Source organism: Halomonas aquatica (genome assembly GCF_040196335.1).
Taxonomy (GTDB): Bacteria; Pseudomonadota; Gammaproteobacteria; order Pseudomonadales; family Halomonadaceae; genus Halomonas; species Halomonas aquatica.
In genome coordinates this window covers 112,960-227,145 of record NZ_JBEGCJ010000004.1, presented here as the reverse complement: position 1 = coordinate 227,145, position 114,186 = coordinate 112,960, and the positions used below count along the sequence as shown (strand labels likewise).

Genomic DNA, 114,186 nt, shown 5'->3' with positions numbered 1-114,186 from the left:
AGGCGTTCAAGGTGTCTGCCGGAGCGGGCCACCCATACGAAGAGCCCGGCCAGCAGACCGATGACCAGAGCGCTGACCACCAGCCAGGGCAGGTTGACCAGTGAGCCCAGGGCCACCGATGACGCCTGGAAGGCACGTTCAGTGCCGAAAGCCAGCTGAGCCACCACCGCCCCCATGGTCGAGGCCAGTATCACCGGCATGAAGCCGACGATGGTGTACTCCATCATCACCACTTCCATGGCGAAGATGACACCCGCGACAGGGGTATGAAAGGACGCCGAGATGGCGGCTGCGGTGCCACAGGCCACCAGCACCCGCAGGCTGTTGTGGGGAAGCCTGAGCTTCTGACCGAGGCCGCTGACGGCCGCGGCACCGAGGTGAATGGCGGGCCCCTCTCGACCGGCGGAGAGTCCGCCAAGCACCGAGATCAACCCGACCCACCACTGGGTGAGCCAGTTGCGCAGCGGAAATCGGCCCTGATGGTAGGTCAGCCGCTCGATCACGTGGGCCACGCCGATCTTGCGGCCGGCAGGGGGCTGGCGCCAGAGCCAGAGGCCGATCAGGGTCACCGCCAGCATTGGCAGCAGGGCACGCCCCCAGGCGGGGAGCCGCTCGAAGGCCTCGGGATTGCCATCGGGCATGAAGGCCATGGCGCCCATGGAGAGCAACAGGCGAAACATCACCATCAGCCCACCGGTGATCAGCCCCGACACCACACCCAGTACGCACAGCTGGGGCAGGGCATCCACATTGGCCAACTGGCGACGGAAGGCATCCAGGCTGAAGTCGGGTAGCGAGAAGCGCGGCACGGCGACATTCCTGTTCGACCAGAGCATCGGGGGCCCACCCGTCTGGGTAGGCCAGGCTCCTCTTGTGTATCATATCCGGAGACAGAGGTCCCTACGCCTCACTTCCTTTCCTAGTTTCCAGGAGTCCATCGTGATCAAGGTCGGAATCGTCGGCGGCACCGGATATACCGGCGTCGAACTGCTCAGATTGCTGGCACGTCATCCGGACGTGGAGGTGGACGCCATTACCTCCCGCTCCGAGGCGGGCATGGCCGTCAGCGAGCTTTACCCCAACCTGCGTGGCTACTACGACGACCTGGCCTTCAGCGAACCCGATGCCGACCGGCTGGCACGCTGTGACGCCGTCTTCTTCGCCACCCCCCACGGCGTGGCCCATGCCCTGGCCGGCGAACTGCTCGAGCGGGGCACTCGCGTCATCGACCTGTCGGCCGACTTCCGACTGCGGGACAGCGACGAGTGGGCGAGCTGGTACGGCCAGCCCCACGGGGCGCCCGAGCTCCTCGATGAGGCGGTCTATGGGCTACCGGAGGTCAATCGCGAGCGCATCCGCAAAGCACGGCTGATTGCAGTGCCCGGCTGCTATCCCACGGCCGTGCAGCTTGGTCTGCTTCCGCTTCTGGAGGCAGGCCTGGTCGATACCGACCAGCTCATCGCCGACTGCAAGTCCGGGGTCACCGGCGCCGGACGCGGTGCCAAGGTTCCTTCGCTGCTGGCCGAAGCCAGCGAGTCCATGAAGGCCTATGGCGCCTCCGGCCACCGTCACCTGCCGGAGATCCGACAGGGACTCGGCGATGCGGCCGGACGTCCCGTGGGCCTGACCTTCGTGCCCCACCTGACCCCGATGATCCGCGGTATCCACGCCACCCTCTACGGCCGATTGACGGCCGACGCCGGGGACCTGCAGGCACTGTTCGAAGACCGCTTCGCCGATGAGCCCTTCGTCGACGTGATGCCCATGGGCAGCCATCCCGAAACGCGCAGCGTCAAGGGCGCCAACCTCTGCCGGATGGCGGTGCACCGTCCCGGGGACGGCGACACCGTGGTCGTGCTCGCGGTGATCGATAACCTGGTCAAGGGGGCCTCGGGCCAGGCCGTGCATAACCTCAACCTGATGTTCGGCCTTGACGAGACCGCCGGCCTCGACGCCCCGGCCATCATGCCCTGACTGCCACTCCTCCCATAAAAGTTGACCCTTTTGCTGGGGATTGTGGATAATCGCCTGTTGGCAAGACATTCATCGATCCAGGGGAGGTCACCCATGAGCGGTGCCGAATCCTTCGTTCCCACCCCCTTGATGCTCTCCGACGGCGCCCGTGCCCGGCTCGCGGCGCTCATCGAGGAACAGGGCAATCCCCGGCTCAAGCTTCGGGTCTACGTCACCGGCGGTGGCTGCTCGGGCTTCCAGTACGGCTTCGACTTCGCCGATGAGGCCGCCGAGGACGATACCCTCATCGAATTCGGGACGGTAGCCCTGGTGGTCGACCCGCTCTCCTACCAGTATCTGGTCGGTTCCACCGTCGACTACGAGGAAGGCCTGGCCGGCGCCCGCTTCCTGGTGCAGAACCCCAACGCCACCACCACCTGTGGATGCGGTGCCTCCTTCATGGTCTGAACCGCAAGCGTTGGACCAGTGGCGACTGTAGGGCTTGCCCTTCACTTGACGGTTCTCCGGGAACTCGCCATCGTTGATGGCGAGAATGATAAGGAATCCTTCCACGGAGAATCGTATGAAACATCAACTGAAGACAGCCACCCTCGCCGCCAGCATCGCCTTCGGGCTGGGGCTCACCAACCTCGCCAGCGCCGATGACCACGTCCTCGAAGTCGTCACTGACCCGAGCTTCGTGCCCTTCGAGATGATGGACCAGGAGTCCGGCGAGATGGTCGGCTTCGACATGGACATCATCAGCGAGCTCGCCGAGCGTGCAGGCTTCGAATACAACCTGCGCACGATGGACTTCAACGGCATCATCCCCGCCGTACAGACGGGTAACGTCGACATCGCCATCGCCGGCATCACCATCACCGAGGAGCGTGCCGAGATCGTCGACTTCTCCGATCCCTACTACGACAGCGGCCTGCGCATCCTGATCGGCGCCAACGACGACAGCGTCCAGGAACTCGATGACCTGAACGGCAAGAAGATCGGCACGAAGGTCGGCTCCACCAGCTACGACTTCCTCGAGAAGAACCTGGGGGACAACGCAGACATCACCCCGTACCCGGGCAGCAGCGACATGTACATGGCCCTGCTCGGCGGCAGCGTCGATGCGGTCTTCTACGATGCGCCCAACGTCGGCTACTTCTCCAAGACCAAGGGCGAGGGCCGCGTCAAGGTCGTGGGCGATCTCTACGAAGGCCAGCAGTACGGCATCGTCTTCGTCAAGGGCAGCGAATGGGTCGAACCCGTCAACGAGGCCATGGCCGAGATGAAGGCAGACGGCACCTACGACGAGATCCACGCCAAGTGGTTCGGTAGCGCCAGCGGCGAATGATGCTCGGCCGCTCCCGCTGACGGGGTCGGGTCATATGGCCCGGCCCCGTTGCGTTGCAAACCCGGCATCTTTCCCATTCGTCATCCCCCCGTCTTGACGGAGAAACCTTGTGGACGTCACCTTCCAATTCGACTGGCAGGCGGCCTTTGCCTCCATTCCCTTCCTGCTCGAGGGTATTCCCTACACCCTGTTGATCTCCTTCGGTGGTCTGGCCATCGGCTTCCTGATCGGTATCCTCTTCGGCCTGCTGCGCATCAGCCGCACCGCCTGGCTGAGGATCCCGGCCGTGGCCTACATCGAGATCTTCCGCGGCACCCCGGTGCTGGTGCAGGTACTGTTCATCTTCTACGGCTTGCCGCAGCTGCTGGGCGGGCCGATCAACGCCCTGGTGGCCGGCATCGCCGCCATCGCCGTCAACTCCGGCGCCTATATCTCGGAGATCGTGCGTGGCGGCGTGCAGTCCATCGAGCGCGGACAGCGCGAGGCAGGCATGTCACTCGGCCTGTCCGGTCGCCAGACCTTCCGCTATATCATCTGGCCCCAGGCCTTCCGGCGCATGATCCCGTCCCTGGGCAACCAGGGCATCATCAGCATCAAGGACACCTCACTGTTCTCGGTGATCGGGGTCGGAGAGCTGGTCCGTCAGGGTCAGGTCTACATCGCCACCACCTTCACCGCCCTGGAGGTATACCTGATGGTCGCCATGCTCTATCTGGCGATCACCCTGACCCTCTCGTTTGCGCTGCGCCAGCTGGAGCGCAAGGGCCTGGTCGGACAATAAGGAACACGCGACATGAAAGACGACAAGTCCACGTCCGGCGTCGATCCCATCGTGCGCATGGACAAGGTCAACAAGCATTTCGGCAGCCTGCACGTCCTCAAGGACATCGAAATGACGGTCTCGCCCGGCGAGGTGGTGGTGGTCATCGGCGCCAGCGGCTCGGGAAAGTCGACGCTGATCCGCTGCATCAACGGGCTCGAGGAGTTCCAGCAGGGCTACCTGGAGGTCGATGGCAGCCCGCTGGTGCCCCATGGCAAGGCTACCCAGGCGCTGCAGAAGATCCGCACCGAGGTCGGTATGGTCTTCCAGCAGTTCAACCTCTTCCCGCACCTGAGCGTACTGGACAACGTGACCCTCGCACCGATGAAGGTGCGTGGCTGGAGCCGAGACGATGCAACCGAGACGGCCGAGCGGCTGCTCGAGCGGGTCGGCATCAGCGACCAGGCCGCCAAGCACCCCGGTCAGCTCTCCGGTGGCCAGCAGCAGCGTGTGGCCCTGGCGCGTGCACTGGCCATGGAACCCCGCCTGATGCTGTTCGACGAGCCCACCTCGGCACTGGACCCGGAGATGATCGGCGAGGTCCTGGACGCCATGCGTGAGCTTGCCCGGGAGGGCATGACCATGATCATCGTGACCCACGAGATGGGCTTCGCCCGTGAGGTCGCCGACCGGGTGATCTTCATTCACAAGGGCAAGATCACCGAGGAGGGTCCGCCCGAGAAGGTCTTCGACTCTCCGCAGAATGAACGGACCCAGAGCTTCCTCTCACGAGTCCTCAAGCACTGATCCCGCCTCCCAAGCTCCTCACCGAGCCCTTCAAGAAGGCCCTGTCGCTATCGACAGGGCCTTTTTTTGCCTGTGGACAGAAAATTTTTCCAGGGGGTCTCGATCTGCCTACAGCCCTCGTCACACAGGGCGATGGATCCATTTCCTGCGACTGTTCACAGTCACGGTAACAAGCCAGGTAGGGAACGGTGGACAAACGGTGTCTGTTTCCGAGTGTGGATAAGTCGCCATTCCATCCACAGCCTCCGGACACCTCGTCCGCAGGCAGTCACGCTCTTTTCCGAGAAGGTGACAACAACACAACCTCATGTAAAATATCTATTTTATCAGCTTATCCACCGATAATACCCACACTAGTAATTACAACCACAATAGAACTTCTCTTTTTATATTCTATTTAATTGTTTATGTACGGAGATGGGCCGAAGCGATGGGAATTGAGGTGTGGAAAACCCTGACGATTACCCACAAGGGGTTTATACTGGCCCGCTGATTTCAACCCCTGACTGCACTATCGGCGCATTGCGCCAAGAGGTGACCCTTGGAGTATCCCGACCGCTTTGACGTCATCGTCATCGGCGGCGGCCATGCCGGAACCGAAGCCGCCCTGGCCTCGGCCCGCATGGGCTGCCGGACCTTGCTGCTGACCCACAACATCGAGACCCTCGGCCAGATGTCCTGCAATCCCGCCATCGGCGGGATCGGCAAGAGCCATCTGGTCAAGGAGATCGATGCCCTGGGCGGTGCCATGGGACTGGCAACCGACCTCGGCGGGATCCAGTTCCGTGTGCTCAACGCCCGCAAGGGACCGGCGGTGCGTGCCACTCGTGCCCAGGCCGACCGGGTTCGCTACAAGGCCGCGATTCGCAACTTGCTGGAGAACCAGGCCAACCTGACCCTTTTCCAGCAGGCGGCAGGCGATCTGATCGTCGATGGACAGACCGTGCGTGGCGTGGTCACCGAGACCGGCATCCGTTTCCTCGCCGAGACCGTGGTCCTGTGCACCGGAACCTTCCTCGGGGGAGTGATCCATATCGGGCTCGACACCAGCCGCGGCGGACGCGCCGGTGCCCCCCCCTCCAACGGGCTGGCCGAGCGGTTGCGTGCTCTGCCGTTTCGCGTCGATCGACTCAAGACCGGCACACCGCCGAGACTCGACGCCAGGAGCATCGACCTCTCGGCACTGGAGGAGCAGCCCGGTGACATGCCGACCCCTGTGATGTCCTACCTGGGCAACCGCGCGATGCACCCCCGGCAGGTGAGTTGCCACATCGCGCACACCAACGAGCACACCCACGAGATCATCCATGCCAACCTCGATCGTTCGCCGATGTACTCGGGGGTCATCGAGGGGGTGGGGCCGCGCTACTGCCCATCCATCGAGGACAAGGTGCATCGCTTCGCCGACAAGGCCAGTCACCAGGTGTTCGTAGAGCCGGAAGGCCTGGATACCCATGAGCTGTATCCCAATGGCATCTCCACCTCGCTGCCCTTCGATGTGCAGTTGCAGGTAGTGCGCTCGATCAAGGGGTTCGAGAACGCCCATATCACTCGGCCGGGCTATGCCATCGAGTACGATTTCTTCGATCCACGGGACCTCAAGCACTCGCTGGAGACGAAGTTCATCCACAACCTGTTCTTCGCCGGCCAGATCAATGGCACGACCGGCTACGAGGAGGCAGGGGCCCAGGGCCTGCTGGCGGGTCTCAACGCCGCACGTCGGGCCCACGGACAGGAAGCCTGGTCACCGCGTCGCGACGAGGCTTACCTCGGCGTGCTGGTGGATGACCTGGTCACCATGGGGACGAAGGAGCCCTATCGGATGTTCACCTCTCGGGCCGAGTACCGCCTGCTGTTGCGCGAGGACAATGCCGACATGCGGTTGACCGAGACCGGCCGCGAGCTCGGCCTGGTGGACGATGCCCGCTGGTCGGCCTTCACAACAAAGCGGGACGCCGTGGAGCGCGAGAGCGCTCGTTTCCGGGCCAGTTGGGTGCAGCCGGGAACTCCCGCGGCGACCCTGGTCGAGGCCAGGACCGGCGCTCCCCTGCCCCGTGAATACAGCCTGATGGACCTGCTCAAGCGCCCCGAGCTCACCTATGTCGACCTCGCCGACCTGCCCGGCATCGAGGGAGGTGCCGTGGAGGACGCCGCAGTGGCAGATCAGGTGCAGATCCAGGCCAAGTACCAGGGCTACATCGATCGTCAGCAGCACGAGATCGACAAGCTCAAGCGTCACGAGGCAACCCCCCTGCCGACCGATCTGGACTACCAGCGCGTCGAGGGGCTCTCCAACGAGATCCGCCAGAAGCTCGAGGAGGCACGCCCCGAGACCCTGGCCCAGGCCGCGCGCATCTCCGGCGTGACACCGGCAGCGGTGTCGATCCTGCTGATTCACCTCAAGAAGCGACGCCTGCTCGACGACACCCGGGCGGCCAGTGCATGACGGCAGTGGTGGATACCGTCGAGGCACGCCTCGACCGCGGTCTGGAGGCACTGGACATCAGCGTGGACGAAGAGCAGCGCCGTCGGCTCCTGGCGCTGGTGGGCCTGTTGCACAAGTGGAACCGCGCCTATAACCTCACCGCGATACGCACGCCGGAGGAGATGGTTACCCGCCACCTCCTCGACAGCGCCGCGGTGCTGCCCTTCGTCAAGGGTCCGGAGCTGCTCGATGTGGGCTCGGGGCCGGGGGTTCCCGGTCTGGTACTGGCGATCCTCAGGCCCTCGCTTGCCGTCACGCTGCTCGACAGCAACGGCAAGAAGGTGCGTTTCCAGCGCCAGGCCGTGATGGAGCTCGGCCTGACCAATGTCACGTCTGAGCAATCGAGAGTTGAGGCCTTCGACCCGGTCTCCGGGGGATACGGGCAGGTGATCTCGCGGGCCTTCTCCAGCCTGGGTGATTTCGTCTCGCTGACCTCGAGCCTGGTGGCACCCGGTGGCGAGTGGCTGGCCATGAAGGGCCCGGCCGTGGATGATGAACTTGGCGGCCTCCCCGAGGGCATCACCCTGGTGGCCCGCCATGATATCGCTGTGCCGTTCGAGACCGGCAGACGGCAGCTCGTGGTCCTTCGGCACCGATATTCCATCAAGGCCTGTACCTGAGGCGTCTGTTTCCCCAGCAAGGGAGTTCATGTGACCAAGATCATTGCCTTGACCAACCAGAAGGGCGGCGTGGGAAAGACCACTACCGCCGTCAACCTGGCCGCCAGCCTGGCGGCGCTGGATCGCCGCGTACTGCTGGTCGACCTGGATCCTCAGGGGCACGCCACCATGGGCAGCGGTGCCGACAAGCACGCGCTGGATGGCAGCGTGCTTGACGTGGTACTGGGCGACAAGAAGCCCACCGAGGTGATCCTGGACTGCCCCCAGGCAGGCTTCGCCCTGATGCCGGGAAATGGCGACCTGACCGCCGCCGAGGTGGAACTGCTCGATGGCAAAGAGGGACGAGAGCGCAGCCTGGTCAAGGCGCTGGAGGAGGTGGCCGGTGAGTATGACGTGGTGCTGATCGACTGCCCCCCGTCGCTGAACATGCTCACCGTCAATGCGCTGACTGCTGCCGACGGCGTGCTGATTCCGTTGCAGTGCGAGTTCTATGCGCTGGAAGGGCTCTCGGCTCTGCTCGATACGGTTGAGCAGATCAAGGACAGCGTGAATCCTCAGATCGAGATCTACGGTATCCTGCGGACCATGTTTGACGCTCGTAACAGCCTGACCCGGGATATCAGCAAGCAGTTGCGCGACTACTTCGGCGAAGCGCTGCTGAAGACCACCATCCCGCGCAACGTCAGGGTCGCCGAGGCCCCCAGTCACGGGTTGCCGGTCACCAAGTACGCGCGTTTCTCGCGAGGCAGCCAGGCACACCGGGTGCTGGCCAAGGAATTGATCCGGCGCCTGTCGCTGTAGGATGGCCGCCGAACACCGCTGGTAGTGATGAGGGATTGTCGATGACGCGTAAACGCGCCCTGGGACGTGGCCTGGATGCCCTGATCGGTGCCAACGCCCGCCGTCGTGAAAGCCTTGACCTGCCCGAGGTCGATATCGAGCAGGGCGTCGTGAGCGGCACTCCTCAGGCATCCGAGCCCGAGGAGCGCCTTGAGCGCCTGCCGCTGGGGCAGCTCTCCCGCGGCAAGTACCAGCCACGACGTGATATCCAGCCTGAGGCCCTCGAGGAGCTGGCCGACTCCATCCGTGCCCAAGGCGTGATGCAGCCGATCGTGGTGCGTCCCGTCGGCGACGCTCGCTACGAGATCATCGCCGGCGAACGCCGCTGGCGTGCCGCCCAGCTTGCCGAGCTCGACGTCATTCCCGCGGTGATACGGGAGGTCACTGATGAGGTAGCGCTGGCGCTGGCCCTGATCGAGAACATCCAGCGCGAGGATCTCAATCCCGTCGAGGAGGCGATGGCGCTGAAGCGGCTGCTCGAGGAGTTCTCGTTGACCCAGCAGCAAACTGCCGATGCCGTGGGCCGCTCCCGTGCTCAGGTGACCAACCTGCTGCGTCTGTTGACGCTGGATCCCGAAGTGCAGACCCTGCTCGAGCGCGGCGATCTGGACATGGGGCATGCCCGTGCGCTGCTGGCACTGTCGGGCGCCCGGCAGCGCAAGGCCGCCCACGAGGTGGTCAACAAGGGCCTCACCGTTCGCGATACCGAGGCATTGGTCAAGCGCCTGGCCAGCGGTGAGTCGGCGAAGCCCCAGCGGGAGGCGCCGTCCGCGGATGTGGCGGGCCTGGAGACCCGCCTCTCCGAGACGCTTGGCGCCCCGGTGAAGATCCAGCACGGACGGGGCGGCAAGGGTCGGGTGACGATCCGCTATGCGAGCCTCGATGAACTCGATGGCATCCTCGAGCATATCCGCTGACGGGGATGGAGCCGGTGAGGAATGTCACTTAGTCAACTAAGCAATATGGCCGAATTTATCGACTTTTAGTCGTAGAGCAACGAGATATAGTGAGCGATAGCGGCTTTGTCGGTTGAAGCCTGGGTAGGGCTTCCTTATAATCGCGCCGGGCCTTTCGTTGACGTCGCTCGGCGAGGATCGGCGAGGAAAAGCGAAAGCAGACGGGTCGCCGACCATCGGTAGCGTGAACGGAGACCTCCATGGCAGCCAGGATCACGCGCCCCAGCCTGCGGCCACTGTGGGTCGCCCAGCTTGCCGCCATGGCGCTCATGGTCGGGCTCGCTGCCGGGTTAAAAGGCCCCGCCGACGCCTTTTCGGCCTTGGTGGGAAGCGTCGTGGCGCTGCTGCCTAACATCTATTTCGCCTGGCGCGTGTATCGCCACCGCGGCGGGCGCCAGGTACGCCGAGTGGTCCACGGGCTCTACCGAGCGGCGGCCGGAAAGTTTGGTTTGACAGTGGCACTCTTCACACTGGTATTCGTCACAGTGCCCCTTTCAAATCATGCTTTATTCTTTGGGGCTTATGTGGTGACACTGTTCGCGTATTGGCTGGCCTCCTGGCAGATGACGCGACAGACACCCAACTGAAATCGAGGCAGCTCATGGCAGGAAACAACCAGACTCCTACAGAGTATATTCAGCACCACCTGCAGAATCTGACCTATGGCTACCATCCGGAAAATGGCTGGTCGCTGGCCCACTCTGCCGGCGAGGCTCAGGAGATGGGCTTCTTGGCCATCCACCTGGATTCCATGGGCTGGTCGCTGGCGATGGGCGCGCTGTTCATCTGGCTGTTCCGCATGGTCGGAAAATCCGCGACCACCGGTGTCCCCGGCAAGTTCCAGTGCGCGATCGAGATGGTCTTCGAGTTCGTCGAAGGCACCGTGCGTGGCGCATTCCTGCACGGCAGGAACTCCGTGATCGCCCCGCTGGCGCTGACGCTGTTTGTCTGGATCTTCCTGATGAACCTGCTCAAGCTGGTGCCTGTGGACCTGGCTCCGCAACTGTTTGCCAAATTTGGCGTCGAGTACATGAAGCTCGTGCCGACCACCGACCCCAACGTCACCCTCGGCATGGCGCTGGGCGTGTTCTGCCTGATCATCTACTACAGCATCAAGGTCAAAGGGGCCGGCGGCTTCGTCAAGGAGCTGTCCTTTACCCCGTTCAACCACTGGTCGCTCATTCCCTTCAACCTGGTCATGGAACTCATCGGCCTTCTGGTCAAGCCTCTCAGCCTGGGCCTGCGTCTCTTCGGCAACATGTTCGCCGGTGAAGTCATCTTCCTGCTGATCGCTCTGCTGCCGTTCTGGGTCTCCTGGACGCTGAACGTGCCCTGGGCCATCTTCCACATCTTGGTCATCACCCTGCAGGCGTTCATCTTCACCGTCTTGACGGTGGTGTACCTGAGCGCGGCACATGAGCATCACTGAATCACGTAACACCCGATAAACCCTTGAACCTGAACGTAAACTCGATAGGAGCATCACCATGGAACTCATCTACATTGCTGCTTCCCTCATGATCGGCCTGGGCGCACTGGGTACCGGCATCGGCTTCGCCCTGCTGGGTGGCAAGCTGCTCGAAACCACCGCTCGTCAGCCGGAGCTGGGTGACCAGCTGCAGACTAAGACCTTCCTGATGGCAGGCCTGCTGGACGCCGTGCCGATGATCGGCGTCGGCATCGCGATGTACCTGATCTTCGTCGTCGCCGGTTAACGTTTGGCATACCGGGCGCATCGCGCTCGGTCTGCTTGTTTCCGGACGCCACGAATCTGTCAGAGGTACGTCCCTGTGAATATCAACATGACGCTAATCGGACAGATGATCGCCTTCGCGATCTTCGTCGGATTTTGCATTAAGTTTGTGTGGCCGCCGATCAGCAATGCGCTCCATGAGCGTCAGAAGAAGATCGCCGACGGCCTGGACGCGGCTAGCCGTGCCTCGCGTGACCTGGAGCTGGCCGAAGAACAGGCCGGCGAGACGCTGCGCGAGAGCAAGGAGCAGGCCGCCGAGATTCTGGAGCAGGCCCACAAGCGGTCCAGCCAGATGATCGAGGAGGCGCGTGACCAGGCGCGCCAGGAAGGCGAGCGGATCATCGCTCAGGCCAAGTCCGAGATCGACCAGGAAGTGAATCGCGCGAAGGAAGACCTGCGGGTGCAGGTATCGCGACTCGCTATCGTGGGTGCGGAGCGGATCCTGGAATCCTCCATCGACGAGAAGAAGCACGCGAAGCTCGTCGACGAACTCGCCAACGAGCTTTGAGGAGGTGACCCATGGCGGAAACGTCTACCGTCGCACGACCCTACGCTAAGGCGGCCTTCGAGTACGCCGTTGAGCAGCAGGCACTGGATGACTGGGCCGCGATGCTCGAGACCGCGGCGCGCATCGTCGAAGATGACGACATGAAGCGCCTCGTGCTCGGCAACCCGCAGCTGTCCAGCTCCCAGAAGGCCGATGTGGTCGTCGACGTCTGTGGCGACGCCGTGAGCGACGCCGTCCGCAACTTCCTGGGCCTGGTGGGCCAGAAAGGCCGCCTTTCGGCGCTGCCGGCCATCGTCGAGCAGTTCAACATGCTCAAGGCCCAGCAGGAGAGGCGCATGGACGTGAACATCGTCTCTGCCTTTCCGCTGGACGATGCGCAGCAGGACAAGCTCGCGAGTGCACTGGCCAAGCGTCTGAACCGCGAAATCTCCATTACCACTCAGGTGGATTCCACCCTCCTGGGGGGCGTCATCCTGCGTGCCGGCGATACCGTCATCGACGGTTCGGTACGCGGTAGACTGAACCGCCTCCACGAGGCCCTTTCCGCCTGAGTCTGAGGGACATGGCATGCAGCAACTGAATCCTTCCGAGATCAGCGACATCATCAAGCAGCGTATCGAGAAGCTGGATGTCGCATCTGAAGCCCGTAATCAGGGCACCATCGTCAGCGTGTCTGACGGTATCGTGCAGATCCACGGTCTGGCCGACGCGATGTTCGGCGAGATGATCGAGTTTCCCGGTGGCATCTTCGGCATGACGCTGAACCTCGAGCGCGACAATGTCGGCGCCGTGGTTCTCGGTGACTACCAGCAGCTCGAAGAGGGCATGACCGCCCAGTGTACCGGTCGCATCCTCGAGGTGCCGGTGGGGCCCGAGCTGGCCGGCCGCGTGGTCGATGCCCTGGGCAATCCCATCGACGGCAAGGGTGACTTGAACACCAAGATGACCGATCCGGTGGAAAAGGTTGCCCCCGGCGTCATCACCCGTCAGTCCGTCGATGAGCCGATCCAGACCGGCTTCAAGTCCATCGACGCCATGGTGCCGATCGGCCGCGGCCAGCGTGAGCTGATCATCGGCGACCGCCAGATCGGCAAGTCGGCTATCGCCATCGACGCGATCATCAACCAGAAGGGCAAGGGCGTCACCTGCGTCTATGTGGCCATCGGCCAGAAGCAGTCGACCATTGCCAACGTGGTGCGCAAGCTCGAGGAGCACGGCGCCATGGAGCACACCATCGTGGTCGCCGCCGGCGCCGCCGATCCGGCCCCGATGCAGTTCCTCGCCGCCTACTCCGGCTGCACCATGGGCGAGTACTTCCGTGATCGCGGTGAAGATGCGCTGATCGTCTACGACGACCTCTCCAAGCAGGCCGTGGCCTATCGTCAGGTCTCCCTGCTGCTGCGTCGTCCGCCGGGTCGTGAAGCCTACCCGGGTGACGTCTTCTACCTCCACTCCCGCCTGCTCGAGCGTGCCGCTCGCGTGAACGTCGACTACGTCGAGAAGTTCACCAACGGCGAGGTGAAGGGAAAGACCGGCTCGCTGACGGCCCTGCCGATCATCGAGACCCAGGGTGGCGACGTCTCCGCGTTTGTTCCGACCAACGTGATCTCGATCACCGATGGCCAGATCTTCCTCGAGACCGACCTGTTCAACTCGGGCATCCGTCCGGCCATCAATGCCGGCCTCTCGGTGTCCCGTGTCGGCGGCTCAGCCCAGACCAAGATCATCAAGAAGCTCGGCGGCAGCGTGCGTCTGGCTCTGGCCCAGTATCGCGAGCTGGCAGCCTTCGCTCAGTTCGCCTCCGATCTGGACGAGGCGACTCGCAAGCAGCTGGAGCATGGTCAGCGCGTTACCGAGTTGATGAAACAGAACCAGTACGCTCCGATGTCCGTGGCCGATATGGCTATCTCCCTGTATGCCGCCAACGAAGGCTACCTGCAGGATATCGAGGTCAACAAGGTACTGGATTTCGAGCGCGCGCTGCAGTCCTTCATGAAGTCCGAGCACGCCGATCTGCTCGACACCATCAACCAGACCGGCGACTACAGCGACGAGATCAAGGATGGTTTGAAGCAGGGTCTCGAGAAGTTCAAGGCCACTCAGAGCTGGTAATGCCGACGGTCCGCTCCTCCGGGGCGGGCCCTGGAGCTTTCTGAGGGCCACGAACGATAAGGTAGATCGCTATGGCAGCTGCAAAAGAGATACGCACCCAGATCGGGAGCATCAAGAACACGCAGAAGATCACCAGCGCCATGGAAATGGTGGCTGCGTCGAAGATGCGCAAGGCACAGGACCGGATGAAGGCCAGCCAGCCCTATGCCAAGCAGATCCGCAAAGTCGTTGGCCACGTCGCCGACGCCAACCCGGAGTACAAGCATCCGTGGATGGCGGAGCGCGAGGTCAATCGGGTCGGCTACATCGTGGTCTCCTCCGACCGCGGGCTGTGTGGTGGCCTCAACGTCAACCTGTTCAAGTCCGTGGTGAAGGATGCCAAGGCCCGGCGTGACCAGGGCGCAGAGCTCGATTTCTGCGCCCTGGGCGGCAAGGCCACCAGCTTCTTCCGCAAGTTTGGCGGCAGCCTGGTCGCGGCCAAGAGCGGCCTGGGCGAGGCGCCCGATCCGGATGACCTGATCGGCAGCGTGAAGGTCATGCTGGATGCATACGACGAGGGCCAGCTGGACCGCCTGTACGTGGTGTACAACGAGTTCGTCAACACCATGAGCCAGACGCCGGTGGTTCGCCAACTCCTGCCCCTTTCGGCCGAGATGGCCGAGATGGGTGAGGAAGAGTCCAATGAGGAAAACAAGCGTCCCGGTGGCTGGGACTACCTGTATGAGCCGGATGCCAAGGCGCTCCTGGATAGCCTGCTCGTGCGTTTCGTCGAGGCGCAGGTCTATCAGGCGGTGGTCGAAAACGTGGCGTGCGAGCAGGCCGCTCGCATGATCGCCATGAAGAGTGCCACCGACAACGCCGGCAATCTGATCGACGACCTGGAGCTGGTGTACAACAAGGCCCGTCAGGCGGCCATCACCCAGGAAATCTCCGAGATCGTCGGTGGCGCCGCCGCCGTTTAGCGTCGGGGAGGGCCGAGCCCTCCCGGCAAGCAGGTTTCATTTGCAGGTATTTGAGAGGAACCAAGATGAGCGGACGTATCGTACAAATCATCGGCGCGGTGATTGACGTAGAGTTTCCGCGGGACAATGTTCCCAAGGTCTACGACGCGCTGAATGTCTCGGACACCGGGACCGTTCTCGAGACTCAGCAGCAGCTGGGTGACGGCGTGGTGCGCACCATCGCCATGGGCACGACCGAAGGACTCAAGCGTGGCCTGGAGGTCGTCGGCACCGGTGCTGCCATCTCCGTGCCGGTCGGCACGGCGACCCTGGGTCGTATCATGAACGTGCTGGGCGAGCCCATCGACGAGGCGGGCGAGATCGGCGAGACCGAGCGCATGCCCATCCACCGAAAGGCTCCCGGCTATGCCGAACAGGCGGCCTCCAACGAGTTGCTGGAGACCGGCATCAAGGTCATCGACCTGGTGTGCCCGTTCGCGAAGGGCGGCAAGGTCGGCCTGTTCGGCGGTGCTGGCGTGGGCAAGACCGTCAACATGATGGAGCTCATCCGCAACATCGCCACCGAGCACAGCGGCTACTCCGTGTTCGCTGGCGTCGGTGAGCGTACCCGCGAGGGTAACGACTTCTATCATGAGATGACCGAATCCAACGTCATCGACAAGGTGTCGCTGGTCTACGGTCAGATGAACGAACCGCCCGGGAACCGCCTGCGCGTGGCCCTGACCGGTCTGACCATCGCCGAGAAGTTCCGCGATGAAGGCCGCGACGTGCTGCTCTTCGTCGACAACATCTACCGTTACACCCTGGCCGGTACCGAGGTGTCCGCACTGCTGGGCCGCATGCCGTCCGCGGTGGGCTACCAGCCGACCCTGGCGGAGGAGATGGGTGTCCTGCAGGAGCGCATCACCTCCACCAAGACCGGCTCGATCACCTCCGTGCAGGCCGTCTACGTGCCCGCGGATGACCTGACCGACCCGTCTCCGGCGACCACCTTCTCGCACCTGGATGCGACCGTGGTACTGGCGCGCTCGATCGCCGAGCTGGGTATCTACCCGGCCATCGATCCGCTGGACTCCACCTCGCGTCAGCTCGACCCGCTGGTCGTCGGCGAGGAGCACTACAACACCGCTCGCGGTGTGCAGAACGTGCTGCAGCGCTACAAGGAGCTCAAGGACATCATCGCGATCCTGGGCATGGACGAGCTGTCCGACGAGGACAAGCTGGCCGTGTCACGGGCGCGCAAGATCCAGCGCTTCCTGTCGCAGCCGTTCTTCGTGGCCGAGGTCTTCACCGGGGCGCCCGGCAAGTACGTGTCCCTCAAGGACACGATCCGTGGCTTCCAGGGTATCCTCGACGGCGAGTATGACGAGCTGCCCGAGCAGGCCTTCTACATGGTCGGCACCATCGACGAGGCCGTCGAGAAAGCCAACCAGATGAAGTAATCGCTCCACCTGGGAGACGTCATCATGACGAAAAGCTTCAAGTGCGAGATCGTCAGCGCCGAGTCGTCGATCTACTCCGGTACGGCCGAGCAGGTCGTGGCGGCTGGCGCCATGGGGGATCTCGGGATCCTGGCCGGGCACACGCCGCTGCTCACTGAGCTGTCGCCGGGTCCGGTACGGATCGTCCATGGCGGAGGCGAGGAAGATCACTTCTATGTCTCGGGCGGTTTCCTCGAGGTGCAGCCCGACGTGGTCACCGTGCTGGCGGACACCGCCGTGCGTGCCGATGACCTCGACGAGGCGTCCGCCGAGGAGGCTCGTCAGCAGGCGCTGAAGGACATGGACAACAAGTCAGCGGAACTCGACTACAGCCATGCCGCCGCGGAACTGTCCGAAGCCATGGCACAGCTGCGTACCATCCAGCAGCTGCGTCGCAAGGCCGGCCGGAGCTGACAGCCCGTCGTGTCTTGACTTCGACGCCCCCTGGATCCTGTCCGGGGGGCGTCGTCGCGTCTGGCCCTTCCGAGAGGTGCCCGCACGTCAGCCAGAGGCATGCCTGTGTATGCCCTATCGCCGCCGGCCTGCCGGCGTCTTTTCCCCCACGCGGACCGTTACATGGACTGGCTACAGATACTCGTCCTCTCCGTCGTCCAGGGATTGACCGAATTCCTGCCGATTTCCAGTTCCGCCCACCTGATCCTTGTGCCGGTCTTCACCGAATGGAAAGACCAGGGCCTGGCCTTCGACGTCTCCCTGCACATCGGCAGCCTGAGCGCAGTGATGCTCTACTTTCGCCATGAGCTGGTGGGCATGACCACCAGCTGGTGTCGCAGTGTGGCGGGGCGCGGGACAGACGACGAGGCCCGTCTGGCCTGGTGGGTGATCCTGGCCACCATCCCCGTCGGGTTGGCGGGGCTCGTCTTCAAGGACACGATCGAGGTGGTCATGCGCTCGCCGCTGGTCATCGCCGGGGGCCTGATCGTCTTCGGGCTGCTGCTGGCCTGGGCGGACTGGCACCGTCGGGCCACACGAAACGAATATCATCTGGCCTGGCAGGATGCCCTGTGGATCGGCCTCGCCCAGGCGCTGGCGCTGATTCCGGGGACCTCCCGGTCCGGCATCACCATGACGGCAGGGCTGCTGCTGGGCCTGAACCGTGAGGCCTCGGCACGCTTCTCCTTCCTGCTCTCCATCCCGGTCATTGTCCTGGCCGGCGGCCTCAAGATCCTGGATCTCCTCGAGGCCAAGGTTCCAGTGGACTGGACGGCGCTGGCTGGCGGCGCCCTACTCTCGGGCATCAGCGCCTACCTGTGCATTCACTTCTTCCTGGCTTTCATCAAGCGCATCGGCATGCAGCCCTTCGTGATCTACCGCCTGGTGCTGGGTGTCGCGCTGATCTGGCTCTTCGGAGGCGCCTGACATGACGGTACTGCGACCGATCCTCCTGTCCCTGCTGTTGGGCCTGATGCTGTCGGGCTGTTCCGAGCGCGATCGTCCACTGGACTCCCCGGTGACCTTCGAGGGCGATATCTTCGGCACCTTCTACCAGGTGAGCATCTCCGACCCCCTGACCCAGGGCGAGGCCAAGGAACTCGAGGAAGGCTTTCTCGCCGAACTCGAGGCGGTGGATGCGGCCATGTCCACCTGGCGCGATGACTCTGAGCTCATGGACCTCAACCGAGCTCCTCCGGGGGAATGGCAGTCGCTTTCCGACCCGCTGATCGAGGTGCTGGCCATCGGCCAGTCGGTGTCCGAGGCCAGCGGCGGGGCCTTCGACATGACCATCGGTGACCTGGTCAACCTCTGGAGCTTCGGCCCCGAGGCCCGGCCCCGGGAGGTCCCCGATGACGCGGTTCTGGCCGAACGCCTGGCCAGGATCGGCCCGGGCAGCCTGGAGGTCGACGCCGAAGCGGGCAAGGCGCGACGGCTGCGCGACGTCTTCGTCGACCTCTCCGGCGTGGCCAAGGGCCATGCCACCGATCGGGTGGCCACTTATCTCGATGGTCAGAAGCTCGATCACTACCTGGTCAACCTTGGGGGGGAGGTCAAGGTGAGCGGCTACCGTGACGCCGAGTCGGCGCCTTGGCGGATCGGCATCGAGGTGCCCCGTGACGGTCGTCCCGAGGCACAGCACGTGTTCGCCCTAGAGGATATCGCGTTGGCCACCTCCGGTGACTATCGCAACTACTTCGAGGAGCAGGGTCAGCGCTATTCCCACACCCTGGATCCTCGCACCGGTCGACCCATCGAGCACCGCCTGGCCTCGGTGACCGTCGTGCACCCCTCCGATGTCTGGGCCGATGCGTGGGCCACCGCGCTGCTGGTTCTGGGCGAACAGGAAGGCATGGCACTGGCCCGGGAACGGGGGCTCGCGGTATTGATGCTGGCGCGTCAGGGCGAGGGCTGGACGAGCCTGGCGAGTCCGGCCTTCGCCGAGCGCTTCGGCCGTGCGACCATCGACGAGCTCGACGAGCTCGGCGTGACGGTGGTCGACGGCACGTCAGACGGCATGGCGGCGGATGCCGGACGCCCCGTAGAATAGGGAAAATGCGACTGAACTCGGACAAGGAATCATGATGACGCTCGACGTGGTGATACTGGCAGCCGGGCAGGGGACCCGGATGCGCTCGGCCCTGCCCAAGGTACTGCACCGCCTGGCCGGCAAGCCGATGGTGCGTCATGTGATCGATACCGCCGAGGGGCTCGAGGCAGAGCGTACCCACGTGGTGATCGGCCATGGGGCCGAGCGTGTGCGCGAGGCCCTGGCAGAGAACCCGACCGAGAGCCGGGTGCGTTTCGCCCTGCAGGCCGAACAGAAGGGCACCGGCCATGCCGTGGCCCAGACCCTGGACAACCTCGGTGCGGACAAGGTGCTGGTGCTCTATGGCGACGTGCCGTTGATCCGTCGCGAGACCCTGGCCGAGCTGTTGGCGCGGGTCGACGAGCAGCACCTGGGCCTGCTCACCGTCACCCTCGACGATCCGGCCGGCTACGGGCGCATACTGCGCAACGAGGCCGGCGAGGTAGTGGCCATCGTCGAACACAAGGATGCCTCCGAGACCGAGCGTGAAGTGCGCGAGTGCAATACCGGCATCATGGCCATGACCGCCGCCCAGCTTCGCCGTTGGCTGCCGCAGCTTTCCGCGGACAACGCCCAGGGCGAGTACTACCTCACCGACGTCATCGCCATGGCCGCTGCCGAGGGCGTGAGGATCGCCACCGCCCAGCCGGCGCGTCCGCAGGAAGTCGAGGGAGTGAACAATCGTGCCCAGATGGCACGCCTGGAACGCGCTCTCCAGCACGACATCGCCGAGCGACTGATGGAGCAGGGGGTGGCGCTGCTCGACCCGGCGCGCCTGGACGTCCGGGGGCGCCTCACCTGTGGCCACGATGTCGAGATCGACGTGGGCTGCGTCTTCGAAGGGGAGGTGGAACTTGGTGAAGGGGTGCGGATCGGTCCCCACTGCGTGATCCGCGACAGCCATGTTGGCGCCGAGACGGTGGTCGAGTCCCATAGCGTCCTCGAGGGTGCCGTGGTGGCCGGCCGCAACCGTATCGGGCCCTTCGCCCGGTTGCGGCCGGGCTCCCGCCTGGCAGTGGGGGTGCGAGTCGGCAACTTCGTCGAGACCAAGAACGCCGAGGTGGGCGAGGGCAGCAAGATCAATCACCTGAGCTATGTCGGTGACGCCCGACTGGGGCGTGACGTCAACATCGGCGCCGGCACCATCACCTGCAACTACGATGGCGCCAACAAGCACCACACCGACATCGCCGACGGGGCCTTCATCGGCTCCAACACTGCCCTGGTAGCGCCGGTGAGCGTGGGTCGCGGCGCCACCGTAGGAGCCGGCTCCACCATCGGCAAGGATGTGCCCGACAACGCCCTGGCGGTCACTCGCGGTCGCCAGATCAGCAAGGCCGACTGGCCGCGGCCGACCAAGCGCCAGGAACCCTGAGGAGAAGTCGTATGTGTGGAATCGTCGGCGCCGTTGCCGAGCGTAATGTTCAGGGCATCCTGCTGGAGGGCTTGAAGCGCCTGGAGTACCGCGGTTATGACTCCGCCGGCATGACGGTGCGCTCGCCCGAGGGGCGCCTGCAACGCCAGCGTGCACTCGGCAAGGTGGCGGCACTGGAGGAGCGTCTGGCCGCCGAACCCCTGCCGGGGCACAGTGGCATTGCTCATACGCGCTGGGCGACCCATGGCCGCCCCAGCGAGCAGAACGCCCACCCCCACCAGTCCGGCGAACGTCTGGCGGTGGTGCACAACGGCATCATCGAGAACCATGAGGCTCTGCGCCGGGAGCTCGAGGACGAGGGCTATGTCTTCACCTCGCAGACCGATACTGAAGTGATCGCCCACCTGCTGGAGCGGGAGAGCCGACGGGTCGGCGACCTGCTCACTGCGGTGCAGGGAGTGCTGGCGCGTCTCGAGGGCGCCTATGCCCTGGGCGTGATCCATGCCGACGAGCCCGACGTGGTCATCGGCGCCCGCAAGGGCAGCCCGCTGGTGGTGGGCGTGGGCATCGATGAGGCCTTCCTCGCCTCCGACTCTCTGGCGTTGTTGCAGGTCACCGACCGCTTCATCTACCTGCAGGAAGGCGACGCGGTGCGTCTCTCCCAGGGCGGCGTGATCGAGGTGGTCGATGCCGAGGGGGACTCGGTCGAACGTGAGGTGCAGACCTTCGAGCACGGAGATGGCGCGGCCAGCAAGGGCGACTATCGCCACTTCATGCTCAAGGAGATCCATGAGCAGCCGGCGGTGATTGCCGCCGCCCTGGAGGGGCGTCTGGGCGAGCGCTCGGTGTTAGTGGAGAGCTTCGGCCCCGACGCCGAGGCGCTGTTCGGGCGGGTGAAGCAGATCCATATCGTGGCCTGCGGCACCAGCTACCACGCCGGCATGGTGGCCCGTTACTGGCTGGAGCGCTATACCGGGGTGCCGGTGCAGGTCGAAGTCGCCTCGGAGTACCGCTATCGCCATGTGGTGGTGCCCGAGGACACCCTGTTCGTGACGCTCTCCCAATCCGGCGAGACCGCCGATACCCTGGCGGCGCTGCGTTTCGCCAGCAAGCGCGGGTATCTGGCCAGCCTGGCGATCTGCAACGTGCCGGGCAGTTCGCTGGTGCGCGAGTCGGACCTGACCCTGATGACCCAGGCCGGGCCCGAGATCGGTGTGGCCTCCACCAAGGCCTTCACCACCCAGCTCACCGCCCTGATGCTGCTGACCCTGGCGCTGGGGCGTGTCAGGGGCCTGGATACCGGCGAACAGGCGACCCTGGTCGAGGCGCTGCGCGGCCTGCCGGGCCTGGTGGCACGGGTACTCGAGCTGGACCCGGCCATCGAAGCACTCGGCACGGCCTTCGCCGAGAAGCATCATGCGCTCTTCCTGGGGCGCGGGGCCCACTTCCCCATCGCCCTGGAGGGGGCGCTTAAGCTCAAGGAGATCTCCTACATCCATGCCGAGGCCTATCCGGCGGGTGAGCTCAAGCATGGCCCCCTGGCGCTGGTCGACAGCGAGATGCCGGTCATCTCGGTGGCTCCCAACGACGAACTGCTCGACAAGCTCAAGTCCAACCTCCAGGAAGTGCGTGCCCGCGGGGGGGAGCTGTTCGTCTTCGCCGACGAGCAGGTGGGTCTGGCCGAGGAAGAGGGGGTGCATGTTCTGCACTTGCCCCATGTGCACGAGGCGCTGGCGCCGATTCTCTATACGGTGCCGCTGCAGCTGCTGAGCTATCACGTGGCAGTGCTCAAGGGCACCGATGTGGACCAGCCACGCAACCTCGCCAAGTCCGTCACCGTGGAGTGAGCCCCCAGCGCCATAGAGGCCAGGCACAGGGTATTCTTCCACAAGGGGATGGCCGAGGTGGCCTTCGATAGATTGTTGATAACTCACAGCGTCAATCGGATGATGATCGATGCGTGGCCCCCTCTTCACCACACCCCCGGGAGCCACGCCGGCCTGCGTCACGCATAGGCCGAACTACGCCAAGAATGCCGTTACACGCGCTTTCCACGGGAGACTGCCCGCAGGTGCGCTTCTTAGGACACATCGACGTTGCGGTCAACGAAAACTAGCTCACATCCCGTATCGACCGTTTCTTCCTGTGGATAAAACAGGGGAAAACCCTATTTGTCCTTGTGCAAATACCCGATAACCGTCAGTCGCCCGAACTCATGCCACACCTGCATTCGTGGCTTTTCGAACGCTGTTCATTCGCACCCTTCGCGGCCTTGGCCGGGCAGTCACAGGCCACAGTGTTCTGACCCGGTCACGGTGCCTGGTGATCGTCTTCGTTGCCTGGGTTCTGGAACACGACGTCGTTGCTGCGAGCCGTATCTCGGAGAGTCGCGCCCCTTGCGAGCCCCGCCTGGGCAGGGCTCGGCGCATGACGGGGGCTGGGAGGTCAGTGCATCTCGTCTTCCGCCAGTTCCTCCTCGGGGAGCGGGGCGATGTCCCGGGAAAGGCGCTTGAATTCATTGTGCAACTCGATGCCGCGACGGGCGCGCAGGTTGCGCTGGGCGGCGGTGCGAGAACGCTGCTCGTGCTCGACCACTTCCATGCTCATGAAGATGTCGAGAAGTTCACTCTTGAGGGAGGATAACCGTTCGACTTTACGCATCATCGACTCTCCTTTCTGCAGTGAATGTGCCGGCTTAGAAGACGCTGCGCGACACTGCATTTGTTACTATACCCCACTTGACAGAATCATGACGGCGCATGCTGATAACTCACAACGCGCTGTCAACGAAGCCCCATGAGTGTGGCCGTCCGCCTTGCAAGGTTGGCGGGGTGCGCATCGGAGTTCGGCTTGGGTCATACTGTGATGATGAACGCCCCCATCTTTTCGCCGCCTCGCCCCCGCCGCGTGGCGGCTCGCCAGCAAGGAGCCCCCGTTTGAGCCGTGCCCTGTTCGATGAGATGAGACGTCGCATGGAGCACTTCCGCCGCTCCGAGCAGAAGGTCGCGCGCTTCGTGCTGCGCAACCCCGAGGAAGTGATCCACATGCGCATCGTCGACCTGGCCACCGAGGCCAAGGTCAGCGAACCCACCGTGGTGCGCTTCTGTCGTGCCCTGGGCTGCAACGGCTTCCAGGACTTCAAGCTCAAGCTGGCGCAAATGCTGGCTTCCGGCAGCCAGTTCGCCCAGTTCTCGATGAACGATAGTGACTCGGTGGCGGAATTCTCCCAGAGCATCTTCGATTCCACCGTCGGCACCCTGCTGTCGGTGCGCGACCGGCTCGACAACGAGGCCCTGAGTCAGGCCATCAATGCCCTCGCCATGGCCAACCGGGTGGAGTTCTACGGCTTCGGCGCCTCGGGGGCCGTGGCCGCCGATGCCCAGCACAAGTTCTTCCGCCTGCAGATCTCCACCGCGGCCTACACCGACCCGCACATGCAGAACATGTCGGCGGTGACCCTCAAGGAGGGCGACGTGGTGGTGGCCATCTCACAGACCGGCCGGACCCGGGCCCTGGTGGCCAGCGTGCGCCTGGCACGCGAAGCCGGCGCGACGGTGATCGGGCTTTGCCCCACTGGCTCGCCGCTGGCCGAGGAGGTCACCCTGCCGCTCTATATCGATGTCCACGAGGACACCGAGATATACACCCCCATGAGCTCGCGCATCGCCCACCTGGTGCTGATCGACGTGCTGGCGGTGGGTGTTGCCAAGACCCGCGGGCCCAGGCTCGCCGAGCAGCTCCGGGAGGTGAAGAAGAGCCTCAACCCGCTGCGCTTCCCCGAGCAGGAAGGCAAGCCTTAGACCTTCGGCCAGCGCCGAGCCACAAGCGCCTGTCAGGGGCAATATGCTAAGCTGTCGGCCCATTTTCCGAGCAGCGATGCCTTCCCCATGGATGACGTCACGGCGATTCTCGACCACATGAACCCGGCTCAGCGCGAGGCCGTCAGCGCTCCTCAGGGCAACATGCTGGTGCTGGCCGGGGCCGGTTCCGGCAAGACCCGGGTGCTGGTCCACCGAATCGCCTGGATGATGCAGGCCGAGGGACTCTCGCCCTATGCGCTGCTCGCCGTGACCTTCACCAACAAGGCGGCACGCGAGATGCGGACCCGCCTGGAGGCCCTGCTGGGCATCTCGCTGCGCAATGTCTGGGTCGGAACCTTCCACTCCATCGCCCACCGCCTGCTGCGCACACACTGGCAGGATGCGCGCCTTCCCCAGCACTTCCAGATCATCGACAGCGACGACCAGCTGCGACTGGTCAAGCGACTGCTCAAGGACTATCGCGTCGACGACGAGCGCTTCCCGCCGCGTCAGGTGCAGTCGTTCATCTCTGGCTGCAAGGAGGAGGGGCTGCGTCCGCATCAGGTCGATGCCCATGGCGATGCCTACATGGCCCAGATGGTCGAGCTCTATGAACGCTACCAGTTGACCTGCGAGCGCGGTGGGCTGGTCGACTTCGGCGAGCTGCTGCTCAGGAGCCTGGAGCTCTTGAGGGACAACCCGGCGCTGCTGGCCCACTACCGGGAGCGCTTCGGTCATGTGCTGGTCGACGAGTTCCAGGACACCAACACCCTGCAGTACGCCTGGCTCAAGCTGCTGACCGGCATGTCGACCCCGATGACTGTGGTCGGCGACGACGACCAGTCGATCTATGGCTGGCGCGGGGCGCGCATCGAGAACATCCGCCGCTTCGAGCAGGAGTTCCCCGGGACGAAGACGGTTCGCCTGGAGCAGAATTACCGTTCCACCAGCGCCATCCTCGACGCCGCCAATGCCCTCATCCGACACAATACCGAGCGCATGGGCAAGGAACTGTGGACTGCCGGCAACCGCGGCGAGCCGATCTCGGTATATGCGGGCTTCAATGACCTGGACGAGGCACGCTTTATCGTCGACACCATCCGAGAGAAGGTCGACGAGGGGATCAACAGACGCGAGATGGCCATCCTCTACCGCTCCAATGCCCAGTCGCGGGTGCTGGAGGAGACCCTGATACGCCAGGGCGTGCCCTACCGCATCTATGGGGGCCAGCGGTTCTACGAGCGCCTCGAGATCAAGAACGCCCTGGCCTACCTGCGCCTGCTGCTCAATCGTGACGACGACGCTTCCCTGGAACGGGTGATCAATGTGCCGGCCCGAGGCATCGGCACCCGCACCGTGGAGATACTGCGCACCCGCGCCCGCGAGACCGGGGTTTCTCTATGGCAGTCGCTACACGACGCCCTGTTGGATGCCTCGCTCAAGGGGCGAGCCGCCACGGCCGTGCGGGCCTTCGCCGACCTGATCGAGCGGCTCGACAACGACACCGCCGGCCTGGCGCTCCACGAGATCATCGACCACGTCATCGAGACCTCCGGGCTGATCGAGCACCATCGCAGCGAGAGAGGCGAGAAGGGTCAGGCGAGGGTCGAGAACCTCGAGGAGCTGGTCACCGCCGCCAGGGCCTTCACCCAGGGCGAGAGCTTCGAGCCGCCCGAGGCCGGCGAGGGAGCCTTGGCCCTGGAGGCCTTCCTCTCCGAGGCGGCGCTGAATGCCGGCGATCACGAGGCCGACGAGTTCGAGGATTGCGTGCAGCTGATGACGCTGCACTCGGCCAAGGGGCTGGAGTTCCCGGTGGTGTTCATCGCCGGGGTCGAGGAAGGGCTCTTCCCGCACAAGATGTCCATGGAGGAGCCGGGACGCCTGGAGGAGGAGCGACGGCTCTGCTACGTGGGCCTGACCCGCGCCATGCGCAAGCTCTACCTGACCCACGCCGAGCTGCGTCGGCTGCACGGCAAGGAGACCTTCCAGCGGCCTTCCCGCTTCCTGCGTGAACTTCCCGAGGAGTACCTGGAGGAGGTGCGCCTTCGCGGTCAGATCTCGCGGCCTGTGACCACCCGCCCGACACCGGGGCTCTCCCGACAGACCTCGGTGGATGGGGGCGGCGAGCTGCCCTCACTCTCGCTGGGCCAGCGGGTCAGACATCCGGTCTTTGGCGAGGGGGTGATCCTCAATGCCGAGGGGGAGGGCGAGCGCGCCCGGGTGCAGGTCAGCTTCGAGGGTGAGGGCGACAAATGGCTGGTGCTGGGTTTCGCCAAGCTTACGCCCCTCTGATCGACACCGGCATCGGGTGGCGTCACTTGCCGGGCAATTCAGCCTTGACGCATACTTGCGGGCTGACACGCCTCAGCTCGCAGGCACTGCGGGAACTATAATCATCCTGGAGTCATGCTCGCATGCAACGTCGCCTTTTTCTCAAGAACAGCCTCAAGACCCTGGGAGCCGGCGCCGCCGCCGGCGCCACCGCTCCTTTCATCTCCACGGCCAGCGCCCAGGAGACCATCACCTGGGACATGGTGACCTCCTGGCCGAAGAACTTCCCGGCCCTGGGGACCGGGGCCAATGACTTTGCCGCGCGCATCGAACGAATGTCCGGTGGCCGCATGAAGGTCCGCGTGCATGGCGCCGGCGAACTGGTACCAGCCCTGGAAGTGTTCGATGCGGTGGGCCAGGGAACCGCCGAGATGGGCCACTCCGCCTCCTACTACTGGCGCGGCAAGACCCTGGCCGCCCAGTTCTTCACCGCCGTACCCTTCGGCATGAACACCACCGAGACCAATGCCTGGCTCTACTACGGCGGCGGTCAGGAACTCTGGGACGAGGTGTACGAAAGGCACAACCTCAAGCCCTTCCCGGTGGGCAACACCGGCGCCCAGATGGCCGGCTGGTTCAAGAAGGAGATCAACTCGCTGGACGACATGCAGGGCCTCAAGCTGCGCCTGCCGGGGCTGGCGGGCGAGGCAATGAACCGCATCGGCGTGACGACCGTGAACACCCCCGGGTCCGAGATATTCACCTCCCTGCAGACCGGTGTGCTGGATGCGGCCGACTGGGTCGGTCCCTACAACGACCTGGCGTTCGGCCTGCACCAGGTGGCTAAGTACTACTACACCTCGGCCTGGAACGAGCCTAGCGCCATCCTTGAGGGTACCGTCAATCTGGATGCCTGGAACGCCCTGCCTGACGACCTCAAGGCCGTGGTGAGCGAGGCGGCGAGGGCCTCCAACCTGGCGATGATCAGCGAGTTCGCCGTGCGCAACGCCGAGGCGCTCCAGACCCTGGTCGACGAGCATGATGTGCAGCTGCGCACCTTCCCGGACGAGGTCCTGTCGGCGCTGCACGACGCCTCCCGGCAGGTCCTGGAGGAACAAGTCGAGAAGGACGAGGAGTCGCGCCGGGTCTACGAGTCCTACACCGCCTTCCAGCAGAAGGTGCGTCGATTCACCGACGTGGGCGAGTTCGCCTACCTGAAGACCCGGGAGAAGGTCGACGCCTGACAGCGCATCCGACCGCACCGGATACCGTCATGGGCGCCCTTGCGGCGCCCATCTGCTGTCCGGACGTGCCGGCTGCCGCGGCGACCCTCAGTCGTGCTGGCGCACACCGCGTATCCGCCCGTTGTCGTCCAGGGCGACCATCACGAAACGCGCCTCGGTGACCTTGTGCAGCTCGTCGGGATCCCGCTCTTGGGGCGCGCGGATCCACACCTCCACGTCGACCCTGATCGAGCTGTGCCCTATCTCGCTGACCCGGGTGAAAATGTTCACCATGGAGCCCACGCGGACCGGACACAGGAAATCCATGGCCTCGATGGCCACGTTGGCCGTGCGGCCCAGCGCCTCGCGGCCGGCGGCTTCCTCGGCGGCCTGGTCCATCCGGGCGACCAGCCAGCCAGCGGGAATGTCGCCGTGCAGATTGGTATCCTGGCGGCTGGCTACCAGTTTCAGGGTCAGCCGACCCTGGGGGGCGGGGGTGTCGTCGATGTCTGTCATGGCAGCCTGAGCGACTCGCGTTGTTGTTGTGGGGGCCGATGTCGTGGGGCTTTCACCGGCCCTTCATGGTATACGCCGAGGCCATGCGTTCACCACCGCTGCGACACGATGTCCCGTCGCCGGCCGCGAGCACCCTTCACCCTCGATCCTGGAGGAACCGTCATGTCTGCCGTCCTCTGCCGCTTCCTGGCCTCCTGGCTGCTGCTGGTCACGCTCTGCGTGCCTCAGGTCGAGGCTCAGGCCCAGAGTCAGGCCGAGGAGATCGCCGGGACCCTGGGGGCGGTAGGGTCCGACACCATGGCGGGATTGATGCTGCGCTGGGGGGAGGCACTGGCTCGCCGGTATCCCGGCATTCGGCTGCAGTTGCAGGCCAGTGGTTCTGCCAGCGCCCCGCCGGCACTGGTGGCCGGGACCAACCGGCTGGGGCCGATGTCCCGCCCCATGAAGGAGGCCGAGCGTCGAGCCTTCACCGAGCGCCATGGCTATCCGCCGCGGGAGCTCGCGGTGGCCCGCGACGCCCTGGTGGTCGTGGTCCATCGTCACAACCCCCTCGAGGGCCTGGGACGCCGCGAGCTGGATGCCGTGTTTTCCGACTCGCTGCGCTGCGGCGCGCCGGAAGGGATACGTGACTGGGGACAGCTCGAACTCGACCGACCCGAGGGACGCATCCGCCTCCACGGCCGCAATGCCGCCTCCGGTACTCAGGCATTATTCCGGCGAGTCGCGCTATGCGGGGGGCTCTTCCTTCCGGCGGTCAACGAGCATCCAGGGTCTGCCGCCGTGGTGGCCGCCGTGGCGGAGGATCCCCGTGCCATCGGCTATGCCGGCCTCAATCACCTAACCCCGGGCGTGAAGGCCGTGGCCCGTCGCGACGACGACGGGACGCTCAACACCCCTGATCCCGATGCGGTGCGTCGCGGTGACTATGCCCTGTCGCGGGACCTCTACCTCTATCTCAACCTGCCGCCCGGAGAATCGCTACCGGCCCCGGAGCGCGCTTTCATCGACCTGGTGCTATCGCCCGTCGGCCAGGCCATCGTCGAGGAACTGGGCTTCGTCGCCCTGACTGAGGAACAGCGGCGTCGTCAGCGTCGCGAGCTGGCGCTTGACGTGTCCGGCCGCTGACGCTGTCATCCGCCTGTCATCAGTTTGTCGTACTATTCCGTTAGCACCCCGTCTTCCACAGGTCCGGTCATGCCCGACTCCTCCCCGCCGACTGCCGTGCGACGCCGCCTGCGTCAGGGGCGCGACCGCCTGGCCACCGCGCTGATCACCGCGGGTGGCATCGGCGTGATTGCCGCGCTGCTGGCCATCGGGGTCTTCCTGGTGGTTGAGGTGCTTCCGCTGTTCTGGCCTGCCGGGTCGACGCAAGCGGTCAGCCCCGAGGCACTCTGGCTGCCCGGCGAGGCGGCGGATGACGGCACTCGCTATCGCTGGGCACCCACGGCGACCTTGATGTCGGACGAGGCGCCGCGGATCAGCCTGGTGCCTCTGGCCTGGGGCACCCTGGAGGCGGCGGCCTGGGCCCTGTTGATGGCCTTGCCCCTGGCACTGGGCGCGGCCGCCCACTCCTCGCTGTTCATGTCCCGGCCTCTGCGCAACCGACTGAAGCCGACGCTGGAACTGATGGAGGCGTTGCCCGGAGTGGTCGTGGGGTTCGTCGCGGGCCTGGTGCTGGCACCCTGGGTGGAGCGCCATCTGGCTGAGGTCTTCACCTTTCTGGTGTTGCTGGTGCCGGGGCTTCTGCTGGCAGGCGGTATCCGCTCGGGGCTCCCGCCTCGCTGGCAGCAGGCGGTGCCGCTGGGCTGGGCCGGCCTGTGGCTGATGCCCTGGCTGGTGCTCTTGCTGGTCGCGGCGAACTGGCTTGCCCCCTGGCTAGAGGCCGTGGGGTTCGGCGGCGATCTGCGACGCTGGCTGGAGCTGCGCCTGGGGCTCGACATCGCCGTGCGCAATGCCATGATCGTCGGCATGGCCATGGGCTTCGCCGTGATGCCCACCGTCTACGCGCTGGCCGAGGATGCCCTCTCGGGAGTGCCGAGAAGCCTCGTGGAGGGTGCCCAGGCGCTGGGCGCGACCCGCTGGCAGACCCTGTGGCGGGTGCTCCTGCCGGCGGCGTCGCCGGGGATCTTCTCGGCGGTGATGATCGGCGCCGGCCGGGCCGTGGGCGAGACCATGATCGTGCTGATGGCCAGCGGCAATACCGCCCTGATGACCCTTAACCCCCTCGACGGCCTGCGCTCCATGGCAGCGACCATCGCCATTGAGCTGCCGGAAGCCGGCCCCGGAAGCGTTCATTATCAGCTGCTGCTGCTGGCGGCGTTGTTGCTGTTCGTCTTCACCTTCCTGGTCAACACCCTGGCCGAGCTGGTGCGAACTCGCCTGCGCCGGCGCTACCAGCGCCTGGGGGGTGGTTCATGAGAGGTGGATCATGAGGGTGGCGACGACACGCCGGCTTCGCCTGCCACGGGGAGAAGGCGCCGGGGCCTGGCTGTCCGCCGGCAGCGTTGCGCTCTCGCTGCTGGCCCTGCTGGCCCTGCTGGGACTCCTGGCGATGCGTGGCCTGGGGCACTTCTGGCCGTCGCCCGTCGCCCTGGTAGTGCTCGATGATGGCCGACAGCTTGCCGGCGAGCGGGTCCGCGAGGTGCCGCTCGCCCACGGCGAGGGGCTCGAGCGGCTCTATCGCACCGGCAACCGCGACCTCGATGGCGCTCGCTGGGACTGGGTGAGGGTCTCGGCCATCGACGCGGTGAGCCATCCGGCGGAGCTGGTGGTGCTAGAGCGGCGCCGCTGGGGGGAGGCGATCGGCCGACTGGCCGCGGTGGAGGACGACGCCGGGCAGCGTATCGAGGGGGAGGCCGCCTGGGCGGCCCTCGAGGCCCGGCTGGCCGAGCTGACCTCGCTACGACGGGCCCGCGACACCCTGCGCAAGGAGGTCATCCTGCCTCGCGTCGGGGTGTTCGAGGTCGAAGGCCGGTTGGACCCTGATTTCGCCTCGGCCAATGCCCGACTGCGCGAGCTGCAGGCGGCCATGGAGGGAGGGCGTCTGATCCTGGATACCGCCGAGGGCGAGACGCTGGTGGTCCCGCTGGAGCAGCTGCTGAGCGCCCGTCGCCCCAACGCCATGTCGCCACTCGACAAGCTCACCGCCTGGGGGAGTGGTGTCTGGCGTTTCCTCTCCGAGGGGCCAAGGGCAGCCAATACCGCCGGCGGCGTCTGGCCGGCGATCTTCGGTACCGTGCTGATGGTCATGCTGATGTCGATCCTGGTGATGCCCTTCGGCGTGCTGGCGGCGATCTATCTCAACGAGGTGGCCCATCAGGGACGAATGACGCGTCTGGTGCGCATCGCCGTGCGCAACCTCGCCGGGGTACCCTCCATCGTCTATGGCGTCTTCGGCCTCGGGGTCTTCGTCTACGGGGTCGGTGGTCGCATGGACGAGTGGTTCTTCGATGAGACCCTGCCCTCGCCGACCTTCGGCACCGGCGGGTTGTTGTGGGCCTCCCTGACCCTGGCCCTGCTGACCCTGCCGGTGGTGATCGTGGCCACCGAGGAGGGGCTGGCGCGGATTCCCGACCAGCAGCGCGAGGGGGCCCTGGCGCTGGGGGCGACCCGGCTGGAAATGCTGTCCCGGGTGGTGCTGCCCATGGCTGCCCCGGCCATGCTGACCGGGATGATCCTGGCCGTGGCCAGGGCCGCCGGAGAGGTCGCCCCGCTGATGCTGGTGGGGGTCGCCAAGCTGGCGCCTCAGGTGCCGGTGGACGCTGACTTCCCCTTCCTGCATCTTGAACGCAAGTTCATGCACCTCGGCTACCATATCTTCGATGCCGCCTTCCACGGGGGCGATGTCCAGGCCGCGATGCCACTGGTCTATGCCACGGCGCTGCTGCTGGTGCTGGTGATCCTGGTGCTTAACCTGACTGCAATATTTCTGCGTCATCATCTGAGTACACGCCACGGGGCGCTCACGCGTCGATGAGCCCAGCACCGTTGCGCCACCCGGGAGCCTCGATGCCACTCGTGAAGGACCAGCGCCACTCGCCATTCATCGACTTCCCCCCCGAGGCCAGCAGTCTGGCCATCCGGGGCCTGAGTCTTGCCTATGGTGACAAGCAGGCACTCAACAATCTCACGCTGAGGGTGCCGAGGCATCGCGTCACTGCCTTCATCGGACCCTCTGGCTGCGGCAAGTCGACCCTGCTGCGCGTGCTCAATCGCCTCCACGACCTCAACGACGAGGTGGTGCGTGGGGGTGAGGTGCGGCTCGAGGGCGAGGACATACATGCCCCCGAGGTGGCGGTGGCGGAACTGCGTCGGCGGGTGGGCATGGTGTTCCAGGCACCCAATCCCTTTCCCATGTCGATCCATGACAACGTGGCCTTCGGGTTGCGCCTGCAGGGCGGTCTTAGCAAGCGCAAGCGAGACGATATCATCGAGTGGGCGCTGCGCTCGGCGGCGCTGTGGGACGAGGTGAAGGACCGCTTGCGGACCTCGGCCTGGTCGCTCTCCGGCGGCCAGCAGCAGCGTCTGGTGATCGCGCGGACCCTGGCGGTGGGCCCTGAGGTGCTGCTGCTCGACGAGCCGGCCTCGGCGCTGGATCCGATCTCCACACTGAAGATCGAGGAACTGATTCGTAACCTGAAGTCGCATCTGACCCTGGTGCTGGTCACCCACAACATGCAGCAGGCGGCGAGGGTCTCCGACTACACCGCCTTCCTGCAGGACGGTGAGCTCGTGGAATATGGACCCACCGAGACCCTGTTCACCAACCCGCGCCTTGCGCGTACAGAGAATTACATCACCGGGCGCATGGCCTGAGCGACGGCCTTTACCGACAAGCGGGCCCTGCCCCCAAGGAGAATCCGATGGACATTACCAGCGATATCCACAGCCAGCATATCTCGCGGCAGTTCAACCAGGAACTCGATGAGCTCAAGACTCACCTGATGGCCATGGGCGGCCTGGTCGAGAAGCAGGTCCAGGACGCCGTGTCGGCCCTGCTCGACAGGGACTCGGCCCTTGGCCAGCGAGTGGTCGACAACGACCGCGCCGTGAACGACATGCAGATCAAGATCGATGAGGAATGCACCCAGGTGCTGGCGCGTCGCCAGCCCACCGCCTCGGACCTGCGCCTGGTGCTGGCGGTGATCCGCGCCGCCTCGGATCTGGAGCGGATCGGCGACGAGGCCAGCAAGATCGCTCGCAATGCCATCGACCTGATCGAGGCCGACAGCGGTAACCGCGGTTTCGTCGAGGTGCGCATGATCAGCGAGCACGTGCGCCGCATGGTGCGAGACGCCCTGACCTCCTTCGCCCGCCTCGATACCGAGCTGGCGCTCAAGCTGGTGCACGAGGACGACGAGGTCGACAACGAGTACGGCAGCGCCATGCGCTCACTGATGACCTTCATGATGGAGGATGCCCGCGCGATCTCGCCGATCCTCAGCGTGATGTGGATCCTGCGTGCCCTGGAGCGCATCGGCGACCATGCGAACAACCTGGCCGAGTACGTCGTCTACCTGGTCAAGGGGCTCGACATCCGTCATACCGCTCCCGGCGACCTGGACAAGGACATGTTCGAGCCCAGGACTTGACCCCGAACCCCGATTGACCCTCGATGCGCAGGCCGCCGCCCCTCGGGCGGCGGCCTGCGACGTGATGATGAGGACTCCTGCATGCTCGATGCCTTCACCGCGCTGACCCGCGGGACCCGCCTGGTCTACTCTCGCGGCCTGCGCCGCTACGTGTTCCTGCCGATACTCGTCAACCTGCTGGTCTACGGCGCCATGCTGGGCTATGTGGTGGGGAATTTCGGCGCCTGGCTCGACGGCTGGATGGCCATGGTGCCCGAGTGGCTGTCCTGGCTCTCCTGGCTGATCTGGCCGCTGTTCGTGGTGAGCCTGGTGCTGATGGTCTTCTTCACCTTCACCCTGGTGACCCACCTGATCGCCGCGCCCTTCTATGGCTTCCTGGCGGCCCGCGTGGAGGAGCAGGTGAGCGGCCGGCCACCCCTGGACGACCGCGGCCTGCTCAGGACCGGGGTTGACGCCCTTGGGCGCGAGCTGGTCAAGCTGGCCTACATCCTGCCGCGCATGGCGCTGCTCTTCGTGGTGAGCTGGATCCCGGTGGTCAACCTGGTGGCGCCATTGCTGTGGGCGCTCTTCTCGGCCTGGATCATGGCGATCACCTACCTCGACTACCCCATGGACAACAACAAGGTCAGCTTTCGCGACATGCGCCGTCGGCTGGGCTCGCGCCGGTGGCCGACCCTGACCTACGGCGGCTGGGTAACCCTGATCACCTGGTTGCCGTTGGCCAACCTCTTCCTGCTGCCCGGCGCCGTGGCCGCCGCGGTGCTGATGTGGGAACGCCACTACCGTGGGCTGGCGTCTGGGGTGCCGCCTCAGGCGCGCTGAGCGCTCTGTATCTCCCGCAGGCGTCCGGCGGGGAAGACGCAGCGGAAGGTGGCTCCCCGTCCGGGACGGGAGTCGATCTGCAGCCTTGCGTCGTGTCGCAGCAGCACGTGCTTGACGATGGCGAGCCCCAGGCCGGTGCCGCCGGTTTCGGTGCTTCGACCCTTGTCGACCCGATAGAAGCGCTCGGTGAGGCGCGGCAGGTGCACCGGGTCGATGCCCTCACCGTCGTCCTGCACCTCCAGGCAGGCGCCGTCCCCACGCAGGCGCCAGCGCAACACGATATGGCGCCCCTCGCCGGCATAGCGCACGGCATTGAAGGCCAGGTTGGAGAGCGCACTGCGGATCTCCTGCTCGCTGCCCACCAGGGCCCTGGGATCCTCGCACTCCACCGTGATGACGTGCCTTCCGTCGGAGAGTGCCGCGGCATCTCGGCGCACGGCCTCGAGCAGTGCCGCCATGTCCAGGGGGCCATCATCCCGGCCGCCCTGGTCGATCTCCAGACGCGAGAGCAGCAGCAGGTCATTGACCAGATTCTGCATGCGATCGGTCTGGGCCTGCATCTGTGACAGGCCTCGGCTCAGGCGGGGCGGCAGCTGGTCGGCCATGTCCGAATAGGTCTCCAGGTAGCCAGCCAGCACGGTCAGTGGGGTCCTCAGCTCGTGGGAGACGTTGGCCACGAAGTCGCGGCGCATCTGTTCCAGGCGGTGCAGTCGCGTGATGTCACGGGCCATCACCAGGCGTTCGTCGACACCATAGAGGGTGATCTGGAACTGCAGGATCCTCGAGTCGTCGATGGGTGAGGGCAGGGTCAGCGGCTCACGGTAGTCGCGTCCATGGAAATAGTCGACGAAGCGCGGGTCGCGCATCAGGTTGGTGATGTGCTGGCCGCGGTCCTGGTGGGGCTTGAAGCCGAGCATCTGCTCGGCGGCACTGTTCCACCACTCCAACGCACCGTGGCGGTCCAGCATCACCACGCTGTCGCGCATCGCCTCCGAGGATTCCTGTATGCGCAGCAGCGTCGAGCGCAGGCGCTGCTGGGTGAGTCGCTGGCTCTTCTGGTAACGGTAAAGGCGGTCGAACAGCTCGCCCCACAGGCCGCTGGCGGCGGGGGGCTCCTCCTGGGCGCGTTGGGTCAACCATTGGTATAGCGCGTGCAGCTGGCGCAGGTGGAAGGCCAGGCAGAGCAGCAGGGCGGCGGCGATGCCGGTTGGGATGGCGGCGAAGGGCCAGCCGACCAGGACCCCGGCGGCGACCAGGGTCGCCAGGCGCCAGAACTCACGTCTCCATAGGCGACCCACGTCAGCCCTTGGCGGAGAACCGGTAGCCGGTGCCACGTACGGTCTGGATCAACTGGTGGTGAGGCTCGCCCAGCGCCTTGCGCAGGCGGCGGATATGCACGTCCACGGTACGCTCCTCGACATAGACATTGCCGCCCCACACCTGGTCGAGCAGCTGGCCGCGGGTGTAGGCCCGCTCCTGATGGGTCATGAAGAACTGCAACAGCCGATACTCGGTGGGGCCCATCTCCAGCGAGCGACCGTCGATGCTGACCCGGTGGCTGACCGGGTCGAGCACCAGGCCATCTATTTCCACCGGGTCCTCGACGCCCTGGGGGGTGGCGCGGCGCAGCACTGCCTTGAGGCGAGCCACCAGCTCCCGCGGCGAGAAGGGCTTGGTAATGTAGTCGTCGGCTCCGGCCTCGAGACCCTGAATCTTGTTGTCCTCCTCACCCTTGGCGGTGAGCATGATGATCGGCAGCTCGGCGGTGGCCTCCTCGCGTTTCAGGCGACGGGCCAGCTCGATGCCACTGGTCCCGGGCATCATCCAGTCGAGCAGCACAAGGTCGGGCTGATGATCGACCACCATGGCGTGGGCCTGCTGGGCATTGTTCGCCTCGAGGACGCGATAGTCGGCCATCTCCAGCGCCACCGCGATCATCTCACGGATCGGGGCCTCATCGTCGACGATCAGAACGGTCTTGGCGGTCATCCCGGAGCCTCATGGTCAATGTAAGGTCGATGACGATGACAGCATGTCATGATGACAATAGCGTGACAGCCTTTGTCTGTCGCCCGTTCAGCCCCCGTTCACTGCCGGCCACAGGGATAGCGCGATGCCCGCGAAGACCAGCAGGCCTGACCAGTGGTTGTTGAGGAAGGCCTGGAAGCAGCGGTCGCGGTCACGCTCGCGGATCAGCACCTGCTGGTGCATGAAGGTCGCCGCCATGGCGGCCAGTCCGAGCCAGAAGAAGCCTCCCAGTTCGAGCAGCCATCCGGCCCAGGCCAGTAGCCCAAGGGTCAGGCCCTGCAGCAGGCCGATCATCAGCCGGTCGGCGTGGCCGAACAGCACCGCGGTGGACTTGATGCCGATCTTCAGGTCGTCGTCGCGGTCGACCATGGCGTATTCGGTGTCATAGGCCACCGTCCAGGCCAGGTTGGCGGCGAACAGCAGCCAGGCCACCGGCGGCAGCGTGCCCAATACGGCACCGAAGGCCATGGGGATCGCCCAGGAGAAGGCCGCACCGAGAAACGCCTGGGGCAGGTGGGTGTAGCGCTTCATGAAGGGGTAGATGGCGGCCAGAACCACGCCCACCACCGAGAGCATCACCGTGAAGAGGTTGGTGAACCAGACCAGCGCGAAGGCCGCCATCACCAGGATGGCGAACAGCCCCTGTGCCTCGCCCTCGGCGATGCGGCCATTGGCCAGGGGACGGTTCCTGGTGCGCTTGACGTGGCCGTCGAAGTGGCGGTCGGCGTAGTCGTTAACTACGCAGCCGGCGGCACGCATCAGGTAGACCCCGGCGACGAAGATCAGCAGCACCTTGCGGCCGGGAACCCCCTCGGCGGCGACCCACAACGCCCAGAGGGTAGGCCACATCAATAGCCAGGTGCCGATGGGGCGGTCAAGCCGGGTCAGGTGCAGGAAGTCGGGCACCCGGGCCAGGCCACTGGGGTGCATCAGGGATCGATCCATCTCGCTCTCTCGCATGTGGAAGCTTGCCGGCAGAGCCTAGCGTGAAGGCAGCCCGAGGTCATCCGTCATGGTATCCAGGAAGCACTCCTGGACCAGCACGGAAAAGCGCCGGTGGCGGAACACCGAGCGGCGCGCCCAGGGGCCGCTGGAGGCGTGAAAGGGGGGTGGGTCTGCCGTGACCTCGATGGGCCCGCGCAACAGGTCGGGCTGTCGGAACAGCCAACTGCCCAGGGAGCGCTCGCCCAGGTGGTCGAGTCGCTGGCCATGCAGGCCGTCCAGGGGCACCACCGAACGGGCCATGACCCAGGGCTGCTCGTCCAGGCACAGCGCCACCTCGCGCAGCCAGGCCAGGCGGCCCAGGGGAAGCCCCAGGGTCAGGGCCTCGTCGCGGCGCGGGCGGCCGAGGCGCTGGTCCAGCAGGCGGACCCGGAAGTCGCGGTGGCCGCCGGCATCGACCAGCCGGGTAGTGAGGGAGTCCCGGGACGCGACCCAGCGCCACCATTCGGGGCTCATGGCGGGGCGTGCCGCCGTCAGGGGACGCCAGCGTGGATCGCTTCCCGGGCCGTTGCTCACCATGTCTCTCCGCGTCGATTTCGAGGGCGGCTAGTGTAACATGTCGGCTCGACACGCTTTCTCGAGACGGGCCGCCACGCCCGCCGTGCATCAAGGATTCCCATGACCGCACCCCTGACCATCATCGGTTCCGGCATGGCGGGTCTCGGACTTCTGCGCCAGTTGCGCCAGCGTGACTCCACGCGACCGATGACCCTGATCACTGCCGACAGCGGTGATGACTACGCCAAGCCGCTGCTCTCCACCGGCGTTGCCAAGCGCCTGCCCCCGTCTCGCCTGGCGGCTCGCTCGGCCCTCGAGGTGGCCGACGAGCTCGACGCCGTGGTGCGCACCCACACCCGAGTGGAGGCCATCGACGCGGTGGCCCGGACCCTGACGATCGGCGCCGAGACCCTGCCCTGGGGGGAGCTGGTGCTGGCCACCGGCGCGGCGCCGGTGCGTCCCTTCGCGGTGCCAGAGGCCGTCGCCGACCGGGTCTTCAGCGTCAATGATCTGGATGACTACCGTGCCTTCCACGCTGCCCTGGCGGCGCTGGGCCGGCCGGCACGGGTGGCGGTGATCGGCATCGGCCTGGTGGGCTGCGAGTTTGCCAACGACCTCGCCGCCGGTGGCCATGCCGTGGAGATGTTGGCTCCGGAACCGGCCCTTTTGCCGCGGCTGGTTCCCGAGCCGCTGGGGCACGCCCTGGGCGAGGCCTTTCGCGATGCCGGGATGGCACTGCACACCGGGCGCCGCCTGGCGACCCTGGAGGCCGAGGGCTCACGGGTGTCCGTGGGGCTCGATGACGGCTCGTCGCTCGCGGCCGATCTGGTGCTGGTGGCCACGGGGCTCGCGCCTCGCACGGCGCTGGCCGAGTCGGCCGGGCTCGCGGTCAGCGAGGCGGGCATCCACACCGACCGCCGGCTGGCGACCTCGGCGCCCGGCATTCATGCCCTGGGCGACGTGGCCTGCGTCGATGGGGTCAATGCCATGTATGTCCAGCCGTTGCTGGCCAGCGCCAAGGCCCTGGCCCGGACGCTGACTGGCACTCCCACGTCGGTGGTCTATGGCCCCTGGCCGGTGCTGGTCAAGACCCCCCTGCTGCCGGTGGTGGCCCTCCCCCCTGCCCGATCCCCATCCCGCTGGCGGATCGAGGGAGAAGGACGTGACCTGACGGCGCTGGCCGAGGACGAGGACGGACGGTTGATCGGCTTTGCGTTGACAGGAGGCAGTGTCCGTCGGAAAGTCGAACTGGCGCGAATCGCTCCGCCGTTGCTAGGCTAGTGACGTCAACGACGGGGCGTACCGCCCTCATCGGAACGCGAAGCCAGAGGTCTTGTCGATTGGAATCATTCGCATGTCGCTTCCACAGGACTCGTTCCGTTCGCTACGCGACAGTCGTTCCAGGCGGCAGTCGAGTGATGCAATGACAGGTCGTGTGACATAACAACACTGCCGGCGATGAACGCCGGCAACGTGATGCCAATACCAGGAGGGCTGTATGCGCAAGCCAGAACTCGCCGCGGCGATTGCCGATCGTGCCGATCTTTCCAAGGACAAGGCCAGCCAGGTGCTCAACGTCATTCTCGACGAGATCACCGGTAGCGTTTCTCAGGGGCAGGATGTCTCGCTGATCGGCTTTGGCACCTTCACCGTGCGTGAGCGGGCCGCGCGCACAGGCAAGAACCCCCAGACCGGCAAGCCGTTGTCCATTCCGGCCAGCAAGACCGTCGCCTTCAAGCCAGGCAAGGGCCTCAAGGACGCCGTCGGCAAGTAAGGCGCTGCGGCCCGCCCAGGCGCGGGTCGCGTCTCATCATCTTCCCGTGGCGGAACCGATATGAAGCTGCGATTGATGCTGTGGCTGCTCGGGGTGATGCTCAAGCGCGCCTTGCGCCGCAAGGCGCGTTTCCGCGAACTGCTCGGCGAGATGCGCGGCCTGGACTGGGGCATCGCCACCGAGGACCTCACCATCGCCCGTCACTACCGCATGTCGTCTCAAGGCATCCGCGTGGGCAATGGCCTGCCGGTGGATCTTGACCTCGAGTTGCGTTTCGAGGATGCGGCCACGGCGATCCGGGTCCTCAAGAAGCCCACCCAGCAGGCCTTCCTCGACGGCATGATGGCCGGCACCGTTCGCCTGGTCGGCGATTCCGGCGACCTGCAGAAGCTGCAGAGACTCCTCAAGCACCTGTAACAAGCACCTGGAAACAGCTTCCAGCTTTCATACCTGCCCGTAGCGAGCCGCTTGCTCTCCCAGCCAGCGGCGGATGAGCGGCCGGCTGGCCTCAGGATGGTCGGTCAGCAGCGCCTCGGCCAGAGGGGCAACACGCTCCAGCAGGTCGGCGTCGCGTTCCAGGTCGGCCACCTTCATCTGGGCGAGCCCCGTCTGGCGGGTGCCCAGGACCTCCCCGGGGCCGCGGATCTCCAGGTCCTTCTCGGCGATGCGAAAGCCGTCGGTGGTCTCGCGCATCACGGCGAGCCGTTCCCGGGAGTGCGCCGACAACGGTGGATGGTAGAGCAGTACGCAGAAGCTCTCGACCGCTCCACGCCCCACGCGGCCGCGCAGCTGGTGAAGCTGCGAGAGCCCAAGCCGCTCGGGATTTTCGATGATCATCAGGCTGGCGTTGGGTACGTCGACCCCCACCTCGATCACCGTGGTGGCGACCAGCAGGTCCAGCTCCCCGGCCTTGAAGTCTGCCATCACCGCGGCCTTGTCGCTCGCCTTCATGCGTCCATGGACCAGGCCGATGGCCAGTTCCGGGAGGGTCTCGACGAGTTCGTCCCGGGTGGCCTCGGCCGCCTGGCACTGCAGCGCCTCGGATTCCTCGATCAGGGTGCAGACCCAGTAGGCCTGGCGCCCCTCGGCACAGGCATGGCGGATGCGCGCCATCACCTCGGGACGGCGTTCGTCGGGCATCACCACCGTCTTCACCGGGGTGCGGCCGGGGGGCAGCTCGTCGATCACCGAGACGTCCAGGTCGGCATAGGCGCTCATGGCCAGGGTGCGGGGGATCGGGGTCGCGGTCATCACCAGCTGGTGGGGTGTCAGGCCGCCGGCCTCGCCCTTCTCGCGCAGCGCCAGCCGCTGGTGGACGCCGAAGCGGTGCTGCTCGTCGATGATCGCGAGCCCCAGGCGCTGGAAGTGCACGTCGCCCTGGAAGAGTGCATGGGTGCCCACCACCATGCGGGCCCTGCCGTCGCTGATCGCCGCCTTGGTGTCCAGGCGCGCCTTGCCCTTGAGCTTGCCCGACAGCCAGGCCACCTCGATGCCCAGCGGCTCGAACCAGGCGCTGAAGGTGCGGTAGTGCTGTTCGGCGAGGATCTCGGTGGGGGCCATCATCGCCGCCTGGCAGTCGGTCGCGATGGCCGAGAGGGCCGCCATGGCGGCGACCACGGTCTTGCCCGAGCCCACGTCACCCTGCACGAGTCGCAGCATCGGCACTTCCCGGGCAAGGTCGGCGGCGATCTCGTCGAGGACCCGACGCTGGGCACCGGTCAGTGAGAAGGGCAGCTGAGTCAGGAAGCGTGCCTGCAGGCCTCGCCCACCATGCAGCGCAGGGGCGCCGTCCTCCTGGATGCGCAGGCGCACCTCCTGAAGGCTGAGCCGATGCGCGAGCAGCTCCTCCAAGGCCAGGCGCTGCCTGGCCGGATGACGGCCGGCGGCCAGTTGTTCCGCGTCGGCCTCCGGCGGCGGCCGGTGCAGGGTATCCAGGCAGTGGTGAAGCTCGGGCAGCGCGAAGCGACCACGCAGGGCGGCGGGAATGCCGTCCGGCAGGGCGTCCGGGTCGGCGTCCAGTCGCGCCAGGGCCTGGTCGATCAGGGCACGCAAGCGGGTCTGGTGGAGGCCCTCGGTCGCCGGGTAGATGGGCGTCAGGTGGTCTTCTACCGGGGCGTCGCCACCGCCCAGCAGGCGATATTCCGGATGGTAGATCTCGAGCCCGGTGGCGCCGGCGCGGGCCTCGCCGAAGGCGCGCACTCGGGCCCCGGGCTGGAACTGCTGCTGCTGGGCGGGGGAAAAGTGGAAAAAGCGCAGGCTGAGGATGCCGGAGCCGTCGCGCAGCCGAACCAGCAGGCTGCGCCGCCGCCCGCGCACTACCTCGCCGGCCACCACCTCACCCTCCACGACGGCCTCGTGCCCGGCGCTCAGGGTGGCGATGGGAGTGATGCGGGTGCGGTCCTGGTAGCGCAGCGGCAGGTGGAAAAGCAGGTCGGCGACGCGCTCTATACCGAGCCGGGAAAGCTTCCCGGCCAGGGCCTCGCCGACGCCCTTGAGGTCCGTCACGGGGGCGTCCAGGGTCGTCGCATTGGCGCTCATGCCGGGGCGAGCTCTTCCTGTCGGCAGCGCTCGATGGCGTCGGTGACGACATCAATGGCCCGGGGCCGGGGGAAACTGGCGCGCCAGGCGATGGCCACTGTCCTCGAGGGAGCCGGGGAGGTAAAGGGACGGCTGATCAGCATTCCGCTCTCATAGTGGCCGGTGCCGATGGCGGAGTGCGGCAGCACGGTGATGCCGAGCCTCGATGCCACCATGTGGCGGATGGTCTCGAGCGACCCTCCCTCGGCGGTGAGCGTGTTGGAGGGGCTGTTGAGCTGGTGGCTGATGGCCGGGCAGGCCTCGAGAATCTGGTCACGGAAGCAGTGCCCCTCACCGAGCAGCAGCAGGCGTTCTTCCAGCAGGTCTTCCTTGTCGATGCTCTCGCGCCCGGCCCAGCGGTGGTCGGCTGGCAGCAGCACCTCGAAGGCCTCCTCGTAGAGAGGCTTGGTGACCACGTCGGTCTCGGTGAAGGGCAGCGCTATGATGATGGCGTCCAGCTCACCGCTTCTCAGCTTGCGGCGCAGGTTCCCGGTGAAGCCCTCCTCGATATAGAGAGGCATCTGGGGCGCCTGTCGGGAGAGTTCCGGGATCAGGTGCGGGAACAGGTAGGGCCCGATGGTGTAGATGGCGCCGATGCGCAGGGGGCTTGCCAGCTGGTCGCGGCCGGCCGTGGCGAGCTCCTTGATCACGCTGCTCTGTTCCAGCACACGCTGGGCCTGTTCGACGATCCTTTCCCCCATCGGGGTGACCTGCACGGTGGATTTCGAGCGTTCGAACAGCGCGACGCCCAGCTCCTCCTCGAGCTTCTTGACGGCCACCGACAGGGTCGGCTGGGAGACGAAGCAGCGCTCCGCCGCGCGTCCGAAGTGGCGTTCCTGGGCCAGTGTCACGATGTAGCGGAGTTCTGTTAGAGTCATTGTGGTGCCGGCAGGCATCCTCTTCCAAAGCGGGTGACGGTGACAGGCACTCACGCCCAATACCAAGGGACAGAATAATGCCAATAGGGACTTTTTATCAGGGGGTGAGGGAAAGGTGAAGACGACGACACTGATTCTCGGTTGCGGTGACATCGGCATGGCGCTGGGTCGCGAACTTCTCGAGGCGGGCCACCGCGTGGTGGGGGCTCGCCGGAATGTGCGTGCCCTGGAAGGCAGCGGACTCGAGGCCGTCGCGGTGGACCTCGCCGACCCGGCCACCCTCACCGAACTGCCAGACGCCGATATTCTGGTCTATGTGGTCAGCGCCGACCGCTTCGACGAGGAGGCCTATCGCGCCGCCTATCCCGATGGCCTGAAGGCGGTACTTCAGGAGTTTTCCGGTCGCGACAGGCCACCCAGGCGCGTGTTCTTCGTCTCCTCGACCAGCGTCTATGCCCAGCGAGACCGCGAGGAGGTCGATGAGACGAGTCCCGCCGAGCCGTCCGGCTTCTCGGGGACGCTGATGTGCGAGGCCGAACAGGCGCTGCTTGACCATGAGCTGCCCGGCACCGTGGTGCGGTTCTCGGGCATCTACGGCCCCGGCCGCGACCGCCTGATCCGCCAGGTCGGCGAGGGGCGCATCGCGCCGCCCAGCCCGGTCATGTATTCCAATCGGATTCACCGGGACGACTGTGCCGGGGCGCTCGCGCACCTGATCGGCCTGGCGCTGGCCGGCGAGCCGCTCGAGACGCTCTATCTCGGCAGCGACTGTGAGCCGGCGCCACTTCATGAGGTGATGGCCTGGCTGGCGAAACAACTCAAGGTCGATGCCACCGAAACCATCCAGTCCCCGCTGCGCCGCCGGGCCAGCAAGCGCTGCAGCAATGCACGGCTGCTGGAGAGCGGCTATCGCTTCCGCTACCCGAGCTTCCGTGAGGGCTATGCCCAGGTGCTGAAGGCGGGGGGGTTCCTGCCCGCCAAGGCCTGATGGAACGATGGCCTGATCAGGTCGTCGGCGAACGGGCAAGGGTCTCGTAGCGGGCCCTGTCGCTCTCGGTGAAGGAGCGCATCAGTGCCAGCCGCCCATAGGGCCAGGACAGGTCTATCGGCGGCAGTCCCTGGGTCTCAAGGCGCGGAGCGCGACGCAGCAGCGTCACATGAGGGACGAAGCGTGATGGCCTGCGGCCGAATCCCAGTGTCTCCAGGTCGTGCCACAGCGACGCCTGGAGGTTCACCAGGGCCGTGTCGGGTGTCCGGCCGCCCACCCAGAGGATGCCCGGATGGCAGAAGCATCCCCAGGCGTCCAAGCGCCACTCCCCTGCGGGGACGTTCAACCCCTCCACCCACGTCGTCAGCGCTTCCACCCCTGCCTCGTCGACCTCGCCGAGGAAGGCCAGTGTCAGGTGCAGGCTCTCATCGGGCATGCGCCGCCCGCCGCAGCGGGCTTGGGCCCACTCGGTAAGCTCCCCGAGCCGCCGACGCAGGGCCGGTGGCGGCACCAGGGCCAGGAATAGGCGCATGACGGAGAGATTCAGTCGCCGATGATCATCACGGCTTCCGCCTCGACCTGTGCGCCCTTCGGCAGTGCCTTCACGCCCACCGCGGCACGCGCCGGAAAGGGAGCCTTGAAGACCTCCTCCATCACCCTGTTGACCACGGCGAAGTTGTCCAGATCGACCAGGTAGAGGTTGAGCTTGACCACGTCCTGCAGGGTGCCGGCGGCTTCCTCGCAGACGGCTCTCAGGTTGGCGAAGACCTGGCGCGCCTGGGCCTCGAAGTCATCGGAGACGATCTCCATGCTGGCCGGGTCCAGGGGAATCTGGCCGGAGATGTAGACGGTGTTGCCGGCCTTGATGGCCTGGGAGTAAGGCCCGATGGCGGAGGGCGCCTGGTCGGTGTTGATCACAGCCTTGTTGCTCATGGTGGTTCTCCTGGTTGACGTCCTGCTATTCAAAAAAGGGCACGACCCACACGCCGGCGGTGGCGTCAGGTGGGACCTTGAAGGGTCAATTGCTGAGACGGTTGATGCGACCTACATGGGACAGGTTGCGCAGGCGCTTGATGATGCGCGCCAGGTGTACCCGGTTGCGTACCGAGAGGATCAGATTGACGATCGACAGCCGAGCATCACGTTCCTCGATGTCGATGCGCTCGATGTTGGCGCCGGCGTCGGTGACCAGGGCCGCGAGCTCTGCCACCAGGCCGCGGCGGGTCTCCATTTCCAGGCGCAGGGCCGAGGGGAAGTCCTCGTTGATGTCGCTGGACCACTCCAGGACGAACAGCTTGTCCGGGTCGTTATTCAACTCACCGAGATTGCGGCATTCGACCCGGTGCACCACGATGCCCTTGCCCACCGAGAGATGGCCGATCACCGGATCGCCGGGCAGCGGTCGGCAGCAGCGCGCGAACTTGATCACCATGCCCTCTGCGCCGTTGATCACGATCGGCCCCTGGCCACCCGGCGGTTGCCCCGTGGGCGCGCCGGGTTCGCCCTGCAGTAGGCCCACCAGTCGGCGAGCCACCACATGGGCGACTCGGGTGCCCAGCCCGATGGACTCCAGCAGCGTCACTTCCTGGGTCAGCGAGTGCTCCTCGAGCAGGCTGTCGAGCACACCTTCGGGCAGCTCTTCCAGGCTGGTCTCGAACTGTGCAAGTGCCTTGTTCAGCAGTCGACGGCCGAGTTGGACCGCCTCGGTCTGCTGCTGGTGCTTGAGGGCATGGCGGATCGCCGAACGGGCCTTGGCAGTGATCACGAAATTCAGCCAGGCCAGGTTGGGCCGCGCCCCGGGAGCGGTGATGATCTCCAGGGTCTGGCCACTGTCGAGTCGGGTGGAGAGCGGGGCCAGATGGCGGTCGATGCGGCAGGCGATGCAGCTGTTGCCGATGTCGGTATGCACGCTGTAGGCGAAGTCGATCACCGTGGCGCCCTGGGGCAGCTCCATGATGTCGCCCTTGGGTGTGAAGACGTAGATGTCGTCGGGGAAGAGGTCGTTCTTGACGTGTTCGATGAATTCCAGCGAATCCCCGGCGTGGCGCTGCATCTCCAGCAGGCCCCTGACCCAGGCGCGGGCTCTGGCATGGCTGCCCTGGGCGATGGGGTGGTCGGTCTGGCCGGCCTTGTAGAGCCAGTGGGCGGCGACGCCGTTGTTGGCCAGGGCCTCCATCTCGCGGGTGCGGATCTGCACTTCGATGGGCATGCCGCCGCGGCCGAACAGGGTGGTGTGCAGGCTCTGGTAACCGTTGGCCTTGGGGATGGCGATGTAGTCCTTGAAGCGTCCCGGCACCGGCTTGTAGAGGTTGTGCACCACGCCGAGGATGCGATAGCAACTGTCGACGTCCTCGGTGATGATGCGAAAGCCGAAGACATCCATGATCTCGGCGAAGGACTTCCGCTGGTCGCGCATCTTGCGATAGATCGACAGCAGGTGTTTCTGGCGGCCGATCACCGTTCCCGTCAGGCCCTCGTCGTCTAGGCTCTGCTGGAGGTTGTTCTGGAGCTGGCGGATCGTCGAACGGCGATGGCCCCGTGCTCTGGACACCGCGTGCTTGATGCGCTCGGCCCGCATCGGGTACAGGGCCTGGAAGGAGAGATCCTCGAGCTCGACACGGATGGTGTTGATGCCCAGCCGGCTGGCGATGCGGGCATATATCTCCAGGGTCTCGCGCGCGATACGGCGCTTCTTCTCGGGACGCAGGGCCCCGAGGGTGCGCATGTTGTGCAGCCGGTCGGCGAGCTTGACGATGATCACCCGGATGTCCCGAGACATCGCCAGTACCATCTTCTGGAAGTTCTCGGCCTGGGCGACCGCCTTATCCTCGAAGGTGATCTGGGTCAGCTTGGAGACGCCGTCGACCAGCTCGGCGACGGGCTGCCCGAACTGCTGGGCCAGGGCCTGCTTGGAGATGCCGGTATCCTCGATGACATCGTGCAGCATGGCGGCCATGAGGCTCTGGTGATCCATGTGCATGTTAGCGAGGATATTGGCGACCGCCAGGGGGTGGGTCACATAGGGCTCGCCGGAACGACGGCGCTGACCGTCGTGGGCCTGCTCGGCATAGTAGAAGGCGCGCTTGACCTGCTGGATCTCGTCCCTGGGAAGATAGCCGCCGAGTCTGTCGGCCAGGTCATCGATGGTGAACATGCGGCGCGCCCTGAATGCTGCGTGATGGCTCTACGACCAGAGGGAAAGGCGCTCCTGCGCCGGGAAGGCAGGATCACTCCTCTGGGTGGCTGCCCGGCTCGAACTCAGGACGCACGCGCACCGGCGCCGCCTCGATGGGCTCGTCGAGCACGCTGGCATCGACCTTTCCTTCGGCGATCTCGCGCAGGGCCATCACGGTGGGCTTGTCGTTCTCCCACGGCAACAGGGCGTCGCGGGAGCCCCGGGCCAGCTGACGGGCACGGTGAGTTGAGATCATCACCAGCTTGAAGCGATTTTCGACGTTTTCGAGACAATCTTCGACGGTGACACGTGCCATGGACGCCTTCCTGAAATGAAATAATAGAGTACCGACGGAAAAACCCGGACGGCGTCGAGAAGCGCCCCGGGGATTCCACCGTCAGGTAGACCGGATAGATTACTCGACGCCCTGCTACCCTGACAAGCGCTGCGGCTGGGGGGGGGGTCAGGCCATTAGCGCCGCAAGCAGGGAGGCATGGTGCTCGCTCACCCGCTCGAGGGTCAGACGCCGAGAGATGACCAGCGACTGCAATTCGCGCAGGGCCGTGGTGAAGTCGTCGTTGATCACCAGGTAGTCGTATTCGTCGTGGTGGGTCATTTCGTCCACCGCGTCGCGCATGCGGCGTGCGATCACCGCATGCTCGTCGGTGCCTCGGCCGGAGAGGCGGCGCTCCAGCTCCTCCCTGGAGGGGGGCAGGATAAACACCGAGACCGCCTCGGGAAGCTGCGCGCGCACCTGGCGGGCGCCTTGCCAGTCGATCTCCAGGATCACGTCCTGGCCGGCGACGAGCATTGCCTGCACGGCGCTGCGCGAGGTGCCGTAGTAGTTGTCGAACACCCGGGCATACTCGAAGAAGTCACCCTGCTCGACCATCGCCTCGAAGGCCGGGACATCCACGAAGTGGTAGTTGACGCCGTCAACCTCGCCGTCGCGGCGCGCGCGGGTGGTGTGCGAGACCGAGACCTGGATGCCGTCGAGGCTTTCGATCAGTTCGCGCACCAGGCTGGTCTTGCCGGCGCCGGAGGGAGCGGAAACGATGAAGAGCGTACCTTGGGCCATGAGCGGTGGTCCCTGACGTTGAAACGGAGAGTGGTCGGCTGCGGAGGGGGCGGAGTATCGCACAGAATCATGGCGCGGCTGTAGCTGCCCCTGCCCCTGCCCTCATCCGCCCCCCCTCGATGAACGGTTCGCGCATCGCGGGCTCGTCTCTGGAATAATGGCGCCCCTTTTTCTTTTGCATCGCCTTTTTTCGCACCAACCTTTCGCACCGCCCGGCGGTAGTGTCGCCATTGTCCCAGGGAGCGTGACATGCCAACGGACTCTACCCACCCATCTGTGAATCCCCGTCTGGCCGAGAAAGCCCTGGCGCTGGGGGGCTTCGCCATCGGCACCACCGAATTCGTGATCATGGGCCTGATGCAGCGCATCGCCGATGATTACGGTATCGCGGTCCAGAACGTGGGCCTGGCGATCAGCGCCTATGCCCTGGGGGTGGTGGTCGGTGCGCCGCTGATCTCGGCAATCGGCGCACGGGTTCCTCGCCGTCGCCTGCTGATCGGCCTGATGGTGGTGTTCGCCGCCAGCAACCTGCTGACCCTGCTGGCGCCTTCCTTCCATGGCTTTGTCGCCCTGCGCTTCTTTGCCGGCCTGCCCCACGGGGTCTATCTGGGCGTGGCGGCGCTGGTGGCCGCCAATGTCGCCGAGCCCCACGAGCGGGGCCGCGCCGTCGGCCGGGTGCTGGTGGGCCTGACCCTGGCGATACTGGCCGGGGCGCCGCTGGCCACCTGGATCGGCGGCCTGCTGGGCTGGAAGGCCGCCTTCGTGCTGGTGGGGGCGCTGGCGCTTGCCACCGCGCTGCTGGTGCGGCTGTGGGTGCCGGTGCAGCCGGCCAATGAAGGCGCATCTCTGCGCTCCGAGATCTCGGCGATGACCAAGCCGCGGGTGCTCTTCACGTTGGCCGTCGCCTGTGTCGGCTTCGCCGGCATGTTCAGCGTGTTCAGCTATGCGATGCCGACCTTGACCCATCAGGCCGGCATGCCCGAGGCATTGGGGCCGCTGGTGCTGGCGGTGTTCGGAGTGGGAGCCGTCATCGGCAACTTCGCGGGAGGCCGCGCGGCCGATGCCCATCCCATCCGCGGGGTTGCCTTTATCCTTGCCTGGTGTTCGCTGGTGCAGCTCGGTTTCTACTTTGCCGCCGATCAGGTCTGGAGCGGTATTCTGTTCGTCGGTCTTGTGGGTACCGGTGGCGCCTTGGCGCCGGTGCTGCAGACCCGGCTGATGGATGTCGCCGGTGATGCCCAGACCATGGCCGCGACCCTTAACCACGCCGCCTTCAACATCGCCAATGCCCTCGGTGCCTGGCTGGGCGGGCTGTCGGTGACGGTGGGCCTCGGCTGGTCGGCCACCGGGTTGGTGGGCATGACCATGGCGCTGGCTGGCCTGTCGATCTTCCTCATTGCGCTGGCGCAGGAGCGCGTGGCGCAGGTGCCTGCCTGATGCATCGTCGATACTGTCCATCCAAGGAGAGCCCATGACCACTGCCGGCGATCGCCGCTCCCCGGAATCGGCGCTGCCTTTCCTGGGGGTGGCGCTTGCGTTTCTGATCACCATGATGGGCACCACCCTGCCCACGCCCCTGTACCCGGTCTATCAGACACGCTTCGACTTCTCTCAGCTGACCATCACGGTGATCTTCGCCGTCTATGCGCTGGGGGTGATGGGGGCCCTGGTGGCTACTGGGCGCTGGTCGGATCAGCTCGGGCGACGCCCGATGCTGGCGGCCGGGCTGGCGGCGGTGGTCATCAGCGACCTGATCTTCCTGTCCAGCGAAGGCCTCTCGAGCCTGCTGGTCGGCCGCTTCATCTCGGGGGTGTCCGCCGGCATCTTCACGGCGACCGCCACGGTGGCGGTGATGGAACTGGCGCCTTCGGACTGGCCGCGGCGGGCGGCCTTCCTGGCCACCGCGGTCAACATGGGCGGGTTGGGGCTCGGCCCGATCCTGGCCGGTCTGTCGGTCGAATATCTTCCCTGGCCGCTGCGCCTGGTCTATGGGGTGCATCTGGCGCTGACCGCACTGGCGGTGATGGTGGTGCTCAAGGCGCCGGAGACCGTGACCCGGCCGGCGAGGCCGAGGCTCCGGCTACAGCGGCTGCAGGTGCCACAGGAAGTCCGCGAGATCTTCCTGCCCGCGGCAATCGCCGGCTTCGCGGGCTTCGCCCAACTGGGCTTCTTCACCGCCACGGCACCGGCTTTCATGATCGGCGTGCTTGGCCATGACAACCTGGCGCTTGGCGGACTGCTCGCGGGCTCCGCGTTCTTCGCCTCTACCCTCGGGCAACTGCTCCAGGAGCGCTTCCCGGCACCCTGGCGGCTGCCGTTGGGCTGCGTCGGGGTGATTCTCGGCGCCTCGCTGGTGGGCGTCGGCATCGGGCTTGCCTCACTGGCGCTCTTCCTGCTCGGCGCCTTGGTCGCAGGCATCGGCCAGGGCATGGCCTTTCGTGCAGGCCTGGGGGCCGTCCTGCAGGCCAGTCCCGCCAACCAGCGTGGCGGCGTCGCCGCGACCTTCTTCATAGTGGCCTACATCGCCCTGTCGATTCCGGTGGTGGGCATCGGGCTGGCGGTTAGCACCTTCGGCCTGGCAACCGCCGGCATGGCCTTCGCCGGCGGCGTCGCGCTGCTGGCGGGCGCCTCGCTTGCGAGTCTCGTATGGATTAGGCGCCGCGGGGCGAGGGGGTGAGGACTTCAAGGCCTGCATGACCTAAAGCGGCGGGCTGGCCAACCTGGTGCTGGCGACACGATGCGAGGGCCAAGGTGATGGGGCCAGTGCGCCTTGAATTTGGCCTGGCAGCCGGATAACCCGGCTGCCAGGGAAATAGGCCGCCTGAGGGGGCCAGAAATTCACCGCTGAGAAGCAGAAGGTGCTGTGCTGAGTGCCAAAGGTGCTCAGTATCGAATTGATCAGCGGTTCCCTAACTTCCAAACTGTTATTGGCCGAACCAACGTGCCCGCCGCGTGTCATCGAAAGCCTGTTTGAAGTTCTTGCCGGCAATTGAGGGCGGATGATAAATCGCTTCAAGTTTCGGACCTGTCAAGAAATCAAGCTGTGCATAGCTCACGCGGCCATCGCCGTATTCGACGATACAAGTGCCCGTGCCAGTGTTACGTTCGGCCTTATTGCCCGCAATTCTTGCCAGAATGGAAGTCGACACGGATCGGGCCGCGCTTTCAGCAAATGTCCCTGATTTAGGCAATCCCGTCGCGGCCATATCGCCGATGGCATAGACACCAGGGAAACTTGTTTCCAGGGTCGGCAGGTCAATGGGAACCCAGCCGTCTTCGGTCAGACCGCTGTCAAAAACGACCTGCGGCGGCTGATGTTTCGGGACGCCAAGGAACAGGGCAAAGGGCAATTCGGTCCCGTCATCCAGAACCGCCACTCCCGGTTCGAGCCTGACGACTGTTCGCTGCCGCAACAGGCGGATACCGAATTCTTCGAATGAATCCATCAACGCCTGCGCCATCTCGGCCGAGGCAGGCATAGGGCTCGACAGCGGCGAAACAAAGGTGATGTCGCAATCCTCGCGTATACCGCGTTCGGTCAGGTAGTGGTGAAGTGTCAGAGCGCATTCGCTGGGACCGGGAGGACATTTGTAAGGGAAACCGCAAATGCCGACGATCAGCGGTCCTGAAGAAAACTCTGGCAGGACATCGCGTAGTCGGTCCGCTCCGGCGTCTGAATAAAACTCGTTACCATGCTCGGCCAGGCCTGGCGTCGCCGCCATGTCGTAGTCCGCACCCAGCGCGATCACGAGAAAATCCGCCTCATAGATGCCGCCGTCCGTGGTCACGCGTTTGGCGGTGGCATCAATCGAAGTGATCGTTTCCCTGACAAGGGTTATGCCCGGCTTTACGAATGAGGCGTAAGGCATTCCAACTTCGTCGAGCGTCGTCTTGCCGAACATCACGTCAATTCTGGAATAGCCAAAGACAAAGCTGTCTCTTTTGTCGATCACGGTGACATTGGCGTCCTCGCCCAATGCCTGCGACAAGAGTGTTGCCAGTTCCATGCCGCCAAAGCCAGCGCCCAGAATAAGAACTCGAGATTTCATGATTAACCTTTCAAGAAATGACCACCCCGAGGAAACACCCGAAATCCGTCCGGTCATTTCATGGTGGGCCAAGGGTTTGGTGGATGCGTGGCTTTGATCACGCAATTACATGGCGTCCGTGATGAGAGTAGGCCGCAGGTCGCTTTCAAAGTCAATCACGGCCCAAACCTGCCATTTCCGATGTAGTCAAGCGCCGCGGCGCAGCTTCACCAGACCTGCCGTTCGTGCATCTCGCAGCATTTTGGAGTGGCAAATGACTGCCATGCGCGAACTTCATACGACACTGATCAAACGGACCGGTCAGGATGGCACCATCAACAACGGCATCACCTGTGGTACGTGCTCCATAACCTGCGCAAAGGGTCACCGTGAACGTTGTCCGAGTCGCTGAAACGCTCGGACACTGCGTCACGAAAAAGTGTTAAGCATTGGGAAGGCGCTAATGGTCTCCACCCCGGCGCCTTCCCACCTGTTTTCCGTCAAGACAATGCCCTAACCCCGCTTCGGTTCGGTTCGGTCGCCTTAGGGAAACGCTGCACAAATCCCACCACAGCTGCCTGGCAGCCGGATAACCCGGCTGCCAGGGAAATAGGCCGCCTGAGGGGTCCAGAAATTCACCGCTGAGAAGCAGAAGGTGCTCAGTATCGAATTGATCAGCGGTTCCCTAACCGACGCATGAGGCGGCGTGAAGTCATGCGGTCTCCGTTTGGCCCTGGCTCTGAAAATAATTCTCTCGGGACACTATCTCATCGGCATGTTTGAAGGACAAAATTTTCCAGATAGCCAGGGAGGAGGGAGCCCGAGATGGGATGGCCGTGCTGAGGGGTGAGCGTTTGAAGTGGGGAGTATTCATAGGGTGATCGAGCCTTTCGGTGGGGAGTAAGGCAGTTTACTCCCCATTGTACTCCCCACTTGGCGCAGGCTTAAGCTAGACTTGGGTAGACAATCGATGCCTTATTATTGAGCTAAAACAATAGGATATAGATATTGGTGGAAGTCTGTGGGATTTACTCAATGTTCTGGATCTGCTCGCGCATCTGTTCGATCAGCACCTTGAGCTCCACGGCACAGCGGGTGGTGGCAGCCACCACCGACTTGGATGACAGGGTGTTGGCCTCGCGGTTGAGTTCCTGCATCAGGAAGTCTAGACGACGGCCCACCGGGCCCTGCTGACCGAGCTGTCGCTCCACCTCGGTGACATGGGTGGCCAGCCGGTCGAGCTCCTCGTCGACGTCGGCCTTCTGGGCGAGCAGTACCAGTTCGGCCTCGAGCCTCTGGGCATCCAGCTCGGCGCGGATCGCCTCGAGCCGCTCCAGCAGCTGGGTCCGCTGGCGCTCGAGGATCTGGGGCATCAGCCGACGCACCTCGGCGACCTGGTCGTTCACCGCGGCCAGCCGCTCGCGAATCAGCGCGGCGAGCTTCTCGCCCTCCCGGGCCCGTCCGGCCACCAGATCGTCCAGGGCGGCCTGGAACAGGGCCAGGGCCTTCTGCTTGACTGCCTCCATGTCCGGGCCGCGACGGTCGAGCACGCCCGGATGCCCGAGCAGGCTGAGGGCATCGGGCATGGCGGCGCCGGGCACGCTGTCGCGGACCTCCTCCAGCGCCGCGGCCAGGGCTGCCAGGCGCGCGCGGTCGACGGCCGGAGTGGCCTCCTCGCCGCTGGGCTCGAAGCGCAGTGTGCACTCGACCTTGCCCCGGGCCAGGCGGGCGCGCAGCGCCTCGCGGAACGTCGGCTCCAGGTCGCGCAGCGCCTCGGGGAGGCGGAAGTGGGGCTCCAGGTAGCGCTGGTTCACCGAGCGCAGCTCGAGCTGCAGGCGGCCGGCCTCGGTGTCGCGATCCTGGCGTGAAAAGGCGGTCATGCTGTGAACCATGGTGCCTCCCGATGACCCGTGATGTCTCTGGGGTCGCAGTGTAACCGATTCCCCGGCCAGACCGTGTAGACCAGAGCGTGTAGAATGGACGCCATTCCACGGGTGTCTTCCCGTGTTCATCACGATTCAAGAGAGGTGCCATGTCCTCGGAGATCCGGCGTCCCAGCGGACGCGCCCCCGACCAGTCCCGCGATATCCGCATCACCCGCGACTACACTCGCCACGCCGAGGGCTCGGTGCTGGTGGAGTTCGGTGATACCAAGGTGCTGTGCAACGCCAGCGTCGAGGCCGGGGTACCGCGCTGGCTGCGCGGCAAGAAGCAGGGCTGGGTGACCGCGGAGTACGGCATGCTGCCCCGCGCCACCCATACCCGCGGCGGTCGCGAGGCCACCCGCGGCAAGCAGGGCGGCCGGACCCTCGAGATTCAGCGGCTGATCGGTCGTTCGTTGCGGGCGGTGGTGAACCTCAAGAAGCTGGGCGAGTTCACCATCACCGTCGACTGCGACGTCATTCAGGCCGATGGCGGCACCCGTACCGCTTCCATCACTGGTGGTTGCGTGGCGCTGATGGACGCTATTCGCTATCTGCAGCGCGAGAAGCTGATCAAGGGCGACCCTTTCCACCAGCTGGTCAGTTCCGTCTCGGTGGGACTGTTCAAGGGCATGCCGGTGGTCGACCTGGACTACCCCGAGGACTCGAGCGCCGACACCGACATGAACGTGGTGATGGCCGAGGGCGGCGGGCTGATCGAGGTGCAGGGCACCGCCGAGGCAGGTACCTTCAGCCGTGCCGAGCTCGATGCCATGCTCGACCTGGCCGAGAAGGCCGGCGGCGAGCTGTTTGCCCATCAGCGCGAGGCGCTGGGCATTCGCGGCTGAGGGGGTCCCCCGAGACGAAGGGCTATCGGTGGATCAGCCTTGAGGGGATACCACAACGCAACGCGCCGGCCCTCGGGCCGGCGCGTTGCGTTCCGGGCGGGCCGGAACGGAGACGAAGGGCTTGCATGATCAGAGCGTCAGGTCGTACTCGACAATCAGCGGCGCGAACTCCGAGAAGGTCGCGTCATAGTCGATCCAGGCGTCCACCACATGGCGACGGAAGTTGGGGCCGACGATCTGGTAGTCGATGCGCCAGCCTTCCTGGCGGGAGCGCGGCTCCTCCTGGTCGAGCTTCGGCCACCAGGTGTACTCACCGGCGTCGCGGTTGATCTCGCGGAAGGTGTCGATGAAGCCGGTGGGGCCGAAGACCTGGTCCATCCAGGCACGCTCCTCGGGCTTGAAGCCGGGGGTGGTCTGGTTGTCGGCCCAGTTCGCCAGGTCGATGGTCTTGTGAGCGACGTGCCAGGTCCCGCAGATGATGTATTCGCGGCGCTTGCGGGCCATCTTCGACAGGTATTCCTGATATTGGGCCATGAAGGCCTGCTTGGCGGCATAGTCGCTGCCGTCGGGCATCAGGAAGCTGGCGATGCTGAAGCGGTCGTAGTCGGCCTGCAGGAAGCGGGCCTCGTGGTCGCACTGGGCGAAGCCCAGGCCGTACATGATCGCCTTGGGGATCTGGCGGCAGTAAAGGCCGACCCCCGAGAAGCCGTCCTGCTCCGCATCGAGGAAGTAGCCCTCGTACCCCTCCGGGTAGAGGATGCTATCGTCCAGCTCGAAGCTCTTGGCCTTGAGGTTCTGCACGCAGACGACATCGGCATCCTGGTTGGCCAGCCAGTCGAGGAAGCCCCGACCGACGGCCTCGCGGATGCCGTTGACATTGATGGTGGCGATTTTCATACGTGGTCCCTTTTTCTTCGCGCGTGTATGATACCCGACGTTTCGACGTTTGGGTAAATGGCCCCGTTCTATAGACGTGATAAAGGCCCTTGACCGTGTAGATGAGGAGGCCCCGTGGCGGATCAGCCTGGCGCGCAGCGCATGCAAGCCTACCAGCGGGAGTTCATCGAGTTCGCCATCGAGCAGGGCGTGCTGAGCTTCGGCGAGTTCACCCTGAAGTCCGGGCGCGTCAGTCCCTATTTCTTCAACGCCGGCCTGTTCCGGACCGGTGGTGCCCTGGCGCGGCTGGGACGTTTCTATGCCCGGGCCATCGAGGCCAGCGGCCTCGAGCTCGACGTACTTTTCGGTCCGGCTTACAAGGGCATCCCGCTGGCCGCCGCCGCCGCCGTGGCCCTTGCCGACCACCATGGCCGCGACCTGCCCTATGCGTTCAATCGCAAGGAGGCCAAGGATCACGGCGAGGGCGGCAATATCGTCGGCGCCGAGCTCGCTGGACGCATCCTGATCATCGATGACGTAATCACCGCCGGTACCGCAATCCGCGAGGTGATGGGCCTGATCGAGGGCGCGGGCGCCCGGGCGGCGGGGGTGGTGATCGCCCTGGACCGTCAGGAGCGCGGCCGTGACGAGGACGACCCGCGCAGCGCCATCCAGGAGGTGGAGGCCACCTATGGCATGCCGGTGGTCAGCATCGTCACCCTGGACCTGGTGCTCGAGTACCTCGAGGAGCACGCCGGCGAGGCGCTCAAGGGCCATGCCGAGGCGATCCGCACCTACCGCGACCGCTACGGCGTGCGAGGCGACTGAGCGCCGAGGGGCATGATACTCGCGCCAGCCGATCGTCCCTCGGGCCCCTCACGGGGCCCGAGCGCTTTGCGAGCCCTTCATATCAGGAGTCGTTGATGCTTGACGTGGTGCTCTACCAGCCCGAGATACCGCCCAATACCGGCAACCTGATCCGGCTGTGCGCCAACACCGGTTTCCGGCTGCACCTGATCGAACCGCTGGGCTTCACGCTGGACGACAAGCGCCTGCGGCGCGCCGGGCTCGACTACCACGAGTGGGCCCGGGTCCGGGTCCATGCGGACTGGGCGGCCTTCCTCACTGCCGTGGCGCCGACGCGGCTCTTCGCCGTCTCCACCCGGGGACGTACCGGTTACCACGAGCCTTCCTATCGCGAGGGCGACGCCCTGGTCTTCGGCCCCGAGACCCGCGGGCTGCCTCAGGCGCTGCTCGATGCCCTGCCCGAGACCCAGCGCCTGCGCATTCCCATGCTGCCCGACAGCCGCAGCCTGAACCTCTCCAATGCCTGCGCGGTGGTGGTCTTCGAGGCCTGGCGTCAGCTGGCATTCGTGGGGGCCGGCCAGCCGGGTTCTGGCCCAGCCCTGGCCGAATCCCACGAGTCTGTGAGGAACCCCTGATGTCCACGTCCATCGCCAGCCGGCTCGCCGGCCTCAACCCCCGCCAGCAGGAGGCCGTGCGCTACATCGACGGGCCCTGTCTTGTGCTGGCCGGGGCGGGCTCGGGCAAGACCAGCGTGATCACCACCAAGATCGCTTACCTGGTGCAGGAGTGTGGCATGAGCGCCCGGCGCATCGCCGCCGTTACCTTCACCAACAAGGCCGCTCGGGAGATGAAGGAGCGGGTGGGCACCATGCTCAAGGGCAAGGAGGGACACGGCCTGACCGTCTCCACCTTCCACACCCTCGGGCTCAACATCATCCGCAGCGAGCTCAAGGCGCTGGGTTACCGGCCGGGCTTCTCGCTGTTCGACCCGGAGGATGCCAAGGCGCTGCTGCGTGACCTGATGAACAAGGATGCCCAGGTCGACGCCGACCAGATCAACGCCGTGCAGCATCAGATCTCCCAGTGGAAGAACGACCTGGTGTTGCCCGGGCAGGCGCTCTCCCATGCCGCGGACGACGACGAGCAATATGCCGCGCGGGTCTTCGAGGCCTATGTGCGCCACCTGAAGGCCTATAACGCCGTGGACTTCGATGACCTGATCCTGCTTCCGGTGGTATTGCTGCGCGACGACCCCGAGGCGCTGGCCCGCTGGCGTCGCAAGATCCACTACATGCTGGTGGACGAGTATCAGGACACCAACATCAGCCAGTACCTGCTGGTCAGGCTACTGATGGGCGAGCGCTCGACCTTCACCGTTGTGGGGGACGACGATCAGTCGATCTATGCCTGGCGCGGGGCGCGCCCCGAGAACCTGGTGACCCTGGGTGAGGATTTCCCGCGACTCAATGTCATCAAGCTCGAGCAGAACTACCGCTCCACCGGCACCATCCTGCGCGCCGCCAACACCCTGATCAGCCATAACCCCCACGTCTACGAGAAGACCCTGTGGTCGAACATGGGCCAGGGCGAGGCGATCCGCGTGGTGGTCAATCGTCACGAGGAGGCCGAGGCCGAGCGGGTCGCCAGCGAGATCCTCACGCGGCGCATCAAGGAACGTGCCGAGTGGCGCGACTTCGCGGTTCTCTACCGTGGCAACTTCCAGGCCCGGCTGCTGGAGCTGAAGCTGCAGCACTACCAGGTGCCTTACAAGCTCTCCGGCGGCACTTCCTTCTTCTCCCGGGGCGAGATCAAGGATGCCATGGCCTACCTGCGACTGCTGATCAATCCGGCCGACGACAATGCCTTCCTGCGCATCGTCAATGTGCCGCGGCGCGAGGTCGGCCCAAGCACCCTGGAGAAGCTGGCCAACTATGCCAACGAGAGAGGTATCTCGCTGTTTGCTGCCTGCCATGAGCTGGGGCTCGCCGAGCAACTGCCCACGCGTGCCGTCGAACGCCTCGGCCGCTTCACCCATTTCATCGACGGCGTACGGCGGCGCATGGACCAGGGCGATGCCATCGAGGCCATCCGCGGCATGCTGCACGAGATGGACTACGAGGCCTGGCTCTACCAGAACGCCAGCGCCCCGACCATCGCCGAGCGCCGCATGGCCAATGTCTGGATCCTGGTGGACCAGCTCGAGAAGTCGATGCAGCAGGATCCCGACGAGAGTTCGGTCAGTGAGGAAACCGAGACCGATGACGTGGAAGCGGCAATCTCCCGGCTGGTACTGCGCGACATCCTCGAGCAGCAGGCCGAGGAGGATGACTCCGACCGGGTGCAACTGCTGACCATGCACGCTTCCAAGGGGCTGGAGTTTCCCCACGTCTACCTGATGGGCCTTGAGGAGGAACTTCTGCCCCACCGCAATGCCGTGGAAGCGGGCACCGTGGAGGAGGAGCGGCGCCTGGCCTATGTGGGCATTACCCGGGCGCGGCGCACCCTGACCCTGACGCTGGCCCGCCAGCGCAAGACCTATGGCGAGCTGATGGACTGCACCCCCAGCCGTTTCCTCGACGAGCTGCCGGAGGGTGATCTCGAGTGGGAAGGCCGCGCCGACCGCGAGGACCCTGAGAAAAAGCAGGCACGAGGGCAGAACGCCATCGCCGGGCTACGCTCGTTACTGGATTGACTGCCGGGAGGCGGAAACGCAAGCGGGGCGCCCATAGGCGCCCCGCTGCCTTTCCGTAGCCCTGAGCTTACTGCACGGGCGCGAGCAGGTGATCGACCGACGCCTGGACCTCGGCATCGGACAGGTTAGGGTTGCCGCCCTTGGCGGGCATGGCATTGAAGCCATTGATGGCATGGCTATAGAGGGTCTCGGTGCCCTTTTCCAGGCGCGCGGACCACTGGTCGGCGTTCCCGCGTACCGGAGCGCCGGCGGCACCGGTCTCATGGCAGGCCATGCAGACGGAGTTGTAGATCGCCTCGCCATCGATGCCGGCCGTAGCGGCCTCGGCGGCTGCCTCGCCACTATCAGCGCTTTCGCTGCTGCTCTCCTGGGCGGGCACGTCCATGACCGGATCCATCAGATGGGCAACCGCGGCCTGGACCTCATCGTCGGACAGGCTGGGGTTGCCGCCCTTGGCTGGCATGGCGTTGAAGCCGTTGATGGCATGGCTCACCAGGGTCTCGAAGCCCTTGTCGGTTCGTCCGGCCCAGGCGGCTTCGTCACCGCGCACCGGTGCTCCGGCGGCACCGGTCTCGTGGCAGGCCATGCAGACATTGTTGTAGATGCCCTCACCGTCGATGGCGCCGCCACCGGAGGCGCTGCCGCCGCTGGCCGCCGCCATCGCGGTGCCACAGTCCTCGCCCTGCAGGCAAAGCTCACCCACCGGCTTCAATCGTTCTGCGATGGCATCGCGCTCCGCATCGTCCTGTGCAACGGCTATGCCTGCGGTCAGGCCTGCAGTCAGGCCCAGGGTGGCCAGACACCCCATGATCAGCTTGCTGGATTTCACTCTCACCACCTCTCGACGGTCCTGTAATCGGAATCACGCTCGGCATCACGGCAGCCGTTGGTCGCCACGGCGCGCATAACTGCTCGGCAGTATACCGGCATCGCCAACGCCTGGAAAATGCCACAGGCTCATACCATCGCCGGGGCAGGAGGATGTCCGCTGGACAGCGCCGGGACGGGCGGGTAGGATGGCGGCCGCCTCGCGCCACACCGCCAGGCATGTGCGCCCGTAGCTCAGTTGGATAGAGTATCGGCCTCCGAAGCCGAGGGTCGCAGGTTCGAATCCTGCCGGGCGCGCCACGAATTCAAGGGCCTGCGACATTGTCGCAGGCCCTTTTTCATGCGTCTGTCAATCTGGCGTCCTGTCCGGAAACCGCTACCTTCATATCCGCGTTTTGATCCAGATGATCGACTCGGGCACCATTCTGGTTTCGCCTACGGGCAGCATGGATCGCCAACGAACAAGGACGCGACATGGCTCACCTGCTACGCATCGTGATGATCCACGGCCACCTCGAGGGCGTGGTTGAGCTCAGTGTGGACGGCCACACCAACATTTGCGGCACCAACGCATCGGGCAAGACCACCCTGCAGCGCCTCGTGCCAGTGTTCTATGGCGAGCAGCCCAACAAGGTAGTGCCGAAGACTCGACTCAAGTTCGACGCCTTCTATCTGCCGCACCGCAATAGCTACCTCGTCTACGAGTATCTCCGCGAGGAGGGCGACGTCTGTCAGGCCGTGCTGACACGCAAGAGCGATGGCGGCGTGGAGTATCGCTTCGTCGGGTCTCCCTATCGCCCCGAGGATTACCTGGTTAAAAGCGAGGGCGGTGTCGCCGGTCTGGATTACGCCCAGTGGGCCAATGGCCTTCGCCTGCAGGGTGTCTCGGTCTCGCCCAAGTTAGGCGCCACCTCCGAATTCCGTTCGGTGATCCAGAACGACTTCACCCAGCTTGGCGTTTCCCAGCCCAGGGGGAATAGCAAGGAGGGGCTGCGGCTGCGCCAGGTGGCGGCCCGTTTCAGCCTGGTGCGCCCCGGACAGCGCATCCGGCATATGGAGAAGCTGGTCTCCGCGGTGCACGCCAAGGAAGGCAAGATGGACACCCTCAAGACCATGCTGGCGGCGATCTTCGAGGAGGACGGTGTCGAGCTGCCGGTGACCCGCATCCGCAACACCAAGGCGCGGGAATGGATCGACCGCATGCGTCAGTCGATGCGTCTGGAGCCCCTTCAGCGCTCGCTGGCTGCCCTGGAGAGTCTCGATCGCGAGATCGCCGATATCGAGACCTCACTTTGGCAGCTGGGCCCCCAACTCGAGGCCGACCGCCACCGCGCCGACCGCGAGAGTGCAGACCTTGAGGCGCAGATCCAGAGTCAACAGCGTGCGTTTCAGGCTCGGGAAGAGACTTACCAGGAACACAGTCAGGTGCTCAACGACAGGCTCAGCGCGCTCGACAGCGAGCTGAGCAAGACGCGAGCCGACCTCGACGACCTGCAGCGCCAGTTCGAGGCCTTCGAGGAGGCCGACATGCCGGGCCTCGAACAGGACCTCAAGATGCTATCCCAGTGGCGCGACCAGCAGCAGCAGTTGCGTGACCACCTGGAGCTGATGCAGCAGGCGGTAAAGGAGAGCAAGGCCAGGCTTGAGGCGCGTCTGGTGGAACTGGGCGACTCCCTCGAGCAGCGCCGCGATGAGTACCAGGCGCTGATCGATGCACTGGGCGAGGAGAAGGAAGCCTGTCGCGACAAGCAAAGCGATGCCGAGGGCCGCCTTGACGCCGACTACCAGGCTCGCCGCCAGGCCCTGGACGACGACTACCGCACCCGCCTGGAGCAGGGTACCGCTCGGCTCTCCGAGCTAAAGGCGCAGCTTTCCCATAGCGCCCAGACCACGGAGGAGGCCCGTGAGGTCGAGCAGGCGCAGGCCCGGGTCGACCAGGCCCAGAGCGAGCAGGGTGCTGCTTCCGCCGCCATGGAGAGCGTTCGAACCGAGCTCGATGAGCATAAGCAGGAGCGCGAGGCCGCCGAGCGCGAGCTGGAAAGGGCTCGAGCGCAGCGCTCCCGCGCCGAGGCGCACCGAGAAGCCCTGCTGATTCAGCGCGACCCCACCCAGGGCAGCCTGCGCCATTTCCTTCGCCACCATCGCCCGGGCTGGGAGAAGGGCTTGGGCAAGGTGATCGCTCCCGAGCTCCTCGAACGCCGCGACCTGGCGCCTCAGCTCAACGAGGACGCCAGCGACGACCTCTTCGGGCTGGCGCTGGACCTGGCCGCCATCGCGCTGCCCGACTATGCCCAGGACGAGGCCAGCCTGCTGGCCGAGATCGAGGCCGCGGACGCGGCACTGAGTGAGGCACAGGAGGCAGAGAAGGCCGCCGAGAAGACACTCCGTGCCTGCCACCTCAGGGTGCAGGAAACCGATGCACGCCTCGACCGTGCCCGTGGCACTCGGCGCCGCGCCGCCGAGGAGGTCGATTATGCCCTGCAGGCGCGCAGCCATTGCCAGCAGCGCCACGCCGCTGCGCAGAAGGCCCGTCAGGCTGCCTGCCGAGAGGCCCTAAAGGAGCAGGAGGCTGTGCAGCAGACGCTACGCGATGAGCAGCGTCAGGCCCTGGATGCCCTGGCCGACGGACACCGCGCCCAGCGCCTGGAGCTGACCGCCGATTTCCAGGGGCAACTGGCCAGCTTCGATCAGCAGATCGCCCAGCATCGCCGCCAGCTGGACGATCACAGGGAGGAGAACCGCCGCCAGCGAGACGAACTGCAGGCCGCCTTCGACCGCGAGCTGTCCGAGCAGGGCGTAGATCCGGTCACCGTGCGCGAGACCCGCTCACGCCTCGAGGATCTGGGCCAGCGCATCCGCCAGACCATGGATCGGCAGGACGAGTTGGATGCCTATCGCCGCTTCATGCGTGTCGACTGGGGCGAGCGCAAGCCGCACCTGGTAGAGAAGGAGGCCGAACTCTCCCGCGAGAGTCAGCAGCTCGAGCGCGAACGCGAACGGCACAGGGTCGACTTCCGCACCGCCCGCAGCGAGCACCAGGCGGCGGAGAGCGCGCTGAAGGCCCGCCGCGACGCGGCCAGGGCGCTGGTCGAGACCCTTGCCCCGCTACTCGTCACACTCGAGGCCCTGAGCCTCGACCCCGCCCCGGAGCCCATCGGCGAGGCCTTGGGTGATGCCGATGAGCGCATCGAGCGCGTTCGCCAGGGGCTTGCCGACCACGCCCGCGAGATCGACGCCCTGCGCCGCGGCTGCGAGAAGATCGAGTCCGAGCTGATCAAGGGCGCCAGCGCCGACTTCCAGGACATGCTCGGGGCCGAGCGCGCCAAGCTAGAGGGCGAGAGCCCGCGCCGACTCTTGCCGGTGATAGCCGGCATGCTCCAGCTGCTCGAGGGACAACAGCAGCAGCTGCTGCAGGAGGGACGCAACCTCAGCGACGACCTCGACAAGTTCTTCACCGTGTTCCGCGACCTCAACCGGCGCATCAATGCCCAGAGCCGGCGTCTCTCCGACGAGGTGGCCGACGATCTCAGGCTCGAGGGTATCGGCCGCGCCGAAGTGAAGATCCAGTCGACCATCGACGAGCTCGGGTTCTGGGAGCCGCTCAAGCGTTTCGCCCAGCGTTACCACGAATGGCGCGACTCGGGTCAGCCGTTGCCCGGTGACGACTACCTCGATGCCTTGGCCGACGTGGTGGAGCTCTTGCGCAGTGATCAGCAATACAGCTTCGAGAGCCTCCTGCGCCTGGAGCTCCACCTCAACGAGGGTGGCACGGATCTGGTCATCAGGAACGACCGCCAGCTGCTGGAATCCTCAAGCCACGGCATGGCCTACCTGATCCTGTGCAAGTTTCTGCTCGCCTTCACCCGACTGCTGCGCGGCCAGGCCGAGGTGGCCATCCACTGGCCCATCGACGAGATCGGCACCCTGGCCTATCACAACGTCGAGAAGCTGTTCGAGGCCTGCGACAACAACCGCATCCATATCGTCGGCGCCTTTCCCAACCCGGAGTCGGACGTGTTGCTGCTGTTCCACAACCGTTACCTGATTGACCGCGATGAGGCCGCCCCCAGCCAGCGTCGCCTCAAGCGCATCGAACCGCGCCTGAGCCGGCTGGCTCAGCGCCTGCAGGCCCGCGCCGAGGAGGCTGCCTCATGATCGAACCCTCAGTGTTCGAGCGCTCCATGGTGGAGCATGGCCCACTGATCGAACGCCTGCTGGCCGGCGAGTTCATCTGTGCGGTGAGCGACGAGAGCGCCTTCCGCCGTCTGCAGGAGGACGAGGTTCGCGAGCAGCTTGATACCTACCTGCTCCCGCTCAACCGCCGCCTGGCCACCAACGACGAGGGCAGCGTCTATTTTCTGGCCTGGCGCCAGCTCGACGAGGGCGCTCGCGAGCAGCTCTCGCGCCAGCTGGCGGACACCGTCAACAGCCTGCTGCCGATGCTGGAGTGGCTGCAGCTGGTGCAGGAGACGCTGGGTCGCGACGGCCTGGCCGCTCCCGGTGACGTGCTCAAGCCCGCCGATTTCAGCTCGCGTTGCGAGGACAACCAGGGCCTGCGCGAGCGTCTCGAGCGGCTGGCCACCGACCCCTTCTTCGGCTCTCAGAGCGACCAGCTCGACGCCCAGCTCAAGCAGGTCTTCAAGCGCCTGAAGGAGCACGGCTACCTGCTCCAGCCTCACGCCGATCGCCAGTACTTTGTGGTCACCGCCAAGATCGACTACCTGGTCGACCTGGTGCGCTTCATCCGCGACGAGGAGAACCTGCCCTTGGATGATCAGCCCCCGGCTAGCCAGGAGAGCCTGCTGTGAGTGACAGCGACCCACACGCCCTGGAGAGCCGCCTGATCGGCACCGGCGTCGAGCGCCTGGCGCTGCTCGGCAAGCACGCCGAGGCGCTGATGGCCGGCTATGCCAGGGACGAGGTGCCCCTGGAGGGGCTGAGCACCACGGCACTCAACCGGCTGCTGGCGGCGCGCATCCTGTGGCGGCCGGATGAGCAGAGCGGGGTGAAGCTCGCCCCCAAGGTGCGCGAGCTGATCGCCGAGATGCTTGCCGACGAGACTCGGCGCCACGTCAACGCCGACGTGGCCGAGACCCTGGAGCTGACGCGCACCTTGGTGCAGAGCTATCGCGAGGCCCGCGATGCCGGGGAATACTGGCGCCAGGAACAGCTGTTGCTGCGCCTGCGCCAGGAGGTGGATGACCTCAACGGCCGCTTCGCCGACGCCATCGACAGCCTTTGGCGGCGTCTCAACAGCGACTTCGGCTTCGTCAGCCGCCTGGGCGACAAGATTCGCGAGAACGAGCGCGCCCAGAAGCAGATCGTCCGCCTGCTCGATGGCCTGGAACTGATCGACTTCCACGAGCTGATCGAGCTGGTGGGCAGTGATGGCGTCCTGCGCAAGCTGCTGGTCAGCGGCCTGCAGCACCAGCTCACCCAGCACTACACCAGTCTGCGCGAGGTGCAGCGGCGCATGGTCGAGCTGATGGCGCGCTTCCGCCAGCAGCAGTCACGCAGCCGTCTGGTGGCCGGGATGGCAGGCTTCCTTCGTGAACATTCGGGCTTCGTGCCCGGCAACTATGCCCGGCGCGGCGAGGTGCCGGCACTGGTCAATCGCGCCGCTCCGCTGATCGCCGCTGGCGCGGCGTCCCTGGATCACCACCCCGATACTCGAGTGCTCACCGAGCTGCTGCATCAGCTGCCGCGGCCTACCCATCGCCCGGAACCGGTGACCGCCGCCGGCGCCGCCGCTCCTCAGCAAGACACGCTAGTCGCCGCTCGCCAGCAGGCGCTCAAGGAGGACGTGGAGCGCTTCTATCTCTCGGTGGTGGACCGCGGCGGTGAGGGGCTCAGCGCCCTGGAGTTCCTACAGGAGGGCGAGCTTGCGTGGGACGAGGAGATCTGGCTCTTCCAGGTGATTGCCGAATTCCAGGGCCTCCCCAGAGGCGAGCAGCGCGCCTTCTGTCTGCATCAGCAGGAGAGCCAGGCCAGCCCCTTCAACCACCTGCGGCTGATCCATGACGTCAGCCTGGAGCTGAGGGCGGGGGCATGAACCTCTCGTCGCGTGCGCGCCACCTGCTCCGCGACGCTGGCCAGGCGCTGCGTAGCACTCCCAGCGTGGAGAAGCGCCGCAGCCAGGTGGTGAACGAGGTCGTGGCATGGTGCGAGGCGCACGATATCGAGCTCGGCCCGCGCCTCACCCACGCCCGTCTGCAGTTCGACTCTGAGCTGATCTCCCGCATCGACGAGACCCTGGCCGCTCTGGGCGAGCCCGCCATCGCGGCCGAGCTCAGCGGCCTGACCACCGCCGAGCAGGCTCACCTGGGTAACCGGGAGGAGAAGAGCGTCCGCGAGAAGCCTCGAGACCGGCGCGTGCTGGCGAGCTTTTCTGCTGCTCTGGAGCAGCGGCCGGGCCTGGCCAGACACCCCCGAGATTTCCTCGACCTCGACTGGCGTGGCCTCGACCTCGACGCCTTCGACGTGCTGGTTCAGGTCGAGAACCTCGACGGCTTCTACGCCTTCGAGCCGACCATGTCGGCGTTGGCCAACGGGTCACGACCGCTGGTGCTTTACCGTGGCGACCGCCACTACGGAGGCGCCTTCGCCAGGGTGGCCGAGGCCTGGGCGGAGAGCGCCAGGCCCCACCTCTATCTCGGCGACTTCGACGCCAAGGGGCTGAGCATCGCCCTCGCCAGTAGCGCCACACACCTGCTGCTGCCGCCGCATGAGAACCTTGCCGAGCGCGCCAACGCCGCGCACCTGCCGCCTGGGCAGCAGAGCTACCAGCCGGCCCTGCGCGACCACGCCGCCCGCCTGCCCGTTGGCCACCCGCTGGCCGACTACCTCGTCATCCTGCTTCGTGAGCAGCGCGGCCTGCGTCAACAATGGTTTGGTGATCCACTGCAAGCCGTGCCTCTGGGTGAGTCTGGCAAGGCGTACTTGTCGGGTCCTGGGTGATTCACTACCCGGGTCCCGACCCAAGCTACCAGGGCAGTACCGCTGCATCGGTGCGGGGCTCTGTGCCGCCGCACAGCACCCCGGTTTCCGAGTCGCGCAGGATGATCTGCCCACGACCGAAACTCACGGAGTCTGCCTGCTTGACGATGTGGTGACCGCGGCGCGCGAGTGCCTGTGCCAGATGGTCGGGGAAGTGGGGCTCGACCTCGACGGTACGTCCTTTCGTCCACTTCCAGCGTGGCATGTCCAGTGCGGCCTGCGGGTTCAGAGCGTCGTCGAGCATGCCGGTGATTACCTGGACATGGCCCTGGGGCTGCATGAAGCCGCCCATGACCCCGAAAGGGCCCACCGCCTGGCCGTTTCGAGTGATGAAGCCGGGAATGATCGTGTGATAGGTGCGCTTCCCGGGGGCCAGGGCGTTGGCGTGACCCTCATCCAGCTTGAACGACCAGCCGCGGTTCTGAAGGCTGATGCCCGTACCGGGCACCACGATGCCGGAACCGAAGCCTTTGAAGTTGCTCTGGATGAGGGAGACCATGTTGCCCTCGGCATCCGCCGTGGCGAGGTAGACGGTGCCGCCGGTGATGGGGTTGCCGTGGACCGGGTCCAGTGCCTTTTCGCCGATCATGGCGGCACGTCCCTTGAGATATTGTGTGTCCAGCATCTGCTCGACACTCGGCCGCATGTCATCACGGTCGGTGATGTGGTGCAGGCCGTCCACATAGGCCAGTTTGGTGGCTTCGATACGCCGATGGAGTGTCTCGACCGGGTCGCGCCCCTCTTCGCCAAGCTGTTCCAGCATCCCCAGTGCCTGAAGAGCGATGAGGCCGCAGCCGTTGGGGGGAATCTCCCATATCTCGTGATCGCGGTAGCGGGTGCCGATCGGTTCAACCCACTCCGGTGTGAAGGCAGCGAGATCCTCTCGACGCAGCAGTCCGCCGTGTTCGCGGAAGAAGGCATCGATACTGTCGGCCAGCTCGCCGTCATAGAATGAGCGGGCACGGGTGTCGGCGATCAGTCGCAGGCTGTGCGCATGATCAGGGGAGGACCACATCTCGCCGGGGCGTGGAGCATGCCCTCTAGGCGCGAAGGTCTCGAACCAGGGCTGGAAGGTATTGTCATCATGGCGGCTATAGCTTTCGAAGGCCTCCTCCCACAGCTGACTGACCAAGGGTGAAACCGGAAAGCCTTCTTCTGCCAGGGTGATGGCGGGCGCCAGCAGGTCGGCGAAGGGCAGTCGACCGAAGCGTTCCGACAGCGTGGCCCAGGCGGCAGGGGCGCCCGGAACGGTCACGGGAATGAGGCCGTGCTCGGGCACCGCCTCGTGACCCAGTGCCTTGACGGCCTCGATGGTGGCAGCCTGGGGCGCGGGGCCACTGGCGTTCAGGCCATGCAGCTCGCCATTCATCCAGACGATGGCGAAAGCGTCGCTGCCCAGCCCATTCGAGGTTGGCTCCACCACGGTGAGCGCCGCTGCGGTGGCGATGGCGGCGTCCACGGCATTGCCCCCCTGGCGCAGCATCTGCATGCCTGCCTCGGCGCCCAGGGCCTGTGAGGTGGCGACCATGCCGCGGCGTCCAAACGTCGTCATGCGACGGGAGGGGCTGGGGTAATAACGCGCATCGAATTGCATACGGGGTTCCTCTGTGGATGTCAGGCGTTGCGGGACTTGGCCCCATCGTCCTGATGGCGTTGAATCTTGCGGTTCTGGTAGAGCGAGAAGATGACGGAGGCAATGGCCATGGACAGGAAGAGGGCCGAGAGCGGCCGCGTCAGGAAGGTCAGCCAGCTGCTGTCGAGTTCCAGGGCGCGGAACAGCTGACGCTCCAGATTTTCACCCAGCACCACACCGAGAATCAGCGGGGTCAGGGGCACCGAGGCCTTCCAGAGCAGGTAGCCGAGGATGCCGAAGGCGAACAGTACCCAGACGTCGAACAGGTTGTTGTTGAGGGCATAGGAGCCGATGGCGCAGAGCATCAGCACGACCGGTACCAGGACCTGTTGCGGGATCAGCGAGATCTTGGCGAACCAGCGCACCAGTAGCAGCTGACACACCACCATGACCACCGCGCCGATCAGCAGGCTGGCATAGATGGCTCCCACCAGCACCGGATTCTGCTCGAACATCAGCGGCCCTGGCGTGATGCCGTGCAGGATGAGCACGCCCATCATGATGGCCATGGGCAGGTCGCCCGGAATGCCCAGCGCCAGGGTTGGCACGAAGGCTCCGCCCGCCACGGCGCTGTTGGAGGCTTCGGAGGCCACGATGCCGTCCGGTATGCCGGTTCCGAAGCGCTCGGGGTGGCGCGAGAACTTCTTTGCCTGGTCGTAGCTGACGAAGTTGGCCACGGTGCCACCGGTACCCGGCAGTGCGCCGATCAGGCTGCCGATCAGCGACGAGCGAAGCGTGTTGAGCTTCTGGCTGGCCATGTCTCGCAGGATGAGGCTATAGGGTATGGCGACATTGGTATTGGCGCCCTTGGCGGATTGCGGGTCGTCACGCAACTTCTCCAGGTTCCCCATCAGTTGAGAGAAGGCAAAGATGCCGATCATCACCGGCAGCATCTCGAAACCGGCGCCAAGGGCATCGAAACCGAAGTCGAAACGCAGGTTGCTGTTGCGGTCATAGCCTACGGTGGTGATCAGCAGGCCAAGGGCGGCGGCCAGCAGGCCCTTGAGCAGGGCACCATGCGAGAGACCGGCGACCAGCGTCAGGGCAAAGAGGATCAATGCCGTGATCTCCCAGGGGCGGAAGTTCATGCTGAAACTGGCCAGCAGGGGACCGAAATAGACCAGCACGGCCACGCTGATCAGGGTACCGATGAAAGAGGCGGCCACGCCGATGCCAAGTGCGCGCCCGGGTTCCCCGCGCTGGGCCATGGGGTAACCATCGTAGACGGTGGTGATGGAGGAGGGTGTGCCGGGGATGCCCAACATCACGCCGGACACAATGCCGCCCGAGTACCCCCCGACGAACACACCGACCATCAGCGACACGCCACTCACAGGATCCATGGCAAAGGTGAAGGGAAACACCACCAGGATTGCCATGGTCACAGTGAAGCCGGGTATGCTGCCGCCGATGATGCCGAACAGCACGCCTATCAGGATCAGCAACAGCACCGAGGGAGTGCCAACCTGAACAAGCGCTTGTAGGAAGAAGTCAGCCATGGGTCACTCCGTCGTCAGGGTAGCCAGACGTTGAGGCCGAAACGGAAGATCACGTAGACCAGCGGGGCGAGAGTGCACGAGACCGCCAGGTTGATGATCCACTTGCGACGCGTATCGATGCCCAGCAGCAGGGCCAGTGACGTCACCAGAAAGGTCAGCGTGGCGGGCAGGTAGCCGATCAGTGGCAGCAGCAGAGCATAGAGGGCGAACAGGCCGAACAGGGATAGCACGGTGCTGTTGTGCTTGATCCATGACGTCAGGGACCGACGCGGCCGGTCCGGTCGGGTCTTGCGGTCAGCGGATGGCACCCAGAAGGTGCGAAGCAACAGCAGGAGTGACAAGGCGCCGATGATCCCCAGCAGGATCTGCGGGAAAAGTGCTGAGCCATAGGGCTGCCAGCTGGTTGGTGGCGAAATGTCGCGCGTCTCCACCAGCAGGATGCCGCTCATGACCAGCATGGAAAGCGCCAGGGCGCGATCCTTGGTCAGGGTCAACATGGTCTACTCTCCGAGCCGCCCCCGGCAAGGTGGTTTGCCGGGGGCCAGCCACGTCTCAGTTTTGGAAGTCGATGTTGGCGGCAGCGGCGGAGAGTGCGGCCTCGTTCTCCTTGAGGAAGGCCTGGTACTCTTCACCCGGCAAGTAGCGCACCACGGAGCCGAAGTCGTTCTCGATTCGGCTGCGAATCTCCTCATCTTCCACCGCCTTGCCATAGGCGTCTGCCAGCGTATCGAGGATCTCCTGCGGTGTGCCTTTGGGGGCGAACAGGCCACGACTGGTGGAGTGGTCCATTTCGATCCCTTGCTCGCGCAGCGTCGCGATATCGGGGAGGCTGTCCAGCCGTTCAGGGTGCGCCACGCCCAGCGGGGTAAAGGTACCGTCCTCGAAGAAGGCCCCTGCGGAAGGCAGGTTGAACATCGCGAAGTGGATCTCTTCAGCGAGCAGGGCGGATACCTGTTGGCCGGTATCGGGATAGCCGACCAGGCGTACGTCAGCCATGTCGATGCCTGCGGCATCGAAGAACTGCACCCAGAAGAAGTGGTCCGTGGAGCTCGGAATCATGCCGAAGCGAACTTCACCCGGGTTCTCGCTGACGTAGTCGGCGATCTCCTCGGCACTCTTGACGGGGTGGTTGGCATGGGCAACCGGCAGGTTAATGGTCTGGGTCAGCAGGGTAATGGGCTCGAAGGCATCGTAGGAGTAGTCAACGGTGCCGGCCAGCTTGGAGAGTGCAATAGTGTCATGACTGCCCAGCAAGGTGTAGCCATCGGGATTGGCATCCTTGACGTTGCGTGAACCGAGCGTCGCCCCGGCACCGGCCATGTTCACTGGCACGACCGATTCGCCCAGATGCTCTTCGGCCTCCTTCGAGATCAGTCGGAAGATGATGTCGGTGGCGCCGCCTGGGCCGTAGGGGATGATCAGGCGGATGTCCTTCTCGGGATACTCGGCCTGAGCATTGCCGGCGATGGCCAGGCCAAGAACGGCAATGATGGGAGTCAGCTTGTTGCGCATCATGGTGTAGCACCTCGGATATGTTGGATTTCTTCGTGAAGTTCGGGCGATCCCGAACCGGTGTGAGCGCGCGTTCCGTGTCGGTTATTGTTATGGAGCCTTCAACCGAGAAAGAGCCCTCCATAGGCCAGGGCGGCCATCACGATGAAGGCGGGGTGGATTCGCAGCCGCAGCAGCGCCAGGGCCGCCAGTGAACCGATCAGCAGGGTGTGGAAGAGTCCCGACGTTTCCAAACCTTCACTGAAGAAGCTCCAGGTCAGCCATGCCATCATCATGGCGATGACCGGGCGTACCCACTGGCTCATACGCTTGACGCGTGGCGAGTCACGGTAGCGATAGAGAAGGCCCAGAGCGCCCAGCATCAACAGCAGGGAAGGCACCACCGTGGCCAGCCCTGCTACCAGAGCGCCACTTGCGCCGGCGACGTCAAAGCCGATCTGGCCGGCCATCTTGGTGGCGATGGGACTCGGCAGAGTGTTGCCCAGGGCCAGGGTCTCGGCGAATTCCTGGGACGTCATCCACCCGTAACGGCCGACGACCTCCGCCTCGATCAACGGAATGATCGCCGGGCCTCCGCCGTAACCGATGATGTTGGGTATGAAGAAGGCGAGAAACAGTTCCCAGTGAATCATTCGCCGGCCTCTGTCGGTCGCGGCACTGGTGCAACCATCGCCGTCGCCAGCAGGGCAACGATGACCCAGCCAGGGTGCAGGCCAAGCAGATAGATAAGCACTCCGGCGCTGGCGCTCATGACAAGGCTTGTCCAGGGGCCCAGGGCAACGCGAGACTTGTTCCAGAAATCCAGCGTCAGCTGAGCCATCATGACCATGACCACGGGCACGACGGCATGGCCCATGCCGCGGATCCAGGCGACGTCGCGATAGCGGCTGAACAGGCCCAGCAACAGGATCATGGCAAGCATCATGGGGACGATGACGGCGGCGACGGCGATGACGCAGCCGGCGATACCGCCGACGCGATAGCCGATGTAGCCCGGCATCTTGGTGGCGATGGGGCCGGGAAGTGTGTTGGCGATGGCGAGCACGTCGGCGAAGGCATCGTCATCGAGCCAGCGATGACGGGTGACGACCTCTTCTCGGACCAGGGGAATCATGGCCGGACCACCGCCGAAGCCGAGCAGGCCGATGCGGGTGAAGGCCCAGAAGATCTTGCTCAGCGGGGCGGGAGACCGGGCACTCATGAACATGCCTCTGCCTGGTCGATCCCAGCATCGGTAATAGAATAGGTCATGGAATAGGTGATGGAGTTTTTGTGGATCATTGTTTTTTGATTATAAAATCGATTATTCGGTCTAGAATATAGTTTGCACCAGAAGCCAGCGTCAACCTTCAATCTCTGGGGGCCACAGGGAGGCAGTATGGGAATCTTCGAACGCAAGGGTGGGGTGACGGCGTCCAGCTGGATCTACGACACCCTGAGACAGGATCTGGTCAATGGGCGATTCACCGCTGGCGAGAAGCTGGCGATCAGCGCACTGAAGGAGCGCTATGGGGTCGGTTTGAGCCCGTTGCGTGAGGCCCTCAATCGCCTGGCGGCCTACGGTCTCCTCATACAGGAGAACCAGCGCGGTTTCCGCGTGCCGCGCCTGGCGCGTGAAGAGCTAGGTGATATCGCCGATATGCGGCGCGAGCTGGAGGGGATGGCACTGGAGCGGGCCATACAGCGAGGTGACGCCGAATGGGAGTCGGAACTGCTGGCGGCGGCACATCGCTTGAAACGCGCCGACGAGTCGCCGGAGATGGAGGAGGAATGGGAGCGGTTGCACCTGAGGTTCCATCGCACCCTCGTCGCCCCCTGCGGTTCCACGTGGCTGCTGCGTTTCATAGAACAGCTGCACGACCAGTTTGATCGCTATCGGCGATTGGCTCCCGGGAATCCGGAGGTCAGGCGCCTGCTGGATGCCCAGCATGGTGAGCTAGTGGAGTTGGCTCTGGCCAGAAACGTCCAGGGGGCAAGGGAGCTGATGGATGACCATATCAAGCGATCCTACGAAGTGGCCCTGGGCAGCTTCGCCCCGTGACGCGTCGGATGCGAACCCGGCGTTGCGGATGATGATCCGTCATCGAGTCTAGCGACACTCTCGGTGCGACAGGATCCCAAGGGCCTACGATACCGTCGTAGGCCTTTTTTCGTTCGGGTGTCCCTAATCTGGCCTTGATAAGAAATCTATCTGCAGGCCATGCTCTTGATAATCACTTTTATTGATGGTGTCCTGATCAGGAACGGTCATGAGCCTACTCCGAGGTGCTCGTCAGTGAGCAGGCTAGGACTCATGCGCGACCAGGACCAGCGCTTGGCCTTTTTCGGTTCGCTGGCCCTTGTCGGCCTTCGGCCTGGCCCGTGGGTGCTGCACCGCGGCATCGCGAGCGTTGGCAAGTTGCCACTATCCTTCTCCAGGGGGCTTATGCAACCTGATTCAGGACGCCTGCCCTAGATGAATGGCTTTCGACAATAGTGACAACATCCGAGCCGGGGTACCGGCAATGCATTCGAGTAGCAGGGAGTATCGATTTTGAATGATGCAACAATGGGCCTCCATGGCACCGTGAGCGAGCTTCGCGCGCGTATCCGCGCCAACTATGCGGCCAATGAGGCAGACGTGCTGCGAGGGCTTGTCGAGAGAATCAGCCTGTCGGAGGAGGGTCGGCAGAAGGTGGCTGCGGTCGGCGCCAAGTACGTGGATCGTGTGCGCAAGGAAACGTCGCCCAGCATGATGGAGTCGTTCCTGGCCGAATACGGCCTCTCCACCGCCGAGGGCGTAGGCCTTATGTGTCTGGCAGAAGCCCTGCTGCGCGTGCCCGATGCGGAGACGATCGACGACCTCATCCACGACAAGATCGAGCCGTCCGATTGGGGTTCCCACCTCGGCAAGTCCTCGTCGTCGATGGTCAACGCCTCGACCTGGGCGCTGCTGCTGACAGGAAAGGTACTGGATGACGACCCCAAGGGGCCGGTGCGCGCCCTGCGCGGCCTGGTGCGCCGCATGGGCGAGCCGGTGGTGCGTACCGCGGTCGGCCAGTCGATGAAGATCCTCGGACGCCAGTTCGTCCTCGGCCAGACCATCGAGGAGGGCATGAAGAATGCCCGAGAGCTCGAGAAGAAGGGCTACACCTATTCCTACGACATGCTCGGCGAGGCCGCGCGGACCGATGAAGATGCGGTGCGCTATCACGAGGCCTATGCCAAGGCAATCGCCTCTATCGCCAAGCAGGCCAAGGGCGACGTTCGTGGAAGCCCGGGCATCTCGGTGAAGCTGTCGGCGCTGCATCCGCGTTACGAATACACCCACCGCGAAACGGTGATGTCCGAGCTCCTGCCGCGCGCCAGGGAGCTGGTCAAGCAGGCGGCCAAGGCCAACATCGGTTTTAACATCGACGCCGAGGAGCAGGACCGCCTGGATCTGTCGCTCGACGTGATCGAGGAACTGATGTCCGATCCCAGCCTCGACGGTTGGGACGGATTCGGGATCGTGGTGCAGGCCTACGGACGTCGCGCCGCACCGACGATCGAGGCCCTCCACGAGATGGCCGAACGGTACAATCGCAAGATCATGGTGCGACTGGTGAAGGGCGCCTACTGGGACACCGAGATCAAGCTGGCCCAGGAGATGGGCGTCGAGACCTTCCCGGTGTTCACCCGCAAGGTCAACACCGACGTCAGCTACATGGCTTGCGCCCAGATGCTGCTCGACCGGCGCGACCGCATCTACCCGCAGTTCGCCACCCACAACGCCCATACCTGTGCTGCCATTGTCGCCATGGCCGGCGACGACAAGGACAGCTACGAGTTCCAGCGCCTGCATGGCATGGGCGAGTCGCTGCACCACATCGTCAAGCAGACCGAGGGCTCGCATTGCCGGATCTATGCCCCGGTCGGCGCGCACCGTGACCTGCTGGCCTACCTGGTACGCCGCCTGCTCGAGAACGGTGCGAACTCCTCCTTCGTGAACCAGGTGGTGGACGACTCGATTCCCGCCAGTGAGGTCTCGAAGGATCCGGTGGCCGAGATGCAGAGCCTGGACGTCATTTCCAGCCCGTCGATCCGCCAGCCCGGCGAACTCTTCGCCCCCGAGCGCAAGAACTCCCGCGGCTTCCGGATAAACGAGCCGGCCTCGATCGAGCCGCTGATCGCGGCGCGCCAGAAGTTCGCTGATACTACCTGGACGGCCGGGCCGATGCTCGCCGGCAGCCCGGCACCGCAAGGCCCGGCGCGCGATGCCCTGTCGCCTGCCGACACTTCCCGCGTGGTGGGCAAGGTGCATGAGGCGACCCCGGCCGAGGTGACGGCCGCCCTCGACGCCGCCGAGGATGGATTCCGCGACTGGTCGGCGCGTCCTGCGGCCGAGCGAGCCGAGGTGCTGCGCCGGACCGCCGACCTCTACGAGGAACACATCGCCGAGCTGACCGTGATTACCACACGCGAGGCCGGGAAGATGATGTTCGATGGCATCGCCGAGGTGCGCGAGGCAGTGGATTTCCTGCGCTACTATGCCAACGAGTGCGAGCGTCTCGAGGCGGAGGATCCCGGCAGTGCGCGCGGCATCTTCGTCTGCATCAGCCCATGGAACTTCCCGCTGGCCATCTTCACCGGGCAGATCGCGGCGGCGCTGGCGGCGGGCAACGCCGTGCTCGCCAAGCCCGCCGAGCAGACGCCCATGATCGCCGCCCGTGGCGTCGAGCTGATGCGCGAGGCAGGCCTGCCGGAGGCGGCGCTGCAACTGCTGCCCGGTGACGGGCCGACGGTGGGCGGACCGCTGACCAGCGATCCGCGCATCGCCGGCGTCTGCTTCACCGGTTCGACCGAGGTGGCGCAGATCATCAACAAGGCCCTGTCGCAGAATGCCGGCCCGGATGCGGTACTGATCGCCGAGACCGGCGGGCTCAACGCCATGATCGTGGACTCGAGCGCGCTGACCGAACAGGCGGTGCGCGACATCCTGATCTCGTCCTTCCAGTCGGCCGGCCAGCGCTGCTCGGCGCTGCGTATGCTCTACGTCCAGGAAGAGGCCCGAGAGCGGCTGCTGACGATGCTCGACGGCGCAATGGATGCGCTGGTCATCGGCGACCCGTGGAACACCGACACCGACGTCTCGCCGGTGATCGATGCCGAGGCCAAGTCCGACATCGGTGCCTATGTGGCAGCGCAGGAAAAGGCCGGCAAGGTGCTGAAGAAGCTGCCCGCGCCGGATGTCGGGACCTTCGTCACCCCGGCCGTGGTCGAAGTCGGAGGCATCGAGGACCTCGAGCGCGAGATCTTCGGTCCGGTCCTGCACGTGGCCACCTTCAAGGCGCGCGACATCGACAAGGTGGTGGATTCGATCAACGACCGGGGCTACGGGCTGACCTTCGGCCTGCATACCCGGATCGACGACCGTGTCCAGCAGATCGTCGAGCGCATCCACGTCGGTAACGTCTACGTCAACCGCAACCAGATCGGCGCCATCGTCGGCTCCCAGCCCTTCGGCGGCGAGGGGCTTTCGGGCACCGGACCCAAGGCCGGTGGGCCGCTCTATGTCACCCGCTTCCGTCGGACCGCCAAGGCTGAGAGTCACGAGGCCCCCCAGGGCAAGTCCGTGACCCTCAAGGAACTGCAGTCGGCCATCGACGGCCTGGATTCGCGCAACTGGGCGGCACGGCCCGATCGGGTCGAAGTGCTTCGCAAGGCGATGAGCGGCAAGGGCGGCGTGGTGCGTAAGGCACTCGCCGAGGCCGCGGCCCTGGACATGACCCCTCAGACGCTGCCGGGACCGACGGGCGAGAGCAACCGGCTGGCGATGTATCCGAAGGGCCCGGTGCTCTGCCTCGGACCGACGCTGGATATCGCCATTGCCCAGGCGGTCCAGGCCCTCGGGGCCGGCTGCCCGGCGGTGCTCGTGGCGCCCGGCGCGACCCAGGCCGTGCAGCAGATGCGGGGTGCCGGGGCCCCGGTCGCCGCGCTGGACGGCAGCATCGAGGCCGATGCGCTGACCGAGGTCAAGGGTATCGCGGCTGTGGCGGCCGCCGGTGCCAGCGACTGGACCCGCGACCTGCGCATCGCGCTCGCCAAGCGCGACGGAGCCATCGTACCGCTCGAGACCCAGACCATCTCGCCGGAACGCTACGCGGTGGAGCGTCATCTCTGCATCGACACCACCGCCGCGGGTGGCAACGCCAGCCTGCTGGCGACGGCCGAGTAGGTCCGCACGCCCGGTCGAGCGGCGCCGAACCGCCGCCCGACCGGGCACCGCCGGATCCACGACCGGCGACCCACCACGGAAAGGGCTCACGACATTGTCGTGAGCCCTTTTTTTTCATGCTTCTGGCCTTACTGACTTGGCCTGCCCTCACCGTCAGGCCTCGTCCCGGTAGGTGAGGTTGGTTTCCCAGCTCTTCGTGCTTTCCTCGATCGCGCGCCTTACCCCCTCGGCATCACCCGCCCGTAAGGCGGCATAGATCGCCTTGTGATCTTTGAGGGCGGTTTCCGGGAGTGTCTGCATCGACGTCTCGAGGGCCGCCTCGATAAGTTCGAGTAGCGTCCGGCCGACCCGGATAGTCATGGGGTTGTGGGTGGCATGCAGGATGGCGCGATGGAAGCTGACATCGTGACGCGATGTCTGCTCGCCGTTGGCGATCGCCTTAGCCATGTCGTCGATGGCCTGCTGAATGCGCTGATGGTCCTCATCGGTGGCGTTGGCCATCGCCTGAAGGGTATAGGCGGGCTCGAACATGGCCCGGAACTCGAGCACGTCGCGTGTCATGCCGCGGGCCAGGATCATGCCGAAGGCCATGGGATCGACCAGGGGATCCCCCGGCTCGCGCCGGATGACCGTGCCATGACCTCGCCGGACCTCTACGATACCGATCGCCTGGAGCATCTTGATGGCTTCGCGAACGCTCGATTTGCCGATGCCCAGGCTCTGGGTCAGTTCTGTCTCGGATGGCAGGTAGTCGCCTGGCTTGAGGTCACCGCGAATCAGCGCGGACTTGATCCGCTCCAGTATCTGAAAGGCAATAGAGCTGCGTTCGATGGAGCCGCCGAGTTCCTGCTGCTCCGGCGATGTGGCCGCATGGGACAAGGTGTTCATGTGTCGGTCTCTTGCTGTCGTTGAGTCACGAGAGCAGGGGTCGCTGGCGTGCTGAGCCCGGTCGTTTGTGGCGAGAGATCACTCTACGCAAGGTGGAGCGTGACAAACGGCGCTTGCATCTCGACATGAGCTGAGTCTAGCATGACCCAGGACGTCAGACGTCAGATGTCTCATCAGTAGGCAATCTCAGGGACGAGAAGATCGTCGAGATGGCCTGCATGGAAGAAGTCCATCTGGGCGTAAAAACAACAGATTCGGTGCTATGCCATGACCAGACAGCGCGTCATCGTGCTCACTACAGGTGGCACGATTGCCAGCAAACCCGGCTGCAACGGACGCAATGTCTCCGGGGCCATGTCCGGCGAGTCGCTGCTGGAGCGTGTGGCCGTGCCACAGACTCCCGACCTCGAAGTCGAGGTTCGCTCGATACTGCAAAAACCCAGTAATGCCATTAGCCTGGATGACCTGGTCACGCTCTGTCGCCAATGTCAGGCCCTGGAGCAGGAGCCGGACGTGATCGGCATCGTCATCACGCATGGCACCGATACACTGGAAGAGACCGCCCATTTCCTCGACATCACGCTCTCGCTCGACGCCTGCGCCCTGGTCATGACCGGCTCGCAACGTGCCCCGCACGAGGAGGGCACCGACGCCTTTCGCAATCTTGCCAATGCCATCACCGTTGCCGCTGACCCCCGAGCAAGAGGCATTGGCGTGACGGTCGTCTTCAATGAGTCGATTTTCGCCGCACGTAGTGTCCGCAAGCTCAATAGTTATCGGGTGAACGGCTTCGGTGCCCCGGATGTTGGGGCGTTGGGTTACGTGGATGGCCAACGGGTCCACCTCGCTCAACTCCCGCGGCGGTCCGCGCCGCTGTCCATTGGCGATAGCCTGCCGCGTATCGATATTCTCGCAAGCTATCTGGACGCCAGCCCGCAACTCATCGAGGCCGCGGTGGCCAGCGGCGCGCAGGCGCTGGTTGTGGAGGGCCTTGGCCGCGGGCATGTCCCGCCGACATGGTTGGAGACCATCGGTGAGACTACGCGTGGGGGGATTCCAGTTGCCGTGGTGACCGGCTGCCATGAAGGACCGGTCAACACTCGCTACGAGTTCCCCGGGAGTCTGGCAAGTCTCCAGGCCCATGGGGCCATCCCTGTTCGCGACTTAAGTGCGCGAAAGGCGCGTCTGACCCTGGCTATCTTGCTTTCCTCAGTTAGCCCGGAGGACGTGGCGGCCCGCTTCGAACAAACGATGTCTTGATTCTGTTAAGTCGGGTGTTCCGATTTGACAGGTACTTAACGCCAAGCCAGCGCTTGGCACCACCACCACCACAAATAGGTGCAAATAATGAACAATAAGTTGACCAAGGTTTCACTGGCAGCCGCCATCGCGGCAGCCTCCTTCGGGATCGGCCAGGCCCAGGCGGCGGATTACAACTTCACCTTCGCCCATGTGCTGATCGAGGAAACGCCCAACGGACAGGCCGCACTGCGCTTCAAGGAAGAGGTCGAGGAGAAGTCCGACGGTCGCATCAGCATCGAGGTGCTGCCCGCGGCCCAGGTGGGCGGCGATGTCGAGATCATCGAGCAGATCCAGATGGGCCTGGTCGACATCGGTATTCCGCCGACGGCGACCCTGGGTAACTTCGAGCCTCGCATGCAGATTCTCGACCTTCCCTTCCTGCTGCCGGACTACGACACCATGGTCAAGGTGCTGGATGGCGATGTGGGGCGCGAGATCCTGGATACCCTTGACGACGACAACATGTATGGCGTGAATTTCTGGGGTGCCGGCTTCCGCCACATCACCAACAACATCCGTCCGGTCGAGACCCCTGAGGACCTCGCCGAGGTGCGCATGCGCACCATGCAGGCTCCGATCATCATCTCGACCTATGAGAACCTGGGCGCCAACGCCACCGCGATGGCCTTTACCGAGGTCTACAACGGCCTGCAGCAGGGTGTCGTCGAGGGGCAGGAGAATCCGCTGGCCAACATCTACACCATGCGCTTCTACGAAGTTCAGGACTATCTGTCCCTGACCAACCATGCCTACCATGCCTATGCCGCAGTCATTAACCAGAATTCCTGGGATTCTCTACCGGAGGATCTGCAGCAGGTTATGGTCGAGGCGTTTGACAATGGTCGCGACGCATCACGCGAGCTGACGCTGCAGGATGAGGGACGAATTCTCGAGGAGATCGAGAGCGAGATCGCGATCAATGAGATCACCGACGAGGCCAGGGCCGCGTTCATCGAGGCCAGCATGCCGGTGCATGACGAGTACACGGAGATCGTGACGCCGGAGCTCCTGCACAAGGTCTACGACGAAGTCGGCATCGAGTACTGAGCCATGCTCGAAGCGCTCAATAATCTCATTGATCGCTTGGAAAAGGTGGCGATGGTCGCTTTCATGTCGATTGCGACCATCATCACCACCTTCCAGGTCGTTTATCGCTACGGCTTCAACAGCTCACTCTCCTGGGCGGAAGAGGTCGTGATCTATTCCATTGTCTGTATGAGCTTCGTCGGTGCCAGCATGGGCGTCCGTCAGGGGGCCCACATCTCGGTGGACGTGCTGAATGCCTTCGCGCCACCAGCCGTCAATCGCTGGTTGCACATCCTCACCGCGGTGCTCGGCATCGTCTTCGCCATGATGCTGGCCTACCTCGGCTTTCAGCTTTTCTCACTCACTCTTGAGCGGGGCATGTTGTCCCCGGCGATGCGCATGCCCATGGCCTGGGTATACCTGCCGATCGGTCTCTCTGGGGTATTGCTGATCATTCGTTACTGCTGGTTGATTCGTGAGGTCTGGCGTAAGCCCCCCGTCAGCATGACGGAAGAGCTCGCTGCCGAGAAAGAAAACCTGGTGTGATGGGCTCATGCCACGCTACGTGACAACCACGAGGATTCCCCATGATTACGGCCTTGTTGCCCATCTTCTTCGCGGTGCTGCTGCTGGGGTTGCCGATCTTTGCGGCGCTGGCCTTTTCCGTGATGCTGGCCATCCAGTTCTTTGGCAGTACCGACCCGATCATCGTGCCGATGCGCATGTTCTCGGGCATGAACAACTTCTCGCTGATGGCGATTCCCTTCTTCATCCTTGCCGCCGAGCTGATGCGCATCGGGGGCCTGTCGGATCGCCTCATCGATCTCGCCAAGGCGCTCGTCGGCTGGGTGCCCGGTGGGCTGGCGGCGGCGACGGTGCTGTCCTGCCTCTTCTTCGGCTCCATCTCGGGGTCGAGCCCGGCCACGGTGGTGGCCATCGGCAGTATCATGTTTCCCGCCCTGGTGGCGGCCGGTTATGACAAGCGCTTCGCTATCGGGGTGATCGCCACGGCCGGCACCCTGGGGCCCATCGTCCCACCCAGTATCGCGCTGATCATCTATGGGTCGGTCACCGGCACCTCGGTGGGGCGTCTTTTCGCCGCCGGCCTGCTGCCTGCCATCCTGATTGCCTCGATCCTCATCGCATACTGCATCGTGTATGCGTCCTTCAAGGGCTATGGCCGCAGTGCCTTCCCGTCGCTGCGAGAGATCGGTTCGGCCTTCAAGGCGGCGGCCTGGGGCCTGGGCTTGCCGGTCATCCTGCTCGGCGGGATCTACAGCGGGGTGTTTACCCCCACCGAGTCCGCCGCCGTGGCCTGCATGTATGGCCTGTTCGTGGGGATGTTGGTCTATCGGAAAATCGACCTGAAGAACCTGCTGTCGACGCTGAACAGCGCGGGACTGATGTCGGCGACCCTTCTGCTGATCACCGCGGGCGCATCTGCCTTCTCCTGGTTGCTGGCCATCACCGGGGCACCGACACAACTGGCGGGTGAGGTGCTCTCCTGGACCGAAGACCCCATTCAGGTCATGGCGCTGTTCAATGTAGTCATGATCGTCGCCGGCTTCTTCCTCGACAGTGCCTCGGCCATCATCGTGCTGGCGCCGCTGCTGCAGCCCATTGCCGCTCAGGTCGGTGTGGACCCGACCCATTTTGGCGTCATCACGCTGATCAACTTCTCCGTCGGCATGATTACCCCACCGGTGGGCCTCAACCTTTTCGTGGCCATGGCTATCTCCAAAATGACATTGCCCGAAGTATTCAAGGCATGTCTGCCCTTGATCGGCCTGATGCTGTTGTCTCTGGTGATCATTACCTATGTCCCCTGGTTCAGCACCGTTCTGCCTGACCTGATCTATCGCTGAGGGGGCGTCATGACACAGATAGTGCATCTTCATGAAGCGTTGGATGGGCAGCGCCTCTGGGACGATGTCCAGTCGCTGGCGGCCATCGGTGCTCTCGAGCCGAAGGGGATTCGCCGACTGGCCCTGGATGACGAGGACAATCGTGCCCGACTGTGGCTCGCCGAGCAGGGTAGGTCGCTCGGCTGTCAGGTCTATTTCGATGCCCTGGGCAATCTCTTTCTGCGTCGCGAGGGGCAGGATGCCTCCCTGGCCCCGCTGTTGATCGGTAGCCACATGGACAGTCAGCCCCAGGCCGGTGCGCATGATGGGGCCCTGGGCGTTCTGGCTGGCCTGGCCGTCCTCAGGACCTTGCAGGAGCAGGGCATCGAGCACCGTCGCCCGCTGGAGGTTGTCGCCTGGACGAACGAGGAGGGCGCGCGCTTTGCACCAGGTGCCTCAGGTTCCTCCTGGTACGTTGGGCAGCGGGAATATGAGGATATCGTGTCCGCCTTGGACGGCGAGGGCGTGCGCTTCGGAGATGCCCTCCAGGCGTGCCTGACCCTGCTTAAGGACACAGGGCTCGAGTACCGTCCGGCCCCCTTTGTACCGCACGCTTTTCTCGAGCTTCACATCGAGCAAGGGCCGGTACTGGAGCAGTTGGGCAAACCGGTGGGGGTCGTCAGCGGAATCCAGGGAGTCAACTGGTATCGCATCCAGGTCGAAGGCGTGGCCAACCATGCCGGCACCACCCCGCTACAGGCGCGTCGGGACGCCTTCGATGGTGCGCATGAATTGGTGTCTGCGCTCAAGGAGGCGACACGAGAACAGGACGATGACGACCTGCGCTTCACCATCGGCAAGTTTTCCCTGTGGCCCGATGCCGTCAACACCATCGCGCAGCAGGCCACCTTCACCATCGACATGCGCCATCCACGACAGGCCGTGCTGGATGATCTCGATGCCCAGTTCCATGAGCTGGCACGAAACCAGTGGAGCGGCTGTGATGTCACCCTCGAGGTGACCTCCCGGGTGGCGCCGGTGGCATTTCCCGAGACTCTGTTGGCCGTGCTTCGCGAGAGTGCCGACAGTGTCTGTAAAGAGGCGCCTGAACTGGTCTCGGGTGCCTTCCATGATGCCATCCATCTGGCGCATGTCTGTCCGACGGCCATGTTCTTCACACCCTGCCGAGCAGGTATCAGCCATCACCCCGACGAGCATATCGAGCGCCAGGATGCCGACATCGCAGTGCGAGCCCTGGCGCACGCCGCGGAGACACTACTGATAACAAGGAATAACGCCCATGACTCAGACCATTGACGCGGCCGTCGCCGCCCAGGGTCTCACCCTCCCCGCCATCCCGCGCCCCCGTGGCGCCTTCCTGCCCTGGTCACGGCTGGGCAGCCAGCTGTTCCTGGCGGGCCAGATCTGTGAGCGAGATGGCGAGGTCCTCTATCCGGGTCAGGTGGGCGCCGAGTTCGATCTGGCGACCGGCAAGCTGGCCGCCCAGGCCTGTGCGCTCAATCTTCTCGCCTCCCTCAGTGATGCCGTGGCAGGCGACATGAGCCGTGTCGTGCGCTGTGTGCGCATGAACGGGTTCGTCAACGTGGCGCCCGGCTTCCACGACGTGCCGCTGGTGATCAATGGTGCATCGGAGCTCTTCATTGCCCTGTTCGGAGAGAAGGGACGCCATGCCCGCACGGCGATCGGTGTCGCCACGCTGCCCGGAAACGCCGCCGTCGAAGTCGAAGCGATCTTCGAGATTCGCGACTGATACTAGGAGTCACGCCATGACGGATTTACCCCTGACGCGCCCGCTGCGCGAACAGCATGCCGGGCTTCGCAGCGGCAAGCTCACCGCCACCGCCCTGGCCGAGGCCTCCGTGGAGGCCAACCGAACCCGCGGCCAGCGGGATCATGCCTACCTGACTTGGAACGGCGAGGTCGCCATGGAGACGGCCAGGGCCACCGATCGCGTGCTGGCCAGTGGCGGTGACACGGGGCCGCTGATGGGGGTGCCGGTGTCGATCAAGGACATCTATGCGGTACCGGGGCTGCCGACCTATGCCGGATCCGCGCGGCGGTTGCCGCGAGACTGGGAAGCGCCCGGTCCCATGGTCTCGGCGCTGCTGCGGCAGTTGCCCAGCGTGATGGGCAAGACCCATACCGTGGAGTTCGCCTTCGGCGGTCTGGGCACCAATGCGCACTGGGGGGCGCCCCGCAATCCCTGGGATGCGCTTCATCATCGGACACCCGGTGGGTCCAGTGCCGGTGCCGGGGTGTCGCTGGTCAACGGCACGGCCAGTCTGGCCCTGGGAACGGACACGGCAGGCTCGGTGCGTGTGCCTGCCGCGATGACCGGCGTGGCGGGTCTCAAGACGACGGTCGGGCGCTGGTCGACGGCGCAGATCGTGCCATTGTCAGCCACGCTGGACACGCCGGGCTTGCTTGCCCGCAGCGTCGACGATCTGGCCTTTGCCTTCGATGCGCTGGATGGTGCCCTGACGTCGCGATCCCACCGCGTACTGGCGCGCCCCTCACTTGCCGACCTGACCTTCGGGGTTCCGGAGGCCTATTTCTGGGAAGAGTGCAGCCCTGGCATCGCCGAGTGCGTTCAGGCCGCCATTCGCCAGCTCGAGGCCGCAGGGGCGCGCATCGTGACGCTTGATCTGCCCCGAACCGATGAGCTTTTTACCCTATTTCAGCAGGGCGGGCTGGCGGCGGTCGAATTGGCCGCCTTCCTCAAGACCCAGTTACCCGAGGCCATCGACGGTCTGGATCCCAATGTGGCGGCGCGGGTCAAGGCAGCCGACAGCATCCCCGGCTGGGAATATGTGCGTCGCTGTGACGTGCTCAAGTCACTGTCGGCAAGTGCCGCCGAGTGCCTGACCCGCGTCGATGCCCTGTTGACCCCGACCGTCACGTTGACGCCGCCTACCCTGGAGAGTCTCGAGCCGGAGGGGGCCTATGCCAAGGCCAACATGCAGGCCCTGCGTAATACCGTTGTGGGCAATTTCATGGGCCTCTGCGGGCTGACATTGCCCGTTGGCAAGGATGATGCCGGCATGCCGGTGGGCCTGCAGGTGCTCGCCGGGCCCTGGCAGGACGCGCGGCTGCTGGCCATCGGGCGCGCCATCGAGCACGAGCTGGGCAACGCCCTGGAATGTCTCGGCATGCCTCCCTCGCCCTGATGTCGTTGGCCGTCTAAGCGTCGCTCTAGACCCGGCCTCAGCCCCGCTTGAGCTTGAGGACCTCGGCCACGCGGTAGCTGCCTCGGTAGAGCGTGAACTCGACTTCCCGTTGGTCGGCGCCGTACATGGCCATCCGGTCGGCGAGTTCATTGCCTTCAACTCCGGCGTGGCCCTTTACGTGGGCGATGGTGACCGCCGATTTCAGGCTTTCGTAGAGCTCATGGGTGGGCTGGATGATCTCCGGGTTCTTGATCGGCCCGCCATCGGCCTTCTTCCAGCCACGTTTCTTCCACCCGCCGGCCCATTTGGTGATGGCGTTGATGGTGTAGGTGGAGTCGCAGTGGATGCGCACGGAGGCACCCTTCGCGACCTCGTCCCTGGCCACCTGCAGTGCCTGGAGGAAGGCGTTCAATTCGGCCGTGTTGTTGGTCCCCCGGGAGGTGTGGAGCCCATACCAGAGCTCGGCGAGGGCCCCCTGGCGGTAGATGGCCATGCCCGAGCCGGCATCGCCGGGATTGGGCTCACAGGCTCCGTCACAGTAGATCTCGATATCGAAGCGCTGGGCCGGTTCGCCAGGGGTGCCCCTTGCCCGCGACGTCGGGCGACGAGTCGTGCCGCCCTCCGAGGCCCCCGAGCCTGCCTTGTCCGATGCCTTGGGCTGCTTGGCTGGCGCGGGTCCCCTTGGACCCTCGGCAAACGCGCCTTCGGCTTCCTCTCGGGAGGGGTATGACTTGTAGCGGGCCTTGGGATAGCCCTTGACCTGGCGGTTGCACTCGTCCCAGGTGCTGAAGATCCCGGTCTGCCGTCCGACCCAGACGACGTAGAACTTTGGGCCTTTCCTTGCTGCCATGCGGCGCTCCGTGGTGGTGATCGTCGATGTCGCACGTCCTGAGCCCTGTGCGAGCCCCCTCGGTCGCTTCCCCCGCCTCTCGGGATGGTGTGCCCGGGAGGCCCGTTCGGGGAAGGAATGTCGCTTTATGTATAGTTGATGACACTCTGTGTCGAATCGATGGCGGGGGATGGCCGCACATATGCCGTCATGTTCTCATCGAACCACACGAGGCCGAATATGAACTGCCAAGTCATCCTGACCTGGGCCGTCACCGCCGAGGCCTGAGGCCCCGGCCCGAGCCGGGCGAACATGCCAGGGCCCTTACCAGGGGTGCCGCCTCGTGCCGCCGTCCAGTGCGACAACGAAACGCCCCGGCCTGATGCCGGGGCGTTCTCGTGTCCGGGCCATCAACCGCTCAGGGCTGTCCCCGCTCAGGGCTGTCCCCGCTCAGGGCTGTCCCCGCTCAGGGCGCGATGCTCTGGCTGGCATCAGTGAAGCCCATCAGGGAGATGTCCACATCCATGCGGTTGCCGCGGGGGCCGACCAGGCTCAGAGTCGCGCTGGTGCCGCCGCGCAGCTCGCTCAGCAGCGATGGCGGTACCGCCAGGTCAGCGCGGCAGCCCTGCTGCATGCAGACCTGGTAGGGGAACTGGGCCGGCTCACCGCCCCCCACGCTCAGTTGCAGGCCCGCGGCGAGGCGCACGCCCAGCGGTAGCAGGAAGGTCATCGCCGGCCGGCCCTCGAGCTCGGGCGGATAGCCCATGATCAACCGCATCAGCGGGTCGTTGCTGTCCGGGTTGGTGACCAGCTGGCTCATGGTGCAGGGGCCCTGGCGGCCCGCGGGCGGGCAGAGCACCTGCCAGTCACGGAACTGCTCCACCCTGACATCGGCTCCGGCGGCGCCCGTGGTTGCCTGCTGGGCGAAGGCCATGGGGGCGATGGCCAGCAGCGACAGCAGGGCGGTCATGCACAGGCGTCTGGTGAGACGGTTCGACATCGGTGTTTTCTCCTCGGCCTCGATGGCCATGAACGCTCGGTGAGTCTTGGCTCCCGGGTCTTCGTCGCCGCGCAGGGAAGCAGGCGCACCTGCGATGGCGAGAATCCCGAAACGAGAGCACAACCATGCCTGTTCGAGTGCTCGAGGTCGAGCCCGGAAGCCGCCCGGGCGGGCCTTACCTCGCCGGGTGATTGCCCCGGTAGGGGGGTGGTGACACCATGCGGATGAGAATACCGATAGCCACCACAACGAGCCTGCCATGACCGTCGAGACCGTTACTCCCCCGCGCCGATTTCGCGGCAGGCCCCGTGGCCGCGGTCTTCCCCCGGTGGCGCTGGCGGCCCTTCGCCTGCTGCTCGGGGACGAGCGCCTCGACCCGGGACTCCGGCGGCGCGACCTGCTCATCGAGCACCTCCACGCGCTCCAGGACACCCATGGCTACCTGTCGATGGTGGAGCTTCGTGCGCTGGCCGCCTACATGAACCTGCCCATGGCGGCGGTCTACGAGACCGCGACCTTCTATGCCCACTTCGACGTGGTGCATGACGACCAGTCGCCGCCGCCAGAGATCACGGTGCGGGTCTGTGATTCGCTCTCCTGCCAACTGGCCGGGGCGGCGACGCTCAAGGCGCAACTGGAAGCGGGACTCGACCCGCAGGCTGTGCGGGTGTTGCGTGCGCCCTGCATGGGGCGTTGCGATACCGCGCCGGTCGTCGAGGTGGGGCACCATCACGTGCTGTTCGCCACCGCAGAGGGCGTGGAGGCGGTGGTGGATACCGGCCACCATCACCCCGAGGCGATCGTTTGGCAGCGCCTGACGGATTATTGCGCCCAGGGCGGCTACGAGCTGCTCGCCGACTGTCGCGAGGGACGCATCACGGTCGAGGCGTTGATCGACGAGCTCGAGAGGGCCGGGCTGCGCGGCCTGGGCGGGGCGGGCTTCCCGACCTTCAAGAAGTGGCAGTCGGTGCGTGAGGCCCCGGGCCCGCGCTACTGCGCGATCAACGCCGACGAGGGCGAACCCGGCACCTTCAAGGATCGCCACTATCTCGAGGGGTCGCCGCACCGCTTCCTGGAGGGTGCTCTGGTCAGCGCCTGGGCGGTGGAGGCCTGCGCCCTCTATATCTACCTGCGTGACGAGTACCCCGGCTTGCACCGGGTGCTGCATGAGGCGATTGCCGAGCTCGAGGCCGAAGGCCTCACTCCGCCGGGCTACATCGTGCTGCGTCGCGGGGCCGGCGCCTACATCTGCGGCGAGGAGTCGGCGATGATCGAGTCGCTGGAGGGCAAGCCCGGCAAGCCACGCCACCGTCCGCCTCTGGTGGCCCAGGTGGGCCTCTTCGGCCGCCCGACCCTGGTCAACAACGTCGAGACGGTCACCTGGCTCCCGCTGATCCACGAGAAGGGCGCCGAGTGGTTCTCCGGCCACGGCCGGCACGGCCGGACGGGCCTGAGGAGCTTCTCGCTCTCCGGGCGTGTCCGGCGGCCCGGCGTGCACCTGGCGCCCGCCGGCATCACCCTGGCTGAGCTCGTCGAGGAGTACGGCGGCGGCATGGCCGAGGGCCACCGACTCGCCGGCTACCTGCCGGGCGGGGCGTCCGGTGGCATCCTGCCGGCGAGCAAGGCCGATATCCCGCTGGATTTCGACACCCTTCAGGAGGAAGGCTGCTTCATCGGCTCGGCGGCCGTCATCGTGCTCTCCGACCAGGACGACCTGCGCGCCGTGGCCACCAACCTGCTGGCCTTCTTCAGTGACGAATCCTGCGGCCAGTGCACCCCGTGCCGGGTCGGCACCGAGAAGATGCTGGCCCTGGTCGAGCGCGACGAATGGCGGGTCGAGGAGCTTGAGCGGCTCTCCCGGGTGATGATGGACGCCTCCATCTGCGGGCTGGGCCAGGCGGCGCCCAACCCGGTGCTGGGGCTGCTCAAGGACTTCCGCGACGAGCTCGCCAGCCAGCAAGTGATCGTCAAGGGATAGGGGAGAGGACCATGAGCGACGAGCGAGTCAACGAGAGCTTCACCCTGACCCTGGATGGCGTGGACGTGACTGCCCACTCGGGCGAAACCCTCTGGCAGGTGGCGAAGCGCGCCGGCGAGACCATCCCCCATCTGTGTTTCCGTGACGCCCCCGGCTACCGCAGTGACGGCAACTGCCGCGCCTGCATGGTGGAGATCGAGGGCGAGCGCGTGCTGGCGGCGAGCTGCCTGCGCGAGGCCCGCCCGGGGATGGTGGTGAACAGCGCCAGCTCCGAACGTGTCCGGGTCGCCCGCGAAGGCGTCATGGAGCTGCTGGCCGCCGACCAGCCCGGCCGCGACGACGGGCCCGACCGCTCGAGCCACTTCTGGGCGATGGCCGATCAGCTTGCCATCGATGCCACCGCGGCCCGCGAGCGTTGGCCGGCGCGAGCGGCTCCGACGGTTCACCATGTTCATCCTCCCGAGCACGCCCATCGGGCGTCCCCCCGCCATGACGCCAGTCATTCGGCGATGCACGTCAACCTCGACGCCTGCATCGCCTGCGGCCTCTGCGTGCGGGCCTGCCGCGAGGTGCAGGGCAACGACGTCATCGGCCTGGCCCACCGGGGGGCGGCGGCCAAGATCGTCTTCGACTTCGATGACCCCATGGGCGACAGCACCTGCGTGGCCTGCGGCGAGTGCGTCCAGGCCTGCCCGACAGGCGCGCTGATGCCGGCCACCCTGGTCGACGAGGCCGGCCGTGGCGACTCGGCGGCGGCCGATCGCACCGTCGACTCCGTCTGCCCCTATTGTGGGGTCGGCTGCCAGCTCACTTATCACGTCAAGGACGACGCTATCCTGCACGTCTCCGGCCGCGACGGGCCGTCGAACCAGAACCGGTTGTGCGTGAAGGGTCGCTTCGGCTTCGACTACCCGCGCCATGCCGCGCGGCTGACCGCCCCGCTGATCCGCCGGCCCGGGGTGCCCAAGGGGCTCGACCCCGACTTCGATCCGGCCGACCCGAGCACCCATTTCCGCGAGGCCAGCTGGGAGGAGGCGCTGGACGCCGCCGCCGGTGGGCTTACCGCGCTCAAGGCCGCCCATGGCCCCAAGGCGCTGGCCGGCTTCGGCAGTGCCAAGTGCTCCAATGAGGAGGCCTGGCTGTTCCAGAAGCTGGTGCGTACCGGCTTCGGCAGCAACAACGTCGACCACTGCACGCGGCTCTGCCACGCAAGCTCCGTGGCGGCGCTGATGGAGTGCCTCGGTTCCGGGGCGGTGACCGCGTCCTTCATGCAGGCGCTCGAGGCCGACGTGGTGATCCTCACCGGTTGCAACCCGGCGGTGAACCATCCGGTGGCGGCCACCTACTTCAAGCAGGCGGCGCGCCGGGGCACCCGGCTGATCATCCTCGACCCGCGCGGCCAGGTGCTGGATGCCTACGCCAGCCTCAGCGTTCGCTTCACGCCGGGGGCCGACGTGGCATTGTTCAACGCCATGCTCAACGTGATTGTCGCGGAAGAACTGTATGACGACGCCTACATCGCCGAACACACCGAGGGCTTCGAGGCCCTCAAGGCGAGCGTCGTGGACATGACCCCCGAGGCGATGAGCGAGCTGTGCGGGGTGGCGCCTGAGACGATCCGCGACATCGCCCGGCGCTATGCCACCGCCGAGCGGGCGATGATCTTCTGGGGCATGGGCATCTCCCAGCACACCCACGGCACCGACAACGCCCGTTGCCTGATATCCCTGGCGCTGGCCTGCGGCCAGACCGGTCGCCCGGGCACCGGCCTGCACCCGCTGCGCGGCCAGAATAACGTTCAGGGCGCCTCCGATGCTGGTCTGATCCCCATGGTGCTGCCGGACTACCAGCCAGTGGGCGACGCCCAGCTGCGCGCCGCCTTCGAGGAGCTCTGGGCCACGCCGCTTGACGATCAGCCGGGGCTCACCGTGGTCGAGATCATGGGCGCCATCCACGCCGGCGAGATCCGCGGCATGCTGATCCAGGGCGAGAACCCGGCGATGTCTGACCCGGACCTCCACCACGCCCGTGGGGCGCTGGCCAGGCTCGAGCACCTGGTGGTGCAGGACCTGTTCGTCACCGAGACCGCCCAGTTCGCCGACGTCATCCTGCCGGCCTCTGCCTGGCCGGAGAAGGACGGCACGGTAACCAACACCAATCGTCAGGTGCAGCTCGGCCGTGCCGCCGTGGCGCTGCCCTTTGATGCCAGGCCCGACTGGTGGATCCTCCAGGAGATCGCCCGGCGCTTCGGGCTGGCCTGGGACTATGCCCACCCCCGCGAGGTCTTCGCCGAGATGAAGCTCGGCATGGCCTCGCTGGATCACATCTCCTGGGCGCGCCTGGAACGCGAGGGCTCGGTGACCTATCCCTGTCCCGCCGACGACACCCCAGGGGCGGACGTGGTGTTTCATGATGCGTTCCCGCGCCAGGGCGGCCGCGCCCGCTTCTCGCCGACCCGGCCGCTGCCGCCGGACGAGCCCGTCGACGCGGCCTATCCGACGGTGCTGACCACCGGGCGGCAGCTGGAACACTGGCATACCGGCTCGATGACCCGGCGCAGCCGGGTGCTCGATGCCCTGGAGCCGGAGGCGGTGGCCAGCCTCTCGCCGGGTGAGCTCGACCGGTTGGGCGTGGCGCCCGGCGCGCCGCTGACCATCACCACCCGGCGCGGGACCATCACCCTGAGGAGCCTGAGCGACCCGGCGATGCCGGACGGCATGGTGTTCGTGCCTTTTTGCTACGCGGAGGCCGCGGCCAACCTGCTGACCAACCCGGCGTTGGACCCCTATGGCAAGATCCCCGAGTTCAAGTACGCCGCCTGCCGCCTGAGCCGAGCGGACGAAGCGCTTGCCATGGCCCCTGAGGGCCCGGCTGCCACGGGTCACGGCCTCGTCTGAGGGGCCGCCGCGTCTTCAGGTGCTCTGGCCGACCAGGAGCTTGAAACCCACGTCGTGCTGGCGTCGCGTCACCGGCTGATGGTCCAGACGTCTCAGTACCTGTTCCGCCGCCCGCCTTCCCATGGCCTCACGGGGTGACTGAATGGTAGTCAGGCGCGGTGTGACGTGCTGCCCTAACGGCAGACCGTTGAAGCCGGCGATGGCGATATCCTTGGGCACCCGCAGGCCAAGGCGCTGCGCATGGAGCAGGGCGCCGGTCGCCAGGTCGTCGTTGGCGAAATGGATGGCCCGTGCGTCGGGAAACTCCTTCAGGACTCGGTCGAGTCCGGCGGTCCCCGCTGCCAGGCTGCCCAGCTGGTCGAGCTCGATCAGGGGAGCCTCCAGACCGGCCGCTTCCAGTTCATGGCGATGCCCCGAGAAGCGCATGTCGGCTCGGTAATCGCCGTCCATGCAGGCCCCCACGTAGACGATCGAGCGATAGTCCCGTTCCAGCAGGTGGCGGGCCATGCAGCGCCCGGCTTCATGATGGTCGAGCCCGACGTTGAGGTCCAGGGCCTCCCCCAGCTCCATCACTTCCATGATCGGCTTGTCCCAGTGGCTCAGCAGGGTGCGGCAGGCCTCGCTGTGACGCAGCCCTGCCGTGACCAGCGCCGAGCAGGACCAGCCGAGGAACGTCCTGACCAGCTGGTGTTCCCGTTGCAGATCGTAATCGGTGTTGCCAAGCAGCATCTGGTAGCCCCGGGCCTCGAAGGTTTCTTGAAGGCCCTTGATCACCTCGATGAACACCACGTTGGACAGGGACGGGACGATCACCGCGATGAATCGGGAACTGGAGGTGGCCAGGCTGCCGGCGACGAGGTTGGGCACGTAACCGACCTTGTCGACCGCGTCGAAGACCCGCTGGCGCGTCACCCCGTTGACCCGTTCGGGCGTATTCAAGGCACGGGAGACCGTGATGGAGGAGACCCCGGCCGCCTCGGCGACATCCTTTAGGGTGGGTTTTGCCGAGCCACGCCTGTGCCGTGTCCTTGAGGTTTCCTGATTAGACATTGGTCTCGTCCTTGTCCACTGGGCTTGCCGCTGGGAAATCACTCGTATAGAACTATGTTAGCGCTAACATGACAGCGCTACCATCACGATTTACAGGGCCATCGGGAGATCGAAAGGTGAGCGACATTTCCGCAAGCACGCCTCGCATCGGGGTCATCGGCCTGGGGGCCATGGGCATGGGCACGGCCACCGCGCTGCTCGAGCAGGGCATGACGGTAACGGGCTGTGACGTCTCCCCTTCGGTCCGCCGTGCCTTCGAGCACGCGGGCGGTCAGTGCGCCGCCACCCCTGCGGAGCTGGCGGCGCACTGCGACATCGTGCTCCTGGTGGTCGTCAATGCCGACCAGGTCGAGCAGGTCCTGTTCGGTGATCAGGGCCTGGTAGGCCACCTTGCCGAAGGCAGCGTGGTGCTGCAGTGCGCCACCGTCGCCCCCAGCATCGCTCGTCGGCTCGGAGAGCGGCTGGCCAAGGCCGGGATCGAGATGCTCGATTCGCCGATCAGCGGTGGGGCGGCCAAGGCACGGGCTGGCCAGCTGTCGGTGATGGCGTCCGGAGCCCCGGCCACTTTCGACAAGGCCGCCGCGGCCCTCGACGGCATGGCGGCCACCGTCTATCGTCTGGGTGACGAGGTCGGTATCGGCTCGAGCATGAAGCTCGTCAACCAGCTGCTCGCCGGCGTGCATATCGCCACCGCCGCCGAGGCCATGGCCTTGGGCATCCGCATGGGGCTGGATCCGGATACCGTCTATGAGGTGATCACCCACTCGGCGGGCAACTCCTGGATGTTCGAGAACCGGGTGCCCCATATCCTCAAGGGCGATTACACGCCGCTCTCCGCCGTCGACATCTTCGTCAAGGATCTCAACATCGTCCATGACACCGGTCGCGAACTGGCCATGCCGACCCCGGTGGCGGCCAGTGCCCTGCAGCAGTTTACGGCTGCCAAGGGGGCTGGTTTCGGCCGTGAGGATGACTCCTCGGTGATCAAGGTCTACGAGCGGCTGTCTGGCATCGTGCTGCCCGAGCCGGCCAACGACGACGAGGTGTGAGCATGGGAATCGTGCTGGGCGCCATCGCCGACGACTTCACCGGGGCCACCGATCTGGCCAATAACCTGGTGCGCAGTGGCATGCGCTGCGTGCAGGTCATTGGCGTACCGGATTCGCCGCTGGCGCTGGAGAACGTGGATGCCGTGGTCGTGGCGCTGAAGTCCCGCTCCTGCCCGGTGTCCCAGGCCGTCAGCGAGTCCCTCGCGGCCCTGGAATGGTTGCAGGAACAGGGGGCCCGGCAGTGCTTCTTCAAGTACTGCTCGACCTTCGATTCCACCGATGAGGGCAACATCGGGCCGGTCAGCGACGCCCTGCTGGATCGCCTCGGTGCGGCGCAGACCGTCATGGTTCCGGCGTTCCCGATCAACGGTCGCACCGTCTACCAGGGCCATCTCTTTGTCGGGGACCGGCTGCTCAACGACAGCGGCATGCAGCACCACCCACTCAATCCCATGCGCGACGCCGACCTGGTGCGGGTGCTGTCTCGCCAGACCCCCCTGACGGTCGGGCTGGCGGCCCGCGGGGTGCTGGCCGAGGGTGCCGAGACGACCCGTCGCCACCTCGATGCGCTACGCGCCCAAAAGGTGAGCCATGTGATCTGTGACACTATCGACGAGCGGGACCTCGAGGTGATCGCCCAGGCCGTGGTCGACCTGCCGCTGGTGACCGGGGGCTCCGGCCTCGGCCAGGCGCTGCCCGAGCAGTATCGCCGTCGAGGCTGGCTTTCCGAGGTGGCTGAGGCGGGGCGCCTGGCCCCCTCGGGGGGCCAGGCCCTGGTCCTCTCTGGCAGCTGCTCACGGGCGACGCTTGGTCAGGTCGATCGCTTCCTCGCGCATCATCCCGGTTATGCCCTGGACCCGCTGTCCCTCGCCGAGGGCTCGTCGCATCTGCAGCAGGCCTTGGATTTCGCACGCGAGCGGCTGGCAGGCGGCGGACCCGTTCTGATCTATGCCTCGGCCGACCCCGAACGGGTCAAGGCCGCCCAGGCGGCCCTTGGCACTGAGCACGCCGGTCGGCTGGTGGAGAAGGCGCTGGGGCATCTGGCCACCCGGCTGGTGGACGAGGGCGTGGGTCGCCTGGTGGTGGCTGGCGGCGAGACTTCCGGAGCCGTGGTCTCGGCGCTCGGCATCCGCACCCTGCGCATCGGCGAGCAGATCGACCCCGGTGTGCCCTGGACCCAGGTCCCGCTGGAGGGCGACCGCCCTCCTCTTTCCCTGGCGCTCAAGTCGGGCAACTTCGGTGGCCCCGAGTTCTTCACACGAGCCTTCGAGGTGCTGCCATGAGCGCTCACGCCATCAATGTGATGCGCGATCAGATCGCCACCCTGGGCCAGTCCCTGTTCGACCGCGGCCTGACCATGGGCTCCAGCGGCAACATCAGCGTGCGCCTGGAGGATGGCGGATGGCTGATGACGCCCACCAACGCCTGCCTGGGACGCCTCGATCCGGCGCGCATCTCGCGACTTGACCGTGACGGGCGGGTGCTCGACGGCGACAAGCCGACCAAGGAGCACTTCCTGCACACGGCGATGTACGAGGAGAGGCCCCAGTCCGGTGCCATCGTCCACCTGCACTCCACCCACTCGGTGGCCGTGTCCTGCCTGCCCGATGTGGACCCCTGTGATTGCATTCCGCCGCTTACCGCCTACTACGTGATGCGCGTGGGGCGCTTGCCGCTGATTCCGTATCACATCCCGGGCGACCCGAGCCTGGGGGATGCCGTGCGCGGATTGGCCGGCCGCCACAGTGCGGTGCTGTTGGCCAATCACGGCCCGGTGGTCGCCGGAAAGTCGCTGGAAGCGGCCGTCTATGCGACCGAGGAGTTGGAGGAGACCGCCAGGCTGTTCCTGTTGCTGCGGGGCCAGAATCCGCGTGGCCTGACGCCCGAGCAGGTCGCTGAACTCGAAGCGCGCTTTCCGCGCGACTGAGCCGATACCGAGTGAGGACCCATCATGATCCGACTGGCCGCCAACCTCAGCATGCTGTTCACCGAGCATGACTTCCTCGACCGCTTCGCGGCGGCGGCCGACGCCGGCTTCCGCGGTGTCGAGTATCTGTTTCCCTATGCCTACTCCGCCGAAGCGCTGCGCACGGCACTGGATGAGAACGGCGTCGAGCAGGTGCTGTTCAACCTGCCGCCCGGCGACTGGGAGGCCGGAGAGCGCGGCCTGGCCAGCCTGCCTGGTCGCGAGGACGAGTTCCGGGATTCCATGGTCGAGGCTCTGCACTATGCCGAGGTCCTGGGCTGTCCCCGCGTGCATGCCATGGCAGGGCTGCTGCCCCAGGATGCCGATGCCCGAATTCAGGCCGAAGCCCGTGAGGCGCACCACGCCACCTACCTGTCGAACCTGCGCTTCGCCGCCGAGGAGGCGGCCAAGGCCGGACGCGAACTGCTGATCGAGCCGATCAACACACGTGACATGCCGGGCTACTTCCTGTGCCGGCAGGACCAGGCCGTAGCGGTGCTCGAGAGCGTGGGCGCCGACAACCTTCGCCTGCAGTTCGATCTCTACCATTGCCAGATCATGGAAGGTGACCTGATTCGCCACCTCGAGAGGCTGTTGCCCCACATCGGCCATGTGCAGATTGCCGGGGTGCCCGAGCGCCATGAGCCCGATATCGGCGAGGTACATTACCCTGCGGTGCTAGAGCGCCTCGAGGCCCTGGGCTACCGCGGCTGGGTCGGCTGCGAGTACCGCCCAGCCCATGGCACCCGCGAGGGACTGGGTTGGGGAGAGCCCCACGGCCTGGTGAGCTGAGCCGCCCATGTCATCCACTAACGCCATTCACTAACGCCAACCCGCAAGCGAGAGCACCATGCATATAGCGATCACCGGCGCGGCCGGCTTTCTCGGTCAGCGCCTCGTCGCCCAACTCCTCGACCGCGGCGAGCTCGATGGCGACGCGATCCGCCGCCTGACCCTGGTCGACCAGGCCGAGCCGCCCGTAGTCGCCAAGGAAGGCGTCGAGATCCGGTCCCTGGCCCTGGACATCAGCACCCCGGGGGCCCTGGACCCGGTGCTGGAGGCTGGGCCCGATGTCATCTATCACCTGGCTGCGGTGGTCAGTTCGGCGGCCGAGGCGGACCTCGATCTGGGCATGCGGGTCAACTTCGACGCCACTCGGGCCTTGCTGGAGGGCTGTCGCGCCCACGGGTTGTCCCGGACCCGCCTGATCATGGCCAGTTCTGTGGCGGCCTATGGGGGTGAGCTGCCGGCGGTGCTCGACGACATGACTGCGCTGCACCCCCAGAACTCCTATGGCGCCCAGAAGGCCATGAGCGAGCTGCTGGTCAACGATTACAGCCGTCGTGGCCTCGTCGATGGTCTGGTGCTTCGGCTGCCCACCATCGTGATCCGCCCCGGACGCCCCAATGCCGCGGCCTCGAGCTTCGCCTCCAGCATCCTGCGCGAGCCGTTGAACGGCGAGGAGGCCATCTGCCCGGTGCCCACCGACCTAGAGCTGTTCGTAATGTCTCCGGGCCGGGTAGTTGATGCCCTGATCCATGGCGCCGGGGTGTCGGGCGAGGCCCTGAGGACCTTCCGCGCCTTCATGCTGCCGGGCATTACCGTCAGCGTCGCCGAGATGCTCGAGGCGCTGCGCGAGGTCGCCGGTGACGAGGCGCTGGCCCGTGTTCGCCATGAACCGGACCCTCGCATCGAAGCCATTGTCGGCAGCTGGCCGGCTCGTTTCACCAACGAACGCGCCCGCCAGCTGGGGTTCAAGAACGACAAGGATTTCCGTGAGATCGTCGAGGCCTTCCTCGGCGAAAGAGCCTGATCCCGGGACGACCTAGCCCGGGATTCTTCCCAAGCGTGTCAATGCAAAATGAGGTAACAACAATGAACGCCACTTTCACACGCCGCAGCCTGGTTACTGCCATCACCAGTGTCACGACCGCCGCACTAGCCATGGGGGCGCTCAGTGCCCAGGCGGCCCAGACCGTCAACCTGGGCCATACCCTCTCCGACAGCTCCCACTACTCGGTCGGTGCCGATGCCTTCAAGGAGACCCTTGAGCGTCTCAGCGACGGCGAGTTCGAGGTCGTGGAACATCCCTCCGGCGCCCTGGGCGGAGAGCGCGCCATGATCGAGGGCCTGCAGATCGGCACCGTGGACGTGGTGATCACGTCCACCGGCCCGCTGGGCAACTTCGTGCCGGGGACCTATGTGCTCGACCTGCCGTTCCTGTTCGCGGACTATGACGAAGCTCGCTGCGTGCTGGACGGTGAAGTCGGTCAGGATCTGCTCGACAAGATGGGCGAACACAACCTGGTGGGCCTGGCCTGGAGCGAGAACGGATTTCGCCACATGACCAACAGCAGGCGGCCGGTCACCTCCCCGGCGGACGCCGAGGGTCTCAAGATTCGCACCATGGAGAACAAGGTGCACATGGAGGCCTTCGAACAGATGGGTGTGAGTCCGACGCCGATGGCCTTTCCCGAGGTGTTCACCGCCCTGCAGCAGGGCACCGTGGATGGCCAGGAGAACCCCATCACGGTGATCGTCGCCACCAAGTTCTGGGAAGTGCAGGATCACCTCTCGCTGACCGGGCATGTCTACTCGCCCGCCGTGGTGCTGAGTTCGCCGATCCTGATCGACGGGCTCTCCGAAGAGGAGCGCAGCTGGTTCGACCAGGCCGCTCAGGCCTCCGCCGCGGCCACCCGCGAGGAAGTGTCCCGTCTCGAGCGTGATGGCGTGGCGCTGTTGCGCGAGAACGGCATGACCGTGAATACGGAGATCGATAAGGGTCCGTTCCAGGAAGCCGTCAAACCCGCCTACCAGATCTATACCGACCAGTACGGCAGCGAGATGCTTGACCGCGTGCGGGGCAGCGACTGCTGATCCGCTGAACCGACTCCCCGGCACCCCGCTTCGGGTGCTGGGGTACTGCTTCACTGATGGTGGCCACGATGCTGCAACTCTTTCTTGGCGTCGAGCGACAGACCACGCGTCTAGCCCTGCTCGGCGCCATCCTCATGCTGATCGTGTCGGTCACCCTGGGCTTCTACCAGGTGATGACACGATTCGTCTTCGATGCTCCCTCGACCTGGTCCGAGGTCATCTCACGTTCGGCCATGATCTGGTGTGTCTTCCTCGGGGCCGCGGCGGGCTTCCGGGGTGGCTTTATGATGTCCGTGGAGGTCATCTACAGGCTGGTGCCGGGCCGTCGCCTGATCTGGCTCGAAGGGTTCATCGCCGCATGCTGCGCCCTGGTGCTGCTGGTGCTGATCTACTTCGGCACCGCCATGACGCTGCGCGTCCAGACCCAGATGCTGTCGGGTCTCGAGGTCTCGATCGCCTGGGCCTATGCCTCCATGCCAGTGGGCGCCAGTTTCGCTTTGATCGCGGTGGTGGCCCGCCTGCTCGCCCAGGCCGCCGGCCAGGAAATCATCGGGCCCGACTTGGAGGATGCGCTCCCTGGCTCTCCGGCGATCACCGGCAGCGACATGGAGCAGATGAGCGTCAATCCTTCGAAGAGTGGTGCTGTCCCCGTCAAGCCCGATAACAGGAGTGAACGCCCATGAATGCCGCCATCGGCCTCTCGCTGATCATCCTGTTCAGCCTCGGGGTGCCCATTGCCGTCTCGATCGTGCTGGCGTCGATCATCGGCATCGAGTTCTTCTCGCGCCTGCCGTTGCTGCTGGTGCCCCAGCAGATGTTCGTGGGCATCGACCACTTTCCCCTCATGGCGATCCCGTTCTTCATCCTGGCGGGCAATCTGATGGCGGCGGGTGGCATCTCCCGTCGCCTGGTGGACCTCGCCAAGTCTCTGGTCGGCGGCCTCCAGGGGGGGCTGGCCATGAGCTGCGTACTGACCTGCATGATGTTCGCCGCGGTCTCGGGCTCGAGTGTGGCAACCACCTTCGCCATCGGCTCGATCCTGATACCAGCCATGGTCAAGCACGACTACCCACGCCCGCTGGCGGCTTCCATCCAGGCCTCCTCCGCCGAGTTGGGGGTGCTGATCCCGCCCTCCATCCCGCTGATCCTCTACGGGGTGAGTACCGATACCTCGATCGGCAAGCTGTTCATCGCCGGCATCGGCCCGGGGCTGCTGATCGGCGGCGCCCTGCTGCTGTTCCTCTACCTGTTCTGCAAGGTTCGGGGCTATGGGCTGCGTGACCGGGAAGATCGCTACGACTTCCAGACCGCCTTCAAGCGAGCCTGGGCCGCCATGCTGATGCCGGTGGTGGTGATCGGGGGGATCTATGGCGGGGTCTTCACCCCCACCGAGGCCTCTGCCGTGGCGGTGGTCTATGCCTTGATCGTCGGGGGGCTGGTCTACCGGGAGCTGCCCCTGGCCGAGCTGTTCCCGATCTTCAAGGAAAGCGTGATCTCGACGACGGCGGTGATGCTGATCATCGCGGCGGCGGCGCTGTTCAGCTTCCTGATCAGCCGTTCAGGGCTGCCGGGCGAGGTGGCGGCCTGGGTGACCCAGGTCTTCGACAGCCCCATCGCCTTCCTGCTGGCCGTCAATGTCATGCTGCTGGTGGTCGGGATGTTCATCGAGACCTCCGCGGCGATCCTGGTACTGGCGCCGATCTTCACCCCCATCGCCATCCAGTACGGCATTGACCCGGTGCACTTCGGTCTGATCGTCGTGGTGAACCTGGCGCTGGGCATGTTCACGCCGCCGCTCGGCGTCAACCTCTTCGCGGCCTGCGCCGTGGCCAAGCTGTCCGTCGACCAACTGCTGCCCTGGCTTATGCGGTTCGTACTGGTGGTGCTGGCCTGCCTGATCGCCATCACCTACCTGCCCTGGATCTCGCTGGGGCTGGTTGACCTGCTCTATTGATGACAACAACGAACGACAACCATGACACGGAGGCCAGCCGATGCCTGCACTACCCGAGATGCCCCCTCCCCAGGCATTGATCGGCGGTGAATGGGTTGCCACCAGCGGGACCCTGGCGGTCGAGGCTCCCGCGCGGGGCGAGGTTATCACGCGTATCGCGCGGGGCCAGGCTGAGGAGATCGACGAGGCCGTCAGGGCGGCCGGTGACGCCTTTGCCGGCCGGCTAGGAGACTGGTCGAGCTGGAGCGCTCGCCGACGAAGCGAGTGGTTGCTGGCCTTCGCGGTGATCATCGAGGCCGATCACGAGCGCCTGGCAGCCCTGGAATGCGCCGATACCGGCAAGCCACTGACCCAAGCTCGTGGTGACATCACCGCCTGTGCGCGCTACTTCCGTTTCTATGGCGGGGCCGCCGACAAGCTGCACGGCGAGACGATTCCCTTCGAGAACGACTTCACCGTAATGACCTGGCGCGAACCTTTCGGGGTCTGCGCCCAGATCATTCCCTGGAACTATCCTGCACAGATCTTCGGCCGCTGTGTCGCCGCGGCCCTGGCGGCGGGGAACACCGTAGTGCTCAAGCCGGCGGAGGAGGCCTGCCTGAGCGTGCTGCGCCTGTCTGAACTGGCCGTGAAGAACGGCCTGCCGCCGGGAGCGCTCAATGTCGTGCCTGGCCTGGGCAGCGAGGCTGGTGCCGCGCTGTCGGCGCACCCGGCCATCGACCATCTGTCCTTCACCGGTTCCCCGGCAACCGGCACCCTGGTAGCCCAGGCTGCGGCCGAGCATCACGTGCCGGTCACCATGGAGTTGGGGGGCAAGTCGCCACAGGTCGTCTTCGCCGATGCCGATCTCGAGGCGGCGCTGGAGGCGGTGGTTCGCGGCATCATCCAGAATGCCGGTCAGACTTGCTCGGCCGGCAGTCGCCTGCTGGTCCAGCGTGAGGTGGCCGAGCCCCTGCTGGCGCGCCTCGTCGAACGTTTCTCGGCGCTGCGCTGCGATGCCGGCGAGGCGGATGCCGACTGTGGACCGCTGATCAGTGCCCGACAGAAGGCCGGCCTCGAGGCCAGACTCGAGGCCGCCCGGGCCGATGGCATCAGGGTGCTGGCTCAGGGGCAGCTGGCCGAGGGTGCGCCCGCCGGTGGCCACTTCGTGGTGCCGCAGGTGCTGACCGAGATTCCGGCCGGCCACGACGTGGTGCGTGAGGAGTTGTTCGGGCCGGTGCTGGCGGTGCAGACCTTCGAGGACGAGGCGGAGGCGCTGGCCCTCGCCAATGCCACTGACTTCGGCCTCTGCGCGGGCATCTGGACTCGGGACGGCGGGCGGCAGCTGCGCCTCGCCAAGGGCATCCGCAGCGGCCAGGTGTTCGTCAACAACTACGGCGCTGCCGGCGGCATCGAGCTGCCCTTCGGTGGTGTGGGACGCTCGGGCCATGGCCGCGAAAAGGGATTCGAGGGGCTCAGGAGCTACACACGGATCAAGACGCTGGCCATCCGGCATGGATGACGCCTCGGCGTCCGCAACCCATCCGTCCAAGGAGAACGCCATGACACAGGCAGTGCGTGTCGGACTGATCGGTGTCGGCCTGATGGGCCATGGCATCGCCCGCAATATCCTCGAGGCCGGCCATCGGCTGTGCTTCCTCGACCATCCGGGCAACCAGCCGGTGGACGACCTGCTGGCCGCCGGCGCCACTGCCCGGGCCTCTGGGCGCGAGGTGGCCGAGGCCGCCGAGGTGGTCATCCTCTGCGTGACCGGCTCCCCCCAGGTTGAGTCGGTCCTGTTCGAGGCCGGCGGGGTGCTGGAGGGGCTCGCGCCCGGCACCGTGGTGGTCGACTGCTCCACCGCCCTGCCCAGCTCGACGGCGACCGTCGCCCGGCGGGTGCATGAGGCGGGTGGGCGCTTCATGGATGCCGCCATGACCCGGACTCCCAGGGAGGCCGAGGAGGGGCGCTTGAACCTGATCGTGGGGGCACCCCCCGCGCTGTTCGATGAGATGCGCCCGCTGCTCGCCTGCTTCGCCGAGAACATTACCCATGCCGGTGACGTGAGTGCCGGCCATACCCTCAAGCTGCTGCACAACTTCGTGTCACTGGGCTTCTCGGCGGTGCTGGCCGAGGCGGCGGCGGCCTCGCGTGGGGCGGGTATCGACGATGCGGCCTTCCTGGAGGTCGTGGGCCGTGGCGGTGGGGGCGGGGTGGTCTTCGATCGCCTGCGTCCCTTCATCGAATCAGCGGATCCATCCGGGTTCCGCTTCAGCGTGGCCAACGCCACCAAGGACCTGGGCTACTACCGTGCCATGACCGATGAACTGGGGGCCTGCCACGATGTCGCGCAAGCCGTCGAGGGCCTGTATGCGGGTATCGACGATCAGGACCGGATGGTGCCGGAGATCATCGCCATCCTCCAGAAGGCGCGGTCCTGATCGTGGCCCTCCATCGGCAGGAGGCATGACGGCATGTCTCTATCTCACCGCCAGCAGGGCCTGTTGCTGACCGGCGGGGGCGCGCTGATCATGTCGCCGGACGCCCTGCTGATCAAGCTGGTGGCCCTGCCGGATGCCGAGATCCTGATGTGGCGGGGATTGCTTTCGGCGCTGGGGTTCCTGCTGATCGTCCTGGTGCGCCACGGTCGCGGGACCCTCGCCGCCTATCGGCGGTGCGGGGGCACGGGCATCGCCGTGGCACTGCTCTTCAGCCTGACGACCTGCGGCTTCGTGCTGGGCAACCAGTACACCAAGGCGGGCAACGTCCTGCTCATCCTGGCGGGGGCGCCGCTGATCGCCGCGCTCTTGTCCCGCGCGATCCTCGCCGAGCGGCTGCCGCGACGCACCTGGCTGGCGATCGCGCTGTGCATGCTGGGCATCGGGATGATCGTGCTCGACGATGCCGGGGCCGGCTCCTGGCTGGGCAATGCCTTCGCCCTCATGGCGGCCACGACCCTGGCGCTCAACTTCACGCTCTGCCGTCGCCGGCCCGGCGTCGACATGAGTCCCATGCTCGTCTTCAACGGCCTGATCGTCGGCGGGGGCGCGGCCATGGCGCTGCTGCTGGGGAAGGAGGGTATCGCCATGCCGCCGATCGACCGCTGGCTGCTGGTGGTCCTGCTCTGCCTTCTCATCGTGCCGGCCGGGGTCACACTACTGCAACGCGGTCCGCTTTATCTGCCCGCCGCCGAGGTGGGCCTGCTGCTGCTCCTGGAGGTGGTGGTCGGCACCCTCTGGGCGTGGGGGCTGCTGGGCGAGACTCCGGCACCGATCGCCCTGGTCGGAGGCGGACTGGTCCTGGGCACCCTGGTGACCAAGGGACTCTACGAGCGGCGGCTTGAGCAGCGCCTGCGCTCGGTGGTGGCCTCCCGCTGAGGACCGCCGTCGACATCCACAATGGGGGCGGGCGCGATGCTCCCATATCCTGGCCATAGATTTGAATTATCAGGTCCATGATCCCATTCAATTTACGCTATCGGAAGATGCGGGCTACACTGCGCCGCGTATCGTTATCCCCCATTAAACGAAAGTCGAAAGGAGCATCATCGAATGTCCCTGCTGAACACCGAAGTCAAGCCGTTCAAGGCCACCGCCTTCCACAATGGCGAGTTCGTCGATGTCTCCGACGAGAGCCTCAACGGCCAGTGGAGCATCTTCTTCTTCTATCCGGCCGACTTCACCTTCGTCTGCCCCACCGAGCTGGGTGACCTGGCCGACAACTACGAAGCGTTCAAGAAGCTGGGCGTCGAGATCTACAGCGTCTCCACCGACACTCACTTCACCCACAAGGCCTGGCACGACAGTTCCGAGACCATCAACAAGCTGCAGTATCCGATGGTGGCCGACCCGACTCACGCCATCTCGCGCAACTTCGAGGTGCTGATCGAGGACGCGGGCATCGCCGAGCGCGGCACCTTCGTGGTCGACCCGGACGGCAAGATCCAGATCATCGAGCTGAACGCCGGCAACATCGGCCGCAACGCCGAGGAGCTGCTGCGCAAGGTCAAGGCCGCCCAGTACGTGCGAGCCAACCCGAACGAAGTCTGCCCGGCCAAGTGGGAAGAAGGCGAAGAGACCCTCTCTCCCTCTCTGGACCTGGTCGGCAAGATCTAAGATCTGCCCTGCCGGCGGGGCCGACCCTGGCCTCGCCTGTCCCCGCCCGGGTATCCCCTGCCCGGGCCCTGATTGCGGAAGCAAGAGCGAACCGGGCCTCCTCATGCGGGATGCCGCGGTCTCCTCTTGCCTCCACCCCGAACCCGAACATGAAGGAATGCCGCTGTCATGTTGGACGACAATCTGAAAAGCCAGCTCAAAGCCTATCTGGAAAAGGTCACTCAGCCGTTCGAGATCGTCGCGTCCCTCGATGACGGCGCCAAGTCACAGGAACTGCACGGTCTTCTCACCGACATCGTCGGCCTGACCGACAAGATCACCCTGAAGCTCGATGGCCAGGATGCCCGCACGCCCTCCTTCGCCCTCAACCGGCCCGGCGAGGAAACAGGCGTGGTCTTCGCCGGCATCCCCATGGGTCACGAGTTCACCTCGCTGGTACTGGCGCTGCTGCAGGTCGGCGGTCACCCGCCCAAGGCCTCCGACGAGGTGCTCGAGCAGATCAGGAGCCTCGAGGGCGAGATGCGCTTCGAGACCTACTTCTCGCTCTCCTGCCAGAACTGCCCGGACGTGGTCCAGGCGCTGAACCTGATGGCGATCTTCAACCCGAACGTGCATCACGTCGCCATCGACGGCGCGCTGTTCCAGGACGAGGTGAAAGAGCGCGAGGTGATGTCGGTGCCGAGCGTCTACCTCAACGGCGAGCCCTTCGATCAGGGCCGGATGGGCCTGGAGCAGATACTCGCCAAGGTGGATACCGGCGCCGCCAGGCGCGAGGCGGCCAAGCTCAACGAGAAGGACGCCTTCGACACCCTGATGATCGGTGGCGGGCCCGCCGGCGCCGCGGCGGCCGTCTATGCCGCGCGCAAGGGCATCCGCACGGGCGTTGCGGCCGAGCGCTTCGGCGGCCAGGTGCTCGACACCATGGGGATCGAGAACCTCATCTCGGTGCCCCGCACCGAGGGCCCCAAGCTGGCCGCGGCCCTGGAGGAACACGTCAAGGAGTACGAGGTCGACATCATGAACCTGCAGCGTGCGGTCAAGCTGGTGCCGGCCACCCGGCCCGGCGGCGAGCACGAGGTGCAGTTCGAGTCCGGCGCCAGCCTGCGGTCCAAGACCCTGGTGCTGGGCACCGGCGCCCGCTGGCGCGAGATGGGCGTGCCCGGTGAGGACGAGTATCGCAACAAGGGCGTGGCCTACTGCCCCCACTGCGACGGCCCGCTGTTCAAGGGCAAGCGCGTGGCGGTGATCGGCGGCGGCAACTCCGGCGTCGAGGCGGCCATCGATCTGGCCGGCATCGTGGGCCACGTGACCCTCATCGAGTTCATGGATGAACTGCGAGCAGACGACGTGCTGCAGAGAAAGCTCGCCAGCCTGTCCAATGTGGAGGTGATCAAGGGCGCCCGCACCACCGAGGTGTTCGGCGACGGCAGGCGCGTCAACGGCCTGACCTATGAAGCGCGCTCTACCGGCGAGCTGCACAAGGTCGACCTGGAAGGCATCTTCGTGCAGATCGGCCTGGTGCCCAATACAGAGTGGCTGCAGGATTCGCCCATCGAGCTCTCCGAGCGTGGCGAGATCGTCGTCGATGCGCGCGGCATGACCTCGGTCCCGGGCATCTTCGCCGCCGGCGACGTGACCACGGTGCCCTACAAGCAGATCGTCATCGCCATGGGGGAAGGCTCCAAGGCCGCCCTGGGTGCCTTCGACTACCTCATCCGCCAGTGATCCACCGGCCCGGGCGTCGATGACTCCGGCCTTCCCCTCCATGCCCCCGTCGGTGAGCCCGGCGGGGGCATGGTCGTTAATGGACAGATGCCAGAGGCAGCGTCAGTCGTGCAGCCAGAGGAAGGGCAGCATCGATACGCCGAGCACCGCGACGACCAGAAGGGCCAGCAGCAGGGTGCGGATCGGCTGGCGCCTCAGGCGTCGCCACAGGGTCGGGGCCTCGCCGTGCTCGACCAGGCTGGCATGCTCTCGACGTACCCGCTCACCGAGCGTCTGCTGGTAGTCGTCGAGCAACGCGCGGGCTCGCTCCTTCTCATCGTCATCGCTGAGCCAGATGGCCGCCACACCGAGCCCCCAGAAGCCGGCCCGGGTCTCGAAGGTCGCGATGCCGTGCTCGTCGAGGAGTCGACGAACGTCCTCGGCCTCCTCGTCGGGCACGTTACGAAGGTGAAACAGCAGCTCGGCCACGTCGTTCTCCTCGGTTGCTCTCCCCGGCCGGGGAGCCGGTCATGGTCTCGTGTCGCCCGCGATCTGTTCGCAGAGGCGCTCCATGCGTGCTATCGCCTCGCCGGCCCCTTCCAGGGCGAAGACCATGAACCAGGGGTCGTCCTCGCCACGCATGATGCGCAGGCGCAGCAGCTCGCCGTCGCCTATCTCGTCGAGCAGCAGCGAAAGCTCGGGTACCGCGAAGCGCACGTAGAAGCCGCTGTCACCGCGCTCGGTGACGAAGGCGGCACTGCCGCTGTGGATGGTCTCGTGATCGACGCGCAGGTCGGCGGGCACGCGGTTCACGGTGGCGCTCTCGGGCTGGTTCTCGTCGAGCTCCACGCGCAACTCCAGCCAGGGCAGGTCACAGGCCCAGGCACTGGCATTGACGCTGAAGATGGCGTCGCTGTAGCTCAGCTGGTCGATGGCACGGACGTGATGCTCCTCGCCCAGCGACAGCACCAGGGAGTGCCAGCCACCATGGGCCTGGATGTCGTCGGTATTGTAGTCGGTGGCGGCGGCCGGCCCGGTCAGGAACAGGCAGAATGGCAACAGCAGGTTAAGAGGGAGACGGGAGAGGCGGGGCATGGTGGGGGCTTCCTCGGACCGTTGACGCGCCCGAGGCTAGCATGGCTCGGAAGCGCTGTCCCGCTGCCGGCGCTCCGAGGGAGGCATCCCTCCCCTCGGGCTGGCTCGGGCGGGGAGGCCGCCGATGGCGAGTACCCCCCGACTTGACCTGGGTCAGCTACCTCGTGAAGGGTACCGACGGGCCCGGTCGCGGCTGGCATAATTCGCCCAAGCGGTGACGGCCCTGGCCGCCGCCTTTCGGTTCAAGAGGCTCGATTCGATCATGCAAGACACCCTGCCGTTCATCCGTCCCCTGGTCGAGAAGTACGATCGCCCCGGCCCGCGCTATACCTCCTATCCCACGGCGCCGCAGTTCCAGGCGGCCTTCGCCGAGGACGACTACCGGGCCGCGGCCGAGCGCAGCAACCGGGCCGAGACGCCCAAGCCGCTGTCGGCCTACGTGCACATCCCCTTCTGCGAGAGCCTCTGCTACTACTGCGCCTGCAACAAGATCATCACCCACAACCGCGAGCGGGCGGCGGAGTACCTCGCCTGGCTCAAGCGGGAGATCAAGCTCCAGGGGGCGCTGTTCGACGAGTCGCGCCGGATGACGCAGCTGCACTTGGGCGGCGGTACCCCGACCTACCTGAGCAACGACCAGCTAGGCGAGCTGATGGCGGCGCTGGACGCTGCCTTTCACTTCGCCGAGCCCCAGCTGCGGGAGTTCTCCCTGGAAGTGGACCCGCGCACCGTGACCCCGGAGCAGATCCACGAGCTGCGCTCGCTGGGCTTCAATCGCCTGAGCTTCGGCGTGCAGGATTTCGACCCGAGGGTTCAGGAGGCGGTCAACCGCGTGCAGAGCGAGGCCGATGTGGTCGAGCTGGTGGCGGCGGCCCGGGAGGCCGGCTTCCAGTCGGTGAGCGTCGATTTGATCTATGGCCTGCCGCGGCAGACCGTGTCGAGCTTCGACGAGACCCTTGCCAAGATCATCGCCCTGCGCCCGGACCGCATCGCTGCCTACAGCTATGCCCACCTGCCGGAGCTGTTCAAGGCACAGAGGCTGATCCACCCAGAGGACATGCCGCCGCCGGAGCGCAAGATCGAGCTGCTGGAGCTGATCATCCGCCGCCTCACCGGGGCGGGCTTCGTCTACATCGGCATGGATCACTTTGCCCTGCCGGAGGACGAGCTCTCCCTGGCCCGCGAGAATGGCACCCTGCAGCGCAACTTCCAGGGTTACTCGACGCATGCCGACTGCGACCTGATCGGCCTGGGCAATACTGCCATCGGCAAGGTGGGTGACAGCTACAGCCAGAACGTCAAGGAGACCGCCCAGTACCAGTCGCGCCTCCAGGCGGGCAGGCTGCCGGTGATGCGCGGCTACCGCCTGAACGCCGATGACGAGTTGCGCCGGGACGTGATCAACGCCCTGATGTGCCACGGCCGCATCGACGTTGCCGAGATCGAGGCGGCCCATGGCATCGTCTTCCGCCACTATTTCGCCGACGGACTCGAGGAACTCGAGGAGATGGCGGATGACGGCCTGCTGACCCTCTCCGACTCCGTCATCGAGGTACTGCCCGCCGGGCGGCTGATGATGCGCAACGCCGCCATGTCCTTCGACGCCTACCTGAGCCATAGTGAAGGCCGGTATTCACGTACCGTCTGAGCTTCTCTGGGCTGCGGGTTTCAACGCTTTCCGGCCCAGGGTCCGGCCCGGGCGGGCTGACGTCGTTGAAACAAATTTTACCCCATCTTGTGCTTGAGTCAGGTAGTTGGTCTATATATGGTAGTTAGCCCCTGGAGGCGGCGACGTCCTGAACATGGCTTGATGCAGGTCAGTGCGTTCAGAGTATCAGCCCCCCAGGATAGGCGTTTCGGCGGCCCAGCCGCGTCGATGTCACCAGGAGACTCTCATGGCCCTGTCCCTTCCGTTGCTTCTTCGCGCGCCCGCTCCGATTCGTCTCAACCGTACCCCGGACCCCCGCGTTCCTCTGGCCGCACGAGACCGCTGAACGCGGCGATCCCTGACCGATTCAGCTTCACCGACAATGATTCACCGCTCTGGAGACCCCCTACATGAGCACATCCGCCAAGGCCGTCAAGACCTCCAACGAGGTGCCCCTGCAGTTGCCCTCCCGCGACATCTGGGATTCCAAGTATCGCCTCAAGGACCGTCACGGCCACCCCGTGGACAAGGACGTCACCGCCACCTGGGATCGCGTGGCGCGGGCCCTGGCGGATGTGGAGGGCGACAAGGCCAAGGAGTGGCTCCCGAAGTTCCGCTGGGCCCTGGAGAATGGCGCCATCCCGGCCGGGCGGATCATGTCCAATGCGGGTGCCGAAGCCTACAAGCCGGCGGTGAGCCTGATCAACTGCACGGTGTCGCGCACCATCCGCGATTCCATGCATGACATCCTCGACTCGGTGGTGGATGCCGGCATGACCCTCAAGGCCGGCTGCGGCATCGGCTACGAGTTCTCCACCCTGCGCCACAAGGGCGCCTTCGTGTTCGGCGCCGGGGCCGGCACCAACGGCCCCCTGGCGTTCATGGATATCTACGACAAGATGTGCTTCACGGTGGCCTCGGCGGGCGGTCGTCGTGGCGCCCAGATGGGTACCTTCGATGTCGGCCACCCCGACGTGCGTGACTTCATCGAGGCCAAGCGCGAGGCAGGCCGCCTGCGCCAGTTCAACCTGAGCCTGCTGATCACCGACGAGTTCATGGAGGCGGTGAAGAACGACACCGACTGGCCGCTGGCCTTTCCCCTCCACGGAGGTGAGAAGGACGATGTCGGCGAGGAGGAGCTGATCTACCGCGACTGGCCCGTGATCGAGGACGGCTACTCGGTCGACGACGAGGGGCGCGTGGCCTGCCGTATCGTCGAGGTGATCCGCGCCCGCGAGCTGTGGGACACCATCATGTCCTCGACCTACGACTTCGCCGAGCCGGGCTTCATCCTGATCGACCAGGTCAACCGCATGAACAACAACTGGTTCTGCGAGGAGGTCCGGGCGACCAACCCCTGCGGCGAGCAGCCGCTGCCCCCGGAGGGCGCCTGCCTGCTGGGCTCGGTGAACCTGACCCGCTTCGTCATCGACCCCTTCGGCAAGGCGCCGCGCTTCGACTGGGAGCGCTACCGTCAGGTCGTGGCGATCTTCACCCGCATGCTCGACAACGTGGTGGAGATCAGCGGCCTGCCGTTGCCGGGCCAGCGCCGCGAGATCGAGGCCAAGCGCCGACACGGCATGGGATTCCTGGGGCTGGGCTCCACCCTGACCATGCTAAAGATTCCCTATGGCTCACCTGAGTCGCTGGCCTTCACCGAGGAGGTGAGTCGCAATCTGGCCCTGGAGGGCTGGAAGCAGGCCCTCGAGCTCTCCCGCGAGAAGGGCGTGGCCCCGGCACTGGCCGAGGATTACGAGATCACCCCGCGGATGATGCGCGAACGTCCCGAGCTCAAGCAGGACGGCTACGAGGTGGGCGACAAGGTCCCTGGTCGCATCCTGCACGCCCGCTACAGCCGCTATATGCAGAAGGTCGCCGAGGTGGAGCCGGAGCTGGTCGCGCAGCTCGCCGAGCACGGCGCGCGTTTCACCCACCACAGCTCGATCGCCCCGACGGGGACCATCTCCCTGTCGCTGGGCAACAATGCCTCCAACGGCATCGAGCCGTCGTTCTCGCATCGCTACTTCCGCAACGTCATCCAGTCGGGCAAGAAGACCAAGGAACAGGTCGAGGTGGTCTCCTTCGAGCTGGCCGCCTACCGCCACTTCATCGCCGCCGATGCGGTGGAGAGCGACCTCCCCGACTACTTCATCACCGCCGACGGAGTGAACCCCAAGCAGCATGTGGCCGTACAGGCAGCGGCCCAGGTGTGGGTCGACTCGGCCATCTCCAAGACGGTGAACGTGCCCACCGAGTTTCCCTTCGAGGCGTTCAAGGACCTCTATCTGGACGCCTACGACAGCAAGCTCAAGGGGTGCACCACCTTCCGCTTCAATCCCGAGGCCTTCCAGGGCGTTCTGGTGCGCGAGGACGACCTCAAGAACACCACTTATGTCTTCGAGCTGGAAAACGGCGAGACCGTGGAGCTTCCCGGTGACGAGAAGATCATCTACGACGGCGAGGAGCACAATGCGGCGAACCTCTATGACGCGTTGAAGGAAGGCACCTATGGAAAGTGGTAAGCCGACTCGCTGGCTGCCTTGCGCTAACCAACCCCCTATCGAAGGAGCCTCCTGATGGCCGTCGAGATCAATTCCAGGATCGTTTCCTACAGCGTCAAGAAGGCGGTGGAAGAGCCGCCGCTGGCCGAGGAGAACCCACTCACGGTGCGCATTCCCTCGCGTCCCGAGGGCACCCTCGAGGCCGTGTCGGAGAAGATCTCCTATGTCGGTGCCGAGGGCCGCAAGAAGGTCTACCTGCTGGTCTCCTTCATGCCCGTGCAGGGCGTGCTCAACGGCAAGCGGGTAATAGTCGAGCGTCCGGTGGAGTTCTTCTTCCCATCGGGCCAGCTCTCCAGCGAGCACCAGTGGATCACCGCGACCATGCGTAGCCTGTCGCTGGCCGCCCGTGGCGGCTATGTCACCCAGGCGGTCGCCGACCTGCGCAAGGTGGCCTGGGACAAGGGGCTGGTACGCTGCGGCATGAACCGCTGGGGCAAGCCGGTGTTCCACGACTCCGAAGTGGCGGCGATCGCCTGGTCAATCCAGCAGATCCTCTTTCGCCGCGGCTTCCTCGACCAGGATGGCAATCAGGTGCCGGTGGAGGAATTGGTCGGCCGCTACGCCCAGCGTATGGCAAGCGGTCATCCCTGGCAGCCGCCCTCCTCGGAGGAGATCGAGCAGGCCGAGCGCAAGGCGCAGGATCACGCTCATGCCAAGGGTGAAGGCCCCACCG

General features: G+C 65.6%; 102 protein-coding genes and 1 tRNA gene (2 of these 103 cut by a window edge). 73 read left to right on the top strand and 30 right to left on the bottom strand.

Translation table 11 applies throughout. The features are described from left to right. Positions 1–809, bottom strand: partial view of a chloride channel protein gene (locus ABE960_RS10050; RefSeq protein ID WP_349762355.1) — the 5' portion only. 961 nt of this gene lie to the left of the window's left edge; 809 of the gene's 1,770 nt are visible here — the first part of the coding sequence; it begins with the start codon at positions 807–809; its stop codon lies beyond the left edge, outside the window. A 130-nt stretch (positions 810–939) separates the two neighbouring features. Between ABE960_RS10050 and argC the strand changes: the two genes are divergently transcribed. From argC to glmS, 22 genes are all read left to right on the top strand, one after another. Then, entirely contained in the window at positions 940–1,974 is a 1,035-nt protein-coding gene (argC, locus tag ABE960_RS10045; protein WP_349762125.1) for an N-acetyl-gamma-glutamyl-phosphate reductase, read from the top strand. Positions 1,975–2,067: 93 nt separating this feature from the next. Beyond that, entirely contained in the window at positions 2,068–2,421 is a 354-nt protein-coding gene (gene erpA, locus ABE960_RS10040; protein ID WP_349762124.1) for an iron-sulfur cluster insertion protein ErpA, read from the top strand. 115 nt (positions 2,422–2,536) lie between these two features. After that, on the top strand, positions 2,537–3,304 hold the full coding sequence (locus ABE960_RS10035) for a transporter substrate-binding domain-containing protein (RefSeq protein ID WP_349762123.1): 768 nt from the start codon (positions 2,537–2,539) through the stop codon (positions 3,302–3,304). A gap of 109 nt (positions 3,305–3,413) precedes the next feature. Next, a complete protein-coding gene (locus ABE960_RS10030; RefSeq protein WP_349762122.1) occupies positions 3,414–4,085 on the top strand; it encodes an amino acid ABC transporter permease in 672 nt (223 codons plus the stop codon). A gap of 12 nt (positions 4,086–4,097) precedes the next feature. Beyond that, positions 4,098–4,871, top strand: coding sequence for an amino acid ABC transporter ATP-binding protein (locus tag ABE960_RS10025; RefSeq protein ID WP_349762121.1), 774 nt, complete (start codon positions 4,098–4,100; stop codon positions 4,869–4,871). A gap of 541 nt (positions 4,872–5,412) precedes the next feature. After that, the gene (mnmG, locus tag ABE960_RS10020; RefSeq protein ID WP_349762120.1) at positions 5,413–7,317 is read left to right on the top strand and encodes a tRNA uridine-5-carboxymethylaminomethyl(34) synthesis enzyme MnmG; all 1,905 of its coding nucleotides are present in this window, start codon (positions 5,413–5,415) and stop codon (positions 7,315–7,317) included. Continuing rightward, a complete protein-coding gene (rsmG, locus tag ABE960_RS10015; RefSeq protein ID WP_349762119.1) occupies positions 7,314–7,976 on the top strand; it encodes a 16S rRNA (guanine(527)-N(7))-methyltransferase RsmG in 663 nt (220 codons plus the stop codon). Before mnmG ends, rsmG begins: the two co-directional genes overlap by 4 nt. 30 nt (positions 7,977–8,006) lie before the next feature. Further along, a complete protein-coding gene (locus tag ABE960_RS10010) occupies positions 8,007–8,777 on the top strand; it encodes a ParA family protein (RefSeq protein WP_349762118.1) in 771 nt (256 codons plus the stop codon). 41 nt (positions 8,778–8,818) lie between these two features. Continuing rightward, positions 8,819–9,733 (top strand): ParB/RepB/Spo0J family partition protein, encoded by a 915-nt coding sequence (locus tag ABE960_RS10005; protein WP_349762117.1) that lies wholly within the window; start codon positions 8,819–8,821, stop codon positions 9,731–9,733. A gap of 239 nt (positions 9,734–9,972) precedes the next feature. After that, positions 9,973–10,359 carry an ATP synthase subunit I gene (locus ABE960_RS10000; RefSeq protein WP_349762116.1) on the top strand — a complete coding sequence of 129 codons (387 nt, stop codon included), beginning with the start codon at positions 9,973–9,975 and terminating at the stop codon, positions 10,357–10,359. 14 nt (positions 10,360–10,373) lie between these two features. Next, entirely contained in the window at positions 10,374–11,201 is an 828-nt protein-coding gene (atpB, locus tag ABE960_RS09995; protein ID WP_349762354.1) for a F0F1 ATP synthase subunit A, read from the top strand. Between the two features lie 58 nt (positions 11,202–11,259). Then, positions 11,260–11,487, top strand: a complete 228-nt coding sequence (gene atpE, locus ABE960_RS09990) for a F0F1 ATP synthase subunit C (protein WP_138178816.1) — start codon at positions 11,260–11,262, stop codon at positions 11,485–11,487. 75 nt (positions 11,488–11,562) lie between these two features. After that, positions 11,563–12,033, top strand: a complete 471-nt coding sequence (locus ABE960_RS09985; RefSeq protein WP_349762115.1) for a F0F1 ATP synthase subunit B — start codon at positions 11,563–11,565, stop codon at positions 12,031–12,033. Between the two features lie 11 nt (positions 12,034–12,044). Then, complete coding sequence (locus tag ABE960_RS09980) at positions 12,045–12,584, top strand: F0F1 ATP synthase subunit delta (RefSeq protein ID WP_349762114.1); 540 nt, start codon at positions 12,045–12,047, stop codon at positions 12,582–12,584. Positions 12,585–12,600: 16 nt separating this feature from the next. Then, positions 12,601–14,145 (top strand): F0F1 ATP synthase subunit alpha, encoded by a 1,545-nt coding sequence (atpA, locus tag ABE960_RS09975; protein WP_349762113.1) that lies wholly within the window; start codon positions 12,601–12,603, stop codon positions 14,143–14,145. Positions 14,146–14,216: 71 nt separating this feature from the next. Next, on the top strand, positions 14,217–15,107 hold the full coding sequence (gene atpG, locus ABE960_RS09970; RefSeq protein WP_349762112.1) for a F0F1 ATP synthase subunit gamma: 891 nt from the start codon (positions 14,217–14,219) through the stop codon (positions 15,105–15,107). 65 nt (positions 15,108–15,172) lie between these two features. After that, on the top strand, positions 15,173–16,549 hold the full coding sequence (gene atpD / locus ABE960_RS09965) for a F0F1 ATP synthase subunit beta (RefSeq protein WP_349762111.1): 1,377 nt from the start codon (positions 15,173–15,175) through the stop codon (positions 16,547–16,549). A gap of 24 nt (positions 16,550–16,573) precedes the next feature. Further along, entirely contained in the window at positions 16,574–17,002 is a 429-nt protein-coding gene (locus ABE960_RS09960) for a F0F1 ATP synthase subunit epsilon (protein ID WP_349762110.1), read from the top strand. A 162-nt stretch (positions 17,003–17,164) separates the two neighbouring features. Next, positions 17,165–17,968: an undecaprenyl-diphosphate phosphatase gene (locus tag ABE960_RS09955; RefSeq protein ID WP_349762109.1), complete on the top strand. Its 804-nt coding sequence runs from the start codon at positions 17,165–17,167 to the stop codon at positions 17,966–17,968. A gap of 1 nt (position 17,969) precedes the next feature. Next, positions 17,970–19,091 carry an FAD:protein FMN transferase gene (locus ABE960_RS09950; RefSeq protein WP_349762108.1) on the top strand — a complete coding sequence of 374 codons (1,122 nt, stop codon included), beginning with the start codon at positions 17,970–17,972 and terminating at the stop codon, positions 19,089–19,091. Positions 19,092–19,122: 31 nt separating this feature from the next. Beyond that, entirely contained in the window at positions 19,123–20,505 is a 1,383-nt protein-coding gene (gene glmU / locus ABE960_RS09945; RefSeq protein WP_349762107.1) for a bifunctional UDP-N-acetylglucosamine diphosphorylase/glucosamine-1-phosphate N-acetyltransferase GlmU, read from the top strand. 11 nt (positions 20,506–20,516) lie between these two features. After that, positions 20,517–22,352 carry a glutamine--fructose-6-phosphate transaminase (isomerizing) gene (gene glmS / locus ABE960_RS09940; RefSeq protein ID WP_349762106.1) on the top strand — a complete coding sequence of 612 codons (1,836 nt, stop codon included), beginning with the start codon at positions 20,517–20,519 and terminating at the stop codon, positions 22,350–22,352. Between the two features lie 598 nt (positions 22,353–22,950). Here the strand turns inward: glmS and ABE960_RS09935 are convergent. Next, positions 22,951–23,166, bottom strand: coding sequence for a PA3496 family putative envelope integrity protein (locus tag ABE960_RS09935; RefSeq protein WP_349762353.1), 216 nt, complete (start codon positions 23,164–23,166; stop codon positions 22,951–22,953). 275 nt (positions 23,167–23,441) lie between these two features. On the opposite strand from ABE960_RS09935, the gene hexR reads away from it, so the two are divergent. The 3 genes from hexR to ABE960_RS09920 all read left to right on the top strand — a co-directional run bounded on the left by hexR (position 23,442) and on the right by ABE960_RS09920 (position 27,820). Further along, positions 23,442–24,305: a transcriptional regulator HexR gene (gene hexR / locus ABE960_RS09930; RefSeq protein ID WP_349762105.1), complete on the top strand. Its 864-nt coding sequence runs from the start codon at positions 23,442–23,444 to the stop codon at positions 24,303–24,305. Positions 24,306–24,392: 87 nt separating this feature from the next. After that, a complete protein-coding gene (gene uvrD, locus ABE960_RS09925) occupies positions 24,393–26,597 on the top strand; it encodes a DNA helicase II (RefSeq protein WP_349762104.1) in 2,205 nt (734 codons plus the stop codon). 122 nt (positions 26,598–26,719) lie between these two features. Beyond that, positions 26,720–27,820: a TRAP transporter substrate-binding protein gene (locus tag ABE960_RS09920; RefSeq protein WP_349762103.1), complete on the top strand. Its 1,101-nt coding sequence runs from the start codon at positions 26,720–26,722 to the stop codon at positions 27,818–27,820. An 87-nt stretch (positions 27,821–27,907) separates the two neighbouring features. Here the strand turns inward: ABE960_RS09920 and ABE960_RS09915 are convergent, their stop codons facing one another. Continuing rightward, positions 27,908–28,315, bottom strand: a complete 408-nt coding sequence (locus ABE960_RS09915) for an acyl-CoA thioesterase (protein ID WP_349762102.1) — start codon at positions 28,313–28,315, stop codon at positions 27,908–27,910. A gap of 162 nt (positions 28,316–28,477) precedes the next feature. On the opposite strand from ABE960_RS09915, the gene ABE960_RS09910 reads away from it, so the two are divergent. From ABE960_RS09910 to cysZ, 6 genes are all read left to right on the top strand, one after another. Next, positions 28,478–29,440, top strand: coding sequence for a phosphate ABC transporter substrate-binding protein (locus ABE960_RS09910; protein ID WP_349762101.1), 963 nt, complete (start codon positions 28,478–28,480; stop codon positions 29,438–29,440). Between the two features lie 69 nt (positions 29,441–29,509). Then, the gene (locus tag ABE960_RS09905; protein WP_349762100.1) at positions 29,510–30,733 is read left to right on the top strand and encodes an ABC transporter permease subunit; all 1,224 of its coding nucleotides are present in this window, start codon (positions 29,510–29,512) and stop codon (positions 30,731–30,733) included. A 10-nt stretch (positions 30,734–30,743) separates the two neighbouring features. Continuing rightward, positions 30,744–32,291: a phosphate ABC transporter permease PstA gene (pstA, locus tag ABE960_RS09900; protein ID WP_349762099.1), complete on the top strand. Its 1,548-nt coding sequence runs from the start codon at positions 30,744–30,746 to the stop codon at positions 32,289–32,291. 32 nt (positions 32,292–32,323) lie between these two features. Then, entirely contained in the window at positions 32,324–33,130 is an 807-nt protein-coding gene (gene pstB, locus ABE960_RS09895) for a phosphate ABC transporter ATP-binding protein PstB (protein WP_349762098.1), read from the top strand. Between the two features lie 47 nt (positions 33,131–33,177). Next, a complete protein-coding gene (gene phoU / locus ABE960_RS09890; RefSeq protein WP_349762097.1) occupies positions 33,178–33,906 on the top strand; it encodes a phosphate signaling complex protein PhoU in 729 nt (242 codons plus the stop codon). Between the two features lie 81 nt (positions 33,907–33,987). After that, on the top strand, positions 33,988–34,728 hold the full coding sequence (gene cysZ, locus ABE960_RS09885; RefSeq protein WP_349762096.1) for a sulfate transporter CysZ: 741 nt from the start codon (positions 33,988–33,990) through the stop codon (positions 34,726–34,728). Here cysZ and phoR read toward each other — a convergent pair. From phoR to ABE960_RS09865, 4 genes are all read right to left on the bottom strand, one after another. Further along, the gene (gene phoR, locus ABE960_RS09880) at positions 34,716–36,026 is read right to left on the bottom strand and encodes a phosphate regulon sensor histidine kinase PhoR (RefSeq protein ID WP_349762095.1); all 1,311 of its coding nucleotides are present in this window, start codon (positions 36,024–36,026) and stop codon (positions 34,716–34,718) included. The genes cysZ and phoR overlap by 13 nt on opposite strands. A 1-nt stretch (position 36,027) precedes the next feature. Next, positions 36,028–36,717, bottom strand: coding sequence for a phosphate regulon transcriptional regulator PhoB (phoB, locus tag ABE960_RS09875; protein ID WP_349762094.1), 690 nt, complete (start codon positions 36,715–36,717; stop codon positions 36,028–36,030). Positions 36,718–36,804: 87 nt separating this feature from the next. Beyond that, positions 36,805–37,701, bottom strand: coding sequence for a 4-hydroxybenzoate octaprenyltransferase (gene ubiA, locus ABE960_RS09870; protein WP_349762093.1), 897 nt, complete (start codon positions 37,699–37,701; stop codon positions 36,805–36,807). Positions 37,702–37,737: 36 nt separating this feature from the next. After that, positions 37,738–38,277, bottom strand: coding sequence for a chorismate--pyruvate lyase family protein (locus ABE960_RS09865; RefSeq protein WP_349762092.1), 540 nt, complete (start codon positions 38,275–38,277; stop codon positions 37,738–37,740). A gap of 99 nt (positions 38,278–38,376) precedes the next feature. Here ABE960_RS09865 and ABE960_RS09860 point away from each other — a divergent pair, with 99 nt between their 5' ends. The 3 genes from ABE960_RS09860 to ABE960_RS09850 all read left to right on the top strand — a co-directional run bounded on the left by ABE960_RS09860 (position 38,377) and on the right by ABE960_RS09850 (position 40,447). After that, positions 38,377–39,537, top strand: a complete 1,161-nt coding sequence (locus ABE960_RS09860; protein WP_349762091.1) for an NAD(P)/FAD-dependent oxidoreductase — start codon at positions 38,377–38,379, stop codon at positions 39,535–39,537. A gap of 217 nt (positions 39,538–39,754) precedes the next feature. After that, positions 39,755–40,030: an HU family DNA-binding protein gene (locus tag ABE960_RS09855; RefSeq protein WP_349762090.1), complete on the top strand. Its 276-nt coding sequence runs from the start codon at positions 39,755–39,757 to the stop codon at positions 40,028–40,030. A 60-nt stretch (positions 40,031–40,090) separates the two neighbouring features. Next, positions 40,091–40,447, top strand: coding sequence for a hypothetical protein (locus ABE960_RS09850; RefSeq protein ID WP_349762089.1), 357 nt, complete (start codon positions 40,091–40,093; stop codon positions 40,445–40,447). A 27-nt stretch (positions 40,448–40,474) separates the two neighbouring features. Here ABE960_RS09850 and recG read toward each other — a convergent pair whose 3' ends face one another. Further along, the gene (recG, locus tag ABE960_RS09845; protein ID WP_349762088.1) at positions 40,475–42,568 is read right to left on the bottom strand and encodes an ATP-dependent DNA helicase RecG; all 2,094 of its coding nucleotides are present in this window, start codon (positions 42,566–42,568) and stop codon (positions 40,475–40,477) included. Next, positions 42,565–43,485, bottom strand: a complete 921-nt coding sequence (locus tag ABE960_RS09840) for a hydrogen peroxide-inducible genes activator (RefSeq protein ID WP_349762087.1) — start codon at positions 43,483–43,485, stop codon at positions 42,565–42,567. Before ABE960_RS09840 ends, recG begins: the two co-directional genes overlap by 4 nt. Positions 43,486–43,600: 115 nt before the next feature. Here ABE960_RS09840 and ABE960_RS09835 point away from each other — a divergent pair, with 115 nt between their 5' ends. Further along, complete coding sequence (locus tag ABE960_RS09835; RefSeq protein WP_349762086.1) at positions 43,601–44,473, top strand: SDR family oxidoreductase; 873 nt, start codon at positions 43,601–43,603, stop codon at positions 44,471–44,473. 16 nt (positions 44,474–44,489) lie between these two features. Here ABE960_RS09835 and thpR read toward each other — a convergent pair whose 3' ends face one another. The 5 genes from thpR to gmk all read right to left on the bottom strand — a co-directional run bounded on the left by thpR (position 44,490) and on the right by gmk (position 48,726). Further along, positions 44,490–45,005, bottom strand: coding sequence for an RNA 2',3'-cyclic phosphodiesterase (thpR, locus tag ABE960_RS09830; protein WP_349762085.1), 516 nt, complete (start codon positions 45,003–45,005; stop codon positions 44,490–44,492). A gap of 11 nt (positions 45,006–45,016) precedes the next feature. Further along, on the bottom strand, positions 45,017–45,406 hold the full coding sequence (locus ABE960_RS09825) for a RidA family protein (protein ID WP_349762084.1): 390 nt from the start codon (positions 45,404–45,406) through the stop codon (positions 45,017–45,019). Positions 45,407–45,491: 85 nt separating this feature from the next. Continuing rightward, positions 45,492–47,627 (bottom strand): RelA/SpoT family protein, encoded by a 2,136-nt coding sequence (locus ABE960_RS09820; protein WP_349762083.1) that lies wholly within the window; start codon positions 47,625–47,627, stop codon positions 45,492–45,494. Between the two features lie 73 nt (positions 47,628–47,700). Continuing rightward, positions 47,701–47,964, bottom strand: a complete 264-nt coding sequence (rpoZ, locus tag ABE960_RS09815) for a DNA-directed RNA polymerase subunit omega (protein ID WP_071943283.1) — start codon at positions 47,962–47,964, stop codon at positions 47,701–47,703. A 147-nt stretch (positions 47,965–48,111) separates the two neighbouring features. After that, on the bottom strand, positions 48,112–48,726 hold the full coding sequence (gene gmk / locus ABE960_RS09810) for a guanylate kinase (protein WP_349762082.1): 615 nt from the start codon (positions 48,724–48,726) through the stop codon (positions 48,112–48,114). Between the two features lie 249 nt (positions 48,727–48,975). Between gmk and ABE960_RS09805 the strand changes: the two genes are divergently transcribed. Beyond that, positions 48,976–50,163, top strand: coding sequence for an MFS transporter (locus ABE960_RS09805; RefSeq protein ID WP_349762081.1), 1,188 nt, complete (start codon positions 48,976–48,978; stop codon positions 50,161–50,163). 34 nt (positions 50,164–50,197) lie between these two features. Next, the gene (locus ABE960_RS09800; protein ID WP_349762080.1) at positions 50,198–51,403 is read left to right on the top strand and encodes an MFS transporter; all 1,206 of its coding nucleotides are present in this window, start codon (positions 50,198–50,200) and stop codon (positions 51,401–51,403) included. Between the two features lie 247 nt (positions 51,404–51,650). Here the strand turns inward: ABE960_RS09800 and ABE960_RS09795 are convergent, their stop codons facing one another. Continuing rightward, entirely contained in the window at positions 51,651–52,775 is a 1,125-nt protein-coding gene (locus ABE960_RS09795; protein ID WP_349762079.1) for an NAD(P)/FAD-dependent oxidoreductase, read from the bottom strand. A gap of 1,007 nt (positions 52,776–53,782) precedes the next feature. Further along, the gene (locus ABE960_RS09790; RefSeq protein ID WP_349762078.1) at positions 53,783–54,646 is read right to left on the bottom strand and encodes a YicC/YloC family endoribonuclease; all 864 of its coding nucleotides are present in this window, start codon (positions 54,644–54,646) and stop codon (positions 53,783–53,785) included. 140 nt (positions 54,647–54,786) lie between these two features. Between ABE960_RS09790 and rph the strand changes: the two genes are divergently transcribed. After that, positions 54,787–55,524 (top strand): ribonuclease PH, encoded by a 738-nt coding sequence (rph, locus tag ABE960_RS09785; protein WP_349762077.1) that lies wholly within the window; start codon positions 54,787–54,789, stop codon positions 55,522–55,524. 129 nt (positions 55,525–55,653) lie between these two features. Here rph and ABE960_RS09780 read toward each other — a convergent pair whose 3' ends face one another. Then, on the bottom strand, positions 55,654–56,421 hold the full coding sequence (locus ABE960_RS09780) for an exodeoxyribonuclease III (protein WP_349762076.1): 768 nt from the start codon (positions 56,419–56,421) through the stop codon (positions 55,654–55,656). Positions 56,422–56,562: 141 nt separating this feature from the next. Here ABE960_RS09780 and pyrE point away from each other — a divergent pair, with 141 nt between their 5' ends. The 3 genes from pyrE to rep all read left to right on the top strand — a co-directional run bounded on the left by pyrE (position 56,563) and on the right by rep (position 59,899). Beyond that, positions 56,563–57,228, top strand: a complete 666-nt coding sequence (gene pyrE, locus ABE960_RS09775) for an orotate phosphoribosyltransferase (protein ID WP_349762352.1) — start codon at positions 56,563–56,565, stop codon at positions 57,226–57,228. Between the two features lie 95 nt (positions 57,229–57,323). After that, on the top strand, positions 57,324–57,842 hold the full coding sequence (gene trmL / locus ABE960_RS09770) for a tRNA (uridine(34)/cytosine(34)/5-carboxymethylaminomethyluridine(34)-2'-O)-methyltransferase TrmL (protein WP_349762075.1): 519 nt from the start codon (positions 57,324–57,326) through the stop codon (positions 57,840–57,842). Continuing rightward, on the top strand, positions 57,842–59,899 hold the full coding sequence (gene rep, locus ABE960_RS09765) for a DNA helicase Rep (RefSeq protein WP_349762074.1): 2,058 nt from the start codon (positions 57,842–57,844) through the stop codon (positions 59,897–59,899). The genes trmL and rep overlap by 1 nt, the downstream gene beginning before the upstream one ends. 67 nt (positions 59,900–59,966) lie before the next feature. Here the strand turns inward: rep and ABE960_RS09760 are convergent, their stop codons facing one another. After that, positions 59,967–60,728, bottom strand: coding sequence for a c-type cytochrome (locus ABE960_RS09760; RefSeq protein WP_349762073.1), 762 nt, complete (start codon positions 60,726–60,728; stop codon positions 59,967–59,969). Positions 60,729–60,950: 222 nt separating this feature from the next. On the opposite strand from ABE960_RS09760, the gene ABE960_RS09755 reads away from it, so the two are divergent. The 5 genes from ABE960_RS09755 to ABE960_RS09735 all read left to right on the top strand — a co-directional run bounded on the left by ABE960_RS09755 (position 60,951) and on the right by ABE960_RS09735 (position 67,684). Then, a tRNA-Arg gene (locus ABE960_RS09755) sits at positions 60,951–61,027 on the top strand. A gap of 174 nt (positions 61,028–61,201) precedes the next feature. After that, positions 61,202–64,882: an ATP-binding protein gene (locus tag ABE960_RS09750; protein WP_349762072.1), complete on the top strand. Its 3,681-nt coding sequence runs from the start codon at positions 61,202–61,204 to the stop codon at positions 64,880–64,882. A 26-nt stretch (positions 64,883–64,908) separates the two neighbouring features. Beyond that, positions 64,909–65,535 (top strand): condensin complex protein MksE, encoded by a 627-nt coding sequence (locus tag ABE960_RS09745; RefSeq protein WP_349762351.1) that lies wholly within the window; start codon positions 64,909–64,911, stop codon positions 65,533–65,535. Continuing rightward, the gene (locus tag ABE960_RS09740; protein ID WP_349762071.1) at positions 65,532–66,779 is read left to right on the top strand and encodes a hypothetical protein; all 1,248 of its coding nucleotides are present in this window, start codon (positions 65,532–65,534) and stop codon (positions 66,777–66,779) included. The genes ABE960_RS09745 and ABE960_RS09740 overlap by 4 nt, the downstream gene beginning before the upstream one ends. Then, positions 66,776–67,684 (top strand): DUF7281 domain-containing protein, encoded by a 909-nt coding sequence (locus ABE960_RS09735; protein ID WP_349762070.1) that lies wholly within the window; start codon positions 66,776–66,778, stop codon positions 67,682–67,684. The genes ABE960_RS09740 and ABE960_RS09735 overlap by 4 nt, the downstream gene beginning before the upstream one ends. A gap of 25 nt (positions 67,685–67,709) precedes the next feature. Here the strand turns inward: ABE960_RS09735 and ABE960_RS09730 are convergent, their stop codons facing one another. From ABE960_RS09730 to ABE960_RS09705, 6 genes are all read right to left on the bottom strand, one after another. Then, positions 67,710–69,317 (bottom strand): gamma-glutamyltransferase family protein, encoded by a 1,608-nt coding sequence (locus ABE960_RS09730; RefSeq protein ID WP_349762069.1) that lies wholly within the window; start codon positions 69,315–69,317, stop codon positions 67,710–67,712. 20 nt (positions 69,318–69,337) lie between these two features. Then, positions 69,338–70,855 (bottom strand): tripartite tricarboxylate transporter permease, encoded by a 1,518-nt coding sequence (locus tag ABE960_RS09725; protein ID WP_349762068.1) that lies wholly within the window; start codon positions 70,853–70,855, stop codon positions 69,338–69,340. A 14-nt stretch (positions 70,856–70,869) separates the two neighbouring features. After that, positions 70,870–71,352, bottom strand: a complete 483-nt coding sequence (locus ABE960_RS09720) for a tripartite tricarboxylate transporter TctB family protein (RefSeq protein WP_349762067.1) — start codon at positions 71,350–71,352, stop codon at positions 70,870–70,872. Between the two features lie 55 nt (positions 71,353–71,407). Next, a complete protein-coding gene (locus ABE960_RS09715) occupies positions 71,408–72,370 on the bottom strand; it encodes a Bug family tripartite tricarboxylate transporter substrate binding protein (protein ID WP_349762066.1) in 963 nt (320 codons plus the stop codon). Between the two features lie 98 nt (positions 72,371–72,468). Next, positions 72,469–72,999 carry a chromate transporter gene (locus tag ABE960_RS09710; RefSeq protein WP_349762065.1) on the bottom strand — a complete coding sequence of 177 codons (531 nt, stop codon included), beginning with the start codon at positions 72,997–72,999 and terminating at the stop codon, positions 72,469–72,471. Further along, the gene (locus ABE960_RS09705; RefSeq protein ID WP_349762064.1) at positions 72,996–73,568 is read right to left on the bottom strand and encodes a chromate transporter; all 573 of its coding nucleotides are present in this window, start codon (positions 73,566–73,568) and stop codon (positions 72,996–72,998) included. The genes ABE960_RS09710 and ABE960_RS09705 overlap by 4 nt, the downstream gene beginning before the upstream one ends. A gap of 177 nt (positions 73,569–73,745) precedes the next feature. On the opposite strand from ABE960_RS09705, the gene ABE960_RS09700 reads away from it, so the two are divergent. Both ABE960_RS09700 and putA read left to right on the top strand, forming a co-directional pair. Beyond that, positions 73,746–74,408, top strand: a complete 663-nt coding sequence (locus ABE960_RS09700) for a GntR family transcriptional regulator (RefSeq protein ID WP_349762063.1) — start codon at positions 73,746–73,748, stop codon at positions 74,406–74,408. A 507-nt stretch (positions 74,409–74,915) separates the two neighbouring features. After that, positions 74,916–78,563 (top strand): bifunctional proline dehydrogenase/L-glutamate gamma-semialdehyde dehydrogenase PutA, encoded by a 3,648-nt coding sequence (gene putA, locus ABE960_RS09695; RefSeq protein ID WP_349762350.1) that lies wholly within the window; start codon positions 74,916–74,918, stop codon positions 78,561–78,563. A 153-nt stretch (positions 78,564–78,716) separates the two neighbouring features. On the opposite strand, the gene ABE960_RS09690 is transcribed toward putA, so the two are convergent. Beyond that, entirely contained in the window at positions 78,717–79,451 is a 735-nt protein-coding gene (locus ABE960_RS09690) for a FadR/GntR family transcriptional regulator (RefSeq protein ID WP_349762062.1), read from the bottom strand. 267 nt (positions 79,452–79,718) lie between these two features. On the opposite strand from ABE960_RS09690, the gene ABE960_RS09685 reads away from it, so the two are divergent. The 7 genes from ABE960_RS09685 to ABE960_RS09655 all read left to right on the top strand — a co-directional run bounded on the left by ABE960_RS09685 (position 79,719) and on the right by ABE960_RS09655 (position 86,811). Further along, positions 79,719–80,711 (top strand): asparaginase, encoded by a 993-nt coding sequence (locus tag ABE960_RS09685; protein ID WP_349762061.1) that lies wholly within the window; start codon positions 79,719–79,721, stop codon positions 80,709–80,711. An 87-nt stretch (positions 80,712–80,798) separates the two neighbouring features. Further along, positions 80,799–81,800 (top strand): TRAP transporter substrate-binding protein, encoded by a 1,002-nt coding sequence (locus tag ABE960_RS09680; RefSeq protein ID WP_349762060.1) that lies wholly within the window; start codon positions 80,799–80,801, stop codon positions 81,798–81,800. A gap of 3 nt (positions 81,801–81,803) precedes the next feature. After that, positions 81,804–82,325 (top strand): TRAP transporter small permease, encoded by a 522-nt coding sequence (locus tag ABE960_RS09675; protein ID WP_349762059.1) that lies wholly within the window; start codon positions 81,804–81,806, stop codon positions 82,323–82,325. A 41-nt stretch (positions 82,326–82,366) separates the two neighbouring features. Beyond that, positions 82,367–83,644: a TRAP transporter large permease gene (locus tag ABE960_RS09670; protein ID WP_349762058.1), complete on the top strand. Its 1,278-nt coding sequence runs from the start codon at positions 82,367–82,369 to the stop codon at positions 83,642–83,644. Positions 83,645–83,653: 9 nt separating this feature from the next. Continuing rightward, entirely contained in the window at positions 83,654–84,940 is a 1,287-nt protein-coding gene (locus ABE960_RS09665; protein ID WP_349762057.1) for a M20 family metallo-hydrolase, read from the top strand. Beyond that, positions 84,924–85,394 (top strand): RidA family protein, encoded by a 471-nt coding sequence (locus ABE960_RS09660; protein WP_349762056.1) that lies wholly within the window; start codon positions 84,924–84,926, stop codon positions 85,392–85,394. Before ABE960_RS09665 ends, ABE960_RS09660 begins: the two co-directional genes overlap by 17 nt. Before the next feature lie 16 nt (positions 85,395–85,410). After that, positions 85,411–86,811: an amidase gene (locus ABE960_RS09655; RefSeq protein ID WP_349762055.1), complete on the top strand. Its 1,401-nt coding sequence runs from the start codon at positions 85,411–85,413 to the stop codon at positions 86,809–86,811. Positions 86,812–86,848: 37 nt separating this feature from the next. On the opposite strand, the gene ABE960_RS09650 is transcribed toward ABE960_RS09655, so the two are convergent. Together ABE960_RS09650 and ABE960_RS09645 are read right to left on the bottom strand one after the other, a co-directional pair. Next, complete coding sequence (locus tag ABE960_RS09650; protein ID WP_349762054.1) at positions 86,849–87,661, bottom strand: ribonuclease H family protein; 813 nt, start codon at positions 87,659–87,661, stop codon at positions 86,849–86,851. A gap of 445 nt (positions 87,662–88,106) precedes the next feature. Further along, positions 88,107–88,640 carry an invasion associated locus B family protein gene (locus ABE960_RS09645; RefSeq protein WP_349762053.1) on the bottom strand — a complete coding sequence of 178 codons (534 nt, stop codon included), beginning with the start codon at positions 88,638–88,640 and terminating at the stop codon, positions 88,107–88,109. A 259-nt stretch (positions 88,641–88,899) separates the two neighbouring features. Here ABE960_RS09645 and ABE960_RS09640 point away from each other — a divergent pair, with 259 nt between their 5' ends. Continuing rightward, a complete protein-coding gene (locus ABE960_RS09640; protein WP_349762052.1) occupies positions 88,900–90,618 on the top strand; it encodes an NADH-ubiquinone oxidoreductase-F iron-sulfur binding region domain-containing protein in 1,719 nt (572 codons plus the stop codon). Positions 90,619–90,629: 11 nt separating this feature from the next. Beyond that, positions 90,630–93,515, top strand: a complete 2,886-nt coding sequence (gene fdhF, locus ABE960_RS09635; RefSeq protein WP_349762051.1) for a formate dehydrogenase subunit alpha — start codon at positions 90,630–90,632, stop codon at positions 93,513–93,515. Positions 93,516–93,530: 15 nt separating this feature from the next. Here the strand turns inward: fdhF and ABE960_RS09630 are convergent, their stop codons facing one another. Then, entirely contained in the window at positions 93,531–94,565 is a 1,035-nt protein-coding gene (locus ABE960_RS09630) for a LacI family DNA-binding transcriptional regulator (RefSeq protein ID WP_349762050.1), read from the bottom strand. Between the two features lie 116 nt (positions 94,566–94,681). On the opposite strand from ABE960_RS09630, the gene ltnD reads away from it, so the two are divergent. The 13 genes from ltnD (at position 94,682) to ahpF (ending at position 108,230) form a co-directional block, all read left to right on the top strand. Then, complete coding sequence (ltnD, locus tag ABE960_RS09625; RefSeq protein WP_349762049.1) at positions 94,682–95,614, top strand: L-threonate dehydrogenase; 933 nt, start codon at positions 94,682–94,684, stop codon at positions 95,612–95,614. A 2-nt stretch (positions 95,615–95,616) separates the two neighbouring features. After that, on the top strand, positions 95,617–96,897 hold the full coding sequence (gene otnK / locus ABE960_RS09620) for a 3-oxo-tetronate kinase (protein ID WP_349762048.1): 1,281 nt from the start codon (positions 95,617–95,619) through the stop codon (positions 96,895–96,897). Continuing rightward, positions 96,894–97,541: a 3-oxo-tetronate 4-phosphate decarboxylase gene (gene otnC, locus ABE960_RS09615; protein ID WP_349762047.1), complete on the top strand. Its 648-nt coding sequence runs from the start codon at positions 96,894–96,896 to the stop codon at positions 97,539–97,541. Before otnK ends, otnC begins: the two co-directional genes overlap by 4 nt. Positions 97,542–97,565: 24 nt before the next feature. Further along, on the top strand, positions 97,566–98,372 hold the full coding sequence (gene otnI / locus ABE960_RS09610; RefSeq protein ID WP_349762046.1) for a 2-oxo-tetronate isomerase: 807 nt from the start codon (positions 97,566–97,568) through the stop codon (positions 98,370–98,372). 58 nt (positions 98,373–98,430) lie between these two features. Then, the gene (gene denD, locus ABE960_RS09605) at positions 98,431–99,393 is read left to right on the top strand and encodes a D-erythronate dehydrogenase (RefSeq protein ID WP_349762045.1); all 963 of its coding nucleotides are present in this window, start codon (positions 98,431–98,433) and stop codon (positions 99,391–99,393) included. A gap of 62 nt (positions 99,394–99,455) precedes the next feature. Next, positions 99,456–100,457: a TRAP transporter substrate-binding protein gene (locus tag ABE960_RS09600; protein ID WP_349762044.1), complete on the top strand. Its 1,002-nt coding sequence runs from the start codon at positions 99,456–99,458 to the stop codon at positions 100,455–100,457. 68 nt (positions 100,458–100,525) lie between these two features. Beyond that, positions 100,526–101,140, top strand: a complete 615-nt coding sequence (locus ABE960_RS09595) for a TRAP transporter small permease (RefSeq protein WP_349762043.1) — start codon at positions 100,526–100,528, stop codon at positions 101,138–101,140. Next, positions 101,137–102,411, top strand: coding sequence for a TRAP transporter large permease (locus ABE960_RS09590; RefSeq protein ID WP_349762042.1), 1,275 nt, complete (start codon positions 101,137–101,139; stop codon positions 102,409–102,411). Before ABE960_RS09595 ends, ABE960_RS09590 begins: the two co-directional genes overlap by 4 nt. A gap of 40 nt (positions 102,412–102,451) precedes the next feature. Next, on the top strand, positions 102,452–103,912 hold the full coding sequence (locus ABE960_RS09585) for an aldehyde dehydrogenase family protein (RefSeq protein WP_349762041.1): 1,461 nt from the start codon (positions 102,452–102,454) through the stop codon (positions 103,910–103,912). A 40-nt stretch (positions 103,913–103,952) separates the two neighbouring features. Beyond that, positions 103,953–104,831 carry an NAD(P)-dependent oxidoreductase gene (locus ABE960_RS09580; protein WP_349762040.1) on the top strand — a complete coding sequence of 293 codons (879 nt, stop codon included), beginning with the start codon at positions 103,953–103,955 and terminating at the stop codon, positions 104,829–104,831. Between the two features lie 33 nt (positions 104,832–104,864). Beyond that, positions 104,865–105,767 carry a DMT family transporter gene (locus ABE960_RS09575; protein WP_349762039.1) on the top strand — a complete coding sequence of 301 codons (903 nt, stop codon included), beginning with the start codon at positions 104,865–104,867 and terminating at the stop codon, positions 105,765–105,767. Positions 105,768–105,941: 174 nt separating this feature from the next. Beyond that, positions 105,942–106,505, top strand: a complete 564-nt coding sequence (ahpC, locus tag ABE960_RS09570; RefSeq protein ID WP_349762038.1) for an alkyl hydroperoxide reductase subunit C — start codon at positions 105,942–105,944, stop codon at positions 106,503–106,505. A 168-nt stretch (positions 106,506–106,673) separates the two neighbouring features. Beyond that, complete coding sequence (gene ahpF / locus ABE960_RS09565; protein ID WP_349762037.1) at positions 106,674–108,230, top strand: alkyl hydroperoxide reductase subunit F; 1,557 nt, start codon at positions 106,674–106,676, stop codon at positions 108,228–108,230. A 102-nt stretch (positions 108,231–108,332) separates the two neighbouring features. On the opposite strand, the gene ABE960_RS09560 is transcribed toward ahpF, so the two are convergent. Then, positions 108,333–108,698: a DUF6164 family protein gene (locus ABE960_RS09560; protein WP_349762036.1), complete on the bottom strand. Its 366-nt coding sequence runs from the start codon at positions 108,696–108,698 to the stop codon at positions 108,333–108,335. A gap of 39 nt (positions 108,699–108,737) precedes the next feature. Continuing rightward, positions 108,738–109,304 carry a hypothetical protein gene (locus tag ABE960_RS09555; RefSeq protein WP_349762035.1) on the bottom strand — a complete coding sequence of 189 codons (567 nt, stop codon included), beginning with the start codon at positions 109,302–109,304 and terminating at the stop codon, positions 108,738–108,740. A 262-nt stretch (positions 109,305–109,566) separates the two neighbouring features. Here ABE960_RS09555 and hemN point away from each other — a divergent pair, with 262 nt between their 5' ends. The 3 genes from hemN to ABE960_RS09540 all read left to right on the top strand — a co-directional run. Continuing rightward, a complete protein-coding gene (hemN, locus tag ABE960_RS09550; protein WP_349762034.1) occupies positions 109,567–110,952 on the top strand; it encodes an oxygen-independent coproporphyrinogen III oxidase in 1,386 nt (461 codons plus the stop codon). Positions 110,953–111,362: 410 nt separating this feature from the next. Next, positions 111,363–113,474: an adenosylcobalamin-dependent ribonucleoside-diphosphate reductase gene (locus tag ABE960_RS09545; RefSeq protein ID WP_349762033.1), complete on the top strand. Its 2,112-nt coding sequence runs from the start codon at positions 111,363–111,365 to the stop codon at positions 113,472–113,474. Positions 113,475–113,528: 54 nt separating this feature from the next. Beyond that, positions 113,529–114,186 carry the 5' portion of a ribonucleoside-diphosphate reductase gene (locus ABE960_RS09540; protein ID WP_349762032.1) on the top strand. Its footprint extends 95 nt past the window's final position, so 658 of the gene's 753 nt are visible here — the first part of the coding sequence; it begins with the start codon at positions 113,529–113,531; its stop codon lies beyond the right edge, outside the window.

Excerpts from the sequence above, each read along its gene's own strand:
- recG (WP_349762088.1), bottom strand. The coding sequence starts at position 42,568 with ATGAGCGCCAATGCGACGACCCTGGACGCCCCCGTGACGGACCTCAAG.
- pstA (WP_349762099.1), top strand. The coding sequence starts at position 30,744 with ATGAGGGTGGCGACGACACGCCGGCTTCGCCTGCCACGGGGAGAAGGC.
- ABE960_RS09675 (WP_349762059.1), top strand. The coding sequence starts at position 81,804 with ATGCTCGAAGCGCTCAATAATCTCATTGATCGCTTGGAAAAGGTGGCG.
- ahpF (WP_349762037.1), top strand. The coding sequence starts at position 106,674 with ATGTTGGACGACAATCTGAAAAGCCAGCTCAAAGCCTATCTGGAAAAG.
- putA (WP_349762350.1), top strand. The coding sequence starts at position 74,916 with ATGGGCCTCCATGGCACCGTGAGCGAGCTTCGCGCGCGTATCCGCGCC.
- cysZ (WP_349762096.1), top strand. The coding sequence starts at position 33,988 with ATGCTCGATGCCTTCACCGCGCTGACCCGCGGGACCCGCCTGGTCTAC.
- fdhF (WP_349762051.1), top strand. The coding sequence starts at position 90,630 with ATGAGCGACGAGCGAGTCAACGAGAGCTTCACCCTGACCCTGGATGGC.
- ABE960_RS09655 (WP_349762055.1), top strand. The coding sequence starts at position 85,411 with ATGACGGATTTACCCCTGACGCGCCCGCTGCGCGAACAGCATGCCGGG.
- ABE960_RS09820 (WP_349762083.1), bottom strand. The coding sequence starts at position 47,627 with ATGTTCACCATCGATGACCTGGCCGACAGACTCGGCGGCTATCTTCCC.
- rph (WP_349762077.1), top strand. The coding sequence starts at position 54,787 with ATGTCCTCGGAGATCCGGCGTCCCAGCGGACGCGCCCCCGACCAGTCC.
- ABE960_RS09915 (WP_349762102.1), bottom strand. The coding sequence starts at position 28,315 with ATGACAGACATCGACGACACCCCCGCCCCCCAGGGTCGGCTGACCCTG.
- atpB (WP_349762354.1), top strand. The coding sequence starts at position 10,374 with ATGGCAGGAAACAACCAGACTCCTACAGAGTATATTCAGCACCACCTG.
- gmk (WP_349762082.1), bottom strand. The coding sequence starts at position 48,726 with ATGGCCCAAGGTACGCTCTTCATCGTTTCCGCTCCCTCCGGCGCCGGC.
- ABE960_RS09715 (WP_349762066.1), bottom strand. The coding sequence starts at position 72,370 with ATGATGCGCAACAAGCTGACTCCCATCATTGCCGTTCTTGGCCTGGCC.
- ABE960_RS09590 (WP_349762042.1), top strand. The coding sequence starts at position 101,137 with ATGAATGCCGCCATCGGCCTCTCGCTGATCATCCTGTTCAGCCTCGGG.
- atpA (WP_349762113.1), top strand. The coding sequence starts at position 12,601 with ATGCAGCAACTGAATCCTTCCGAGATCAGCGACATCATCAAGCAGCGT.
- otnK (WP_349762048.1), top strand. The coding sequence starts at position 95,617 with ATGGGAATCGTGCTGGGCGCCATCGCCGACGACTTCACCGGGGCCACC.
- ABE960_RS09665 (WP_349762057.1), top strand. The coding sequence starts at position 83,654 with ATGACACAGATAGTGCATCTTCATGAAGCGTTGGATGGGCAGCGCCTC.
- ABE960_RS09780 (WP_349762076.1), bottom strand. The coding sequence starts at position 56,421 with ATGAAAATCGCCACCATCAATGTCAACGGCATCCGCGAGGCCGTCGGT.
- phoU (WP_349762097.1), top strand. The coding sequence starts at position 33,178 with ATGGACATTACCAGCGATATCCACAGCCAGCATATCTCGCGGCAGTTC.
- ABE960_RS09650 (WP_349762054.1), bottom strand. The coding sequence starts at position 87,661 with ATGGCAGCAAGGAAAGGCCCAAAGTTCTACGTCGTCTGGGTCGGACGG.
- otnI (WP_349762046.1), top strand. The coding sequence starts at position 97,566 with ATGATCCGACTGGCCGCCAACCTCAGCATGCTGTTCACCGAGCATGAC.
- ABE960_RS10035 (WP_349762123.1), top strand. The coding sequence starts at position 2,537 with ATGAAACATCAACTGAAGACAGCCACCCTCGCCGCCAGCATCGCCTTC.
- hemN (WP_349762034.1), top strand. The coding sequence starts at position 109,567 with ATGCAAGACACCCTGCCGTTCATCCGTCCCCTGGTCGAGAAGTACGAT.
- rep (WP_349762074.1), top strand. The coding sequence starts at position 57,842 with ATGTCCACGTCCATCGCCAGCCGGCTCGCCGGCCTCAACCCCCGCCAG.
- ABE960_RS09855 (WP_349762090.1), top strand. The coding sequence starts at position 39,755 with ATGCGCAAGCCAGAACTCGCCGCGGCGATTGCCGATCGTGCCGATCTT.
- ABE960_RS09960 (WP_349762110.1), top strand. The coding sequence starts at position 16,574 with ATGACGAAAAGCTTCAAGTGCGAGATCGTCAGCGCCGAGTCGTCGATC.
- ABE960_RS09660 (WP_349762056.1), top strand. The coding sequence starts at position 84,924 with ATGACTCAGACCATTGACGCGGCCGTCGCCGCCCAGGGTCTCACCCTC.
- pyrE (WP_349762352.1), top strand. The coding sequence starts at position 56,563 with ATGCAAGCCTACCAGCGGGAGTTCATCGAGTTCGCCATCGAGCAGGGC.
- ABE960_RS09980 (WP_349762114.1), top strand. The coding sequence starts at position 12,045 with ATGGCGGAAACGTCTACCGTCGCACGACCCTACGCTAAGGCGGCCTTC.
- ABE960_RS09955 (WP_349762109.1), top strand. The coding sequence starts at position 17,165 with ATGGACTGGCTACAGATACTCGTCCTCTCCGTCGTCCAGGGATTGACC.
- glmU (WP_349762107.1), top strand. The coding sequence starts at position 19,123 with ATGATGACGCTCGACGTGGTGATACTGGCAGCCGGGCAGGGGACCCGG.
- ABE960_RS09600 (WP_349762044.1), top strand. The coding sequence starts at position 99,456 with ATGAACGCCACTTTCACACGCCGCAGCCTGGTTACTGCCATCACCAGT.
- atpG (WP_349762112.1), top strand. The coding sequence starts at position 14,217 with ATGGCAGCTGCAAAAGAGATACGCACCCAGATCGGGAGCATCAAGAAC.
- rpoZ (WP_071943283.1), bottom strand. The coding sequence starts at position 47,964 with ATGGCACGTGTCACCGTCGAAGATTGTCTCGAAAACGTCGAAAATCGC.
- ABE960_RS09685 (WP_349762061.1), top strand. The coding sequence starts at position 79,719 with ATGACCAGACAGCGCGTCATCGTGCTCACTACAGGTGGCACGATTGCC.
- ABE960_RS09805 (WP_349762081.1), top strand. The coding sequence starts at position 48,976 with ATGCCAACGGACTCTACCCACCCATCTGTGAATCCCCGTCTGGCCGAG.
- otnC (WP_349762047.1), top strand. The coding sequence starts at position 96,894 with ATGAGCGCTCACGCCATCAATGTGATGCGCGATCAGATCGCCACCCTG.
- ABE960_RS09585 (WP_349762041.1), top strand. The coding sequence starts at position 102,452 with ATGCCTGCACTACCCGAGATGCCCCCTCCCCAGGCATTGATCGGCGGT.
- atpD (WP_349762111.1), top strand. The coding sequence starts at position 15,173 with ATGAGCGGACGTATCGTACAAATCATCGGCGCGGTGATTGACGTAGAG.
- ABE960_RS09645 (WP_349762053.1), bottom strand. The coding sequence starts at position 88,640 with ATGTCGAACCGTCTCACCAGACGCCTGTGCATGACCGCCCTGCTGTCG.
- ABE960_RS09935 (WP_349762353.1), bottom strand. The coding sequence starts at position 23,166 with ATGCGTAAAGTCGAACGGTTATCCTCCCTCAAGAGTGAACTTCTCGAC.
- ABE960_RS10000 (WP_349762116.1), top strand. The coding sequence starts at position 9,973 with ATGGCAGCCAGGATCACGCGCCCCAGCCTGCGGCCACTGTGGGTCGCC.
- phoB (WP_349762094.1), bottom strand. The coding sequence starts at position 36,717 with ATGACCGCCAAGACCGTTCTGATCGTCGACGATGAGGCCCCGATCCGT.
- ABE960_RS09800 (WP_349762080.1), top strand. The coding sequence starts at position 50,198 with ATGACCACTGCCGGCGATCGCCGCTCCCCGGAATCGGCGCTGCCTTTC.
- ABE960_RS09745 (WP_349762351.1), top strand. The coding sequence starts at position 64,909 with ATGGTGGAGCATGGCCCACTGATCGAACGCCTGCTGGCCGGCGAGTTC.
- ABE960_RS09735 (WP_349762070.1), top strand. The coding sequence starts at position 66,776 with ATGAACCTCTCGTCGCGTGCGCGCCACCTGCTCCGCGACGCTGGCCAG.
- ABE960_RS09545 (WP_349762033.1), top strand. The coding sequence starts at position 111,363 with ATGAGCACATCCGCCAAGGCCGTCAAGACCTCCAACGAGGTGCCCCTG.
- ABE960_RS09920 (WP_349762103.1), top strand. The coding sequence starts at position 26,720 with ATGCAACGTCGCCTTTTTCTCAAGAACAGCCTCAAGACCCTGGGAGCC.
- ABE960_RS09840 (WP_349762087.1), bottom strand. The coding sequence starts at position 43,485 with ATGACTCTAACAGAACTCCGCTACATCGTGACACTGGCCCAGGAACGC.
- ABE960_RS09705 (WP_349762064.1), bottom strand. The coding sequence starts at position 73,568 with ATGAGTGCCCGGTCTCCCGCCCCGCTGAGCAAGATCTTCTGGGCCTTC.
- ABE960_RS09690 (WP_349762062.1), bottom strand. The coding sequence starts at position 79,451 with ATGAACACCTTGTCCCATGCGGCCACATCGCCGGAGCAGCAGGAACTC.
- rsmG (WP_349762119.1), top strand. The coding sequence starts at position 7,314 with ATGACGGCAGTGGTGGATACCGTCGAGGCACGCCTCGACCGCGGTCTG.
- trmL (WP_349762075.1), top strand. The coding sequence starts at position 57,324 with ATGCTTGACGTGGTGCTCTACCAGCCCGAGATACCGCCCAATACCGGC.
- ABE960_RS09730 (WP_349762069.1), bottom strand. The coding sequence starts at position 69,317 with ATGCAATTCGATGCGCGTTATTACCCCAGCCCCTCCCGTCGCATGACG.
- ABE960_RS09860 (WP_349762091.1), top strand. The coding sequence starts at position 38,377 with ATGACCGCACCCCTGACCATCATCGGTTCCGGCATGGCGGGTCTCGGA.
- ABE960_RS09865 (WP_349762092.1), bottom strand. The coding sequence starts at position 38,277 with ATGGTGAGCAACGGCCCGGGAAGCGATCCACGCTGGCGTCCCCTGACG.
- ABE960_RS09580 (WP_349762040.1), top strand. The coding sequence starts at position 103,953 with ATGACACAGGCAGTGCGTGTCGGACTGATCGGTGTCGGCCTGATGGGC.
- ubiA (WP_349762093.1), bottom strand. The coding sequence starts at position 37,701 with ATGGATCGATCCCTGATGCACCCCAGTGGCCTGGCCCGGGTGCCCGAC.
- glmS (WP_349762106.1), top strand. The coding sequence starts at position 20,517 with ATGTGTGGAATCGTCGGCGCCGTTGCCGAGCGTAATGTTCAGGGCATC.
- ABE960_RS09700 (WP_349762063.1), top strand. The coding sequence starts at position 73,746 with ATGGGAATCTTCGAACGCAAGGGTGGGGTGACGGCGTCCAGCTGGATC.
- atpE (WP_138178816.1), top strand. The coding sequence starts at position 11,260 with ATGGAACTCATCTACATTGCTGCTTCCCTCATGATCGGCCTGGGCGCA.
- ABE960_RS09905 (WP_349762100.1), top strand. The coding sequence starts at position 29,510 with ATGCCCGACTCCTCCCCGCCGACTGCCGTGCGACGCCGCCTGCGTCAG.
- ABE960_RS09790 (WP_349762078.1), bottom strand. The coding sequence starts at position 54,646 with ATGGTTCACAGCATGACCGCCTTTTCACGCCAGGATCGCGACACCGAG.
- ABE960_RS09910 (WP_349762101.1), top strand. The coding sequence starts at position 28,478 with ATGTCTGCCGTCCTCTGCCGCTTCCTGGCCTCCTGGCTGCTGCTGGTC.
- denD (WP_349762045.1), top strand. The coding sequence starts at position 98,431 with ATGCATATAGCGATCACCGGCGCGGCCGGCTTTCTCGGTCAGCGCCTC.
- ABE960_RS09795 (WP_349762079.1), bottom strand. The coding sequence starts at position 52,775 with ATGAAATCTCGAGTTCTTATTCTGGGCGCTGGCTTTGGCGGCATGGAA.
- thpR (WP_349762085.1), bottom strand. The coding sequence starts at position 45,005 with ATGCGCCTATTCCTGGCCCTGGTGCCGCCACCGGCCCTGCGTCGGCGG.
- ABE960_RS09595 (WP_349762043.1), top strand. The coding sequence starts at position 100,526 with ATGCTGCAACTCTTTCTTGGCGTCGAGCGACAGACCACGCGTCTAGCC.
- ABE960_RS09670 (WP_349762058.1), top strand. The coding sequence starts at position 82,367 with ATGATTACGGCCTTGTTGCCCATCTTCTTCGCGGTGCTGCTGCTGGGG.
- uvrD (WP_349762104.1), top strand. The coding sequence starts at position 24,393 with ATGGATGACGTCACGGCGATTCTCGACCACATGAACCCGGCTCAGCGC.
- erpA (WP_349762124.1), top strand. The coding sequence starts at position 2,068 with ATGAGCGGTGCCGAATCCTTCGTTCCCACCCCCTTGATGCTCTCCGAC.
- ABE960_RS10005 (WP_349762117.1), top strand. The coding sequence starts at position 8,819 with ATGACGCGTAAACGCGCCCTGGGACGTGGCCTGGATGCCCTGATCGGT.
- ABE960_RS09725 (WP_349762068.1), bottom strand. The coding sequence starts at position 70,855 with ATGGCTGACTTCTTCCTACAAGCGCTTGTTCAGGTTGGCACTCCCTCG.
- ABE960_RS09720 (WP_349762067.1), bottom strand. The coding sequence starts at position 71,352 with ATGTTGACCCTGACCAAGGATCGCGCCCTGGCGCTTTCCATGCTGGTC.
- ABE960_RS09710 (WP_349762065.1), bottom strand. The coding sequence starts at position 72,999 with ATGATTCACTGGGAACTGTTTCTCGCCTTCTTCATACCCAACATCATC.
- ahpC (WP_349762038.1), top strand. The coding sequence starts at position 105,942 with ATGTCCCTGCTGAACACCGAAGTCAAGCCGTTCAAGGCCACCGCCTTC.
- ABE960_RS09680 (WP_349762060.1), top strand. The coding sequence starts at position 80,799 with ATGAACAATAAGTTGACCAAGGTTTCACTGGCAGCCGCCATCGCGGCA.
- ABE960_RS09950 (WP_349762108.1), top strand. The coding sequence starts at position 17,970 with ATGACGGTACTGCGACCGATCCTCCTGTCCCTGCTGTTGGGCCTGATG.
- ABE960_RS09575 (WP_349762039.1), top strand. The coding sequence starts at position 104,865 with ATGTCTCTATCTCACCGCCAGCAGGGCCTGTTGCTGACCGGCGGGGGC.
- ABE960_RS09750 (WP_349762072.1), top strand. The coding sequence starts at position 61,202 with ATGGCTCACCTGCTACGCATCGTGATGATCCACGGCCACCTCGAGGGC.
- ABE960_RS09630 (WP_349762050.1), bottom strand. The coding sequence starts at position 94,565 with ATGTCTAATCAGGAAACCTCAAGGACACGGCACAGGCGTGGCTCGGCA.
- ABE960_RS09555 (WP_349762035.1), bottom strand. The coding sequence starts at position 109,304 with ATGCCCCGCCTCTCCCGTCTCCCTCTTAACCTGCTGTTGCCATTCTGC.
- pstB (WP_349762098.1), top strand. The coding sequence starts at position 32,324 with ATGCCACTCGTGAAGGACCAGCGCCACTCGCCATTCATCGACTTCCCC.
- ABE960_RS09640 (WP_349762052.1), top strand. The coding sequence starts at position 88,900 with ATGACCGTCGAGACCGTTACTCCCCCGCGCCGATTTCGCGGCAGGCCC.
- ABE960_RS10025 (WP_349762121.1), top strand. The coding sequence starts at position 4,098 with ATGAAAGACGACAAGTCCACGTCCGGCGTCGATCCCATCGTGCGCATG.
- ABE960_RS09850 (WP_349762089.1), top strand. The coding sequence starts at position 40,091 with ATGAAGCTGCGATTGATGCTGTGGCTGCTCGGGGTGATGCTCAAGCGC.
- ABE960_RS09825 (WP_349762084.1), bottom strand. The coding sequence starts at position 45,406 with ATGAGCAACAAGGCTGTGATCAACACCGACCAGGCGCCCTCCGCCATC.